Source organism: Mesoterricola sediminis, from assembly GCF_030295425.1.
GTDB classification, from domain to species: Bacteria; Acidobacteriota; Holophagae; order Holophagales; family Holophagaceae; genus Mesoterricola; species Mesoterricola sediminis.
The window spans coordinates 3,201,149-3,313,558 of sequence record NZ_AP027081.1 but is presented as its reverse complement, the minus strand read 5'-3'; the positions used below and the strand labels follow the sequence as shown (position 1 = coordinate 3,313,558).

At 69.7% G+C, this 112,410-nt stretch carries 101 protein-coding genes, 2 tRNA genes and 2 pseudogenes (2 of these 105 only partly in view); 66 read left to right on the top strand and 39 right to left on the bottom strand.

The window, feature by feature from the left end; genetic code table 11:
• Positions 1–1,767, bottom strand: partial view of a translation elongation factor 4 gene (gene lepA / locus R2J75_RS14530; protein WP_243330020.1) — the 5' portion only. 51 nt of this gene lie to the left of the window's left edge; the window shows 1,767 of its 1,818 coding nt (coding positions 1–1,767); its start codon is at positions 1,765–1,767; its stop codon lies beyond the left edge, outside the window.
• Between the two features lie 62 nt (positions 1,768–1,829).
• On the opposite strand from lepA, the gene R2J75_RS14525 reads away from it, so the two are divergent.
• Positions 1,830–3,299: a carboxypeptidase-like regulatory domain-containing protein gene (locus R2J75_RS14525; RefSeq protein ID WP_243330022.1), complete on the top strand. Its 1,470-nt coding sequence runs from the start codon at positions 1,830–1,832 to the stop codon at positions 3,297–3,299.
• 42 nt (positions 3,300–3,341) lie between these two features.
• Here R2J75_RS14525 and R2J75_RS14520 read toward each other — a convergent pair whose 3' ends face one another.
• Positions 3,342–4,835: a molybdopterin-dependent oxidoreductase gene (locus tag R2J75_RS14520; protein ID WP_316410453.1), complete on the bottom strand. Its 1,494-nt coding sequence runs from the start codon at positions 4,833–4,835 to the stop codon at positions 3,342–3,344.
• 46 nt (positions 4,836–4,881) lie between these two features.
• Positions 4,882–5,973 (bottom strand): two-component system sensor histidine kinase NtrB, encoded by a 1,092-nt coding sequence (locus R2J75_RS14515; RefSeq protein WP_316410452.1) that lies wholly within the window; start codon positions 5,971–5,973, stop codon positions 4,882–4,884.
• Between the two features lie 127 nt (positions 5,974–6,100).
• On the opposite strand from R2J75_RS14515, the gene R2J75_RS14510 reads away from it, so the two are divergent.
• From R2J75_RS14510 to R2J75_RS14460, 11 genes are all read left to right on the top strand, one after another.
• Entirely contained in the window at positions 6,101–7,486 is a 1,386-nt protein-coding gene (locus R2J75_RS14510) for a M20/M25/M40 family metallo-hydrolase (RefSeq protein WP_243330027.1), read from the top strand.
• A gap of 186 nt (positions 7,487–7,672) precedes the next feature.
• On the top strand, positions 7,673–8,809 hold the full coding sequence (locus R2J75_RS14505) for a glutamyl-tRNA reductase (protein WP_243330029.1): 1,137 nt from the start codon (positions 7,673–7,675) through the stop codon (positions 8,807–8,809).
• The gene (gene hemC, locus R2J75_RS14500) at positions 8,806–9,675 is read left to right on the top strand and encodes a hydroxymethylbilane synthase (RefSeq protein WP_243330032.1); all 870 of its coding nucleotides are present in this window, start codon (positions 8,806–8,808) and stop codon (positions 9,673–9,675) included. The genes R2J75_RS14505 and hemC overlap by 4 nt, the downstream gene beginning before the upstream one ends.
• Complete coding sequence (locus R2J75_RS14495; protein ID WP_316410450.1) at positions 9,672–10,307, top strand: uroporphyrinogen-III synthase; 636 nt, start codon at positions 9,672–9,674, stop codon at positions 10,305–10,307. The genes hemC and R2J75_RS14495 overlap by 4 nt, the downstream gene beginning before the upstream one ends.
• Before the next feature lies 1 nt (position 10,308).
• Entirely contained in the window at positions 10,309–11,280 is a 972-nt protein-coding gene (gene hemB, locus R2J75_RS14490; RefSeq protein WP_243330037.1) for a porphobilinogen synthase, read from the top strand.
• A gap of 1 nt (position 11,281) precedes the next feature.
• On the top strand, positions 11,282–12,538 hold the full coding sequence (hemL, locus tag R2J75_RS14485; RefSeq protein ID WP_243330039.1) for a glutamate-1-semialdehyde 2,1-aminomutase: 1,257 nt from the start codon (positions 11,282–11,284) through the stop codon (positions 12,536–12,538).
• A 92-nt stretch (positions 12,539–12,630) separates the two neighbouring features.
• Positions 12,631–13,617, top strand: a complete 987-nt coding sequence (gene hemE / locus R2J75_RS14480; protein ID WP_243330041.1) for a uroporphyrinogen decarboxylase — start codon at positions 12,631–12,633, stop codon at positions 13,615–13,617.
• 55 nt (positions 13,618–13,672) lie between these two features.
• Positions 13,673–15,043, top strand: a complete 1,371-nt coding sequence (hemN, locus tag R2J75_RS14475) for an oxygen-independent coproporphyrinogen III oxidase (RefSeq protein WP_243330043.1) — start codon at positions 13,673–13,675, stop codon at positions 15,041–15,043.
• A complete protein-coding gene (gene hemH / locus R2J75_RS14470) occupies positions 15,040–15,999 on the top strand; it encodes a ferrochelatase (protein WP_316410449.1) in 960 nt (319 codons plus the stop codon). The genes hemN and hemH overlap by 4 nt, the downstream gene beginning before the upstream one ends.
• A 76-nt stretch (positions 16,000–16,075) precedes the next feature.
• Entirely contained in the window at positions 16,076–18,070 is a 1,995-nt protein-coding gene (locus R2J75_RS14465; protein ID WP_316410448.1) for a hypothetical protein, read from the top strand.
• Entirely contained in the window at positions 18,067–20,061 is a 1,995-nt protein-coding gene (locus tag R2J75_RS14460) for a hypothetical protein (protein ID WP_316410447.1), read from the top strand. The genes R2J75_RS14465 and R2J75_RS14460 overlap by 4 nt, the downstream gene beginning before the upstream one ends.
• Positions 20,062–20,067: 6 nt before the next feature.
• Here R2J75_RS14460 and R2J75_RS14455 read toward each other — a convergent pair whose 3' ends face one another.
• A complete protein-coding gene (locus R2J75_RS14455) occupies positions 20,068–20,529 on the bottom strand; it encodes a hypothetical protein (protein ID WP_316410446.1) in 462 nt (153 codons plus the stop codon).
• Between the two features lie 93 nt (positions 20,530–20,622).
• Between R2J75_RS14455 and R2J75_RS14450 the strand changes: the two genes are divergently transcribed.
• Positions 20,623–22,221, top strand: a complete 1,599-nt coding sequence (locus tag R2J75_RS14450) for a serine/threonine-protein kinase (RefSeq protein ID WP_316410445.1) — start codon at positions 20,623–20,625, stop codon at positions 22,219–22,221.
• 3 nt (positions 22,222–22,224) lie between these two features.
• Here R2J75_RS14450 and R2J75_RS14445 read toward each other — a convergent pair whose 3' ends face one another.
• Positions 22,225–23,322 (bottom strand): hypothetical protein, encoded by a 1,098-nt coding sequence (locus tag R2J75_RS14445; RefSeq protein WP_316410444.1) that lies wholly within the window; start codon positions 23,320–23,322, stop codon positions 22,225–22,227.
• 136 nt (positions 23,323–23,458) lie between these two features.
• On the opposite strand from R2J75_RS14445, the gene R2J75_RS14440 reads away from it, so the two are divergent.
• The 6 genes from R2J75_RS14440 to R2J75_RS19975 all read left to right on the top strand — a co-directional run bounded on the left by R2J75_RS14440 (position 23,459) and on the right by R2J75_RS19975 (position 27,141).
• On the top strand, positions 23,459–24,070 hold the full coding sequence (locus R2J75_RS14440) for an LPP20 family lipoprotein (RefSeq protein ID WP_243336023.1): 612 nt from the start codon (positions 23,459–23,461) through the stop codon (positions 24,068–24,070).
• Between the two features lie 218 nt (positions 24,071–24,288).
• Positions 24,289–25,251, top strand: coding sequence for a hypothetical protein (locus R2J75_RS14435; RefSeq protein ID WP_316410443.1), 963 nt, complete (start codon positions 24,289–24,291; stop codon positions 25,249–25,251).
• Between the two features lie 43 nt (positions 25,252–25,294).
• On the top strand, positions 25,295–25,702 hold the full coding sequence (locus R2J75_RS14430; RefSeq protein ID WP_243336016.1) for a phage holin family protein: 408 nt from the start codon (positions 25,295–25,297) through the stop codon (positions 25,700–25,702).
• 92 nt (positions 25,703–25,794) lie between these two features.
• Positions 25,795–26,181, top strand: a complete 387-nt coding sequence (locus R2J75_RS19980; RefSeq protein WP_394365854.1) for an IS5 family transposase — start codon at positions 25,795–25,797, stop codon at positions 26,179–26,181.
• Entirely contained in the window at positions 26,100–26,549 is a 450-nt protein-coding gene (locus tag R2J75_RS14425) for an IS5 family transposase (RefSeq protein ID WP_394365921.1), read from the top strand. The genes R2J75_RS19980 and R2J75_RS14425 overlap by 82 nt, the downstream gene beginning before the upstream one ends.
• Positions 26,550–26,685: 136 nt before the next feature.
• Positions 26,686–27,141: a GxxExxY protein gene (locus R2J75_RS19975; protein WP_394365853.1), complete on the top strand. Its 456-nt coding sequence runs from the start codon at positions 26,686–26,688 to the stop codon at positions 27,139–27,141.
• Here R2J75_RS19975 and R2J75_RS14420 read toward each other — a convergent pair.
• Both R2J75_RS14420 and R2J75_RS14415 read right to left on the bottom strand, forming a co-directional pair.
• Positions 27,074–27,781: a CsgG/HfaB family protein gene (locus tag R2J75_RS14420; protein WP_279342255.1), complete on the bottom strand. Its 708-nt coding sequence runs from the start codon at positions 27,779–27,781 to the stop codon at positions 27,074–27,076. The two genes, R2J75_RS19975 and R2J75_RS14420, sit on opposite strands and share 68 nt — an antisense overlap.
• A gap of 156 nt (positions 27,782–27,937) precedes the next feature.
• Positions 27,938–29,032, bottom strand: coding sequence for a coiled-coil domain-containing protein (locus R2J75_RS14415; protein WP_316410441.1), 1,095 nt, complete (start codon positions 29,030–29,032; stop codon positions 27,938–27,940).
• A gap of 259 nt (positions 29,033–29,291) precedes the next feature.
• Here R2J75_RS14415 and R2J75_RS14410 point away from each other — a divergent pair, with 259 nt between their 5' ends.
• Positions 29,292–29,861 (top strand): hypothetical protein, encoded by a 570-nt coding sequence (locus R2J75_RS14410; protein WP_316410440.1) that lies wholly within the window; start codon positions 29,292–29,294, stop codon positions 29,859–29,861.
• 68 nt (positions 29,862–29,929) lie between these two features.
• On the opposite strand, the gene R2J75_RS14405 is transcribed toward R2J75_RS14410, so the two are convergent.
• From R2J75_RS14405 to vorB, 5 genes are all read right to left on the bottom strand, one after another.
• Positions 29,930–30,679: a LytR/AlgR family response regulator transcription factor gene (locus R2J75_RS14405; protein WP_243335871.1), complete on the bottom strand. Its 750-nt coding sequence runs from the start codon at positions 30,677–30,679 to the stop codon at positions 29,930–29,932.
• A gap of 11 nt (positions 30,680–30,690) precedes the next feature.
• A complete protein-coding gene (locus R2J75_RS14400) occupies positions 30,691–31,755 on the bottom strand; it encodes a sensor histidine kinase (protein ID WP_243335869.1) in 1,065 nt (354 codons plus the stop codon).
• 86 nt (positions 31,756–31,841) lie between these two features.
• Positions 31,842–32,093, bottom strand: coding sequence for a hypothetical protein (locus tag R2J75_RS14395; RefSeq protein WP_243335868.1), 252 nt, complete (start codon positions 32,091–32,093; stop codon positions 31,842–31,844).
• Between the two features lie 168 nt (positions 32,094–32,261).
• Entirely contained in the window at positions 32,262–33,686 is a 1,425-nt protein-coding gene (locus R2J75_RS14390) for a 2-oxoacid:acceptor oxidoreductase family protein (protein WP_243335866.1), read from the bottom strand.
• Complete coding sequence (vorB, locus tag R2J75_RS14385) at positions 33,686–35,089, bottom strand: 3-methyl-2-oxobutanoate dehydrogenase subunit VorB (RefSeq protein ID WP_243335865.1); 1,404 nt, start codon at positions 35,087–35,089, stop codon at positions 33,686–33,688. The genes R2J75_RS14390 and vorB overlap by 1 nt, the downstream gene beginning before the upstream one ends.
• Before the next feature lie 138 nt (positions 35,090–35,227).
• Here vorB and R2J75_RS14380 point away from each other — a divergent pair, with 138 nt between their 5' ends.
• The 11 genes from R2J75_RS14380 (at position 35,228) to R2J75_RS14330 (ending at position 45,683) form a co-directional block, all read left to right on the top strand.
• Entirely contained in the window at positions 35,228–35,725 is a 498-nt protein-coding gene (locus R2J75_RS14380) for a GNAT family N-acetyltransferase (protein ID WP_308220538.1), read from the top strand.
• Positions 35,722–36,120 carry a holo-ACP synthase gene (locus R2J75_RS14375; RefSeq protein ID WP_243335863.1) on the top strand — a complete coding sequence of 133 codons (399 nt, stop codon included), beginning with the start codon at positions 35,722–35,724 and terminating at the stop codon, positions 36,118–36,120. The genes R2J75_RS14380 and R2J75_RS14375 overlap by 4 nt, the downstream gene beginning before the upstream one ends.
• A gap of 42 nt (positions 36,121–36,162) precedes the next feature.
• Positions 36,163–37,017 carry a CheR family methyltransferase gene (locus tag R2J75_RS14370; protein WP_243335862.1) on the top strand — a complete coding sequence of 285 codons (855 nt, stop codon included), beginning with the start codon at positions 36,163–36,165 and terminating at the stop codon, positions 37,015–37,017.
• An 18-nt stretch (positions 37,018–37,035) separates the two neighbouring features.
• A complete protein-coding gene (locus R2J75_RS14365) occupies positions 37,036–37,884 on the top strand; it encodes an HDOD domain-containing protein (RefSeq protein WP_243335861.1) in 849 nt (282 codons plus the stop codon).
• A 2-nt stretch (positions 37,885–37,886) separates the two neighbouring features.
• Entirely contained in the window at positions 37,887–38,735 is an 849-nt protein-coding gene (locus tag R2J75_RS14360) for an HDOD domain-containing protein (protein WP_243335860.1), read from the top strand.
• A gap of 3 nt (positions 38,736–38,738) precedes the next feature.
• Positions 38,739–39,824, top strand: a complete 1,086-nt coding sequence (locus R2J75_RS14355; RefSeq protein WP_243335859.1) for a protein-glutamate methylesterase/protein-glutamine glutaminase — start codon at positions 38,739–38,741, stop codon at positions 39,822–39,824.
• Positions 39,825–39,827: 3 nt separating this feature from the next.
• Positions 39,828–41,702 carry a hypothetical protein gene (locus R2J75_RS14350; protein WP_316410439.1) on the top strand — a complete coding sequence of 625 codons (1,875 nt, stop codon included), beginning with the start codon at positions 39,828–39,830 and terminating at the stop codon, positions 41,700–41,702.
• Positions 41,703–41,727: 25 nt separating this feature from the next.
• Positions 41,728–42,168: a hypothetical protein gene (locus R2J75_RS14345; protein ID WP_243334975.1), complete on the top strand. Its 441-nt coding sequence runs from the start codon at positions 41,728–41,730 to the stop codon at positions 42,166–42,168.
• Position 42,169: 1 nt separating this feature from the next.
• Positions 42,170–42,967, top strand: a complete 798-nt coding sequence (gene lgt / locus R2J75_RS14340) for a prolipoprotein diacylglyceryl transferase (RefSeq protein ID WP_243334977.1) — start codon at positions 42,170–42,172, stop codon at positions 42,965–42,967.
• Positions 42,964–43,971 carry an RluA family pseudouridine synthase gene (locus R2J75_RS14335; protein ID WP_316410438.1) on the top strand — a complete coding sequence of 336 codons (1,008 nt, stop codon included), beginning with the start codon at positions 42,964–42,966 and terminating at the stop codon, positions 43,969–43,971. The genes lgt and R2J75_RS14335 overlap by 4 nt, the downstream gene beginning before the upstream one ends.
• Positions 43,972–44,084: 113 nt before the next feature.
• On the top strand, positions 44,085–45,683 hold the full coding sequence (locus R2J75_RS14330) for a methyl-accepting chemotaxis protein (protein WP_243334979.1): 1,599 nt from the start codon (positions 44,085–44,087) through the stop codon (positions 45,681–45,683).
• Positions 45,684–45,692: 9 nt separating this feature from the next.
• Here R2J75_RS14330 and R2J75_RS14325 read toward each other — a convergent pair whose 3' ends face one another.
• Positions 45,693–46,274 carry a PKD domain-containing protein gene (locus tag R2J75_RS14325; RefSeq protein WP_316410436.1) on the bottom strand — a complete coding sequence of 194 codons (582 nt, stop codon included), beginning with the start codon at positions 46,272–46,274 and terminating at the stop codon, positions 45,693–45,695.
• Positions 46,275–46,379: 105 nt separating this feature from the next.
• On the opposite strand from R2J75_RS14325, the gene R2J75_RS14320 reads away from it, so the two are divergent.
• Positions 46,380–46,892 (top strand): rhodanese-like domain-containing protein, encoded by a 513-nt coding sequence (locus tag R2J75_RS14320; RefSeq protein ID WP_279341863.1) that lies wholly within the window; start codon positions 46,380–46,382, stop codon positions 46,890–46,892.
• 135 nt (positions 46,893–47,027) lie between these two features.
• Positions 47,028–47,531 carry a DinB family protein gene (locus R2J75_RS14315; protein WP_243334981.1) on the top strand — a complete coding sequence of 168 codons (504 nt, stop codon included), beginning with the start codon at positions 47,028–47,030 and terminating at the stop codon, positions 47,529–47,531.
• Here the strand turns inward: R2J75_RS14315 and clpA are convergent.
• The 3 genes from clpA to R2J75_RS14300 are packed head-to-tail and all read right to left on the bottom strand — an operon-like array spanning position 47,468 to position 50,786.
• Entirely contained in the window at positions 47,468–49,780 is a 2,313-nt protein-coding gene (clpA, locus tag R2J75_RS14310; RefSeq protein WP_243334982.1) for an ATP-dependent Clp protease ATP-binding subunit ClpA, read from the bottom strand. The genes R2J75_RS14315 and clpA overlap by 64 nt on opposite strands.
• A 1-nt stretch (position 49,781) precedes the next feature.
• Positions 49,782–50,123 (bottom strand): ATP-dependent Clp protease adaptor ClpS, encoded by a 342-nt coding sequence (locus R2J75_RS14305; RefSeq protein ID WP_243334983.1) that lies wholly within the window; start codon positions 50,121–50,123, stop codon positions 49,782–49,784.
• 27 nt (positions 50,124–50,150) lie between these two features.
• The gene (locus R2J75_RS14300) at positions 50,151–50,786 is read right to left on the bottom strand and encodes an SDR family NAD(P)-dependent oxidoreductase (protein WP_243334985.1); all 636 of its coding nucleotides are present in this window, start codon (positions 50,784–50,786) and stop codon (positions 50,151–50,153) included.
• A 77-nt stretch (positions 50,787–50,863) separates the two neighbouring features.
• Here R2J75_RS14300 and R2J75_RS14295 point away from each other — a divergent pair, with 77 nt between their 5' ends.
• Positions 50,864–51,769, top strand: a complete 906-nt coding sequence (locus R2J75_RS14295; RefSeq protein ID WP_243346131.1) for a phosphate acyltransferase — start codon at positions 50,864–50,866, stop codon at positions 51,767–51,769.
• Between the two features lie 38 nt (positions 51,770–51,807).
• On the opposite strand, the gene R2J75_RS14290 is transcribed toward R2J75_RS14295, so the two are convergent.
• From R2J75_RS14290 to R2J75_RS19965, 3 genes and pseudogenes are all read right to left on the bottom strand, one after another.
• On the bottom strand, positions 51,808–52,089 hold the full coding sequence (locus R2J75_RS14290) for a hypothetical protein (RefSeq protein ID WP_243334990.1): 282 nt from the start codon (positions 52,087–52,089) through the stop codon (positions 51,808–51,810).
• Between the two features lie 209 nt (positions 52,090–52,298).
• Positions 52,299–53,438, bottom strand: coding sequence for a butyrate kinase (gene buk / locus R2J75_RS19970; protein ID WP_394365920.1), 1,140 nt, complete (start codon positions 53,436–53,438; stop codon positions 52,299–52,301).
• Positions 53,439–53,480: 42 nt separating this feature from the next.
• Positions 53,481–54,512 (bottom strand): annotated as a pseudogene (locus tag R2J75_RS19965) (phosphate acyltransferase); the annotation flags it as partial.
• 125 nt (positions 54,513–54,637) lie between these two features.
• Here R2J75_RS19965 and R2J75_RS14280 point away from each other — a divergent pair.
• Positions 54,638–55,135 (top strand): ferritin-like domain-containing protein, encoded by a 498-nt coding sequence (locus R2J75_RS14280; RefSeq protein WP_243334994.1) that lies wholly within the window; start codon positions 54,638–54,640, stop codon positions 55,133–55,135.
• On the opposite strand, the gene R2J75_RS14275 is transcribed toward R2J75_RS14280, so the two are convergent.
• Both R2J75_RS14275 and R2J75_RS14270 read right to left on the bottom strand, forming a co-directional pair.
• On the bottom strand, positions 55,136–55,540 hold the full coding sequence (locus tag R2J75_RS14275; RefSeq protein WP_243334996.1) for a DUF6982 domain-containing protein: 405 nt from the start codon (positions 55,538–55,540) through the stop codon (positions 55,136–55,138). It abuts the gene before it with no gap.
• A gap of 207 nt (positions 55,541–55,747) precedes the next feature.
• A complete protein-coding gene (locus R2J75_RS14270; protein WP_316410435.1) occupies positions 55,748–56,275 on the bottom strand; it encodes a phosphoribosyltransferase in 528 nt (175 codons plus the stop codon).
• Between the two features lie 126 nt (positions 56,276–56,401).
• Here R2J75_RS14270 and R2J75_RS14265 point away from each other — a divergent pair, with 126 nt between their 5' ends.
• Positions 56,402–56,947 carry a hypothetical protein gene (locus tag R2J75_RS14265; protein WP_316410434.1) on the top strand — a complete coding sequence of 182 codons (546 nt, stop codon included), beginning with the start codon at positions 56,402–56,404 and terminating at the stop codon, positions 56,945–56,947.
• Positions 56,948–56,962: 15 nt separating this feature from the next.
• Here the strand turns inward: R2J75_RS14265 and R2J75_RS14260 are convergent, their stop codons facing one another.
• On the bottom strand, positions 56,963–57,976 hold the full coding sequence (locus tag R2J75_RS14260) for a guanosine monophosphate reductase (protein WP_243335001.1): 1,014 nt from the start codon (positions 57,974–57,976) through the stop codon (positions 56,963–56,965).
• Positions 57,977–58,068: 92 nt separating this feature from the next.
• On the opposite strand from R2J75_RS14260, the gene R2J75_RS14255 reads away from it, so the two are divergent.
• Complete coding sequence (locus tag R2J75_RS14255; protein ID WP_316410433.1) at positions 58,069–59,322, top strand: cryptochrome/photolyase family protein; 1,254 nt, start codon at positions 58,069–58,071, stop codon at positions 59,320–59,322.
• On the opposite strand, the gene R2J75_RS14250 is transcribed toward R2J75_RS14255, so the two are convergent.
• The 3 genes from R2J75_RS14250 to R2J75_RS14240 are packed head-to-tail and all read right to left on the bottom strand — an operon-like array spanning position 59,315 to position 60,297.
• Positions 59,315–59,722 carry a hypothetical protein gene (locus tag R2J75_RS14250; protein WP_243335003.1) on the bottom strand — a complete coding sequence of 136 codons (408 nt, stop codon included), beginning with the start codon at positions 59,720–59,722 and terminating at the stop codon, positions 59,315–59,317. The genes R2J75_RS14255 and R2J75_RS14250 overlap by 8 nt on opposite strands.
• Positions 59,723–59,762: 40 nt before the next feature.
• On the bottom strand, positions 59,763–60,074 hold the full coding sequence (locus tag R2J75_RS14245) for a nuclear transport factor 2 family protein (protein WP_243335004.1): 312 nt from the start codon (positions 60,072–60,074) through the stop codon (positions 59,763–59,765).
• Positions 60,075–60,126: 52 nt separating this feature from the next.
• Entirely contained in the window at positions 60,127–60,297 is a 171-nt protein-coding gene (locus R2J75_RS14240) for a hypothetical protein (RefSeq protein WP_243335005.1), read from the bottom strand.
• A 94-nt stretch (positions 60,298–60,391) separates the two neighbouring features.
• Between R2J75_RS14240 and R2J75_RS14235 the strand changes: the two genes are divergently transcribed.
• Positions 60,392–63,523, top strand: a complete 3,132-nt coding sequence (locus R2J75_RS14235; protein ID WP_316410432.1) for an ATP-binding protein — start codon at positions 60,392–60,394, stop codon at positions 63,521–63,523.
• 113 nt (positions 63,524–63,636) lie between these two features.
• Positions 63,637–64,068 carry a CBS domain-containing protein gene (locus R2J75_RS14230; protein WP_243335009.1) on the top strand — a complete coding sequence of 144 codons (432 nt, stop codon included), beginning with the start codon at positions 63,637–63,639 and terminating at the stop codon, positions 64,066–64,068.
• Positions 64,069–64,077: 9 nt separating this feature from the next.
• Here the strand turns inward: R2J75_RS14230 and R2J75_RS14225 are convergent, their stop codons facing one another.
• Both R2J75_RS14225 and R2J75_RS14220 read right to left on the bottom strand, forming a co-directional pair.
• On the bottom strand, positions 64,078–65,274 hold the full coding sequence (locus R2J75_RS14225) for a hypothetical protein (protein ID WP_243335011.1): 1,197 nt from the start codon (positions 65,272–65,274) through the stop codon (positions 64,078–64,080).
• Entirely contained in the window at positions 65,271–65,921 is a 651-nt protein-coding gene (locus R2J75_RS14220) for an NUDIX domain-containing protein (RefSeq protein WP_243335013.1), read from the bottom strand. The genes R2J75_RS14225 and R2J75_RS14220 overlap by 4 nt, the downstream gene beginning before the upstream one ends.
• Positions 65,922–66,152: 231 nt before the next feature.
• Here R2J75_RS14220 and R2J75_RS14215 point away from each other — a divergent pair, with 231 nt between their 5' ends.
• The 11 genes and pseudogenes from R2J75_RS14215 to R2J75_RS14170 all read left to right on the top strand — a co-directional run bounded on the left by R2J75_RS14215 (position 66,153) and on the right by R2J75_RS14170 (position 76,263).
• Positions 66,153–66,446: a Fic family protein gene (locus tag R2J75_RS14215; RefSeq protein WP_394365851.1), complete on the top strand. Its 294-nt coding sequence runs from the start codon at positions 66,153–66,155 to the stop codon at positions 66,444–66,446.
• 773 nt (positions 66,447–67,219) lie between these two features.
• Entirely contained in the window at positions 67,220–67,960 is a 741-nt protein-coding gene (locus tag R2J75_RS14210) for an ABC transporter ATP-binding protein (RefSeq protein WP_243346137.1), read from the top strand.
• A complete protein-coding gene (locus R2J75_RS14205) occupies positions 67,951–69,501 on the top strand; it encodes a hypothetical protein (RefSeq protein WP_243346138.1) in 1,551 nt (516 codons plus the stop codon). Before R2J75_RS14210 ends, R2J75_RS14205 begins: the two co-directional genes overlap by 10 nt.
• 24 nt (positions 69,502–69,525) lie before the next feature.
• Positions 69,526–69,879, top strand: coding sequence for a hypothetical protein (locus tag R2J75_RS14200; RefSeq protein ID WP_316410431.1), 354 nt, complete (start codon positions 69,526–69,528; stop codon positions 69,877–69,879).
• Positions 69,880–70,271: 392 nt separating this feature from the next.
• Positions 70,272–71,594, top strand: a pseudogene (locus tag R2J75_RS14195) (IS5 family transposase).
• Between the two features lie 324 nt (positions 71,595–71,918).
• On the top strand, positions 71,919–72,692 hold the full coding sequence (locus tag R2J75_RS14190) for a tyrosine-type recombinase/integrase (RefSeq protein WP_316410430.1): 774 nt from the start codon (positions 71,919–71,921) through the stop codon (positions 72,690–72,692).
• Positions 72,679–72,954: a tyrosine-type recombinase/integrase gene (locus R2J75_RS19960; protein WP_394365850.1), complete on the top strand. Its 276-nt coding sequence runs from the start codon at positions 72,679–72,681 to the stop codon at positions 72,952–72,954. Before R2J75_RS14190 ends, R2J75_RS19960 begins: the two co-directional genes overlap by 14 nt.
• Before the next feature lie 512 nt (positions 72,955–73,466).
• Positions 73,467–73,835: a hypothetical protein gene (locus R2J75_RS14185; RefSeq protein ID WP_316410428.1), complete on the top strand. Its 369-nt coding sequence runs from the start codon at positions 73,467–73,469 to the stop codon at positions 73,833–73,835.
• Positions 73,832–74,575 (top strand): hypothetical protein, encoded by a 744-nt coding sequence (locus tag R2J75_RS14180; RefSeq protein ID WP_316410427.1) that lies wholly within the window; start codon positions 73,832–73,834, stop codon positions 74,573–74,575. The genes R2J75_RS14185 and R2J75_RS14180 overlap by 4 nt, the downstream gene beginning before the upstream one ends.
• Before the next feature lie 55 nt (positions 74,576–74,630).
• Positions 74,631–75,512 carry a restriction endonuclease gene (locus R2J75_RS14175; protein ID WP_316410426.1) on the top strand — a complete coding sequence of 294 codons (882 nt, stop codon included), beginning with the start codon at positions 74,631–74,633 and terminating at the stop codon, positions 75,510–75,512.
• 43 nt (positions 75,513–75,555) lie between these two features.
• Entirely contained in the window at positions 75,556–76,263 is a 708-nt protein-coding gene (locus R2J75_RS14170; protein ID WP_316410424.1) for a lysozyme inhibitor LprI family protein, read from the top strand.
• 53 nt (positions 76,264–76,316) lie between these two features.
• Here R2J75_RS14170 and R2J75_RS14165 read toward each other — a convergent pair whose 3' ends face one another.
• Positions 76,317–77,549, bottom strand: a complete 1,233-nt coding sequence (locus tag R2J75_RS14165) for a hypothetical protein (RefSeq protein ID WP_316410423.1) — start codon at positions 77,547–77,549, stop codon at positions 76,317–76,319.
• Positions 77,550–78,235: 686 nt separating this feature from the next.
• Positions 78,236–78,312, bottom strand: a tRNA-Arg gene (locus R2J75_RS14160).
• A gap of 164 nt (positions 78,313–78,476) precedes the next feature.
• Here R2J75_RS14160 and R2J75_RS14155 point away from each other — a divergent pair.
• On the top strand, positions 78,477–79,895 hold the full coding sequence (locus tag R2J75_RS14155; RefSeq protein ID WP_243331347.1) for a pyridoxal phosphate-dependent decarboxylase family protein: 1,419 nt from the start codon (positions 78,477–78,479) through the stop codon (positions 79,893–79,895).
• Positions 79,896–79,899: 4 nt separating this feature from the next.
• Positions 79,900–81,273 (top strand): exodeoxyribonuclease VII large subunit, encoded by a 1,374-nt coding sequence (gene xseA / locus R2J75_RS14150; RefSeq protein WP_316410422.1) that lies wholly within the window; start codon positions 79,900–79,902, stop codon positions 81,271–81,273.
• A 1-nt stretch (position 81,274) separates the two neighbouring features.
• Here xseA and R2J75_RS14145 read toward each other — a convergent pair whose 3' ends face one another.
• Both R2J75_RS14145 and fabG read right to left on the bottom strand, forming a co-directional pair.
• Complete coding sequence (locus tag R2J75_RS14145; RefSeq protein ID WP_316410421.1) at positions 81,275–85,183, bottom strand: Pls/PosA family non-ribosomal peptide synthetase; 3,909 nt, start codon at positions 85,181–85,183, stop codon at positions 81,275–81,277.
• Between the two features lie 60 nt (positions 85,184–85,243).
• The gene (gene fabG / locus R2J75_RS14140) at positions 85,244–85,996 is read right to left on the bottom strand and encodes a 3-oxoacyl-[acyl-carrier-protein] reductase (RefSeq protein WP_316410420.1); all 753 of its coding nucleotides are present in this window, start codon (positions 85,994–85,996) and stop codon (positions 85,244–85,246) included.
• A 101-nt stretch (positions 85,997–86,097) separates the two neighbouring features.
• Here fabG and R2J75_RS14135 point away from each other — a divergent pair, with 101 nt between their 5' ends.
• Positions 86,098–87,435: a M28 family peptidase gene (locus tag R2J75_RS14135; RefSeq protein ID WP_316410419.1), complete on the top strand. Its 1,338-nt coding sequence runs from the start codon at positions 86,098–86,100 to the stop codon at positions 87,433–87,435.
• Between the two features lie 56 nt (positions 87,436–87,491).
• Positions 87,492–88,049 carry a DUF4136 domain-containing protein gene (locus tag R2J75_RS14130; protein WP_243331356.1) on the top strand — a complete coding sequence of 186 codons (558 nt, stop codon included), beginning with the start codon at positions 87,492–87,494 and terminating at the stop codon, positions 88,047–88,049.
• Here the strand turns inward: R2J75_RS14130 and R2J75_RS14125 are convergent.
• Positions 88,006–88,977: a hypothetical protein gene (locus R2J75_RS14125; protein ID WP_316410418.1), complete on the bottom strand. Its 972-nt coding sequence runs from the start codon at positions 88,975–88,977 to the stop codon at positions 88,006–88,008. The two genes, R2J75_RS14130 and R2J75_RS14125, sit on opposite strands and share 44 nt — an antisense overlap.
• Before the next feature lie 105 nt (positions 88,978–89,082).
• Here R2J75_RS14125 and R2J75_RS14120 point away from each other — a divergent pair, with 105 nt between their 5' ends.
• The 3 genes from R2J75_RS14120 to R2J75_RS14110 all read left to right on the top strand — a co-directional run bounded on the left by R2J75_RS14120 (position 89,083) and on the right by R2J75_RS14110 (position 94,746).
• Positions 89,083–90,714 (top strand): dipeptidase, encoded by a 1,632-nt coding sequence (locus tag R2J75_RS14120; protein ID WP_316410417.1) that lies wholly within the window; start codon positions 89,083–89,085, stop codon positions 90,712–90,714.
• A gap of 197 nt (positions 90,715–90,911) precedes the next feature.
• Entirely contained in the window at positions 90,912–92,693 is a 1,782-nt protein-coding gene (locus R2J75_RS14115) for a M1 family metallopeptidase (protein ID WP_243331361.1), read from the top strand.
• A 31-nt stretch (positions 92,694–92,724) separates the two neighbouring features.
• A complete protein-coding gene (locus tag R2J75_RS14110) occupies positions 92,725–94,746 on the top strand; it encodes an OPT family oligopeptide transporter (RefSeq protein WP_243331371.1) in 2,022 nt (673 codons plus the stop codon).
• Positions 94,747–94,798: 52 nt separating this feature from the next.
• On the opposite strand, the gene R2J75_RS14105 is transcribed toward R2J75_RS14110, so the two are convergent.
• Entirely contained in the window at positions 94,799–95,584 is a 786-nt protein-coding gene (locus R2J75_RS14105) for an inositol monophosphatase family protein (RefSeq protein ID WP_243331373.1), read from the bottom strand.
• Positions 95,585–95,700: 116 nt separating this feature from the next.
• Here R2J75_RS14105 and R2J75_RS14100 point away from each other — a divergent pair, with 116 nt between their 5' ends.
• Complete coding sequence (locus R2J75_RS14100) at positions 95,701–96,243, top strand: NifU family protein (RefSeq protein ID WP_243331375.1); 543 nt, start codon at positions 95,701–95,703, stop codon at positions 96,241–96,243.
• A 35-nt stretch (positions 96,244–96,278) separates the two neighbouring features.
• A complete protein-coding gene (locus R2J75_RS14095; RefSeq protein WP_243331377.1) occupies positions 96,279–98,321 on the top strand; it encodes an alpha-ketoacid dehydrogenase subunit alpha/beta in 2,043 nt (680 codons plus the stop codon).
• Between the two features lie 9 nt (positions 98,322–98,330).
• Here R2J75_RS14095 and R2J75_RS14090 read toward each other — a convergent pair whose 3' ends face one another.
• A complete protein-coding gene (locus R2J75_RS14090; protein ID WP_243331378.1) occupies positions 98,331–99,698 on the bottom strand; it encodes a DUF4403 family protein in 1,368 nt (455 codons plus the stop codon).
• A 16-nt stretch (positions 99,699–99,714) separates the two neighbouring features.
• Positions 99,715–100,125 carry a BrxA/BrxB family bacilliredoxin gene (locus R2J75_RS14085; RefSeq protein ID WP_243331381.1) on the bottom strand — a complete coding sequence of 137 codons (411 nt, stop codon included), beginning with the start codon at positions 100,123–100,125 and terminating at the stop codon, positions 99,715–99,717.
• A 103-nt stretch (positions 100,126–100,228) separates the two neighbouring features.
• On the opposite strand from R2J75_RS14085, the gene sppA reads away from it, so the two are divergent.
• Together sppA and R2J75_RS14075 are read left to right on the top strand one after the other, a co-directional pair.
• Positions 100,229–102,013, top strand: a complete 1,785-nt coding sequence (gene sppA, locus R2J75_RS14080; protein WP_316410416.1) for a signal peptide peptidase SppA — start codon at positions 100,229–100,231, stop codon at positions 102,011–102,013.
• Positions 102,010–102,621, top strand: a complete 612-nt coding sequence (locus R2J75_RS14075) for a HutD/Ves family protein (protein ID WP_279341864.1) — start codon at positions 102,010–102,012, stop codon at positions 102,619–102,621. The genes sppA and R2J75_RS14075 overlap by 4 nt, the downstream gene beginning before the upstream one ends.
• Positions 102,622–102,665: 44 nt before the next feature.
• On the opposite strand, the gene R2J75_RS14070 is transcribed toward R2J75_RS14075, so the two are convergent.
• The 3 genes from R2J75_RS14070 to R2J75_RS14060 are packed head-to-tail and all read right to left on the bottom strand — an operon-like array spanning position 102,666 to position 108,042.
• On the bottom strand, positions 102,666–104,111 hold the full coding sequence (locus R2J75_RS14070) for an NAD-dependent succinate-semialdehyde dehydrogenase (RefSeq protein WP_243331385.1): 1,446 nt from the start codon (positions 104,109–104,111) through the stop codon (positions 102,666–102,668).
• Positions 104,112–104,145: 34 nt separating this feature from the next.
• Positions 104,146–106,266 carry an SMP-30/gluconolactonase/LRE family protein gene (locus R2J75_RS14065; protein WP_243346144.1) on the bottom strand — a complete coding sequence of 707 codons (2,121 nt, stop codon included), beginning with the start codon at positions 106,264–106,266 and terminating at the stop codon, positions 104,146–104,148.
• 18 nt (positions 106,267–106,284) lie between these two features.
• Positions 106,285–108,042 carry a SpoIVB peptidase S55 domain-containing protein gene (locus R2J75_RS14060; RefSeq protein WP_243346145.1) on the bottom strand — a complete coding sequence of 586 codons (1,758 nt, stop codon included), beginning with the start codon at positions 108,040–108,042 and terminating at the stop codon, positions 106,285–106,287.
• A gap of 152 nt (positions 108,043–108,194) precedes the next feature.
• On the opposite strand from R2J75_RS14060, the gene R2J75_RS14055 reads away from it, so the two are divergent.
• From R2J75_RS14055 to R2J75_RS14040, 4 genes are all read left to right on the top strand, one after another.
• Positions 108,195–108,968 carry a TIGR00282 family metallophosphoesterase gene (locus tag R2J75_RS14055; protein ID WP_243331392.1) on the top strand — a complete coding sequence of 258 codons (774 nt, stop codon included), beginning with the start codon at positions 108,195–108,197 and terminating at the stop codon, positions 108,966–108,968.
• A gap of 8 nt (positions 108,969–108,976) precedes the next feature.
• Positions 108,977–110,092, top strand: a complete 1,116-nt coding sequence (locus tag R2J75_RS14050) for a CaiB/BaiF CoA transferase family protein (RefSeq protein WP_316410414.1) — start codon at positions 108,977–108,979, stop codon at positions 110,090–110,092.
• A complete protein-coding gene (locus R2J75_RS14045; protein WP_316410413.1) occupies positions 110,089–110,481 on the top strand; it encodes a DciA family protein in 393 nt (130 codons plus the stop codon). Before R2J75_RS14050 ends, R2J75_RS14045 begins: the two co-directional genes overlap by 4 nt.
• Before the next feature lie 40 nt (positions 110,482–110,521).
• A tRNA-Pro gene (locus tag R2J75_RS14040) sits at positions 110,522–110,598 on the top strand.
• Between the two features lie 687 nt (positions 110,599–111,285).
• Here R2J75_RS14040 and R2J75_RS14035 read toward each other — a convergent pair.
• On the bottom strand, positions 111,286–112,182 hold the full coding sequence (locus R2J75_RS14035; protein WP_243331401.1) for a LysR family transcriptional regulator: 897 nt from the start codon (positions 112,180–112,182) through the stop codon (positions 111,286–111,288).
• A gap of 151 nt (positions 112,183–112,333) precedes the next feature.
• On the opposite strand from R2J75_RS14035, the gene R2J75_RS14030 reads away from it, so the two are divergent.
• Positions 112,334–112,410 carry the start of a CidA/LrgA family protein gene (locus tag R2J75_RS14030; protein ID WP_316410412.1) on the top strand. The gene runs 286 nt beyond the window's last position, so 77 of the gene's 363 nt are visible here — the first part of the coding sequence; the start codon lies at positions 112,334–112,336; its stop codon lies off the right edge, out of view.

Below are 112,410 nucleotides of genomic sequence, written 5' to 3'. Positions count from 1 at the left end.
GCTGCCGATGGACTTCATCCGCTTCTTGCCTTCCTTCTGCTTGGCCAGGAGCTTCTTCTTGCGGCTGATGTCGCCGCCGTAGCACTTGGCCAGCACGTCCTTGCGCCGGGCCTTCACGTTGGTCCGGGCGATGATCTTGCTCCCGATGGCGGCCTGGATGGCCACATCGAAGAGCTGCTGGGGGATCACTTCCTTCATCCGCACCGTCAGGCCGTGGCCCATGGTCTGGCTCTTGGAGCGGTGGACCAGGACGGAGAGGGCGTCCACGGGCTCGCCGTTGACCAGGATGTCCATCTTGACGAGGTCGGACTCCCGGTAGCCCTTCATGTGGTAGTCGAAGCTGGCGTAGCCCTTGGAGATGGACTTGAGCTTGTCGTAGAAGTCCAGGACGACCTCGTTGAGGGGGAGCTCGTAGACGAGCATGACGCGGTCCTTGCCCACGTACTCGAGGCGCTGCTGGATGCCGCGGCGCTCCTCGCAGAGCTTGAGGAGGCCGCCCACGAAGTCGGGGCGGGTGAGGATGGTGGCCTCGATGATCGGCTCCTCGATCCGGGCGATGCGCTGCAGGGCGGGGAGCTTCGAGGGGTTGTCCACGTCCTCCTCGGTCTCGTCGGTGAGGAACACGTGGTAGCGCACGGAGGGGGCGGTGGTGATGAGGTCCAGGTCGAACTCGCGCTCGAGCCGCTCCTGGACGATCTCCATGTGGAGGAGCCCCAGGAACCCGCAGCGGAAGCCGAAGCCCAGGGCCTGGCTCGTCTCGGGGTCGAAGGTGAAGGAGCTGTCGTTGAGCCGGAGCTTGTCCATGGCGTCGCGCAGGTCCTCGAAGTCCTCGCTGTTGGTGGGGAAGATGCCCGCGAAGACCACGGGCTGCATCTCCTTGAACCCCTTGAGCATCTCCTGGGAGGGCTTGGTGGTGTTGGAGACGGCGTGGGTGAGGGTGTCGCCCACCTTCACGTCGGCCAGGGTCTTGATGCTGCCGGTGACGTAGCCCACCTCGCCGACGGAGAGCTCATCCACCCGGCTCATCTTGGGATTGAAGACGCCCACCTCGTCCACCCGGTGCTCGCTGCCGGTGGACATGAACCGCATGGTCTCGCCGGCCTTGAGGGTGCCGTTGACGATCCGGACGAGGCAGACGACGCCCCGGTACTGGTCGTAGTAGCAGTCGAAGACGAGGGCCTGGAGCAGGGCGGTGGGGTCCCCCTTGGGGGGCGGGACGGAGCGCACCACCTGCTCGAGGACCTGCAGGCAGTTCTCGCCCGTCTTGGCGGAGACGTTGACGGCGTGGGCCGTGTCCACCAGCCCGATGACGGTGTTGATCTCCTCGAGCACCCGCTCCGGTTCGGAGCTGGGCAGGTCGGTCTTGTTGAGGACCGGGAAGACCTCCAGGTCGTTCTCCAGGGCCAGGTAGGTGTTGGCCAGGGTCTGGGCCTCCACGCCCTGGGTGGAGTCCACGACCAGGATGGCCCCCTCGCAGGCGGCGAGGCTGCGGCTCACCTCGTAGGTGAAATCCACGTGGCCGGGGGTGTCGATGAGGTTCAGGGTGTAGGTCCTGCCGTCCTCCGCCAGGTACTTGAGGGTCACGGCGTGGGCCTTGATGGTGATGCCCCGCTCCCGCTCCAGGTCCATGTCGTCCAGGAGCTGGGCCTGCATGTCCCGCTTGGCCACGGTTTCCGTGAGCTCAAGGAGGCGGTCGGCAAGGGTGGACTTGCCGTGGTCGATGTGGGCGATGATGGAGAAGTTGCGGATCAGGCTGGGGTCGGTCACACCTTTCCTTTTGAGACGCCGGCGGGGGAGTGCACGGAACCTTCCATTGTACAGTTGGAACCATGATCCGTCTTCCCTGGGCCTTCATCCTGTGCCTTCCCCTCGCCGGGGCCCCGGTCTCGGGGCGGGTGACGGACGGCCTCCGTCCCCTGGCCGGGGTGCGGGTGCATCCGGACCGGACGCCCCGGGTCCGGCCCACCCGGGCCCTTCCCTCCGCGCTGACCGACGCCGAGGGCCGCTTCACCCTCGACCTGGAGCCCGCGGACACCGCCGTGGTGGTCGAATCGCCGGGGCGGGTCCGGGACATCGTGCCCCTGGCGGACCTGGGCCGGGACGTGGTCCTGCCCCCGGCCCCGGCCTACCGGAAGGAGAAGGTCGTCGTGATCCGCCTCCGCTGGCCCGGGGAGGCGCCCCTGCGCACCGACGACGAGCTCCGGGCCCTCCTGTTCTCCCGGGAACCCGGGGCGGCCAGCGCGGCCAACTACTTCTATGAGATCTCCAAGGGCAGCCTGGAGCTGGAGCTGGGGCGGTTCCTGCCCATGGACGACGAGACGCCGCCCCATCCCCGGGACGACGTCCAGGCCCGGGCGATCCTGGCCCGGGCCGTGACGCGGCTGAGGGACCTGGAGCCGGGCCCCTGGGACGCCGTGGACAACCGCACCGGCGCCCCGGGTCCCGACGGCAGGCCGGACCACCTGTGGGTGGTGGCCCCGGGACGGCCCGGGACCGTGACGGACACGGTGGAGGAGCTGTCCGCCATCTGCATCCTGGAGCCCCTTCCCTGGAACCGGACGGTCCAGTGGCCCATGGTCCTCTTCCCGGACGAGACCCCGCTGGGCTTCATCGTCCACGAGGCCCTGCACGCCATGGGCGAGAACCGGGTCGACGACTTCTATGTGGCGGACCGCCGGGTGCGGACGGCCGGCCGCTGGGACGTGATGGACGCGGGGATGTTCCAGGGCTGGGACGCCTTCCACCCGGGCGAGGGTCCCTGGCAGGAGGACACGGCGTACAGCCCCGCCCACCCCATGGGGTGGGTGCGCACGGACCTCTGGTACCACGGGGCCTTCAAGGACACGGTCCCCACCCTCCGGGTCGAGCGCGCCTGGGAGGGGTGGCTGGATCCCCTGGCGCGGGCCCCCGGGGCCCATCCCCAGCGCCTGGTGGTGCCGGACCCCCGCCGCCGGGGCCGGTTCTGGGAGTTCAATGTGCGCCGGCCCCTGGGCTTCGACCGGGGCCGGGTCGCCGGCCGCTGGGGGGCGGGGTACGAGGGCCTCGTCGTGGCGCGGGTGGATCCCGGCCTCCTGTCCCGGGGGGAACCCCGGGGGCCCGTGCGGGTCATCGACGCCCACCCCGGCACCCCGGAGCCGGCCCGGCCCCGGTACCCCGGCGGCCGCTGGCAGCTGGACGACGCCGCCTTCAACCTGGGACCCGGCGAGCGGAGCCGGGGCCAGGACGGGCCCCTGGCCTGGGAGGTCCTCGCCGTGGACCCCGCCGGCCGCATGCGGATCCGCGTCCGCCTGAAGCGCTGAACGCTCCGCGTCGCGGGAAAGGGCGAGGATGCCCCGAGGGGCTCAGAGGGAGGCCTCCCGGCTCCGGTAGAGGTTGTCCTCGGGCCAGCCGCCCCGGCCCTTCCCCACCTCCCGGAAGGACGCCACGAACTCGATGGCCCGGATGTACTTCACCATGGTGAAGCCGTACTGGGTCTCGAGGCGCAGCCGCAGGGGCGCCCCGTGCTCCCGGGGGAGGGGCGCCCCGTTCAGGTCGTAGGCGAGGAGGGTCTGGGGGTGGCGGGCCATCTCCATCGGCACGGTGCCGTAGTAGAAGCCGGAGGCCTTGGGGCGGGGCTCCGAGCGCCCCTTGTCGTCGAAGGCCCGGAAGACCACGTCCCGGGCCCCGGGCAGGGGGCGGCACAGGTCCATGAGGGTGTCCAGGCCCACGCCGGTCCAGGCCGCGAAGCCGGACCATCCCTGGATGCACACGTGCAGGGTGACCTGGGTGCGGGCCGGCAGGGCCCGCAGGTCGGCCAGGCTCAGGCGCAGGGGCCGTTCCACCAGGCCCCCCACCTCGAGGACGTAGTCCTGGAACCCCCCCTCGGCGAGGGCCAGCCAGTCGGGCTCCGCCGGGGGGCGGCCGTTCACCCACAGGTAGGGGGAGATCCGGCCCGGGTCGTAGGCCTGGACGGACTTGAGGCGGCCGAGGAGGGCCCGCCGGACCGGGTCCACGAACCGCTCGGCGGCGTCCTGGACGAGGTCCGGGCGGCGCAAGGTGAAGCGGGTGGCGGCCACGTGGACGAGGACGATCCCGCCGATCAGCGCCCCGCCCAGGGCCAGGGCCCGGGCCAGGTCCGGCTCCCGGACCTGGCCGAGCACCATGAGGGCCAGCTCCCGGCCCAGGCCGTGCGCGGCCACCATGGCCACGTGGACGAGGGAGAAGGCGGTGAAGGCGAGGAGGGAGAGGAAGTGCAGGCTCCTGGCCGCCTGGCGCCCCCCGAACAGCCGGAGGTAGCCCGGGAAGCGGGCGGCCACCGCCGGGGACATGGCCGCGCCCGTGGCGATGGAGAGGGGGGCCAGGCCGAAGACGACGGCGAAGTAGGTGAGCTGCTGGAGGGGGTTGTGGGTCCCGGCCGGGTCGGGGATCCGGAAGTGCAGGTAGGCGACCAGGGTGTGCCAGGCGCCGGGGAGCACGTCCCAGGAGGTGGGCACGAGGCGCCGCCATTCGCCGGTGCCGAAGAGCAGGGCCAGGTAGGCCGCCCCCGTGAGGATCCAGAGGGGGACGGCGGCGAAGTGCCAGTGGCGGCCCAGGTCCCAATGCCGGTGGCCCGGCAGGGCGACCAGGGAATGCCAGTCCTGCTCCTGGTCGTCGGCGGTGAAGAGCTCCCCCGGGGGGGTGGGGCGGGGACGGATGGCCAGCCACTCGCTGCCGAGCCGGCAGTCGTCGTTCCAGTACAGCTTCGGATGGGCGCTGAGGATCTCCAGCCCGCTCCGGGCGAGGAGGGAGAGGAAAAGCACGTTCAGCCAGTGGGCCGTCCGCAGCCAAAGCGGGTAGGTCAGGTGTTCGACGGACATGGGGCCGGATCCTTCTGCCCCATCAGACGCCGCGCAGCCGCCCGCGTTACGGCCGGACGCCGCCGTCGGGGGCGGCCTGGGGGAAGGTGAGGAGGACGTGGGTGCCCTTGCCGGGGCTCGAGGTCATTTCGACGGCGCCGGCGTGGCGCCGGGCGATGGCGTGGACGCTGGCCAGGCCCAGGCCCGTGCCCCGCTCGCCCTTGGTGGTGAACAGGGGCGTGAAGACCTTCTCCAGGACCTCCGGCCCCATGCCGGGCCCGTCGTCGAGGACGTGGAGGCGGTGCGCCTCGCCGGAGCCCTCGGTGAGGAGGCGGACGGTGCCGCGCCCGGGAATGGCCTCGATGGCGTTGCGGAGGAGGTTGAGCACGGCCTCCCGGAGTTCGACCGCGTCGCCCAGGACGGTGAGGGGGCCCGGGGCGAGGTTGAGGCGCAGGGTGACCTCCCGGCCCTCCGCGCGGGCCGTGCGCAGGAAGGGCTCGGAGAATTCGGCGGTGGCCTCGGCCACGGCGTTCAGGTCCACGGGCTCCAGGGGGCTGCGGGGCTCCTTGCGCGCGATGTCCAGGCAGCGCTTCACCAGGGCCGACCCGTCCTCGGCCGCGGCGAGGGCGCGGTCCAGGCGGGCCCTGGCCTGGGGGCCGGCGGAGGCCGAGGCCAGCTCCACGGAGAGGCGGATGGTCTGGAGGATGTTGTTGAAGTTGTGGGCCACCTCGGCGGTGACCTCCCCCAGCTCGCTGAAGCGCTGGGCCTGGAGGAGCTGGTCCCGCAGCGCCTCCCGGCCCGTGATGTCGGCCACGAAGACGATGCAGCAGGCCTCCGCGTCCTTCTGGAAGGCCTGGAGGGTGATCCGCACCCGGCGGGGGCCCAGCACGAAGGGGAACGTGAAGTCGAAGTCCACCCGGCCCCGGCCCGCCTCCATGAGCTCCCGGAACCGGCCCTGGAAATCCCGCACCTGGGCGCAGGGGGCCACCTCCCGGAAGAAGTCCCGCCCGAGCACCTGCCGCCGGGCCAGGCCCGAGATCTCCTCCTCCCGCTTGTTGTAGAAGAGGACGGCGCCCCGGGCGTCGAGCACGATGACGCCGTAGGGCAGGAGTTCGAGGGTCTCGAGGTCGAGGGCGGATTCGGGGGGAAGGGGGGTCATGGGCTCCCGGGTGGCGCCCGGCGGGTTCGTGGGTGGGGCGCGGAAGGGCGGCGATGGGCACGGCAAGGTTACCGTGGACGTCCCGCTGCGCTAAGATACCGCATTACGTGATGCATCAGGAGGCACGATGAAGCGGCTCGCCCTGTTCTGGCTGGGGACCCTGTTGATGGCGGGGAGCCCCGATCCCATGGAGCGGGTGCGGTCCCACGCGGCCGCCCTCGCGACCCGGGCCGTGGCCCACGACGGGGCGTACCGCGACCTGGAGGTCCTCTGCGACGAGGTGGGCCACCGCCTCAGCGGCTCGGAGGGCTACGACCGGGCCGTGGCCTGGGCCGTGAAGGCCATGAAGGCCGCGGGCCTGGAGAACGTCCACACCGAGCCCGTCCTGGTGCCCCACTGGGTCCGCAACGCCGAGTCCGCCCGCATGACGCTGCCGGCGCCCCACGACCTCTCCATCCTGGGCCTGGGCATGAGCGTGCCCACCCCGCCGGGGGGGATCACCGCCGACGTGGTGGTGGTGGCCTCCCTCGCCGAGCTGGAGGCGATGCCCGCCGAGAAGGTGAAGGGCCGCATCGTCCTCTTCGAGGACGGCTGGAAGGGCTACGGCCACGGTGCCCGCATGCGCTTCTCCGGGGCGACGGCCGCCTCCCGCAAGGGGGCGGTGGCCATGCTCCTGCGCTCCGTGGCCTCCCTCAGCTTCGATACGCCCCACACGGGCACGCTCCACTACGAGGAGGGCGTCCCCCCCATCCCGGCCGCCGCGGTGTCGGTGGAGAACGCGCTCATGATGCGCCGCATGTGGAACCGGGGCCTGCGCATGCAGGTGCACCTGGAGATGAACTGCCGCACCCTCCCGGACGCGCCCGCCGCCAACGTGGTGGGGGACCTGCCCGGGGCCTCCCGGCCGGACCAGGTCGTCCTCGTGGGCGGCCACCTGGACAGCTGGGACGTGGGGCAGGGGGCCCAGGACGACGGCGTCGGCTGCGTCCTCAGCCTGCAGGCCGCCCGCATGATCAAGGAGGCCGGGCTCCGGCCCGCGCGCACCGTGCGCGTCGTCTTCTTCGCCAACGAGGAGAACGGCACCCGGGGCGGGGAGGGCTACCTCAAGCGCCACGAGGGGGAGCTGGCGCGGCACGTGGCCGCCCTGGAATCGGATTCCGGGAGCGGCCTGGCCCGGGGCTTCGGGCTGGAGCTCCACCCCCGTCCGGGCCAGCCCGCGCCGGACCCGGCCAAGGCCCTGGCGGTCCTGCAGCTCCTCAAGCCCATGCTCGAGCCCCTCGGGGCGGGCCGGCTCGGGGAGGGGCACGGGGGGGTGGACATCGGCCCCTCCGTCCTGGCCGGGGTCCCTGGCCTGGGCATGAACCACGATACGGCGAAGTATTGGGAAGTTCATCATTCCAAGGCCGATACCTTCGACAAGGTCGACAAGGGGGACCTGGCCAGGAACGGCGCCATCCTGGCCGTGGCGGTCTACGCCCTGGCCGACATGCCCGGCACGCTCACGGGGCTGTGACCCCCATCAATTTCTTTTTCTTTCGCTTATGGCGACAAGGGGGGGCGTCGATGGTAAAACATGCGAATTGAAAGCATTTTCCAGGCTTCCCGCCTGATCCGGGCCTTCCGCCCGGGCAACTTTCCGGTTCGGCCCCCCCACCTATTTAAGATACTCTGATCCCTTAGACGAACCCCCTGGCGGCCCATGGATCCTGTCCTTTATTCCTACTACATTCCGCGCCATGACCCCGAGGTCGTGGCCCGGAACGTCGTGCGCGCCCATCTGGCAGACCACCTGCTCATGTGGAAGCGGATTTCGGACGCCTCGGAGCTGGTTTACCTGTCCACCTGCCAACGTGTGATCTTCATGTTCTGGGGCGGGGACGGGACGACCCTGGGGTTCGATCCGGACATCGACGTGTTCGAGGGCGAAGCCGCCTGGCGCCACCTCCTGGAGGTGGCCACGGGCCTCAACAGCGCCAACCTCGGGGACCGCGAGATCGTGGGCCAGATGAAGCAGGCCCTGGACACCGCCCGGGAGGTCCGCACCGCCGGGCCCGAGGCGATGGCCGCCTTCGAGGACATCCTGCGCGAGGCCCAGCGCCTGCGCACCCGCATCGGTCTGGACGACGGCAGCGCCAGCGTGGCCACCGCCGCCCTCCGGCACCTGGAGACCTCGCTGCCCGCCGGAGCCCGGGTGGCCATCGTGGGCGTGGGCCCCATGAGCCGCTACCTGGCCCAGCGCCTGCCCGAGCGGGGCTTCCAGATCACCATGAGCAACCGGACCCTCTCCAAGGCGGAGGCCTTCGGGCTGCCGATGGTGCCCCTGGCCCAGCTCCAGATGGATCCCGAGGGCTTCGACTGCATCGTCTCGGCCACGGCCAGCCACCTGCCGATCTTCACGAAGGGCAACTGGGAGCGCCTGTCGCGGCCTCCGGTTCGCCTGGTCGACCTGGCCCTCCCCTACGATTCCGAGCCCGACATGGGCGAGATCCCCTGGGTGACCCGGGTGGACCTGAACACCTTCCTCGCGGAGACCGAGGCCGGCCGGCAGAAGCGCCGGGAGGCCGCCGTCAACGCCGAGCCCTTCATCGTCGGCGCCGTGGACCGGCTGCGCCGCAGGGCCGATCAGCGCATCCAGAAGCACGCCAACCGCACCGCCCAGGACCGCCTCAAGGAGGCCTGGGAGGCCCTGGAAGCCGAGGCCCTTGCGCCCGGTAGCGCCCTCGCCGGTCTCACGGCGGAGCAGATGGAGGCCCTGGCGAACCTGTTGAAGCGCGGCCGCACCCTCGCATTCAGGGCCCTGACCCACCACAGCGAAGCCGCCCTGGAAACCAGATGAAGATCGTTCTCGGCACGCGCGGATCCCTCCTCGCGGTGCAGCAATCGGAAGACCTCGTCGCGTACCTGCGCGCCCGCGGCCACGAGGTGGCCTGGAAGCGCTTCACCACCCATGGGGACCAGTGGCTGGCCGGCCCCCTCGGCAAGGAGACGGGCACCGGCTTCTTCACCAAGGAGCTGGAGGACGCCCTCCTGGCCCAGGACGTGGACCTGCTCATCCATTCCTTCAAGGACGTGTCCCTGGACCGGCCCGCGGGCATCACCACCGCCTGCGTCCCCCAGCGGGAGGACAGCGCGGACTGGCTGGTCCTGCGCCCCGACGCGCCGGCCAACCCGGTGATCGGCACGAGTTCCGAGCGGCGCTTGAAATTCCTGCGCCAGGCCCTTCCCCACGCGTCCTTCACCTGGATCCGCGGCAATGTCCCTACCCGCCTCCAGCGGGTCCGGGACGGCGAGCTGCGCGGCGAGCCCCTCCACGGGACCGTGCTGGCCGCCGCCGGCCTCCGGCGCCTGGGGCTGGACCTGTCCGGCCTGGACGTGCGGCCCCTCCGCCCCGACGAACTGCTGCCCGCCCCGGCCCAGGGCGCCCTCCTGGCCGAGTGCCGGGAAGGGGACACGGCCCTCCAGGAGGCCCTGGCCGGCTTCCACCATCCCCTCACCGCCCACTGCGTGGCCCTGGAAAGGGCCGTGCTCCGCGGCATCGGCGGCGGCTGCCAGCAGCCGCTGGGGGCCCTGGCCTCGCCCGAGGGCGACGGCTTCCGGCTCCGGGCCGCCTACGCCGGCCCGGACGGCATCGCCTGGGCTCAGGCCGCCGGCACGGACGACGCTGCGCTCGTGGCGGAGGTCCTGCGGGGGCTGGGCCTGTGAGGCGCCTCGGCCTGGCCCGCGCCAGCGACGACGCGATGAGCCGGGCCGTCCTGGCCGCGGGCTGGGAGCCCGTCCCCTTCCACGTCACGGCCATGGAGGCCACGGGGGCGGAGCCCCCCCTGGCGCGCCCCGACGCCGTCATCGTCCTGAGCCCCGCCGCCGCGCGGCTGGCGAGGATCCCCGCGGGGGCCCTCTGCCTCGCCCAGGGGGCGGCCACCGCCCGGGCCCTGGAGGGGCGCGAGGTGCTCACCAGCGCCCTGCCGCAGGCCGAGGGACTCTTCCAGCTCCTGAAGGAGCGGTTCCCCGCCGGGGGCCAGTTCCTGCTGGCCCGGGCCGAGCGGAGCCGGGAGCACCTGGAGGCCGCCGCCCAGGGCACGCCCTGGTTCCTGCACCCCTGGATCACCCACCGCGAGTCCCCCCTGGCCCCCCTGCCGGACCCGGAGGGCCTGGACGCCCTGCTGGCCCTGAGCCCCCTCCAGGCCGAGGTGCTCGGCCCGTGCTCGGGGGACCGGCTCCGCTTCGCCTGGGGCGAACGGACCGCCCGGGCCTTCGCCGACTCAGGCTATCCTTCCCATGGCTGGTGCGAACCCCAGATCCCAGCGCTGCAACGAATGCTTCTGGAGAGAGGTTGACATGCTGATCCGATCCCGACGCCTGCGAACCACGAACGCCATCCGCGACCTCGTCGCGGAGACGGAGCTCCTGCCCCGCCACCTGATCCAGGGCCACTTCGTCCAGCCCCAGGCGGGCTCCACCGAGATCGCGAGCCTCCCCGGCATCAGCCGGAACAGCGTGGAAGCCACCGTCCGCCAGGTGGAGAGCGACCTGAAGCTGGGCCTCCGCAGCCACCTGATCTTCGGCGTGCCCGATCCCAAGGACAAGGCCCCCGACGCCCACGCCGCCCACGACCACGACGGCGTCGTGCCGCAGACGGTCCGCGCCCTCAAGAAGGCCTTCGGAAACGACGTCATCGTGATGACCGACGTCTGCCTCTGCGCCTACACCGACACCGGCCACTGCGGCATCAACGACGGCCCCGTCATCCGCAACGACGAGAGCGTGAAGATCCTGGCGAAGATGGCCGTGGCCCACGCCGAGGCGGGCGCCGACGTCGTGGCCCCCTCCGACATGATGGACGGCCGCATCCGCGCCATGCGCGAGGCCCTCGACGACGCGGGCTTCATCCAGACCATGATCATGAGCTACGCGATCAAGCACGCCGGCGCCTACTACGGCCCCTTCCGCGACGCCGCGGACTCCAGCCCCAAGTTCGGCGACCGCCGCAGCTACCAGATGGACCCCCGGAACGCCCGGGAGGGCCTGCGGGACGGCCTGCTGGACCTCGAGGAGGGCGCGGACGCCCTCTTGGTCAAGCCCGCCATGCCCAACCTCGACCTGATCTGGCGCCTGCGCGAGAAGGCCCTGTGCCCCATCGCGGCCTACCACGTCTCCTCCGAATACAGCAGCGTCAAGGCCGGCGCCCGCATGGGCTGGATCGACGAGGCCAACCTGTTCCGCGAGCACCTGACGGCGATCCGCCGCGCCGGCGCCGACTGGATCGTGACCTACGTGGCCCGCGAGGCCCTGACCAAGAAGTGGTTCTGACATGACCAACGAAACCCTGTTCCAGGAAGCCATCACCCATTTCCCCGGCGGCGTCTCCAGCCCCGTGCGCGCCTTCCGCGCCGTGGGCGGCACGCCCAAGTTCTTCCGCAAGGCCTGGGGCAGCCGGTTCGAGGACGAGGAGGGCCGCCGGTACGTGGACCTCTGCATGTCCTGGGGCCCCCTGATCCTCGGCCACGCCCACCCCTCCGTCATCGACGCGGCCCGGGAGGCCATGGAGGAGGGGCTCACCTTCGGGGCGCCCAGCCGCCGCGAGATCGCCCTCGCCCGGCGCATCAAGCAGATGGTGCCCTTCGTCGAGAAGATGCGGTTCGTGTCCTCGGGCACCGAGGCGGTCATGTCCGCCCTGCGCGCCGCCCGCGGCTTCACGAAGCGGGAGCGGATCCTCAAGTTCGACGGCTGCTACCACGGGCACAGCGACGCCATGCTGGTGAAGGCCGGCTCCGGCCTGGTCACCTTCGGCGAGCCCAGCTCCGCCGGCGTGCCCAAGGGCTTCGCGGACCTCACCACCGTCATCAGCCTGGATGACGCCGAAGCCCTCGAGCGCACCTTCCGCGAGATCGGCCACGAGCTGGCGGCGGCCATCATCGAGCCCATCCCCGCCAACAACGGCCTGCTGCTCCAGGATTCGAGCTTCCTCACCCGCCTGCGCGAGCTCTGCACCCAGCACGGGACCGTGCTGATCTTCGACGAGGTCATCAGCGGCTTCCGCGTCGCCCCCGGCGGCGCGGCGGAGTACCTGGGCATCACCCCGGACCTGGTCACCTACGGCAAGATCATCGGCGGCGGCATGCCCGTTGGCCTCTACGGCGGCCGCAAGGACATCATGGGCGTCATCTCGCCCGATGGCCCGGTCTACCAGGCCGGCACCCTCAGCGGCAACCCCGTGGCCATGGCCGCCGGCCTGGCCACCCTGGAGCGCCTGACCCCCAACCTCTACCGGGACCTGGAACAGAAGGGCGCCCAGTGGGCCGCCGCCTTCGAGAAGATCCCCGGCCTCCACGTCCCCCGCGTGGGCAGCCTCCTGTGGCCGCTCTTCCAGCCCGGCGTCAAGCGCGCCGACCGCGTGGAATCGGGCGCCATCGCCAAGTTCAACACCATGCACGGACTCCTCCTGAAGGAGGGCGTCTACCTGCCGCCCTCCGGCTACGAGGTCGCCTTCCTCTCCGCCGCCCACGGCGACGATGAGCTGGCGCACGTGGAGCGGGCCATCGGCGTCGTCGCCGCGGCCCTCAAGTAGGGGAGGGGGCCGCCCCCCGTCCCCGCCCCATTCCTTCGACCCCTCGCGTGCCGGGCTTCCACCCGGCACGCGCCTTCCTTGAAAGAACGGCCATGACCGCTCCGCTCGTCCGTGCCCTCCAAGGTGAAGTCCTCCCCGTGCCCCCCGTCTGGTTCATGCGCCAGGCCGGGCGCTTCCTGCCCGAGTACCGGGCCATCCGGGCCAAGGCCTCCTTCGAGGACCTCCTCTACGACGCCGACCTGGCCGCCGAGGTGACCCTCCAGCCCACCCGCCGCTTCCCCAAGCTGGACGGGGCGATCATCTTCTCGGACATCCTCGTCATCCTGGAGGCCCTCGGCTGCGGCGTGGTCATTCCGGAGGGCGGCCCCCGCCTCACCCGGACCCTGGACCAGGTGGACCCGGCCACCGTCCCCGACGAGCGGGTCTACGAATCCGTCCAGGCCGCCCTGCGCAAGGTGCGGGCCGAACTGCCGCCCGAGAAGGCCCTCCTGGGCTTCGCCGGCGCCCCCTGGACCCTGCTGGCCTACGGCCTGGAGGGCAAGGGCAGCAAGACCTGGGCCCGGGCCAAGGCCTTCCTCCACCAGGAACCCGTGAAGGCCCGCCAGTGGCTGGACAAGCTGGCGGACGCCAGCGCCCGCCTCCTCAACCTCCACATCGGGGCCGGCGCCCAGGGCGTGCAGCTCTTCGACACCTGGGCCGGCGAACTGGACCGGGAGGACTTCGAGGCCTACGCCCTGCCCGCCGCCGAACGCGCCCTCGCCCAGGTCACCGGCGCTCCCCGCCTCTACTTCCCCCGCGGCATCCTCCCCGCCAGCCTGAACCGCCTGCCCTGCGAGGGCTTCGCGGTGAGCTGGCAGGTGCCCATGGCCGAGGCCCGGGACCTGTTCCCCGGCAAGGTCCTCCAGGGCAACCTGGACCCCACGGCCCTGCTCGCGGGCAAGGAAACGGCCGTGCGCAAGGCCCGGGCCATCGTGGAGACGATGAAGGGCCGGCCCCACGTGTTCAACCTGGGCCACGGCCTCCTGCCGGAGACCGACCCGGACGTGGTCGGCGCCGTCATCGACGCCGTCAAAGGGTGAATGTGACCCTTCCGGTCGCCGACATCTGAGAGAATCGAACCTGGAGGCGCCTCCCATGGCCCTGGCCCTATCCGAGCTCATCAAGCACTACGACCGCCCCGGTCCCCGCTACACCGGCTACCCCATGCCCCCGGTGTGGTCCGAGGGCTTCCCGCAGGAGGAGGTCGTCCAGGCCCTGGGCCGGGCCGACCTGGACCCCCAGCCCCTCTCCCTCTACGCGCACCTCCCCTTCTGCGGGCGGCGCTGCTCCTACTGCGGCTGCAACGTCGTGGTGAGCCCCAAGTACACCCCGGTCGAGGGCTTCCTGCGGGCCCTGGACGCCGAGGTGGAGCTCTGGGCCAAGCACCTCCCCGGCCGCCGCAAGGCCGTGCAGCTCCACTGGGGCGGGGGCACCCCCACCTACCTGGACGTGCCGGACCTGCGCCGCACCTTCGAGCTGATCACCCGCCGCTTCGAGCTGCTGCCCCACGCCGAGGTCTCCATCGAGGTGGACCCCACCTTCCTGCGCCCCGACCAGCTCCCCGCCCTGCGGGAGATGGGCTTCAACCGCGTCTCCTTCGGCGTGCAGGACCTGGACGAGGGCGTCCAGGCCCTCATCACCCGGGGCCAGACCTGGCAGCACACCCTGGACACGGTCCGCCAGGCGAGGAGTCTGGGCTTCCCCGGCATCAACCTGGACCTCGTCTACGGCCTCCCGGGCCAGACCCTGGAGACCTTCCGCCGGACCCTGGAGAGCACCCTGGAGCTCGCTCCGGACCGCATGGCCATCTACGGCTTCGCCTACCTCCCCAAGGTGCTGGCCCACCAGCGCACCATCCCCGTCGAGACCCTGCCGAAGCCCGAGCTGCGGCTGGAGCTCCTGCTCCTGGCCGTGGACATCCTGGAGAAGCACGGCTACGTGGCCATCGGCATGGACCACTTCGCGCGCCCCGACGACGAGATGGCCAAGGCCGTCAAGGAGGGCCGCCTCATCCGCAACTTCATGGGCTACGCCGTGGCCGCCGGCTCCGACCTCCTCGGCTTCGGCCCCTCGGCGATCTCCAACGTGGCCGGCGTCTACAGCCAGAACGAGAAGATCCTCACCAAGTGGGAGCGGGACGTGGAGAACGGGCGCTTCTCCGTCCACAAGGGCTACCGCCTCAACGACGAGGACCTGATGCGCCGCTGGCTCATCCACGAGCTCATGGGCACCTTCGAGCTGCGCTGGGAGGCCGTGCGGGCCAAGTACGGCATCGACGGCCGGACCCACTTCGCCGACGCCATCGAGGAGCTCCGCGCCGAGGTGCCCTTCGGCACCGTGCGCGTGGAGGACGAGGGGATCTTCATCACCCCCCTGGGCCGCCGCTTCGTGCGCAACCTGGTCCAGCCCTTCGACGCCTACCTGAAGAAGCTCGCCGCCAGCACCCCGTTCTCGAGGACCGTGTGAGGGACACCGCCGTCGTCCTGCTGAACCTGGGGGGACCCCTCCGTTCGCGGAACGTCGAGGGCTTCCTCTACCGGCTCTTCTCCGACCGGGACATCATCAAGTTCCCCGGCCCCGCCTTCCTCCAGCCCCTCTTCGCCACGCTGATCAGCAAGGCCCGGCGCCGCGAGGTGGAGGCCCGCTACGAGGAGATCGGGGGCGGCAGCCCCATCCTGCGGGAGACCGCGGCCCAGGCCTCGGCGCTGCGGGCCGCCCTGCATGGCATGGGCTGCGCCGTCCCCGTCAAGATCATCTTCCGGTACACCTCCCCCCGGGCCGCGGGCGAGCTGCGCGCGCTCAAGGGGCAGGGGATCCGGCGCCTGCTGCCGGTCACCCTCTACCCCCACGACTGCCGCGCGACGACGGGCTCGAGCCTCGTCGAGCTGGAGCGGGAAGCCAAGGCCCTGGGCCTGGAGGTGCTCCCGGGCGTCCTCCACTACGCCACGGACCCCGACTACGTCGAGGCCCTCGCGGCCCCCCTGGCGGAGGCCCTGCGGGCGCTGCCGGAGGCCGTCGTGGTCTTCAGCGCCCACAGCCTGCCGCGCAAACAGATCGAGCAGGGCGACCCCTACGAGCGGGAGATCGAGGCCACCTTCGCGGCCGTGAAGGCCCGGGTGGGAGAGGCGCCGGGCGGCTACCGGCTGGCCTACCAGAGCAAGGTGGGGCCCATCCAGTGGCTGGAACCGGAGCTGGGCTCCGTGCTCCGGACCCTGGGGGGGAAGGACGTGATCGTCCTCCCCGTCAGCTTCGTCACCGAGCACATCGAGACCCTTCATGAGCTGGATATCCAGTTCCGGGAGGTGGCGCAGGCAGCCGGCGTCCGAAGCTACCGGCGCCTCCCCGCGCCCGCCGTGGCCCCCGCCTACATCCGCTGCCTGGCCCGACGAACGCGCGAGGCCTTGGAGGCCATGGAACACTGATCGGTTCCAGGAAGCGGCTGGGCAACCCGGGGGGCCGGGTGCAGAATGGGGGTAACCCTTCATCCTGGAGTCCCCCGTGAAGCCCTTGGCCTGCGTCAGCCTTCTGCTCGTGTCCGCCCCGGTGTGGGGGGCCCGGTTCCCGGCGGTGCCCAAGGAGGTCTGGGCCATGCGGGACGACGCCGGCCTCGTGGCCAAGGGCGCCGTCATCCTGGAGCGGAAGCTGGACTTCCAGCCCTTCCACATCGACCAGACCGTGCGGATCCGCATCCTGAGCCAGGCCGGCCAGGCCGCCGCGGAGTTCCCGGACATGCCCGCCAACCTCATGTACCTGGAAGGCCAGGTGACCTTCCCGGACGGCCGGGTCCAGCCCATCACCAAGCGGGACGATTTCCTCGTGCGCACCGTCGTGTCCACCCGGGACGGCTCCCTGAAGGAAGGCGTGCTGGTGCCGCCGGGCCTGACCCAGGACTGCGTCGTGGACCTGTGGTGGCGGGAGCTTACGGCGCGGGGCAAGGCCAACCAGGCCCGCATGCCCCTGCTCGACCTCGGCACCCTGCCGGAGCGGTGCGGGAATTTCTGGTACGTCTCCCTGGCCAGCGCCTTCCCCACCCAGACGGTGGTCGTCCAGAAGGGGCAGGAGGTGTTCTGGCCCATGGCGCTCATCGGCACCAGCGGCTTCTCCCCGCAGCAGGGCTCCAACAGCCAGGGCACCACGTACACCTTCCGGAACCTCCCGGCGCTCCCGGCGGCCCCCTACTCCATCGAGATCAACCGTCCCTGCCCCAAGGTGCTCTTCTACCGGCCCATCGAGACCCTCGAGCACCTGGACAAGGTGCCCGCCGCCACCTTCTGGCAGAAGACCGCCGACCTCTACTACAAGGACTACTTCAACAAGTTCGTGCACAAGGGCGTCAATTACGCCCCCTTCTCCCAGGAGCTGCGCAAGGACCTGAAGGGCGGCCCCCTCGAGCGGGCCCGGACGATCGCCGAGCGCATGCTGGCCCGGGTGAAGAACCTGGATGAGCCGCTGTTCGACGAGAAGCCCCCCACGCTGGCCCGGCACCAGGTCAACAACGGGTCCGGCGTCTGGGACCTGGACTACACGGCCCGCACGGGCTTCACGGACGACTGGGGCATGAACAAGCTGCTCTTCCACCTGCTGGTGGACGAGGGCCTCAAGCCGAAGGTGGCCCTGGTGGCCGACCGAGGCTACTGGACGGCCAGCCCGGAGACCCGCACCCCCTTCCAGTTCTCCCGCATCCTGTTCGTGGTGGATGAACCCGGGCAGGGGAGCATCTGGCTGGATCCGACCGAACGGATGGTGCAGCCGGGCCAGATGCCCTACCGCTACGAAGGCACCCGGGCCGTGCTCATGGACAGCGCCACGTGGCAGGCGGAGTTCCGCACCATCGCGGTGGCCCAGCCCAGGACCAACACGCGGGCCTTCACCTACGAGATCGACGCCACCGGCGAGGCCGCCGACGTCAAGGTGAAGGGGACCCTCACCGGCGCCCCGGCCCTCCTCGCCCGGAAGGAGCTCTCCACCAAGTCCCCGAGCGCCCGGGAGGCCTGGTTCAAGGGCCGCCTCGAGCGCAACGGAATCACGGTCAACCAGGTGCAGGTGGCCAACGCCCTGGAGATCACCCAGCCCCTGGGGTTCACGGCCGCCGGGGCCATCGCCCTGGAGCCGGGCCGGACCCTCAAGCTGCGGCCCTTCCCGGGGATGGACGCCGGCCTCTACCTGCCGGAGACCCTGCCCGAGCAGCGCCTGGACCCGATCCTGATGCCCTACCTGGGGGTCCAGGAGGCCATGAGCATCATCAAGGTGCCCAAGGGCTACGTGCTGCGGGAACCCATCCGGGTGAACCACTCCAACCGCTGGGGCTCCGTGCTCCTGCGGGCGGTGCAGGACCCCGATTCGGGCGACGTGCGCGTGGACATGCGCCGGTCCACCTCCGGCTTCCTCGAGATGAGCGACGGGTACGTGCCGCTCAAGGAATACCTCCAGTGGGTCCGCGCGGTCTCGTACCCCGAGATCACCCTCGAGCGCGCCGCGGACGCGAAGCCGTGAGGCGCCCGGTCACCGCCCTCCTGGCCGGGGCCCTTCTGGCCCTCCCCGCCGCCGCGGCGGGGGTGGACCTGGGCAAGCTCCCGGCCTGGGCCCAGGCCGCGGCGCGGGCGAGCCTCCTGGAGACGCCCCCCGCCGAGGCCGAGGCCTGGGTCCTCCTGGACCACTGGGAAGTGGCCTACGCGGGCGCCGGCAAGGTCGCCCTCCGCCGCCTCCGCCTCGTGCGCGTGCTGGGGGGCCGGGGGCTGGAGGAGGCCTACCTGGGCATCGACGGCCTCCAGGACGGGGGCGCCAAGGTCCGGGAGATCCGGGGCTGGAACCTCCGCCCGGACGGCGAACTGGTGAAGCTGGGCAGCGCCGACAAGGCGACCTTCGGCGGCTTGGGCGGCACCCAGTTCGATCGGCGGCAGATGGCCGTCGCCCTGCTGCCCCGGGTCGCGGAGGGCAGCCTGGTCGCCTTTGAATCCGAGGTGGACTATCCCCGCACCTCCGGCGCCCTCACCCTGCCGATCCTGGACACCCACCCCATCCGCCGGTGGGAGTTGGAGGCGGGCACCCGCTCGGGCCTCTTCGCCGACATCAAGGACGTGAAGGCCACGGTGCGGTTCGCCCACCTCGCGCCCTGGCTGCCGGCGACCCTCACGCCCGGCACGCATCTGGCCCTGGATCGCCTCCCCGCCATGCCGAAGCCGGAGGGGGCCTGCCCCTTCCCCGGCCGGGACCTGCCCAGCGTGTCCGTGCGGTTCCAGGATCCCGCCTGGGCCGGCACCCGGATGCTGGACGCCTGGGAGGCCTTCGGCGGCTGGTACCACGGCGTCTTCGCCCCCCGCACCGGACCGGTGGGTCCGGAGGCGCCCGCGGCCGGCGCCGGCCTCGAGGGCCTGAAGGCGCTCTGGCGCTGGTTCGGGGAGGCGCTGGTCTACAAGCAGATCTACCTCACCGCCGACCGGGGCGATGTTCCGGAAGCGGCCGCCGAGGTGGCCCGCAAGCGCTACGGCGACTGCAAGGACCTGGCGTGCCTCTTCGTGTCCATGGCGGCCCGCTCGGGCTTCCAGGGCTTCCCCGTGCTGGCCCGGATCCAGGGCGGGCCCGTCCGGGCGGACGAGGTCCAGGGGCCCGTCCAGGACCTCTTCGACCACGTCATCGTGGCCCTGCGCCTGGACAAGCCCCTGGGGCTCCCGGCCGAGGTGGAGACCCCGAAGGGCCGCTTCCTCCTCCTGGATCCCACCGCGCCCCTCACGGCCTTCGGCCAGCTGCCCGCGGGACACCGGGGGGGCCAGCTCCTGATCTGCCTGCCCGGCGACGGCGTCTGGGCGGCCGTTCCGGCCTCCGCCGCCCCGGAAGGCGGCACGACCATCCGCATGAAGGGGACCCTGGGGGCGGACGGCCGCCTCACCGCCGACGTGCGCCTGGAGGAGACCGCCAATGCCTGGGGCCTCCGCGCCACGGCGAGGTCGGCCACGGCCGAAGCCTTCCGCGCCTACCTGGAGGCCGAGTGCCTGGACCAGGCCCTGAACGGGCGCATCGAGGTGGTGGCGAAGGGCGACCCGCTGGACCTGGCGCGCCCCTTCACCGTGGACCTGCGGATCGTCAGTCCCAAGGCCCTGATCCGGCTGGGCGGCGATTTCGTGTTCCTGCCCTGCCTGGGGCTGCCCGGGACGCCGGCGCCCTTCACCGCCCCCGGCCGGAAGCGCCAGCTCCCGGTGCACGTGCGGGGCGGGGGGCGGGTGCGCCTGGAGGCCTCCCTGGCCCTGCCCATGGCCCTCAGGCCCCTGGACCCCCAGCGGTCCGCCGAGACCCCCTTCCGGAGCCTCTCCTGGCGGGTGTCCACCCGGGACGAGGGCGGCGCGCCGCGCCTCGAGGTCCAGGTGGAGCACCAGGGGCGCGACGCCGACTTCCCCGTGACGGCCCTCGCCGAGGCCGCGGAGGCCTGGAAGCGGGACCGCGCCCTCGTGCGCGCCCTGCGCGAGGACGGCCTGGCCCTGCGGCCCTGACGCGGGCTACCTGGCGCCTTCGACCGTGCCCGTGTAGGAGCCGAGGCCGGGCTTCGGCGCGCGGGTGCCGAACGCGGTGCTGTTCACGCTCACGAAGGAGACCAGGAGGAACAGGAGGAAGGCCAGGAGCGGGGCTCCGCGCTTGCGGGCCGCGAGGGCCTTGGGGGCCATCTCGCTGAAGGCCAGGAGGAGCACGACGAGGGGCAGCTTCCAGTGGAGCCAGAGGGCCTGGAAGGGCTGCGCGCCGGCGCGCTGGAGCATCACGAGGAGGACGATGCCGAGGATGAAGGCCAGCCGGAAGCCCCAGGCCGCGGAGCGCTTCCAGAGGACGCTGGTGAGGCCGTGGAGGTCCTCGCGGCTCTCCTCGAAGCCCACCAGGATCAGGATGATCCCGGCGGCGCCGCCGGCGAGGGCCATGCTGGCCACATGGAGCCAGCGGATCAGGGTGAAGGTGTCGAAGTGGGGCATTTTTTTCCTCTGGGCCGCATTGTCCCATAGTCATCCCATCCCGTGTCAGATCTTCAGGACGGTATGATGGGGAAAACCACCCCCCGGACGCCCATGCCCACCATGATCGGGAAGTACGAAGTCATCCGTTCCCTCGGCGCGGGCGCCATGGGCGAGGTCTTCCTGGCCCACCAGGCCGCCATCGGCCGGGAGGTGGCCATCAAGACGATCCTCCCCACCGTGGCCCGGGGCGAGGAGGCCGAGGGGCGGTTCCGGCGGGAGGCCGCCGCCGCGGGCCGGCTGAGCCATCCGAACCTGGTCACCGTCTTCGATTTCGACAAGGACGGGGACACCCTCTTCCTCGTGATGGAGTACGTGAAGGGCGACGACCTGGAGGCCCTGGTCCGCACCCGCGCCCTCGCCCACGCCCAGTTCCTGGAGGTCCTGGCCCAGGTGTGCGACGGGCTGGAGCACGCCCACCGCAACGGCATCATCCACCGGGACATCAAGCCCGCCAACGTGAGGGTGCTCCGGGACGGCCAGCGCATCCTCGCGAAGGTGATGGACTTCGGCATCGCCCGCGTGGAGGACAGCAGCCTGACCGCCACCGGCATCGTCATGGGCACCGTGAGCTACATGGCGCCGGAGTACATCCGGGGGGGCCACGCCACCGCCCAGTCCGACCTCTTCGCGGTGGGCGTGATGCTGTACGAGTGCCTCACGGGCCGGAAGCCCTTCGCGGGCGACAACACCACCACGATCCTCTTCAAGATCGTCAGCGAGCCCCCTCCGCCCATCGACCTCGGGGAGCTGCGCGGCATCAGCCCCCGCATCCGCGCGGTGCTGGACCGGGTCCTGGCCAAGGATCCCGCGGCGCGCTTCCAGACCGCCGATGAGCTGGCGAAGGCCCTGCGCGCCTGCAAGGATCCCAGCTGGACCGGCACCCTGGATGAGGCCACCGCCCTGATCAGCCGCCACCAGGCCGCCCTGGCCCAGGACGACGGCACGGTGCGCATGGCGCCGCCCCCCGCGGCCCCGGCCACCGTGGCCGCGCCCGCCCCGGCCGGACCCACGGCGCAGGTGGCCGCCCTCCCGGCCCCGGCCTCCCCGGAGGGCCACGCCGGCCGCAACGCCGTCCTCGGCGCCCTCGGCCTCGCCGCGGCCGGGGGCATCGCCTGGTTCACCCTGAGGCCCGCCGCGGCGCCCGCGACACCGCCGGCCCCCGCCGCCCTGGCCCCGGCCGGGGCGGCGCCCGCGGCCCGCCCGGGGCCGGAGCCCGCCGGCCCCGCCCCGTCCGCCAAGGCCGAGGCCGCCCCGGCGCCGCCGCCGGCCCCCGCCAGGGCCGTCCCGCCGGAACCCGCCCGGGCCGAGGCCCCGCGGCCCGCCGAATCCCCCGCCCGGAGGATCACCGGGCTCCTGGCCGCCGATCCCCGCCAGGCCGCGGCCGAGGCCAAGGCCGCCGTGGCGCAGGATCCGGGCAACGCGGAACTCCAGGGCCTCTACCTGGCGGCGCTCTACCGGGGACGCAACGCCTGGGATTTCGAGAAGGCGCTGGTCCGCGCCCAGGGCGCGGGCGTCACCGTCGCCCGCATGATCTCCGCCTCGGCCCCCTTCAAGGCCGCCATGGCCGAGGAGAGCCGCCTCCAGAAGACCAACCCCGGCGCGGCGGTCCTGCCCGAGGAGGTCCTGCGCAAGGTGCTGGACGCGCTCTGAGGGCTACTTGACGAGCCCCTCCAGCCAGCGGGAGAAGGTCTTCTCCACCTTGGCCCGGAAGTCCTCCTTCAGCTTGTTCTCGGCCTGGAGCTCGCTGACCCCGAGGCCCTTGGCCTCGATGTCCACCGATTCGTAGGGGGTGCCGGCGCGGTCCTGGAGCGTGAGGGTGAGGACGCCCCGGGCGACGAGGATGCCCGTGTCCCGGGACGCGGTGTGGCTGACCCAGCCGTCCCGCCACCAGCCGTTGGTCGCCGGGGCCGCCTTGTCGAAGCGGGCCGACCTGGCGTCGGTCTTCAGGTCCATCACGAGCTGGAAGTCGCCGCCGGTGTCCTTCCAGCCGAGGCCGGCCTTCAGCGCCGCGTTGCGGATCACCGCCGTGAGCTGGGTGGCGCCCCGGGCCCCCTCCAGGGAGAGGGTGAGGGAGGCGCGGAGGGCCTCCATCTGGCGGTCCACCGCGAGCTTCCCGTCCCGCACCTGCCGGCGGAGGGCGGCGTCGCCGCCGCCCGCGGCGAGCAGGGCGGCCGTGTCGTCCAGCCTGCCCAGCTCCGCCTGAGCGGCCTTCAGGCGCCCCAGCATGCGCAGCCGGGCCCGGGGCTCCGCCGGGGTGTCGTCCTCCTTGAAGAGGTCGTCCTTCAGGGCCCGGAACCGGGCCCGGACCTCCTGTTCCGCCACCGGGACGTCCAGGTAGGCCAGGGCGTAGGCCGTGGCTTCCGCCTTGTCCACCCAGACCTCTTCCACGGTCAGGCCGGGCAGGTCGACGGCGGAGGCCCGGATGCGGGTGCTCTGGTCCACGCGCTGCTCCGAGGTGCCGGAGGCCTGACCGCCGGATTCCCGGGTCGTGGTGGCCCGGGTGGCCACGTTCAACTCCGCCTTCACCTCGGCCCGGAGGCGCCCCAGCACCTCGCCCCGGGCGTTCTGGCCCGCCTGGCGGATGGCGTCGGCCTCGCCCCCGTCCACCCGCGCCAGGCCCACCGCGTAGACGCGGCCGGCCTGGCTGGGCAGGGCGGCCACCCAGAGGGGCTTCACCCGGCCCTGGCGGAGGGGCTGCGCCCAGGCGGTCGCACAGAAGAGGATGCAGGCGGCGATCGTTGTTTTTTTCATGGTCGGACTCCGGGGAGCATGGGCGTTCTCGGAGGAAAGAGACTAGGCTGGTTCCCGACACTATGCCAGCATTGCGGAGGCGAGACAATGCGGGGACCCCCCCCCTTCGCCGTCCGCGCCCAACCCAGGAGTCGCCATGCGCACCTTCACCCCCGTCCTCCTCGGCGCCGCCATCCTCGGGCTGGTGGCCTGCGGCGCCCCCAAGACCCCGGCCGCCGCGCCCGTGACCACCACCCCCACCCGGAACGCCCCCGCCTGGATCGACAACGAGGACATCCCCGACGGCCTGGCTGCGGTGGGCATCTCCCAGGCGAACCTCATGGGGGACAAGGCCCTGCAGCGGTCCGTCGCCGTCGCCGACGGACGCACCCGGCTGGCCGGGAAGCTCAAGGTCCGCGTGCAGAACATGTTCAGCCAGCTCAACCAGCAGGTGGCCACCGCCGGCACCCCGGAGAAGAAGGGCAAGCCCATCCGGTCGGAGGTGATGAACCGGGTCGTGGAGAACGTCACCCGCCAGCTGGTGGACCAGGAGCTGGCCGGGACCACCGTGCGCGCCTACTGGACCGATCCCGCCGACGGCAGCCTCTACGCCTTCGTGGTGATGACCCGGGACAGCCTGGACCGCGCCCTGGCGGGGGCCGCCCAGACCCAGATCCGCCGGGAGATCGCCCAGGGCGAGCAGAGCCTGGACAAGGCCCTGGACAAGCTGGACGCCGCCATCGCGGCCAGCGAACGCTCCGCCAACTAGAGCGCCCCGGCCTGTCGAATCGCTTGGCTGGACCTTCTGCGCGGGCGGGAAGGGCGGGTCGGCCCTTCCCTTGGAGGGTGGATCGGTTCACACTGGGTTTAGATCGATCATTCGATCTATAACCCTGGACCTCCGGTCCTCGGACCTGGAGGTCCCCCCTGCGCGCCCCTGTTCCCGGCACCCGCACCCGCCCTGTCGCCCTGCTGGCGCTGGGCCGCTTGGCCCTGGCCTGGGGGCTGGCCAGCGGGCTGGGCGCCCAGGAGGCCGCCGTGGGCCTGGGACGCCTCCACGGCGTCGGCCACCGGGATGCCACATACGCCTGGTCCCTCCAGTATTTCCAGTATTTCAAGCCGGGCTGGGCCGTGAGCCTGGGCTGGCTCAACGAGGGCCACCTGGAGAACCATCACCGGGACGGCCCCCATGTGCAGGTCTGGCGCTTCCATCGCATGGCCAGCAACCACCTCCGGCTGGGGGCGGGGGTGGGCGCGTACCGCGTCTTCGACACGACGGCCGCCGGCCCGGATCCGGCCTACCACAATGACCATGGGGTGCGGCCCCTGCTGAGCCTCCGGGCGGACTATCCCATCACGCTCGGGCGCTGGGGGGCCTTCGCCCAGGTCTTCCGGACCCTGGGTCCCGAAGGGCAGCAGACCCAGGCCGCCCTGGTGGGCATCACGGGGCGCTTCGGCCGGCGGGAGCGGGACGCGGAGGGCAGGCCACGGCCGCCCGCCGAGGCCCCGACCCAGGAGATCTCCTTCCTGTTCGGCCGGACCATCCTCAACAGCTTCGAAAGCGAGACCACCCGGTTCCTGGAACCCTTCGCCCTGGAATACCGGCGGCAGGTGGGGGCCCACCTGGCCTGGTCCGTGGCCTACACCGACGAAGGCGGGCTGGAGTCGGCCAAGCGGGACGGGGTCTCGGCCCTGGCCTGGCTCACCACCCGCTCCAGCCGCGGCACCTGGCTCCTGGGCCTCGGCGCGGGGCCCTACCTGACCCGGGTCTTCCCCGGGGAGGGGGAGGACAAGGACCACGTGACGGTGCGCACCAGCGTCCGGTACGCCCTGCTCCTGGGCCGGGACCTGGGCGGGCACTGGGGGGCGCGGCTCCAGTGGAACCGGACGGTCACCCGGTACCACCGGGACACGGACGTCCTCCTGGCGGGCCTGGCCTACCAGTGGTGACCCGCCGGGCGCGATGCCCCGTACAATGAAGGGGGAGGCCCCCGTGCGCACCATCCTCAGGTTCCTGTTCTCCGCCATCGGACTGCTGGTGGCGTCCTATCTCGTGCGCGGCATCACCCACGGCGCCTTCCTGGATCTCGTGGCGGTGGCCGTCCTCCTCGGCGCCCTGAACGCGACCCTGGGCGGCCTGCTGCGCTTCGTGGCCCTCGTGCCGATGGTGTGCAGCTTCGGCTGCCTGAGCCTGTTCATCAACGGCTTGGTCTTTTGGCTTGCTGGTTGGCTCGCGGGACGCCTGGGCCTGGCCTTCGGCGTCTCAGGCTTCTGGGCGGGGGTCTTCGGCGCGCTGGTCTCCAGCCTGGTGGCCACCCTCCTGGAATGGATCTTCATCGGGAAGGAACAAAAAACGCGCCGGGAGGCGGCCCCCCGGCGCATCAAGATCATCAACGAATAGCTAGGCTGTGTTCGGAATCTATAGATTGGATAAATAGTTAACTTGTACTCATACGTAAAGGCTCGTACACCACGAATTTTCCTGGGGTAACGATGCCGAGAAGTTTCCTGACCGATGCCATGTGGGCAAAGCTTGAACCGCTCCTTCCGCCAGAGCGTGGAGGGATGGGGCGATCCCGTCACCCCAACCGTCCCATGGTGGAGGCGATCCTGTGGAGGCACAGGACTGGGGCGCCGTGGAGGGACCTGCCGGAGGAATTTGGACCTTGGACAAGCGTGTACACGCGATTTGAGGCCTGGACCAAGCGCGGCGTGTGGCAAAGGATCCTGGAGTTCCTGCGCAAGGAAGCCGACCTGGAGTGGGTCATGCTGGATGGCACCATCCTTCGCGCTCATCAATATTCAGCAGGCAAAAGGGGGGGCTCTGGAACCAGGCGCTCGGACGATCTCGGGGTGGATGCTCGACCAAGATCCATTTGATCTGCGATGCCCACGGTAATCCTTTGGATTTCCTGGTCACTCCGGGGCAAGCCCATGAAAGCCGGTCTGCTGAAGGATTGCTGTGCGGTTGGCAGGCAGAGTACGTGTTCGGAGATCGGGCCTACGATGGGAACCCGGTATGGAAGGCGATCGAGGCCATGGGTGCGACAGCCGTCATCCCACCTCATCCCCGGCGCAAGAATCCGGCGGCCTGGGACTCACACCTATACAAGGCCCGCCATGCCATCGAGCATGGGTTCGCCAGGCTCAAACAGTTCAGGGCGCTGGCCACCAGGTTCGACAAAACGGCGCGAAGTTTCTCAGCCCAGGTGGCTTTGGCCTGCATCGTGATCTGGCTGAGGCTATGAGCGGAGGGTGACAAGCGTTCCGGATCCTCATTGATCCTATGAAACGCGGAGGCGCGGAGGATCTCGCAGAGGGTCGCGGAGGAAAGCGCTCCTGGAACCTGCCACCTCCCAATGACACGTCCCAACGGGAGGCGTGATGGGAAGGCATTGGGGAGAGGTCGACGGGGAGGATCATCCGCACAAGGAGATCACCCAGGCCATCATCGGGGAGGCCATCGAGATCCAGAAGGCTCTGGGGCACGGACTCCTGGAAGATCCCTACAAGGTCTGTCTGGCGCACTCCCTGAGGCTGGCCGGCCATAAGGTGAAGCGGGAGGTTTTCCTGGATATCGAGTGGAGGGGGCTTGTGGGCTTGATCCTTTCTCCGCGAGCCTCAGCGAGATCCTCCGCGCCTCCGCGTTCCAATAGGATGCTGCGAATGCGCGGCGCCATCAGGCACTGCAGCACAGACTCACTATTCCAGCTCCTCCATGCTCCGGCACGGATGGGTATTAGCCATTACTATCCTGGATTACGAACACACCCTAGTCCTCGGCGTCGTCCGCGGCCACGACGATCTTGCGGATCATCTGCTTGGCCAGCTTCTGGATGATGGGTTCGAAGAGCTTGTTGACCATCTGCTGGTCGAACTGGAGGTTGCTGCCGGTGCCAGCCACCTTCACGCCCATGTCCTTCACCTCGGTCTCGTCGTGGGCCACGGCGACGATCTCGCCCGTCTGGATGTCGATCAGCTTCATGTCCAGGCGGCCGCTCAGGGTGGCCTTCTGCACGTGCACGTCGCCCGCCACGGCCCCGGCCATGGAATTGCCAGTCAGCTTGCCCACCAGGGCGCCTGCGCCCCAGCCGCCGCTGAAGCCGCTCTTCTTGTAGCCGAACCGCGTGACCTTGCCGGTGACCATCCAGCGGACGCCCTTGAGCTTGCCCATCTTGGCCCGGAGCTTGGCGTCGTCCTCCTCGTCCACGAGGCCGCTGGCGTTCAGCTTCTGCTCCGCCAGCATCTCGTCCAGGCGCTGGCGGTCCATCACCCGGATCTTGCCGCTGCCCTCCTCGATGAGGGTGGTGACGCAGAGGTCCTGCAGGACGTCGCTGATGCGGGTCTCGCCGCCCACGTAGCCGTAGCCCCAGCCCCCCCAGCCCTCGTAGGCCCCCTTGGCGACGGGGAAGGGCGCGACGATGACGCGGGGGCGCTCGGCCTTGGGCACCACGGCGCCCGCGGGGACCAGCGAGAACAAGAAGGGCACAGCCAGTGCGAGAAGTCGGGCTTTGACCACGGGGTCCTCCGTCTACCGGTTTGGTGGATTGATTATAGCCCACCCCGTTGAAAATCAATCCACGGGCTGGCAAAAAAAAGGCCCCCGTCGCCGGGGGCCTTTCGCGGAAGGGAGGTCCTAGTCGGTGACGGCGAAGACGACCTTCTCGTTCTTGAAGCGGTCCTTGACCAGGATCTTGATGACGGCGGTGGCGCGGTCCTCGCTGATGGTCAGGCTGTAGTGCTTGTCCTTCTCGATGGAGCCGGGGACGACGCTGATCTTGCCGATCTTCTTCAGGCCCACTTCGCCGGCGGTGATGGTGATGGTGTCCTGGCTGCGCAGGTCCATGGCCTTGGTGAAGACGCCGTCGCTCCAGTTGGAGCCGGCCCGGTCCTTGGCGAAGATCGGAACGATGATGACGCCGTCCTTCTCGAGGGCCTTGCGCTCGCCCACGACGTAGTGGAGGGAGTTGAGCTTGGCCTTGGCCGCCTCGTTGCTGGCGTTCAGGGCTTCCATCTCCTTGATCATCTTGGTCTTCTCGCCCTGCAGGGCCTCGATGTCGGCGATCAGCTTGGCCTTCTGGGCGCTGAGGTCGGTCAGCTCCTCGCTCTTCTTCGTCACTTCGGCCTGGGCGCTGTCACGCTCGCCTTCGATCTTGGCCTTCTCCTCCGCCTGGAGTTCGGTGGGGGTGATGGTGGCCTTGCCCTGGGAGACCCAGGTGCCGTAGACGCCGTTGTTGTAGAAGTGGTAGACCTCGAAGCCGGGGGCCAGCTTGTCCATGATGAGGACTCGGCTGATCAGCTGCTTGGCCTTGGCCTCGGAGACGCCCTTCCGCTTCAGGAAGCGCATGGCCATGCCGTAGTGGCTGTCGTTCTCCTTGGCCAGGTCGGGCTTGGGCAGGACGGCGCGGAGCTTGGAGATCTTCTCGTTGAGCTCCTTGATCTCCTTGTCCTTGTCCAGGACTTCCTGGAGGAGGGCCTGGTACGAGCTGTTCTTCTCGGCCTTGATCCGCTCCTCGAGGGCGGCCTTCTGCTCGGGGGTGAGCTGGAGGGTCTCGGCGTTGGGCCGGATGTCATTGACCCCCGCCTCCTTGAGCTTGCGGCTCTGGTCGGCGCCGGCCACGTTGGCCTTCTGGCTCATCTTGTCGAGCTCGGCGGCCTTCTCCTGCAGGTTCGTGATCTCCTTGTCCTGGCCCTGGCGCTTGCAGGCGGGGCTGAAGGCCAGCAGACCCACGACGAACGCTCCGAAGAGGTATCTAGCGATTCGCGAGATTTTCATATTTTTCTCCTAGGTAGGACGTCTGCTGCGGGAAAGACCCCCAAGGATACCCCCCCTGGAAGGACGGTGGCAAGAATGGGCCACCGGTCCGCGGCGTGGGATGCACGCTTCATCCCCGCCGGGGACGGCTGGCCCCAGAAGGGTGGGGCGGAGCCCCGCCAGGCCGACGTTTGTTGCGAGCGGGCGATCCCGCCCCCACCTCGGAGGAGGCACCATGAACACGCTGGTCACGACCGCTGGTTTCATGATCCTGGCCCTGGCCGGCTCCGCCGCCCAGGCTTCGGACTTCAAGCCCATGATGGATGTCGCCGAGACCACCTGGCCGGAGAAGACGCACATCGGCGTCATCGCCGACTACCGCCAGTCCCGCGAGGACATCCTCGACCTGGCCCGGAGCGCCGGGTCCCGCTGCCGCATCACGGTGCTGGACGTGAAGCAGCCGTCCGGCGTCCCCGTGGCGGGCAACCAGATGGCCTGCGCCATCAAGCCGGACTTCCTGGTCCTCCTGCCCCGGGATCCCCGGGTGTGGGAAGGCTCTCCCAACGCCACCCGCGCCATCCGCCAGCTGGCCTTCCACGGGGTGCCCGTCATCGGCACCACGCCCATGGCCATCCGCCAGGGCGCCGTCTTCGCCTGCGGCCCCGAGACCCGCCTGGAGGTGCTGGTGACGGAGCGGATGATCGGCACCGTCGAAGTCATCCTGCCCCGGAACCTGCGCACCGCCGGCACGGCGGCCTCCGCCCCCCTGGGCATGGCCGCGATCAGCGTGGTCGGCGCCTTCTGACCGAGCCTGCGATCGCTTCCCCGGCCCGCCGGCGCACCCAGGTGCGCCGGCGGGCCGGGGCGCGTGCGTCAGCAGAGCCACTCCCCGAGCTGGTCCCGGTAGGTGCGGCTGAGGGTGAGGCGGCTGCCGTCCTTCATGGTCACCTGGTAGTCGCCCCCGGTCCACGGCTCCAGGTGGCGCACGAAATCCAGGTTCACGATGGCGGAGCGGTGGATGCGGCGGAACCGGGAGGTGCCGAGCCGGGCCAGGATCCCCGTCATGGTCTGGCGGACCAGGTGGCTCGTGCCCTCCACATGGAGCCGCACGTAGTTGTCCTCGGCCTCCACCCACTGGACCGCGGCGGGCCGAAGGAAGACGTACCGGCCCCCCTCCTTCACGAGCAGGCGGTCGGAAGGCTGGCGGGCGGCCTGCACCTCCCGGAGGAGGGGCGCCAGGGAGGGCTGGGCCTCCCGGGCGCCCTGGAGCCAGGTCCGGGCCCGGGCCAGGGCCGCGGCGAAGCGCTCGGGGTCGAAGGGCTTGAGGAGGTAGTCCAGGGCGTGGGCCTCGAAGGCCCGCAGGGCGAACTGGTCGTAGGCCGTCACGAAGAGGGTGGGGGGCATGCGCTCCGGCCCGATGGCCTCGATCACGCCGAATCCGTCGAGCTCCGGCATCTGGATGTCCAGGAGCACCAGGTCCGGCGCCTCGGCCTCGATGGCCGCCACCGCCTCCAGGCCGTTGGAGGCCTCGGCGGCGATCGTGATGTCCGGATGGGCCTCCAGGAGCCGCCGCAGCCGCTGTCGCGCCAGCGGCTCGTCGTCGGCGAGGAGGATCCGGATCATCGGGGCTCCGTTCAGCTTGTGCGGAGAGGTATACGGAGGATGATCACGGTGCCCTTATCCGGCAAGCTGAAAATCTCGAACGACTGCTGGTCGTGGTAGAGCATGCGCAGGCGCTCGCGGGTGTTCCGGAGGCCGATGCCTTCGCGGGTCCCGTCGAAGCCGGCCCCGTCGTCCCGGACCTCCAGGGCGAGCTGGTCCCCCGCTGCGGCCGCACGTATGTTGATCCGGCCGCTCCGCGCCCGGGGCGCGATGCCGTGCCGGATGGCGTTCTCCACCAGGGGCTGCAGCACGAACCGGGGGACCCGGGCCCGGGCGAGGGCGGCGGGGACCTCCACCTGGACCTCGAGGCGGTCCTGGAAGCGCACCTTCTCGATGGCCAGGTACGAATCCACCAGGGCCAGCTCCCGTTCCAGGCTCACCTCCTGGCCGGGCCCGGTCTCGAGGCTGATGCGCAGCAGGTCCCCCAGCCTCGCGATCATCCGGTCCGCGGCCTCCGGGTCCGCGTGGACCAGGGAGGAGATCGAATTGAGGGCGTTGAACAGGAAATGGGGCTGGAACTGGGCCACGAGGTTCTGGTTCCGCGCCTCGGCCAGGCGGGATTCCAGCTGGGCCTTCTCCAGCTCCTGCCGGCGCATCTCCCGGTAGAGGCGGAAGCCGTGGTAGGCCCCCTGGACCGCCCACATCAGGAGCAGGGTGGAGTGGAAGTACATGAGGGTGAACTTGCGGAGGCTCGAGCCCAGGTTCCGGAAGATCCAGGCCCGGCTCGAGGGCTCCATGAAGGCCACGGACAGGAGCCAGGCCGAGGCCAGCCCCACGCAGGTGAGGAGCAGGCTGGCGCCCAGGTTGATGATCCAGGCCGGCAGGCTCCGCCGGTCGAAGGCGGTGATGGGGAAGCGCCGGGCCACCGCCATGAGCAGGAGGCCCTCCAGGCCCCAGATGGCGTTCTGGCAGAGGTTCATGGGCAGCACGCCCAGGAAGGCCAGGTTGTAGGCCACCGCGTCCCAGGTGGCGTAGTAGAGGCCCATCAGGCCCCAGGCCGCCCCGTACAGGAGCCAGTGCGCGCGCTTCGTCCACATGCCCCCATCATCCACTCCCCGGGCCAAAGGGGAAGGGGGCCGGGGGCCAGCCGCCCGCCCTGGGGGTGAATGGCCGGGCGCCCCCCTCAGCCGCGGGGGACCCGCCCTTCCAGGGTGGCCAGCAGGGCGGTCACCACCTGGCACTGGTCGCAGTCCGCCTCGGGCCGCTCGCATGGCACTCCGTCCGCCTGCATCTCATGGCAGCGGGGATTCCGGGCGAAGGCCAGGACGTCCTCCACGAGGCGCAGGACCCGGTCCCGCAGGGGGCTGTCCGGCATGTTCCGCAGGGTGAGGATCATCCGGCGCTCGGCGTCGCTGAGGGTGAGGGGTTCCTGCATGGCGTCTCCGGGAGGGGCCCGGGGCCCCGGAGGGCAGTGTAGCCGGGCGCGGGGCCCCGTGCCTTGCCGTTCGTCACGGGCGCGCCCTTGGGGCCCGCCCCGCAGGCCCAACCAAGAAAAAGGCGGACGGGCATGGCCCGTCCGCCTTTCGTCTGCCGGGGGGCAGCCTTACTTGCCGAGCGCTTCCACGGCCTTCACGCCCCAGGCGAAGGCTTCCTCGTTGAGGGGGATGAGCGCGCACTTGTCCTTCAGGGCCTGGCGAACGGCGGCCAGGAGGGTGTCCTTGGGGAACAACTGCGTGGCGGCCTGGAGGGCGCCGAGGGCCACGATGTTCTTCACGACGGCCTTGCCCAGGTCGACGGCGATCTCCGTGAAGGGCACGCCCACGACCTTCACCGAGGGATCGATGCCGGCGGGGACCTCCTTGACGATGGAGGAGTCGTAGACGATCGTCCCGCCCTTGACCACGGTCGGGCCGAACTTGGCCAGGCTGGGGGCGTTGAAGGCGATGAGGATGTCGGGGTGGGGGCTGGCGGGGTTCAGGACCTCGTCCTTGGCCACGTGCACGTCGGCGTAGCTCGTGCCGCCGCGGCTCTCAGGGCCGTAGCTGGGGATGTGGGTGGCGTCGAAGCCCTCGTTGATGGCGGCCCGGGCGATGAGCATGGCCGCGGTCTGGGCGCCGTCGCCGCCGGAACCGGCCAGCTTCAGGCTGATGTCGAGCGGGTTGATGTGGGTGGGGAACGCCTCGGCGTGGCGGTTGGTGGCCTCCTGGGAGGCGCCCACGGCCTTCAGCATGTGGGCGGGCTCGAAGTCGGGGGCGGGCCGCTTCCACCAGGGCTCGACCGTGAGGTCCTTCTTGACGCCCAGCGGGAAGATCGGCGTCATGTTCTCCTTGACCCACTTCTCGGCGTCCGCGGGCTCCATCCGCAGGTGGGTGGGGCACTCGGCCAGCACTTCGACGAAGGCGTAGCCGCGGCCCTCGACCTGCATCTGGACGGCCTTCTTGATGGCCTTCTTGGCCAGGCGCCGGTTCTTGGCGTCGAAGAGGGCGACCCGGTCCACGTAGACGGGACCCTCGAGGCCGGCGATGAGCTCGGCCATGCGCATGGGCTGGCCGTTGAACATGGAGCGGCCGTCGGGGCTCGTCGCGGTCTGCTGGCCCATCAGGGTGGTGGGGGCCATCTGGCCGCCCGTCATGCCGTAGATGGCGTTGTTGATGAAGATGACGGTGATGGGGGCGCCCAGCTGCGCGGCGGACACGGTCTCGGCCAGGCCGATGGAGGCCAGGTCACCGTCGCCCTGGTAGCTGATGACGGTCGCCTCGGGGTTGCTGAGCTTGTGGCCCAGCGCCACCGCGGGGGCGCGGCCGTGGGCGGCCTGGGTGTTGCCCACATCGAAGTAGTAGTAGGCGAACACGGAACAGCCCACGGGGCTCACCAGGACGGTGCTGTCCTGGATGCCGAGCTCCTCGATGGCCTCGGCCAGGTACTTGTGGGCCAGCCCATGGCCGCAGCCGGGGCAGTAGTGGGTGGAATTGCCCTTGAGGCCGGCGCCTTCGGCGTGGCGGTTGAACTTGTCGTAGAAGACGGACATTACTTGGCCTCCTTCGCGAGAAGCGCTTGGATGTGGGCGAGCACTTCCGTCTGCTGGGGCAGCATGCCGCCGAAGTGCCGAACGTGGCTGAACGCGGGAAGCTGGGTGACGCCGTGGTTGCTCAGGGCCAGGCGGACCTCGTCCTCGAGCTGGCCGTTGGAGGCCTCGACCACCACGACCTGCTTGACGTGGGCCAGCTCCTTCGCGAGCTGCTTGACCGGGAAGGGCCACACGGTGATGGGGCGGAACAGGCCGGCCTTGATGCCCTTCTGGCGCAGGTCCTGGACGGCGCCCTTGGAGGCGCGGGCGGGGGTGTTGGCGGCGATGATGAGGATCTCCGCGTCATCGGCCATGAACGTCTCGCAGCGGCTCTCCGCCTCGATCATGCGGCGGTACTTGTCGTTGAGGTAGACGTTGTGGGCCTCGAGGTCCTGCTCGCTCAGGTAGATGGAGCTGATGAGGTTGCCCCGGTGCATGGCGTCGCCGTTGACGGCCCACGTGGGGATGCCGGGCTTGATCATGAAGTCGGGCAGGGTGACCTTGCCGGTCATCTGGCCCAGGTAGCCGTCGCCGAGGATGACGACGGGGTTGCGGTACTTGAAGGTGAGCTCGAAGGCCAGCATGGTCAGGTCGAGCATCTCCTGGGGCGTGCTGGGCATCAGGGTGATGGCGTGGGTGTTGCCGTGGCCGAGGCCGCGGCAGGCCAGCTTGACGTCGGACTGCTCGGGGGCGATGTTGCCCAGGCCGGGGCCGCCGCGCATGACGTTCACGAAGACGCCGGGGATCTCGGCGCCCACCATGTAGCTGACGCCCTCGAGCATCAGGCTGAAGCCCGGGCTGGAGGTGAAGGTCATGCAGGGGTAGCCGGCGCCGCCGGAGCCGTACATGTGGTTCACGGTCGCCACTTCGGACACGGCCTGCAGGAAGGTGCCGTCCAGCTTGGGCAGCAGCTTGGCCATGAGCTCGGCGCCCTCGGTGGAGGGGGTGATGGGGTAGCCGAAGACGTGCCGGCAGCCGGCGAGGAGGGCCCCGATGGCCGAGGCGTAGTTGCCCTTGATGACCAGGGGCTCGCTCTTGGGCAGGGGGATCCGCTGGTTGGGGATGTCGACCGGCGTCGGGGCGGTGGACTTCTTGCCGCCGAAGAGCTTGGCGGGGTCCTGGAGCTCGAAGTCCACGTCGGCGGGGGTCTCGCGCAGGCCGTAGGGCTCGGGGCAGGCGTCCATGCACAGGCCGCAGGCGTTGCAGGCCTCCAGGTCGATCACGACCGGGACATAGCCCGTGGCCGCGTCGATCTCCTTGTCGAAGGTGATGCAGCCCTTGGCGCAGGCACTGATGCAGCGGCCGCAGCCTTTGCAGTAGTCCGGCAGCAGGAAGGGTTTGGGTCTTTCTTTGAGCTGGGCCATTCTCACGCTCCTGGGATGGGTGCACGTGGCGATAAAGAAAGGAAATAGGCAATCCGTCCGGGGCAGTATCGAGCCGCTCGGAAGTGCAGGGGGTCACAAGTGGAGGCATCCAGGGCATGATGTGACGCAGGTGATACCGTGAATTCCGACCCAGTTGTGCGCCCAGTCACACCCGCCGACGAGCCTTCGGTGGCGGCCATCATCCGCGCGGTGATGCCGGAGTTCGGCGCGGACGGCCCGGGCTTCGCACTCCACGATCCGGAGGTCGACCACATGTGGGAGGCCTACCAGCGCCCCGGCGCGGCCTACTTCGTCGTGGAGGAGGAGGGCGAGGTGATCGGCGGAGGCGGCGTGGCCCCCCTCGACGGCGTGGAAGGGACCTGCGAACTGCGGAAGATGTACTTCCTGCCCCGCGCCCGGGGCCGGGGGCTGGGAGAGGTCATGATGCGCACCTGCCTGGCCCGGGCCCGGGAGCTGGGCTACCGGGCCTGCTACCTGGAGACCCTCACCGGCATGGAGGGCGCCCAGCGCCTCTACCTGCGGACGGGGTTCCGGCCCATCTGCGCCCCCCTGGGCGCCACGGGCCACCACGGGTGTGACAAATGGTTCATCAAGGAGCTGGGGGAGGCGCCATGATCCTGGGGCTGGGGACAGACGTCTGCCCGGCAGCTCGCTGGCAGCATCTGCTGGAGCGGTTCGGGGAAAAGGCCCTCCGGCGGGTCCTGGCCTCCGAGGAGGCGGACTACCTCCTGCGGGGCAACCGGATGCGGCTCCCGGAACGGGCCGCGGGCCGCTGGGCCCTCCGGGAGGCCTTCGGGAAGGCCCTGGGGGTCGGGCTGGACGGATGGTCCTGGAAGCAGCTTCGTTATCTGGACGGGAAGCTGTGGGCTGAGGGAGAATTGGCGGTGATGATCCAGGCGCGGGGGATCCAGAGGATTCACGGGAGCGTCACCCATGACGGGGGGACGGCCATCGCGGTGGTCATCCTGGAAGGCCTGGACAGCCAGGCGCGTGTACCGATTAATGATTGACGGCCCGCAGGCCGATTCCGATCCCAAGGACCCTGGAACGAGATGACCGCCCTCCCCGCCAACACCCAGATGAGCCTCCAGGACTTCCTGGCCGTGAGGGACTTCATCTACGGGCGCACCGGCATCTTCTTCAACGAGTCCAAGCAGTACTTCCTGGAGAACCGCCTGAACCGGCGCATCCAGGACCTCAACCTCTCCTCCTACCGGGAGTACCTGGCCCATCTGCAGGGCCTCGGCGGGAAGGACGAGCTCACCCAGCTCTTCAACGAGATCACGACGAACGAGACCAGCTTCTGGCGGAACCCGCCCCAGATCGAGGCCTTCCAGAAGAACATCCTGCACGAGGCGGTGGCCCTCGCGAAGGCCCGCGGCTCCAGCCGGCTCCGCATCTGGTCCGCGGCCTGCTCCAGCGGGGAGGAGCCCTACACGCTGGCCATGATCTGCGCCGAGGCCCGGGACGGCCTCATGCGCGGCATGCAGGCCGAGATCGTCGCCACCGACATCAGCGAGCGCGTCCTGGCCCTGGCCCGCGAGGGCGTCTACGGGAGCTACACCCTCCGGAACCTGACGCCCGCCCAGGTCAAGGGCCACTTCATCCAGCAGGGGCCCGACGCGTTCAAGGTCCGGCCGGAGCTCCAGCAGATGGTCTCCTTCCGCAACTTCAACCTGGTGGACTACCCCGGCTACCGGATGCTGGGCAGTTTCGACGTGATCTTTTGCCGGAATGTGCTCATCTATTTCGACGAGGCGGTCAAGATAAAGGTCATCAAGGGCTTCCACGAGTCCCTCCAGCCGAAGGCCTTCCTCCTGGTCGGGCACAGCGAGTCGATCCATTCCTTCAATGTCGGCTTCGAGCTCTTGCACTTCAGCAAGGCCATGGGCTACCGCAAACGTTGAGCAGGGAGGGACCGCAAGATGCCGATCACACCCCAGGAACTCATCACCAACCTCGGCGACCTCCCGCCCCTGCCGCAGGTGGCCGCCCAGGTCCTGCGGCTGGCGGCGGACCCCGACTCGACCACCGACGACCTCCGGCGGATCATCTCCACGGACCAGGCCCTCACGAGCCAGATCCTCAAGATCGCCAACTCGGCCATGTTCGGCATGGTGCGCGAGGTCAAGACCCTGACCCAGGCGATCATGACCCTGGGCTTCTCCACCATCAAGAGCGTCGTCATCGCCTCCAGCGCCAAGAACCTCTACAGCCGCGGCGGCACCGGGCTCCAGGAACGCGTGCTCTGGGAGCACGCCCTGGTGACGGCCCTCGCGGGCCGCGCCTACGCGCGGGCCTTCCGCAGCCCCCGGGTGGAGGAGGCCTTCCTGGGCGGCCTGATGCACGACATCGGCAAGTCGGTCATGGGCGTCAAGTACCCCGACCGCTACGGCGCCCTCGTCCGGGCCATCTACAACGGCGAGGCCGACGGCCTGGAGGCCGAACTGGAGACCTTCGGCTTCGATCACACGATGGTAGGCGAGGCCCTGCTCCAGGCCTGGAACCTGCCCGCCAGCATGGTTCACGCCGTCCGCTGGCACCACGATCCCGCCCACGCCCCCGCGGACGACCAGGCCTTGACCGCCTTCGTGTCCCTGGGCAACCAGATGGCCCTCGACCGCAAGGTGGGCCTGGGGCGGCCGGAGTCGCTGGCCGCTTGCACCCAGCAGGCCTGCGCCGTCCTCGGCATCACCCCCGAGGTCCTGGAGAGCACCCAGCTCCAGGTGGTGGAAGCCTTGGAAAACGACAAGACGCTCATTCGGGACTTCTGACCATGATCACCTCCGACGTCGTCCGCCAGCGGGTGCGAACCCTCCCCAGCCTGCCCACCACGGTGGTCTCGCTGGGCCAGGCCATCGCGGACGACCGGTGCAGCGTGGACCGGGTGCTGGGGATCCTGGCCAAGGATCCGCCCTTGTCCGCTTCCATGCTCCGCCTGGCCAATTCGGTGGCCTACGCGGGCGACCAGCGGGTCCTGGACCTGCGCACCGCCGTCATGCGGCTGGGCTTCGAGGCCGTCCTCAGCCTGGGCCGGACCGCGGCCATCATCCGCTCCTTCCGGGGCGCCGATCACCTGGACGTGTTCCGGCTCTGGCAGCACAGCGTGGCCGTGGCCCTCGTGTCCAAGGGCATCTGCCGGCTCATCCGGCGCAATCACCTGGACGAGACCGCCTACCTGGCGGGCCTCCTCCACGACATCGGCAAGATCGCCCTCGACCGCTGCTTCTCCGACGCCTATGGCCCCGTGATCCAGGCCATCGATCGCGGGGATCCCTGGCTGGACGCCGAATTCGGCCAGCTGGGCCTCACCCATGCGGAGGTGGGGGCCATGGTGGCCGAGCACTGGGCCTTCCCCGAGGCCCTGGTCATCGCCATCCGGGATCACCACGAGGACGGCCTGGTCCACTTCCTGCCCGCCCTCGTCCAGATCGCCGATCTCCTCGTCCGGACCCGCATCCCCAATGGGCCCGCCGATGAGCACCTGATGTTCGCCCTGGAAGAACAGCCCGCCTACCAGGTGGTCTTCGGGGACGCGGACATCGACGCCGAGCGCCTCACCTTCAGCATCGACGACGAGCTGGAGCACGCCGTGACCTTCGTGAAACTCGCTTTCCAGGACTGACCCATGGACCCCATTCGCGTCCTGATCGTGGACGACAGCCCGTTCATGCGCAAAGCCCTCGAGCGCATGCTCCAGGCCCCCGACATCCAGGTGGTGGGGGCCGCGCGCGACGGCCTCGACGCCCTCGAGAAGATCCCCCAGCTCAATCCCGACATCGTCACCCTGGACGTGGAGATGCCCCGCCTGGACGGGCTGGGCGCCCTCAAGCGCATCATGGCCGAGATGCCCCGGGCCGTGCTCATGGTCTCCAGCCTCACCCAGGAGGGCGCCGCCGCCACCCTGGAGGCCCTGGCCTTCGGCGCCCTGGACTTCATCCCCAAGGAGAGCAGCCTCGCCAGCAACAGCATCCTCCAGATCCAGCAGGACCTGCAGGAGAAGGTCCGCAAGCTGGCCCGGAGCCCCAAGTTCAAGTCGATCCGTCCCGCGGCCCCGGCCGCGCCCGCGCCGAGGCCCGGGCTGCCCGCGCCCCCCGCGCCGGCCCCGCACATCGGGCGGGTCGGGACCCTCTCGGGCCCCACCGCCGAGCTCCTGGCCATCGGATGCTCCACCGGCGGACCCAAGGCCCTGCAGGACCTCCTGCCCGCGCTGCCGCGCACCCTGCCCGTGCCCTGCCTCGTGGTGCAGCACATGCCGGGCACCTTCACGCGCCCCTTCGCGGAGCGCCTCAACGGCCTCTGCCAGGTGGAGGTCAAGGAGGCCGAGCACGGCGAGACGGCCCGTCCCGGCGTCGTCTACATCGCCCCCGGCGGCCAGCACATGCTCTACCGCCAGCGGGGCCTCGCGGGCGTGATCGAGCTGAGCATGGAGCCCTCCGCCAGCCTCCACCGGCCCAGCGTGGACGTCCTGTTCCAGAGCCTCGCGGAGAACTGCAGCCGCCAGGTGCTGGCCATGATCCTCACCGGCATGGGCTCCGACGGCGCCCGGGGCATGGTCAGCCTCAAGGCCCGCGGGGCGCACACCCTCGCCGAGGCCGAGGAGTCCTGCGTGGTCTACGGCATGCCGCGGGCCGCCTTCGAGAAGGGCTGCGTGGACCAGGTCGCGCCCCTCCAGGACATGGCCGGGATCCTCCGGAAGCACTTCGGCGTCTGAGCCATGGACCCGGTCCAGGCCGCCGTCACCGCCTTCCTCAACGCCGTCCAGGCGGCTCAGGGCGGCGGGGAAGGGGGGACCACCCCCGCGGCGGTGCTCGCCTCGCTGGTGGGCAAGGACATCACCCTCCTCTTCCAGGGCACCACGGATGGGGGCCTGGTCTTCACGCTGCCGACGGGCCAGACCTTCACCGCCCAGGGGGACCTGGCCTACCCCGAAGGCACCCGGCTCATGGTCCGGGTGGCCCCCGGAGCCGACGGCGGCCTGCGCCTCCAGACCCTCCAGGCCCAGCCCCCGGCCGTCCCGGCCATCCTGGCCCCCCTGACCCAGGGCGAGGCCCAGGTGCTCCTGGCGCGGTTGACCTCCCCCGACGTGCCCCCGGACCTGGCGCCCCTGGCCCAGCTCTTCCGGCAACTCGCCCAGCCCGCGCCTCCGGAAGGCCAAGCGGCGGCCCCCACCCCGCCCGGGACGGCCGCGCCCGCCACCCCCTCGCCCGGGACGGCTACGCCCGCCACCCCCCCACCCGGGACGGCCGCGCCCGCCACCGCCCAGCCCGGGGCGGCTACGCCCGCCCCCGCCCAGCCCGGGGCGGCTACGCCCGCCCCCGCCCAGCCCGGGACGGCCGCGCCCGCCTCCGCCCAGCCCGGGACGCCCGCGCCCGCCTCCGCCCAGCCCGGGACGGCTACGCCCGCCACCCCCCAACCCGGAACGGCGGTGCCCGCCTCCGCCCAGCCCGGGACGGCCGCGCCCACGCCCGACGCCGCCCCGCCCGCGCCGGCACCAACGGCCCCCGGCCAGGCCGCGCCAGCTGCAACGCCCGCCGCCGCCCTGCCCACGCCCGCGTCAACCCAGGTCGCGACAGCTCCACCCGCCTCCAACCAGCCTGGTGCGGCCCCGCCCGCCAGTGCCCCGCCCGCCGCGGCCGCGCCTGCGACCCTGGCGCCCACGGCCGGCGAGGCCCCCGCCGGCGCGACCCAGGCCTCCGGGCTGGCGACGGCATCCGGAGCGCCCGCCGCGGCCCAGGGGTCGGCCGCCGGTACGCCTACCATCGACCCCTCACCCGTCGGTTCGACAGCTGAGTCCCTCCAGCGCCTGGCCTCCCTCCTCCAGGACCTGCCCCAGCCCGAGGCCCGGACTCTCCTCCGGCTCCTCCAGGCCGGACGGTCCCCGGACGAGGCGCCGGTCCAGGACGCCATCGGCCGCCTGCAGGCCCTGTTGGTTCGCCGGTCGGACACGGGCGGCCTGGCCTCCGGCAGCCCGGCCCCCCAGGCGGCCCCACCCGCCGCGGAGGCGGTGGCCCAGGTCCTGAAGGCCCTGGTCCACGCCCCGGAGGGGGCGGCCCCCCAGGCCCGCGCCACGGCGACGGGGCTCGCGGCCGCCCAGGCCACGTCCTCCCCGGCCGCGGCGCCCGAATCCTGGGAGAGCTGGATCCGGGCGGGGACGCGGACCCTGTCCGACCCCGCCGCCAGCCCCCGGGAGGCGCCCTTCCACGCCGCCCAGGCCCGGGAGGGGACGGCCTATTTCGAACTGCCCCTCCCCTGGTCTCCCCAGACGCCCCTGCAGCTGTGGGCGGAGCGGGACCGGCCGGGACGCGGACAGGGGGAAGGGGGGCGGGGGGAGGCCCGCGTCCTGCTCGGTCTGGCCTTCAGCCGCCTGGGGGAGACCCGTCTGGGCATCGCCAAGGGATCCGACGGCCTGCGCGTCCGGGTCTGGGCGCAGCGGCCCGGGCCCCTCGAGGCGGCCCGGCCCGGCATGGAGCAGGAACTGGCGGCCCTGGGCCTGCCCGTGGACGTGAAGATCCTCCCCCTGGACCCCGGGACCCCCGTGCCGTCGGTGCGGTCCCTGGCGGTGGGTTCCACCTTCCAGGTCCTCGGCTGAACCCCGGCCGTGGCATGCTGGAGCCATGGCCGACCTGGAAGCCCAGCCCACCCCCGAAGATGCCCGCGCGGAGCGCCGCTGGGCCCGGGGGGCGGTGGTGCTGGCTGCCCTCGTCCTCCTGTCCCTCATCCCTGTGGTCCGCCACCTGGCCAAGCGGCAGGCCCTGCCGGCGCCCGTGGACGGGGGGGGCCCCCTGCCATCCGCCGTCCGGGCCCAGGTGCAGGCGATCCTGGACACCCACCTGGAGGGGGCGGTCCTGGAGGAGGTCCGCCGGGACGGGGTGCGGGAGTTCCACATCCGCGGCCGGGCCCGCGCGCCCCTGGCCCAGGATTTCAACAAGGCCTTCCGCCCCGCCGTTTCCGGCCAGCTCATGCCCCTGCTGCGTCCCTACGGTGAGATGATCAGCTTCGACATCGCGAGCCTGGACCTGCCTCCGGCGCGGCTCCGCCCCCTCCCCAAGGAGTGACATGCATCCCATCCTCTTCAAGCTCGGCACCTTCCCCGTGGGCACGTACGGCCTGATCCTCACGGTGGGGTTCTTCCTGGCCCTCTACCTGGCCCAGGCGCTGGCGAAGCGGGACGGGATCTCGGCGGAGGCCGTGTCCGACCTGGCCATCACCCTCCTGCTGGCCGGCATCCTGGGGGCCAAGCTCCTCATGATCGTCGTGGACCTGTCGAGCGGAACGCCGGTGCGCCAGATCCTGGATCCCGCCTACCTGCGCGCGGGCGGCGCCATCCACGGGGGCGTCATCGGGGGGGTCGTGGCCTTCTTCTGGCGCATGCGCAAGCTCAAGCTGCCCCTGGGTCCCACCCTGGACGCCCTCACCCCCGCCGTGGCCCTGGGCCAGGCCATCGGCCGCCTGGGCTGCTTTTCCGCGGGGTGCTGCTACGGCACCGAATGCCACCTGCCCTGGGCGGTGACCTTCACCAATCCGGATGCCCACTGGCTGTCGGGCACGCCCCTCAACCTGCCCATCCACCCGGTCCAGCTCTACACCCTCCTGGCCAACGCCCTCGTCATGGCCCTGCTCCTGGCCACCCGGGGCCGCCGCCGGTTCGCGGGCCAGGTGGGCGCCCTCTACTTCGTCCTGGAGGGGGTGGGGCGGATCGTCACCGAGACCTGGCGCGCGGACCTGGACCGCGGGTTCCTGCTGAACATTCCGTGGCTGTCCACGGGCCGGGCGACGGCCCTGGCCTTCATCGCCTTCGGCCTCATCCTGTGGGTCCTCTTCCGCCGGCGGCACGCCGCCGAGGCGGCCGCGTGAGCGAACCCACGATCCATCACCTGCCCGAGGGCGCGCCGCGCCTGGACCGGTTCCTCGCCGAGGCCCACCCCGACATCGCCCGCTCCCGCTGGGAGGCCTGGATCCGGTCGGGCCAGGTCCTGGTGGACGGGGTCGCGGCCACCAAGCCGGGCACCCGCCTGCGCGCCGGCGCCCAGGTCGCCACCACCCTGCCGGATCCCGCGCCCCCGGCCCATTTCCTCGAGCCGGAGGCCTTCGACCTGCCCACCCTCTTCGAGGACAACCGCCTGTGGATCGTGGACAAGCCCGCGGGCCTCGTCGTGCATCCCGGTCCCGGGCATCCCTCCGGCACCGTGCTCAACGCCCTCCTGGGCCGTCTCCACGCCGCCCCGGCGCCCCTGGCCGAGGGGGAGGATCCGGCGGAGGAGGACGAGGAGGCGGACGCTCCCCGGTGGCCGGGCCTGGTCCACCGCCTGGACCGCTTCACCACCGGCTGCCTGGCCATGGCCAAGGACCAGGGGGCCCAGACCGCCCTCCAGGCCCAGTTCAAGGCCCGGTCGGTGGACAAGCGCTACCTGGCGATCGCGCGCATGAGCCGGCGGTTGCCCGAGGCCGGCTCTCTGCTGGTGGACGCCCCCATCGGCCGCCAGCGCTCGGACCGCCTCAAGATGGCCGTGGTCCCCCAGGGCCGGCCCTCCCAGACCCGGGTCCGGGTCCTCGGCCGGGCCGCGGGCCTCGCCCTGGTGGAATGCGAACTGCTCACGGGCCGGACCCACCAGATCCGGGTCCACCTGGCCCACCTGGGCGCCCCCATCCTGGGCGACCCCCTGTACGGGGGCGCCGGGGCCTGGATGGACGCCGACCGCCGCAGCCACGCCTGCCCCACCCCCATGCTCCACGCCTGGCGCCTGGCCCTGGATCACCCCGGGGACGGCCGCCGCCTCTCCTGCGAGGCCCCCCTTCCGGAGGCCTTCCGGGAGGTCCTGGCGGGCCTGGGCCTGGCGGCCCCCGCTCCCCTTTCCTGACGCCCGCCGCAGGGGACCGGGGCGGCGGCAGGGGCCCGGTGTCCGGCTATCATTTGAATTCATCAAACAAGTCGCCCCGGCGGCCCCCGAGGCCTCCGGGTCGTGGAGGCCCGATGTCCCGCAGGACCCTGGTTTCGAACGTATCGCTCCGGCTGAAGGTGACGGGCCTCGCCCTGATCCAGGTCCTCTTCCTCGTGGCGCTCACGGGGATCGGCTGGAGCGCCCTCCACCGCAGTTCCGACGGGGCCCGCCGCATGGTGGAGCGCAACCCGCAGCTGAAGGCCCTGAACGAGCTCCGTTACCAGTTCCAGCATGTGCGGGCCGGGCACCAGGCCCTCCTCGCCGCGGCCGGGAACAGGGTTTTCGTGCCCGATTTCCGGGTCTACGTGGAGGGCTGCGAAGGCCGCCTCCAGGGGGCCATGCGGGCCATGGAGACCCTGCCCTGGGAGTCCGACGAAGGCCCCAAGGTCCGGACCTGCCTCGCGGAGATCCAGCGCTACCTGGACGGGTTCCCGGTGAGTTTCCGCCAGATGGAGGGCGACCCGCGGGGCGCCCTGCTGCCGCAGCGCATGCGGGACGGAGGCCCCCACCTGGACCGGGCCCGCGCCCTCATCCAGGAACTCTTCGACCAGCAGAACGCCAAGAACGACGCGGGCCAGAAGGCCCTGGAGGCCGCGACGGCGTTCAGCTACAAGGTGATGGGCGCGGGCCTCGCCGCGGCGCTCCTCCTCAGCGCCGTCCTGTCCCGGGCCATCACCCGCCGCACCATCGACGGCGTGGACCGCCTTGCCCTGACCATGAGCGCCATGGCCCAGGGCGACCTGAGCCGCACCTGCCCCGAAGGGGAGGAGGACGAACTGGGCCGGATGGCCCGGGACCTGAACGCGGTGGGAGCGAAATTCAGGGCCAGCGTGCGCACCCTGGGGGAGGCCGCCCAGGCCCTCGTGGGCGTCTCGGGGGACCTGTCCTCGCGGGCCAACGCCCTCGCCACCACCAGCAGCGCCCTCCGCCAGGACGCCGCGGGGCAGAAGGCCGAGGTGGACCTCGCCGCCTCGGGCCTGGCCGACATGTCCGCCACCATCGACCGCGCGAAGGCCGCCACCGCCGGCGCCCGCGACCGGGCCCGGGCGGCGCTGGAGGTGACGGAGGCCGGCCGCGACCAGGTTGCCCGCACCATCGAGGTCACCGAGGGCATCCGCCAGAGCAGCGACAAGGTGGGGCGCATCACCGTGGTCATCGCCGAGATCTCCCGCCAGACCAACCTCCTGGCCCTGAACGCCGCCATCGAGGCCTCCAAGGCCGGCCACCAGGGCAAGGGTTTCGCCGTGGTGGCCGAGGAGGTCCGGAAGCTGGCGGAGCGCGCCGCCTCCGCGGCCCGCGAGATCGAGCACCTGATCCGCGAGAGCGGCGAGCGCGTCGGCCTCGGCCAGGCCTCTGTTGCCGGCGTCGGGGAGAGCCTGGAGGGCATCCTGGGCGCCGTGACCGACAACGGCCGCAACCTGGAAGCCATCGCGCAGGGCATGGAGGCCCAGGCCGGCGCCGCCTCGAGCATGGCTCAGCACATGGAGGCCACCGCGCGCCGGGTGGAGGACAGCACCCGCGCCATCGGCGACCTCGCGGCCTCGGTCCACGAGATCCGCGGCACCGTGGAGGCGGTGGCGGGGCTCGCCAACCGCCTGCAGGATCTCACCCGGGAATTCAGGCTCGCCTGATTCCGGGCGTCAGCGGGGGGCCACCGTCACCACGGCGGTGGCCGCCGTTGCCCCGTCCTGGCCGGCGGCGGCGGTCACGTGGTAGGTGCCGGGGCACTGGGGCGCCGTGTAGCGCCCGTCGGGGCCGATCTCGCCGCCGCCCTCCTCCGTCACCGCCCACACGACGGCCTCCCGGGGGACGCCCTTGAGGACGGCCCGGAACTGCACGGAGGCGCCCGGGAGCACCCGGGCCGAGGCCGGCTCGATGGCCGCGCTCCCCAGGACCCGCACCTCCACGGCCTGCTTGTGGACGCGGCCGTCGGCGCCGGTGGCCCTGAGGTTCACCGTGTAGGTCCCGGCCGCCGCGGGCGGCACGTAGGTCACCCGCAGGCCGCGGCTCTGGAGGAGCCCTCCGCCGTAGAGGCCCTGGACCTCCCATTCCACCTCGCCGCTCCAGTCGGAGGGCGGGAGCGCGGTGAGGACGACGGTCTCGCCCACGGAAACGGCCGGCGTCGCGGGCTCCACGGCGAGGAATCCCTCGTCCCGGCCTCCCCCGCAGGAGACGGCCAGCGCCGCGGCGGCACCCAGAAACCACATACGGACATGCATCATGCGTTCTTCCTCGATTATAGTACCGCAAATGACATCAGGCCGGTTCCGGTCCGGGGGGTCGTCCCCGGCAGCCCCTCGCGGGCAGGACCGGTCCCGGAGGCATCCATGGTAGTCCCCCCCGCAGTCCTGATGGCCATGATCCAGGAGGCCACGCCCGTCACAGCCGCCGGCTGGACCAGCCGGCCCGAGTTCCTGGCGCCCCTGGGGTTCGGCATCCTCCTGCTCCTCGTGCTGGCCGTCCTCAAGCTGCCCGACTTCCAGTCCTGGCGCCGGGCGCGCGCCCACGAGGTGCTGCTGCCCATCGACCTGGTGCAGCTCAACCCGGGGCAGCCCCCCGCGGTGGTCGACGTGCGCACCGAGGCGGAGTTCCATGGGCCCAAGGGGCATGTGCGGGGCGCGCTCAACATCCCCCTGGCCGGGCTGGTGAAGCACATCGGCGCCCACGTGGCCGACACCAAGCAGCTCGTGGTCCTCGTGGACTGGAACGACAAGCTCTCCCACCAGGCGGCCCTGCTCCTGGAGGCCCGGGGCTACCGGTGGGTGCGGCCCCTGAAGGGGGGCCTGCGGGCCTGGCGGGCCATGGACCTGCCCATCGCCATCACCGGCGGCCGGCGCTGAGGCGGGGGTTCCTGGCCATCCTGGTTTTTTCCATCGATTTCCGTGACCTGGCCGGGAATCCCGTCCGAATTTACGGAAAGAGGGCTTGACTGTTCGCCTTTTATTCGCCACATTGGGGATCTTCAAGGAGGCCCCATGGGCATCGCAGCGACCATCCTCCCCGAGTTCGAGCACGAAATGGCGGGCCTCCGCCGGGTGATCGAACGCATCCCCGAAGGCCGGCTGGATTTCCGGCCCCATCCCAAGTCCTTCACCCTCGGTGAACTGGCCAACCACCTCGCGGGCATGCCCTCCTGGGCCGTGGGCACCCTCGCCACCACGGAGATGGACTTCGGGCTGCCGGAAACGATGGCGAGCCTGCCCAAGCCCAGCGACACCGTGGCCGGCATGCTGGCCACCCTGGACGAAGGGGTGAAGCGGGGCGCCGAGGCCATCGGCCGCGCCTCCGACAGCGACTTCCAGGTGATCTGGAGCGGCAAGGAGCACGGCAAGGTCCTCTTCGCCATGCCCCGGATCGCCGTCGTGCGCGGCTTCATCCTCAACCACGCGATCCACCACCGGGCCCAGCTGACGGTCTACCTGCGCCTTCTCGACGTCCCCGTTCCCGCCCTGTACGGACCTTCCGCCGACGAACAGTAGGCGCCTCCCTCGGCCGCGATGGCCAAGCCGGCCGGGCCCAGGGTCACGACCGCGCGGCCACCGGCCTTGAGGTCCCCGAAGAGGATCTGATCGGCCAGGGGGCGCTTCACGTGCTCCTCGATGACCCGGGCCATGGGGCGGGCGCCGAAGGCGGGATCGTAGCCGCGATCGGCCAGCCAGCCCCGGGCCTCGGGGGCGACCTCCAGCTGGACCCCCTTCTCGTCCAGCAGGGCCTGGAGCTCCCGGAGGTTCTTGTCGACGACCCGCAGGATCTCCGCCCGGCCCAGGGGACCGAAGGTGACGATGGCGTCCAGGCGGTTGCGGAATTCGGGGGAGAAGGCCTTCTCCAGGGAGCCCCGCGCGCTCCCGCCCGTCCCGGCCTCCCCGAAGCCGACCATGCGCTGGCTCAGGTTCCGGGCCCCGGCGTTCGTCGTCAGGATGAGGGTGACGTGGCGGAAATCCGCGCGCCGGCCGTGGTTGTCGGTGAGGGTCGCGTGGTCCATGACCTGCAGGAGGATGGCGTAGATGTCCGGGTGGGCCTTCTCGATCTCGTCCAGGAGCAGGACGGCGTGGGGGTTCCGGCGGACCGCGTCCACCAGCAGGCCCCCGTCCTCGAAGCCCACGTAGCCCGGCGGGGCCCCGATGAGGCGGCTCACGGCGTGCTTCTCCATGTACTCCGACATGTCGAAGCGCAGGAAGGCCACCTCCAGGCTCTTGGCGAGCTGCTTGGCGAGCTCGGTCTTGCCGACGCCCGTGGGGCCGGCGAACAGGAACGAACCCACGGGCCGGTCGTGGCCGCGCAGCCCGGAGCGGGAGAGCTTGATGGCGGAGCAGACCTTGGCCACGGCCTCGTCCTGCCCGAAGAGCACGGCGCGCAGCCCCTCCTCGAGGCCGGCGAGCTTCTCCCGGTCGTCGGCGCCCACGGACTGGAGCGGCATGCGCGCCATCCGCGCCACCACCGCCTCGACGTCGGCGACGGCCACCTTGCGGCGCTTGCGGCCCGGCGCGAGCTTGAGGGCCGCGCCCGCCTCGTCGAGGACGTCGATGGCCTTGTCGGGCAGGGCCAGGTCCCGCAGGAACCGGCTGGAGAGCTTGACGGCGGCCTCGAGGACGTCGTCGGGGTAGCGGACCCCGTGGTGGGCCTCGTAGCGGGGGCGGAGGCCCCTGAGGATGGCCACGCTGTCGGCCTCGGACGGCTCGTTGATCTCCACCTTCTGGAAGCGCCGCGCCAGGGGGCGGTCCCGCTCGATGCTGGACTTGGCCTCCTGGAAGGTGGTCGCCCCGATGCAGCGCAGGTCGCCGCTGGCGAGGATGGGCTTGAGGAGGTTGGAGGCGTCCATGGAGCCGCCGCTCACGGCGCCCGCGCCCACCAGCGTGTGGATCTCGTCGATGAAGAGGAGGCTCCCGGGATGCCGGGCCAGGGCGTCCAGGACGGCCTTCACCCGCTCCTCGAAGTCGCCCCGGTAGCGGGTCCCCGCCAGGAGGGAGCCCATGTCCAGGCTGAAGAGGGAGACCCCCTTGAGGGAGTCCGGCACCCGGCCCTCGTGGATGCGGAGGGCGAGCCCCTCGGCCATGGCGGTCTTGCCGACGCCCGCCTCGCCCACCAGCAGGGGGTTGTTCTTCCGGCGGCGGCAGAGCACGTGGATGATGCGCTCCAGTTCCTCCTCGCGGCCCACCAGGGGATCGATCTTGCCGGCGGCTGCCCGGGCCACCAGGTCCGTGGCGTAGGCCTTGAGGGGGTCCTTGGGCTGGCCCTCGCCCTCCGGTTCGGCCTGGACCTCGGGCGCGGTGCCGCGGTCGCGCCCCGGCTTGCCGTGGGAGAGGTGGCGGAGGAGGGTCAGGCGGGACACGCCGTGGCGCTTGAGGAGGTAGGCCGCGTGGCTCTCCTTCTCCTGGAGGATGGCCACCAGCACGGCGCCGCTGTCCACGGTGGCGCGCTCCGCCGAGATGGTGTGGAGGATGGCGTGCTCCATGACCCGGTTGAAGCCGAGGGTCGGCACGGGGTTGTCCTGGGCCTCCGGGGGCAGGGCCTCCAGGCGGGCCTTCAGCCAGGTGTCGAGCTCCCGGGCGAGCTCGGCGGCGTCCCCGCCGCAGGCGGCCACGGCCTCGATGACGACGGGGTCCTCCTGGAGGGCCAGGAGGAGGTGCTCCAGGGTGAGGTACTCGTGGCGGGCCTCCCGGGCTGCGGCGAACGCCTTCTGGATCGCCTGGTTCAGCGCGGGCGCGATCGTGGGGGTGGGGACGGCCATGTCAGGCCTCCGGTTCCAGGGTGCAGAGCAGGGGGAATTCCCGGGCCTCGGCCAGGGTCCGGACCTGGGCCACCTTGGTGTCCGCCACGTCGTAGGGGTAGATGCCGGCCACCCCCGTGCCCTTCCGATGGACGTCCATCATGATGCGCACGGCCTCGGCCTCGGGCTTCCGGAAGACCGAGGTGAGGATCTGCACCACGAAGTCCCGGGTGGTGAAGTCGTCGTTGTGGAGAATGACCTTCCACAGGGACGGCGGGGTGAGCCGCAGCCGCGTCGAAGGGGCCGTGCGGGTGCCTACTCCCGACTGGCCGGTGAACCCGTTGTCCTGATCCGGTGCGCCCATGCCTGGTTCCGGCCCTCCGGGTCCATTCTAAGGCAGAACCCGCTCCCTGTCCCAGGCCCCCGGGGGCTGGGCGTGCAGGTCCCAGAGGGCCCCGGCGACCCGGTCGGGGGAGAGGGCGGTCCCGGGCTGCACGAAGCCGCAGACCGTCAGGGTGGCGGCATGGATGCCGTCGGGTTCCAGTTCCAGGGAGAAGTTCAGCGCCAGGCTCCGCAGCGCGGCCTTCCCCAGGCAGCCCGAGGCCATGCCCGCCTTGGGCGCCAGGCCCAGGCCGCCCCCGGTGAAGAGCAGGGTCCCGCCGCCGAGGGCGCGCATGCCCTCCGCCGCCCAGCGCCCCGCCTCCAGCGGCGCCAGGACGTTCACCCTCAGGTCCGCCAGCGCGCGCTCCGGGTCCAGGGCCTCGGCCCCGCCCGGGGCGCCGGCCGAGGCGTTGTAGACGACGGCCCGTGCGGGGCCGCCCCAGGCGCGGATCCGCGCGAGGGCGGGCCCGAGCTGCCCCTCGCGCGCGAGGTCGGCCTCCACCTGGAGGGCATCCGCCGGAAGGTCCAGGGTCCCGCCTGGCCGAACCACGGCGGCGACCCGGAAGCCCTCCGCCGCGAACCTGCGCGCCGCCGCGGCCCCGATGCCAGGTCCCGCCCCGATGATCACCGCCGTCGATCTGTCCATGGCGACATTCTAATGCCGGCGGTCACATCGGCGCGCGCCTTCCCCATTGTAAAATCCCCGGAGCCCCAGGAGGATCCATGTCCATCACCCGCCTCGAACAGATGCTCGAAGCCGTGAAAGCCAAGCCCCGGCGCCGGCTCGCCGCCGCCTACGCCAACGACGCCCACACCATCGAGGCCGTCCACGACGCCGTGGGCCGCGGCATCGTCGACGGCACCCTCGTGGGCGACGAGGCGGTGATCCGCAAGGTGTGCGGGGAGCTGGGCATCGACCCGGCCCAGTTCCGCATCATCCACGAGCCCTCCGAGGTCAAGGCCGCGGCCCGGGCCGTGGCGCTCGTGAAGTCCGGGGAGGCCCAGATCCTGATGAAGGGCCTCGTGAGCACCGACAAGTACATGCGCGCGATCCTCAACAAGGACGCCGGGCTCATGGACAACGGCGCCATCCTCTCCCACGTCTCCGTCATCGAGCACGCCAGCTACCCCAAGCTCCTGGTCTGCGGCGACGTGGCCGTCATCCCCTACCCGGAGCTCAAGGAGAAGATCGCGATCACCAACTACGTCGTCGGCGTCGCCCAGGCCCTGGGCATCGCCCGCCCCAAGGTGGCCCTCATCGCCGCCTCGGAGCAGGTCCTGCCCAAGGTGCAGCCCACCGTGGACGCCGCCATCATCGCCAAGATGGCCGACCGCGGCCAGATCAAGGGCGCCTGGGTGGACGGCCCCATGGCCCTGGACGTGGCCGTCGACGCCGAATGCGCCCGGACCAAGGGCGTCGGGGGCGAGGTCGCCGGCGACGCGGACTGCCTGGTCTTCCCCAACATCGACGCGGGCAACGTCTTCTACAAGACCAGCAGCAAGCTCGCGGGCTGCGAGATCGCGGCCATCGTGGCCGGCGCCCAGGCCCCCTGCATCCTCTCCTCCCGCGGGGACAGCGTGCTGACCAAGCTCTACTCCATCGCCCTCGCCGCCCTCACGGCGAAGTAGGTCCCCCCCCCCGGGGGCTGGCGGCGAACAATCCCCCCTCAGGACCCGCCAGCCCCGTAGCTCAGATCCACGAGGGTCCCCTCCGACGCCGCGCGCATCAGCGTGCGGTGGAGGCGGGACCATGCGTCCCCGTACCGGGCATCCGCCAGCCATCCGATCGAATCGTCGATCTCCAGGGGCAGCTGCAGGTTGGGGATCCCTCGGGTGATCTCGTACCCCTCCCGTTCCAGGGCCCCCAGGATGGCATGGCGGAACGGCGGGGCGGCGTCCTGGAGCAGGCCCTCCAGGCTCAAGTCGCTCTTCGCCAGTTCGACGGACACGGTACCCTCCCGCGCCTAGGCGCCATCCAGGGAATCCTCCGCTTGGGATACCAAACATAGGGCCCCCCCGGGATTTCGCAATGATCCCGGAGGGGCCCAGGAGAAATTAATTATTCAAGCCTGGATTGAGACGCACAAGATCTGTAACGAAAGTGCACACAGTCTTTATCTGTCCTTACGCGGCGGCGGCGCCGCCGCCTGCAAGGCCTTCAGGCCCGGCCGTGGTAGTCCTTGGGCGCTTCCTTGCCCGCGAGCACCCGGAGGGCGCCCTTGGCCAGGGCGAACATTTCATTTTCGCCGGGGTACACGGTCAGCCCGCACCCCATGGCCGCGATGGCCTTCCGGATGTAGTCCACGGTGGGCCGGCAGCGGGCCATGCCGCCGGTCAGGAGCACCTGGTCCACCCGCTCGCCCTGGAAGGCGGGCACGAGGGAGGCGATCCACTTGGCGATCTGGTAGGCCATGGCGTCCATCACCTGGATCACCTCGGCCTCCCCGGCGAGGTAGCGGCCCTCCAGGGCCCGCAGGTCGGCGGTGCCCAGGAGGTCGATGAGGCCGCCCCGGCCCTTGTTCAGCTTCTTCAGCTCGTCCCGGGTGTACTTGCCGGAGAAGCAGAGCTCGATGAGCTGGCCAACAGGCAGGGAGCCGGAGCGCTGGGGGGTGAAGGGGCCTTCTCCGTCCAGGGCGTTGTTCACGTCCAGGTAGTGGCCCTTCACGTGGGCGCCGACGGAGATGCCGCCGCCCAGGTGGGCCACGATGACGTTGATGCGCTCGTAGAAGGTCTCGTGCTCCTCGGCGTAGCGGCGGGCGGTGGCGATCTGGTTGAGGGCGTGGCTGATCACCTTCCGCCGGATGGCCTTGACGCCCGTGATCTTGGCGAAATCGGGCACCTCGTCCACCACGACCGGGTCGACGATGAAGGCGGGCTTGCCGGTGCCGGCCACCAGCTCCCGGGCGATGAGGCCGCCCAGGTTCGAGGCGTGGTCGCCCTGGACGCCCTGGGCCAGGTCGTCGGCCATGCGCTCATTGACGTGGTAGGTGCCGTGCTCGAGGGGCCACAGCAGGCCGCCCCGGCCGGCCACGGCGTCCAGGTCCGCGACGCCCAGGCCGCCTTCGGCGAGGAAGGCGAGGATGGCGTCCTTGCGGAAGGCGAACTGGCTGGTGATGGGCTGGCCCTCGAAGGGCAGCAGCTCCTCGGCGGCGTGCTGGAGCTCCTGGGTCGCGCGCTCCTTGTCGCCTTCGTAGATCGCGATCTTGGTGGAGGTAGAGCCGGGGTTGATGGCGAGGACGCGGTAGCGGCGGAAGAAGGTGTCCTTCGGGGTCTCCTCCCACTGGCCGTACTTGTACATCCGCAGCACGGAAGCCTTCACCGCCAGGCGGATGTCCTCGGGGGTGCAGTCCATGGCCAGGTCCACGCCCTTGAATCGCAGCCCGAACAGGACGGGGAACTTCTTCGCGTCGGGGAACCGGGTCGCGTAGAGGTGGTAGAGCATGTTCCCCATGTCCAGGTTGGGGCAGATGATGACGTTGGCCGAACCGGGCCACTGCACGTCCTGGCCCCCGTGGTAGTAGGTGGCGGAGCGCTGGGAGAGGGCCACGTTCACCTTGACCTCGCCCTGGATCCGGATGGAGCGGTAGCGGTCGCCGCGGCGGATCCGCTCCTCCAGGAGGGCCGGCACGAGGCGGGTGGCCTCCCGGACCAGATCCGCGCCCGGGCCGTCGTCGGAACCGCGGTTGGAATAGGAGACGATGGCGCCGTTGATCTCGGGGAGCACGGACTCGGGGATGAGGTCCCGCGCGATGGCGCAGGTACCCACGGCGGAGGCGGCGAGGCTCTCGGGGGTCATGACGGCGTTCACGCCCACGTCCCCGAAGACCACGATGTTCTGGTTGATGATGTCCTTCGGATGCTCGTCGGGGAGGACGAAGATGCCCGCCTCGCAGCAGTTCTCCTGGGCCTTGAGGTGCTTCAGCATGGGGCGGAAGAAGGCCTTCTCGCCGGTGGCCACGCCGCCCACGACGGTGTCCGCGTGCCCGTGGGCCACGGCCATGATGCCGAAGTTGACGGGCACGGAGGCCCAGCACTGGGCGTCGAAGAGGCTGATCTCGCGGCCCTCGGCGCGGCAGGCCTCCACGTGGTCCCGGGCGAAGGCCTCCACCAGGTCCTGGCGCTTCGTGATGTCCACGAAGGCGCTCTCGGAGAGGGCGAAGGCGACGCGGGTGGGATCAAGGTGGCCGAGCTGGCGGCTGATCACCTCCCGCACCTCCGCCTCCGTGGCGAGGAACACGGGGCGGGCGAACCGGGTGAGGTTGCAGGCCGCCTCGATGATCCGCGGGTCGAGCGCCTCCGGGAAGACGACGGCGGGCCGGATGCGGCCCGAAGCGAGGATCTGCTGATCCAGCGACAGTTCAATATCGAACATGGATGACTCCTGAGTTTCCAGACGCGGTCCCCGGGATTCTAGCAAGCGTCCCGCGCGGCTCCGGGGGATGTCCGTCACAATCCCTCCCGACCTAGGCTATGCTGGGGGCCCACACGGAGGCTCCCATGGGCACCAAGGGCCGGGAAATCGTCGGCATGGACATCAATGAGCTGCTGCGGCTCCTGAACGCGGCCTACGCCAGCGAATGGCTCGCCTACTACCAGTACTGGCTGGGGGCCAAGCTGATCAAGGGGCCCATGAAGGACGCCGTCGCCGCCGAACTCAACCTCCACGCCACGGAGGAGCTGGCCCACGCCACCCTGGTGGCCAACCGCATCGTCCAGCTGGGCGGGGTTCCCATCCTGCGCCCCTCCCAGTGGGGCGAATTCAGCCCCTGCCCCTACGACGCCCCCGAGGATCCCTTCGTGGGCACCCTCCTGGAGCAGAACATCGCCGGCGAGCAGTGCGCGATCTCCACCTACAAGAACCTGATGGAGGCCACCCGCGAAGCGGATCCGGTCACCTACAACATGGCCCTGGGCATCCTCGCCCAGGAGGTGGAGCACGAGGAGGACCTCCAGAGCCTCAAGGAGGACCTGGACCTGCTGTTCCGCGCGCGCTGATCAGGCGCCGAGGATGGAGACTTCCCGCGTGGCCGCGGCGAGGACGTAGCAGCGCTCGTTGTTCGACCGCTGGTCCGCGGGGAGGATGAAGAAGCCCTTGCGCTCGGGGTGGTAGCCCTGGGCATGGCCGAGGAGGACCTCACCGTCCTTGAACACGACCCGCACCTTGCGCCCGGGCGTCAGGTTGGTGGGTTCGAAGATGTTGCGCTTCACGTGGGCCGGGTTGCCCTGGAGGTTCTTCACGAAGAAGACGCCCTTGAGATCGGTGACATCGATCTCCAGCGGTTTGGCCCCCGGGTACGAGCCCAAGGGGTACACGTGGAACCGTTCGCTGGTGGGCGTGAAATCGACGGTATGGCCCTTGATGAGGTGGCCATCCTGGTAGCGGGCGACGACCTGGTTCATGGGTTCCTCCGGCGGTTGCGGCTGCACCGTCCAATGGGTGATGGACTTCATTGAAAGAATAAGCCTATCAAGCTCCCGGGGAAGCGGAATTTCAAGCCTTTTTCCTAAGACTTACTTATATAACCTGTTTTTTCTGGACGCCCGTGCGGGGCGGGGTGGGGGCGGCGCTCCCCGGATTGATTGATTGGTTCATGGATCGGGCCGGCCCTACCGGTGCCCAGCCTGCTCGGCCTGGGCGCAGTGGGCGTCGATGTCCTCGGCGTCCCAGGGGTACACCACCCAGACGTCCTGGAGGTGCTGGCCCGCCCAGTAGCGCTTCACCGCGCCGGGGAGCTCGTCCCGCTTGGGCTTGTCCTTGCAGTGCAGCACGGCCACGGCGATCTCGGCCGGCTCGTGGTTCAGGAGCTCGCGCAGGCAGTAGGCCAGGGTGGTGCGGGTGTCGTCCACCTCGTCGATGAGCAGCACCCGCCGGCCCTTCAGCTTGCGCTCCACCTCGTCGATCCACTGCACCTTGCTGGGGCCCCCGTGGATGACGTTGTCGTCGCCGTAGAGCTTGATGCCGACGGTGAGGATGGGCTTCTTCAGGTAGGTCTTCAGGATCCGGGCGGGGATGAAGCCGCCGGTGCCGATGGCCACCGTCACGTCCGGGTCGAAGCCGCTCGCCTGGATTTCCCGGGCCAGGGCGGCCACCGTGCGATGGATCTCCTCGTAGGTGAAAAAGCGCTTGGTGGTCATGCCTCCAGCTTACCTGGGGGCCCGGAGCTTGCCTACGCGCCGGGGGCTTGACAGATGCGATAAAGAATTAATATTTGCCCCAGCCTTCCATCCCGAAAGGTCTCACCCCCAACCCCGGAGGAATTCATGAACCTGCGCCCTGCCGCGCTGGCGGCGATTGCCGTGCTCACCTGCGCCCCGGCCCAGGCCGATCCCGCGCTGGGCCTCGTGCGCTCGCGGTTCACGGTCATCAAGAACAACACGGACCTGCCGATCAAGCTGAGGGTTGTCGATAAGTTCCTGACGGTCGGCAACTATTATGTGGCGACCGGCGTGTCCGACCCGAAGCCGCGGAAGGTCGTGGGCAAGGTGAAGAGCCAGCCCGCGGACCGGTTCCTGGCCGAGGTTCCCGCCAAGCAGGCGATCTACCTCTACTTCGACACGACGGCTCTCAGCTTCTCTAGCATCTTCGCCATCGAAGCCACGGATGACGACGGCCACGCCGTGGAGATGGACGTCAACCTCTCGTTCAAGAAGTTCGGCTCGTCCTTTGCCTCCAAGAACGTGACCTTCAAGGACATGACCGTCGACAAAAAGGTCAATTACACCGTCAACGACGCGGCCTTCATGGATCCCGGGAAAGCGTGGCTGACCATCGACTCCGTGGAAACCATCGACCCCGCCTCCAAGTGAGGGCCGTCGTCGCGCCTACTGCATGAGCTTGTGCGGCAGGCTCTCCATGCGCGCGGCCGGCGTGATGACCATGTAGTTGAGCTTGCGCTGGAGCTCCCGGATGGTGTTGGCGCCCGCGTAGGTGAGGCCGCTGCGCAGGCCGCCGACGATGTCGGCGATGATGTCGTCCTCGTCCTCCCGGTACGGCACCTTGGTGGCCACACCTTCGGCGGTCTTCCAGCCGGTGAGGCCGCCGAGGTGGTCGTCCGCGGCCTCCTTGCTGGCCATGCCCCGGTAGCTCTTGTGGGTGGGCTGGCCCAGGTCGTCGAGGAGGGGCTCGCCGGGGGTCGGGCGGGTGCCGGCCAGCATGCCGCCCACCATCACGAAGTCGGCCCCGAAGGCCAGGGCCTTCACGATGTCGCCCGGGTACCGGATGCCGCCGTCGGCGACGATGGAGCGGTCGGCCCGGGCGCATTCCTGGATGGCGGTGAGCTGGGGCACCCCGAAGCCCGTCTTGATGCGCGTGGTGCACACGCTGCCGGGCCCGATGCCCACCTTGATGATGTCGGCCTTCACGCTGGCCAGGTAGTCGGCGCCGGCGTAGGTGGCCACGTTGCCCGCCATGATGCACTCATTGGGAAGCATCTGGCGCATGCGCTTGATCATCTTCCCCACGTACTTGGCGTGGCCGTGGGCCACGTCCACGCAGAAGTACTGGGCGCCGGCGGCCTTCAGGGCCTCGACCCGCTCCATCTCCTTCTCGGAGGTGCCCACGCTCACGAAGACCGGGCCCCGGCAGCGCCGGAACATCTCCACGTTCTCCTCGACCGTGCAGAAGCGGTGCAGGGTGCCGATGCCCCCCTTGGCGGAGATGAAGTCCGCCATGGCGTCCTCGGTGATGGTGTCCATGTTGGCCGTCAGGATGGGCAGCTCCAGGGTGAGCTTGCCGGTCTTGTCGGTCATGCCGATGTCCACGATGCGCCGCGATTCGTGGTGGTTGTAGGCGGGGATCAGGAGGACGTCGTCGAAGGTGATGGCGGTTTCGGGCATGGCGGTCTCCTGACCCCCCCAGCATACCCCGAAAAAATCCTGGTTCCCGGCGCCCGCCTTCCGTTAAGAATCTCAAGGGAACGGGGGCTTTCATGGCGATCATCGTCTGGTACCGGGGCAAGGATCTGCGCGTGGCGGACCTGGGGTCCCTGGCCGCGGCGGCGCCGGCGGCGGTGCCGGTCTTCGCGGGGCTCCCCGACGCCCGGACGCGGCCGTACCTGGGCGAGCTCGCGGCGCGCCTCGAGGCCCTGGGCTCCGGCCTGGTCCACGCGCCCGGAGACCCGCTGGAGGTCCTGCCGGCCCTGGCTGCGCGCCTCGGCGCGGGGGCGGTCCACGCCCTGGCCTTCTCGGAGCCCGGGGCCCGGGCCCAGGAGGCGGCCCTGGCCCACGCCCTGCCGTGCCCCCTGCGCCTCTTCCCCGGCGAGACCCTGACGGAGGGCCTGCGCACGGGGGAAGGGGGCATGTTCCGGATCTTCACCGCCTACCATGGCGCCTTCCAGCGCCGGGCCCTCCTGGCGCGGCCCCTGGACGCGCCGGAGCGCCTGGACCCCCTGCCGGCGGACCTGGCCCGCTGGCCCGCGGGACCCCTGCTCCCCGATCGCCTCGGCCCCTTCCTGGAGGGGGGGCTGGCGGCCTACGCCGAGGCCCGGGATCGCCTGGACCAGGCGGGGACCTCGGGGCTGTCCACGGACCTCCACGCGGGCCGGGTCAGCGCGGGCCAGGCCTGGGCGGCCGCCTCGGGCCGGCCGGGAGCGCCCGCCTGGCAACGCCAGCTGGTCTGGCGGGACTTCGCCCACCACCTCCTGCGCGCCTGGCCCGAACTGGTCGACGCGCCCTTCCAGGCCGCCTTCCGGGGCTTCCCGTGGCGGGACGACGGCGCCGCGTTCCGGGCCTGGGCCGAGGGCCGCACCGGCTACCCCGTGGTGGACGCCGCGGCCCGGGAGCTCCTGGCCACGGGCCGGGTCCACAACCGCGCCCGCATGGTGGCCGCCAGCTTCCTCACCAAGCACCTCCTGGTGGACTACCGCCTCGGGGAGGCCCACTACCTGGCCCACCTGGAGGACGCGGACCTCCCCAACAACAGCATGGGCTGGCAGTGGAGCGCGGGCTGCGGCTGCGACGCCCAGCCCTGGTTCCGGGTCTTCAACCCCGTGGCCCAGGGGGAGCGCTTCGACCCGGACGGCGTCTACGTGCGCCGGTGGGTGCCGGAACTGGCGGGCCTCCCCACCCGCGTGGTCCACCGCCCCTGGGAGGCCGGCGGCGCCCCGGGCTACCCCGCGCCCCTCGTGGACCACGCCTTCGCCCGGGCCCGGTTCCTGGCCGAGGCGAAGCGCCACCTCAGGTGAAGTTCCGGGGGTTCACCAGGCGGTCCCGGACCTGGCCGGCCAGGGTCTCCAGGTTGGCGAGGAACCAGTCCTCGTCCACGTCCTGGAGGGCGGTCTTCTTCGCCAGGGCGTTGAAGCGCAGGTCCGCGTGACGGAGCTCCACCTCCACCCGGGGCGCGCCCAGGGGGGCGTGGACGGCCAGGTGGTACTCCGTGTTCCGGAAGACGAAGCGCCGCGCCGCGGCCAGGGGCCCGGCCTCCCAGCCACCCTCCCCCCCGGGATCCAGGGCCTCCAGGACGCGCGGCCCCAGGGCCTCGTCGAGGCGCCCGGTCATGGCCCGGAGATGGTCCCGCTGGGCCTCCTCCCGTTCCCGGGCCCGGAGGGCGATCAGTTCATCGAGCCTGGACATGCTGACGGCCATGGGCGCTCCGGGACCTGGAGGCGGTCAGGATAGCACCGGCTCACCCGTAGATCCGCTGGAGGACGATGAGGCCGTCCACCACGCGGAAGCAGGCGCATCCCCGCAGCCCCTGGGGATCCTTCCATTCGAGGACGGCCCACTCGCCGTCCTCGAAGAGGTTCTCCACGAGGCAGACCCGGTCGGCGTCCCGGAATTCCCGGGCGTAGGCCTCCCGGACGGCCTCGCGCCCCGACTGGGCCAAGTCGGTCACCGGGTGGCGGATGGCGTCCTCCGCGTAGAAGCGGGCGACATCATCCGCGTCCGCGCGGTTGAAGGCCTTGACCCAGGCGAGGACGGTCTCTTTGGGGCGCATGGTGGACCTCGGAGCGGCCCCCCGGGGGGCCGTGCCCCATGGTGCCCGAACTTCAGCGCATGTGGCCGACGTGACCCTCGGGCAGGTGCTTTTTCACGGCGGGTCGCTTGGAGGGGTGGTGCTTGCCTCCCCGGGCGGAACCCGCGCGGCCGTGGGCTTCGAGGACCGGACTGGCCGCGAGCACCAGCGCGAGGGGGATGAGCAGGGCGGTCAGGCGTTTCATGGAGCCTCCTGGACAGAAAATAAATAAATAATATGACCCGTCAAGTCCCCGCGCAGACCCCGGTTCGCGGCGGCGGGATTCGTCATAGGATGGGATGACAGCTCACCGGTACGCCTTGACGCTTACACGATGCCTCTACCTCTGGACGGCCCTGGCCCTCGCGCCCTGGCCGCAGGTGCGCGCCCTGCCGCCGGAGCAGGGGCTGCCTCCCCTCCGGCTGTGGACGCCCCGGGACCTGCCCGGCGGCTCCCAGAACTGGGACGTGGTCCAGGATGCCCAGGGGCTGGTGTTCGTGGCCAACAACGAGGGCGTCCTCGTCTACGACGGGGTCCGCTGGCAACTCGCGCCCATCTCCCAGCGCCGCCACGTGCGCTCCCTCGCGGTGGACGCCCGGGGCCGGGTCTGCGTGGGGGCCGCGGGGGACTTCGGCACCCTCGAACGCACGGGGGACGGCGGATTCCGCTACCGTTCGCTGCTGGACGCCGCGGCGCCGGAGGACCGGAACTTCAACTACATCTGGCGGACCCTCGCCACGCCCCGGGGGGTCTACTTCCTCGCCACGGAGCGCCTCTTCTTCTGGGACGGCGCGCGGGTCCGGAGCTGGGCGCCCCCGGGGCGGGCCTTCACGGGCATCTTCGAGGCCGGCGGGCGGATCCTGGTCCACGTGGTGGGCTCCGGCCTGGCCGTCCTGGAGGGGGACGCCTTCAAGGTCCTTCCCGGCACCGCGGCCCTGGCCGGGGAGAAGGTCTTCATGGTCGAGCCCTGGTCCGCGGAGACCCTGCTGGTCGGCACCCGGACCGGGCTGTGGCTCCACGACGGCGAAGGAATCCGCCCCTTCGCGCCGGAGGCCGCGGGGCGCCTGGCCAAGGCGCTCCTCTACAGCCATGCGCGCCTTCCGGACGGGACCCTCGTCATCGGCACACTCATGGGGGGACTGCTGACCGCGGACCGGGAAGGGCGGATCGCCACCCTCGTGGACCGCAGCACGGGCCTGCCCACCGATTCCGTCCTGGGCGTCCGGCAGGACCGCACGGGGGGCCTCTGGCTGGGGCTGGACGAGGGGCTCGCCCGGGTCGAGCACCCCGACCCCCTCACCCGCTTCGGCGTCGAGAACGGCCTCCGGGGCCACGTGCTCAGCCTCCACCGCCACAAGGGCGTCCTGTACGCGGGCACGAGCCTGGGGGTGTTCCGGCTCGCGCCGGGGCCCTACGGGGCGAGGTTCGCCCAGGTGACCGGCATCAAGGGGCAGACCTGGCACCTGTTGAGCGTCGGCGAGGACCTGCTGGCCGCGTCCTACGGGGGGGTGTACCGGATCCGGGGCGGCGCCGCGGAGCCGGTGGCGACCTCCCTCACCGCATGCCGCTGGCTGGGCCTGGACGGCGACCGGATCCTCGTGGGGCACCTGGCCGGGCTGTTCACCCTCCGCCAGGGAGGCGGAACCTGGCGCCGGGAGGCCGCCCTCCAGGGCATCACCGAGGAGATCCGCGGCGGCTGTCCCGATGGCGCGGGCGGGCACTGGCTGTGCACCGGCACCCAGGGCGTCCTCCGGGTCCGGGTCACCGGCGCCCCCGGCGCCCCCCGGGCGGAGGTGGTCCGCTACGGCACCGCCCAGGGCCTGCCGTCCCCCTACCAGATCACCGTCCACGCCTTCGGGGGAGGCCTGGTCTTCTCCACCCCGGAGGGGACCTGCCGCTTCGACGCGGCCAGGGGCGCCTTCGTGCCGGATCCCGCCCTGGGCGCGCTGCTCGCGGGCAGCCCCTACGGGCTCCAGGACCTCCAGGCCGACCCCACCGGCCGGCTGTGGATGATCGTGAAGGACCGGACCACCCTGCGCTACCTGCTGGGCGCCGCCGTGCCGGCGCCGGGGGGCGGGCTGCGCTGGGAGATCGCGCCGTCCCGGCGCTTCCAGGCCCAGGACGAGAGCCCCCTCCTCGTGGAGCCGGGCGCGGTCTGGATCGGCGACGTCGGTCTCCTGCACCGCCTCGACACCCTCCAGGTCCGGGAGCGCGCCGCCGCCCCGGAGGCGCGGCTTCGCAGGGCGGCCACGGCCCTGGGCCGCGTCCTCCCCGTGGACGGCGCCGGCGCCCCGGTGGCGCTGGCCCACCGGGAGGGCCGGCTCCGGTTCGAGTTCGCCGCTCCGGCCTTCGACGCGGGCGACGGCGTCCTGTTCCAGACCCGGATGGACGGGCTCGACCACGACTGGTCTCCCTGGACGCGGGAGCCCTTCAAGGAATACCTCGGCCTGTGGGAGGGGAGCTACCGGTTCCGCGTCCGGGCCATGGACGTCCACGGCGCGATCGGTCCCGAGGCCGTCCTCGCCTTCCGGGTGCGTCCCCCCTGGTTCCGCACCTGGTGGGCGGCGGCGACGGGCGCCCTGCTGGCGTCCTGGGGCGTGGCGGCCCTGGTCCGGCGCCGCTCCCGGGCCCTGCGCCGGCGGAACGCGGCCCTCGAGGCCGCCATCCAGGACCGGACCCGCGAACTCCGCGAACGCACCCTCGACCTGGAGTCCGCCAACGCGGAACTCCAGGCCCTGGACGCCCAGAAGACCAATTTCATGGGCATCGTCGCCCACGACCTCCGCAATCCCCTCAGCGGCATCGTGCTGGAGGCGCAGCTGCTGCAGGAGGAGGACGACCTCGCGGCGATCCGGCGCGGGGCCGCGGCCATCCTCGCGGCGGGCCGGGACATGGCCGATCTGATCGGCCGCTTCCTGGATGTGACGGCCCTGGAATCCGGCAGCCTCCGGCCCGAGCGGGAGCCCGTGGACCTGCGCTCCCTGGCGCACATGGTCGTCGGCCGCCACCGGCCGGCGGCCGAGGCCAAGGGGGTGCGCCTCCTCCACGCGTCGGAGGGCGGCCCCCTCTGGGTGACGGGCGACGCCCGCTTCTGCCAGGGCATCCTGGAGAACCTCCTGTCCAACGCCATCAAGTTCTCGCCCGCGGGGCGGCGGGTCACCGTGGAGCTGGCGCGCCGGGGCGATCATGTTCGGCTCATAGTTGCTGACGAGGGACCGGGTTTCACCGAGGAGGACCGGAAACGCCTCTTCCAGCGCTTCGCGCGGCACAGCGCGCGGCCCACGGGACAGGAGAAGTCCACGGGCCTGGGGCTGAGCATCGTCAAGCAGATGGTGGACGCCATGGGCGCCAGCATCGACCTGGAGACCCGGCTGGGCGAAGGCGCCCGGTTCTACGTTGACCTGCCGGCCATCGACCTGCCCAATCCCTGAGGCTCGAATCCGGAAAAATTTATTTAAATGGAACTCGTTCCCGAAACGCCCTACCTTCGGGCCAAAGCCCGGACCGCCGCACGGAGCGCCGGTTTCGGCCCTTCGGAGGCGGCATGAAATCCCTGGAACAGCTCCTCGCCGGCAAACCCCACCGCCTGCTGTCGGTGGCCGCCGACGCCACCGTGCTCCAGGCCCTGCACCTGCTGGCCAAGCACGACATCGGCGCCCTCCTGGTCATGGACGGCGACCGTCCGGTGGGCATCTTCTCGGAGCGGGACTACGCCCGGAAGGTGATCCTCCACGGCCGCTCCTCCGCAGACACCCGCGTCAGCGAGGTCATGAGCGAGCACCTCATCACCGTCCCGCTGACGGAGCGCGTGGAGGTGTGCATGGAGATCATGACCGAGAAGCACGTGCGGCACCTGCCCGTGCTGGCCGCCGATGGCACCGTCGCCGGCTTCCTGTCCATCGGCGACCTCGTCAAGGAAGTCATCTCCGAGCAGCAGTTCGTCATCGGCCAGTTGGAGCACTACATCACCCACTGAGCCCGGGACTCAGGCCCGGACGGTGCCCAGCAGCGCCCGGAAGCGCTTTTCCAGGCGCTGGGTCGACACCCGCGTGACCGTCGTGTGCAGCACGTGCCCCAGGGCGCCCGGGGCCCCCCACAGGACCATCTGGAACGCCTGACTGCTGGAGGCGGGGCTCGTCCAGCCCGCCGCCGCGCCGAGGGCGGTGGGGATGGCCCAGGTGGCGAGGCGAAGGGCGAGGCCGTATGCCGTCTGGCCGCGCTGGGCGATGGCCTGGGCCAGGAAGGCGGAACCGGCCTTCGCGTAGTGGGGGCTGGCCATGCCCTCCGGGAAGCGCTGGCGGAAGTCCCGGAGGAGGGTCCAGTCCACCGGGCGAAGCGCCTTGCCGTCCGGAGGCAGGAGGACCTCGGCCACCTGCGTCTCCAGGTGTTTTTCCTCCCGGGCGAGGAGGGCCTGGGCGGCCTCGGCCGCGGAGGTGGCCGCGAGGGTGAGTTCCATGCGGTGGAGGCCGAGGGATCCGGCCACCACGCGGTTGTAGCAGGCGTCCACCAGCTCCCGGGCCGCGGCCTGGAGGGCGGGGGCTTCGTCGCCCGCCTCGATGGCCCCATAGAGGGCGCTGCGGTCTCCGGGCTGGCTTGCCAGGCGGTCCAGGATGGGGGCCAGGCCTCCAGGCGCCTTCAGACCGTGGCGGACCTGGGCGAACACCTGGGCCAGGCGCGGGGCCCGACCCTGGGCCGGGCGCCGTCCTTCGAAGCGCTTTTCATGGCGGTCCAGGGCCACCAGGGCCTCGGCCCGGGCGTGAAGGGCCGGCGTCAGGCCGTGGACCCGCCCATCCTCCAGGAAGGCCAGCAGGTCCCCCCGCGGATCGGCGCTGCCCCCCCGCCGGTCCGGGAGTTCGGGCCAGGCGGAAAAGACGAAGAGATCCCGGGCCAGCGCTCGGCGGAAGGCCTCCACGGCCCCCGGCGTTCCGAAGGGCCGCATCTGGATGAGACCAGCCGAGAATAGCTGGCAGAGGTCCTGGAAGTCGGAGGTCTCGAACGTGTCGGGCAGGAGGATAGGCGAGTCGAAGACCTGGGTCTGGCTCAGCACCGGCACCCGGCCTTGGAGGAGGGCGAGGGAAAGCCGGGCCCGGGCGAGGACCCGGTCCGCGGTGGCATCCTGTCCGTTCCGGCTGCTCAGGCGGACGGTGTCCAGCACATCCAGGTACTCGGGGTGGCGGCTCACAGGCGGACCTCCCCGGGGGCCGTCGCGAGATGGGCGAGGAGGCGCGCGACGGCGGCATTGGTGATCATGTCGCCCAGACCGGCCGCTTCCGTCCAGGGGATGAAACGGAAATCCGTGATGCCCTCGTGGGCCGCGTCGGGTCCGGTCCGGCCTGCCGCCTGGGCGGGGTCCACGGCCGCCGCGCAGATGCCCATGCCCTCGCCGGGGGCGTCGGTGCGGAAGAAGGCGCTGTTGGGATTGCCCGGAGGGCCCAGCACGAGGATCTCCGCCTCCGGAACCTCCAGGCCGGTCTCCTCGAACAGCTCCCGCCGTGCCGCCTGGCTCGCCGTTTCTCCCGGATCCCGGAACCCCCGGGGGAGGTTCCACACCTCCCCGCCCTGGAAGGCCCGGGCCTGGCGGATGACGCCCACATGGAGCCGTCCGTCCACCGTGGCGAAGGGCGCCACCACGACCCCGCCTCCGCCCGTCTCGTGGAAGCACCAGCCGTCGTAGCCGCGGGGCAGGAGCCCGTAGGCCAGCGTTCCGAAGGCCGGCGCCTCCAGCGTGAACCCCGTGACCGGCTCCACCGGCGCCCCGTTCAGGGTCAGCCGCCAGCCGCGCCGGGCCTGGAAGTCGGGGGGGATCTCGGCGGGGAAGGGCAGGGGCATGGGAAACCTCGTGGGGGCTTGCTTCGGAGTGTTGCCGCTCCAGGAGCCCCTGGCAACAGGGCGGGGGGGCGGCCCCGTGAAGCCGCGGGGATGGACCGGGTGCAGAGCCGGGGGCCCAAGGCGGCGCCCGGCGCCGGGAAGGGAGGGCCCCCGAATCCCCAGGGCTTGCCCGGCGGGGCGTGAGGGTCGGCCGCATCGAAATTCAACGAATCCCACGGCAGGCTGGACGGCTTGGTCCGCGCCGGCCTGACCCATCCTGGGTTGGTGACCCTGTATCCTTTCGAGGACGGCAACGGGCGCATCGCAAGGGCCCTCACCGATTTGGCCCTGGCTCAAGCACCCCCTGCGGCACCTCTGGCCCCTATGTCCAAGCGCGTCCTCCAGGTCCGGTCGAGCCACGATGCCGCCCTGGAACAAGCCCAGGCTTTCCAGAATGGCCTGAATGCCACCCCCTCGCAGCGCGGTTCCTCGAGCAGATCACCGCGGCCTTCGCCCAGTCCGAACGCGTCCTCCAGGTCTCCCTGACCCAAGGGCCCTTCCGGGCACGGTGACGCAGCACAGACCTCGAGCGACGTTTGCCTCCCTGCACGCTGAAACAGGAACACCTGTCCCGGAAATCCAAGGGATGCTCGGGCACAAAACATCGTCCCAGCGAGGACCTCCCTTGAGCCTTCCCTTCAGGCAAAACGTACCGCCCAAGAAACCCTCGGCCGGCGTTTGGGCTCGCCAAGGCAAGCTATCATTAGGAACCTCCCAGAAATCCAGGATCCATTCGGAATCAGCCGCAATGCCCACCCCTGTTCCATCCTTGATCTCGGGGGCTATCTTCTTAGCCCTGAGCGCATTACATGCTGCGTCTCCCCGGGTCGCCCAGAAAGACCCAGAAGGGGTGGATGGCGATTGCGCACAGGCCCACGAAGGTGCCGGGCCTGCCTTCAAGGTGCATGGACGCATGTCGGCTTGGAACGGACCTCCCCGTCTCCGGATAGGGATTATTGGAACAAAGCGGATTCTTGGAGCCCGTGGGGATGATTCGAGCGAAGAACTCCCAGAAAACCTCCGTTCCCTTTCTGGTGACTTTATTGACAAGCCTGTTGTGGGCGACTTCGTTGTCTGTCCACGAACCAAGTTCCGACCAGGTGTCACGCAAGTTGTCTGCATGAAGTCCGCGACCAACCTTGTCCGAATGGACCGTGAACGGAAGTGAGGGGGCGATGGTGGGAGGTTGTTTCCTTTTTCGAATGATCCTCGTTCCCTCATTGACGCTTACGCCAGCATGGCTTCACTTGGAGACCTAAATGGTGATTAACGTGGAAAGCCTTGGGCGCCGTTTTGGTGACGTATGGGCACTTAAAGAAATCAATTTTCAAGTTCAAGCAGGCGAATTTATAGGAATTCTCGGAAGGAATGGTGCGGGAAAAACAACGCTTGTTCGTTTATTGACCGGCCAGCTTTCCCCTTCGGAAGGCAGCATGGACATCTGTAAACATCGCGTTGAGAGCCGACCAACAGCTCTGCGTCGCATCATGGGCGTTATGCCTGATACGACTGCCTTGTTTGATGGGCTTACGGGTGAGCAGTATCTGCATTTCGTCGGCCGAATCCACGGATTGCAAGAAGAGGTTCTTCAGAATCGCATCCGAGAACTCGGCGAATTGCTGGAAATTGATTTCTTACAACCGCTTCCAATAGTTGATTTCAGTTTTGGAATGAAAAAGAAAACGGCCCTCAGCGCTGCACTTCTTCATGCCCCTAGTCTTCTTTTCTTAGATGAACCCTTTGAAGGCCTGGATCCTGTCAGCTCCGACACGCTCCGCTCCTTGTTGGAATCCCTGCGTGACCATGGGACAACCATCTTGATGACCAGCCACCTACTCGGCCTTGCAGAACGTCTTTGCAGTCGCTTTATTATCATCAACCAGGGACGCATAGAGGCAGATGGATCGGCTGAATCACTCCTCAGAGGAAACGAGACATTGGAGTCTCTTTTCCTGCGTACGGTCGGAAAGGCTAAGGCGGGAGCGCTCACATGGATGTGAACCTTTTCCGTGCAGCCTTATATTCAGAGAAATTGAAGAACAACCCGCGCAAGAGGAAAGGGTTGATTGTCTTCCTTTGCATCATATCCATTCCATCTCTAGTCGCTACTGGGATATTTTCACATTATGCCGCCAACGCCCTTGGACACGCCAATCCCTATATTATAGGCCTTGTAATGGCCAATCTACTACTGGGCTCTGGTACTCTCTCTGGGATATGGGATGGCACCTGCACTCTAAATTTCGAACCCTTTAGACCCTTTATTGCCCCTCCTCATGCTTTGTTCCTGAGCGAACTGGTGGCTTCCCTGTTTACACCGATCAAGGTCTTCCTCTGGATCATAGGGCTTGCTGCCTGCTTTGGTGCGTCCCTGGCCCACCCGAGCTTGCTTTTCTCGGTAATTCCCTGTATTCCACTGATGCTCCTTTGGCTCATTTGTCTGGAACACCTAGTGGGTTCTGTGAGCCGCCATGTTGGAAGCAGCTTGAAGATCTTGGCCATCTATGCAGTAGTTTTTTTCGCGATGCGGGCTCTGATCTCATTTCTTCTCAAGGGACAGACACTTCGCTCGCTTCCCATCGAACAGTTCGGGATTCATTTGGCGCCATGGCTCCCCACAACCCAACTTGTTCTTTGTTGGGAAGCAATCCTTTCTGGAGGCTGGCCCCCCTTAAATGCCATCGGCCTGGCAGTGGGGTGGACCATCATTCTTATCTTCGCGACGTATGGAGTGCTTCGACGTGACTTGCTGGGGGAGACCAGACACCAAGCCGACATGGGCTTCAGGAAGCCTTGGACTTTCGATCGCCTGTGGATGGGTGTGGCAAAATATAGATGGTACGGAATTATCAGCAGCAAGAACGGACGCATTTTCCTATTCCTGCCATTCATCGCGCTCTTGAGCTTGATTGAACCCCTTGCTGTAGGGCTTCGCCCCGGACCTTCCTGGACTGTTGGCTGTATGAGCTGGGTCATGCTTCCCCTTGGGGGCAAGTTCAGTTGCGCCTTGTTCGGTTTTGACCGCGCCAGCGTTCGGGGGTATTGGACACTTCCTCTTGAAGATTCCGATCTTCTCCTGGGAAAGCTCGCTGGCACCCTGCTGTACAAGTTCACAGTCGTCTTTCTTCTGATGCTCTGTGCAGTTTTCGCAACTCCCATGCCCCCCTCACTCTGCTTATATGCATTTCTTTTGTGTAGCACGCTGGCGTTAGCTCAAGCGCGCGTCGGGCTACGTTTTTCTATTCAACACCCTCAGCCGCTGGATCCCAAGGGCATGAATCCGAGCGAGATGGATGATACGGGTCTAAAACGGCTCGGCCTTCTGTTGTTGCCTTGGGCGATTCTCATGTTCATCTGGGTCATCTGCTTGAATCTGGCGCCATGGCTTTTGGGCATCGCGCTCTTTCTGGCCTTACTTACTGAGGCATTCGCTCTCTACAAGTCGCTCCTACGTTCCTGCGGGCTCCTGCACTCGCAACGGGATCAGTTGACCGCAGCACTTGAACACTCCAACGGAGCTGATCAACTCCCGAATTGTTAGCGTCAACCAATCAAAGAGGCCACCATGCTTCGTTTTTTCGGCAACATCGCTGCTTTTTTTGCACATTTCCGATTTCTGCTCCTGATCTTGGGCTTTGCTGGTATCGCCCTGACTTCCTGGGCTGCAAAACTGAACCCAAAAGGGGCTCGCATTGGTCCTTCTCCTGTGCCGTTCAAGTTCGTCAGGACAGGTCCCTACCGATGGTTTACGCACCCCATGTATGTCGGGCAATGGCTTGCTGTGACTTGTTTCATGTGGTACGGCGCAGGTTTCTGGGCGGCCTTCTCCATTTCCATCGTCTCCGAGTTGGTCTTCCGGGAGTGGATCTGGCGCGAGAATGGCTCGCCTGACGCAAAAAGCGATCCAACCCAAGCCTGAAGGCCATCTGGCGGTTGCTTTGACGCGCCAATTTGTCCGCATATGGCGCTACATTACACCGCAGAAGAATGGCCAGTCGTTCAATCGGGCGGTCTATGGCAGCGGCGACGGGACCGTGAGGACGGACTTCGTTTTCCGATTGATTTGGCGCGCCAAATCAGACGAGTACCCTTCATGATTCGATTGCTTTGGCATGCCGATTAGATCGGAAGTGGCATGCCAAACCAGGCGGTTCATTAGTCGGCCCTGCATTACGTACAACCAGCAAATAAATCAGTAATTTGATGAAACTTTTCAAGTATAAGGTACACAAGATAGTAGGGGGCGACCCCCCGGATTCCGGTGTACCGACGAAGCCCAAGCCCAAGGCAACCACCCACGAACGCACCCTGATGGGGACCATGCGCCTGGACCTGGCCCTGGACATGAACCACGAGCTGGTCCGCCTTGCCGCGGCCATCGATTGGGATGCAATCGCCGCTGAATTCCGGCCCATGTTCTGCCCCAACAACGGCAGACCGGCGGTCCCCACCCGGCTCATGGCCGGCCTCCAACTCCTCAAGCACACCTTCAACCTCTCCGACGAGCTGACCGTTGCCCGCTGAGTTGAGAACCCCTACTGGCAGTTCTTCTGCGGCGAGGAATTCTTCCGCCATGACCTGCCCGTTCATCCGACCCAGATGACCCGCTGGCGGCAGCGGATCGGCGAGAAGGGCGTGGAGAAGCTGCTCAAGATCACGATCGAGGCGGGCAAGGCCACCCGGACCATCACCGAGACGAGCTTCGACAAGGTCATCGTGGACACCACCGTCCAGCCGAAGAATGTGCAGCACCCCACCGACGCGCGCCTCTACCGCAAGGTTCATGCAGCCATGCTCCGCGTGGCCAAGGACGAAGGTCTGGTCCTGCGCCAGAGCTACCGCCGGATGATGGACCGGGCCTTCCGCAAGCACGGCGGCCATTCCAAGGCCAGGCAATTCAAGCGCGCCAAGAAGGTCCTGAAGAGCCTGAAGACCATGGCCGGCCGGGTGATGCGCGATGTCGAGCGGAAGATGTCCGATGTCGCCTTCGACCGCAACAAGCGGACCATGATTCTGGCGGAGCTCATTCTCGGTCAGACCCGGCTCACCAAGGGCAAGATCTACAGCCTGCATGCACCCGAGGTGGAGTGCATCGCCAAAGGGAAGGCCCACCGCCCCTACGAGTTCGGGGTGAAGGTCAGCCTCGCCGTCACGCACAAGGAAGGCTTCGTCGTCGGCATTCAGACCTGCCCGGACAACCCCTACGATGGCCACACCTTGGAAGGTCAACTCGACCAGGTCGAGCGGCTCACAGGCAAGGTTCCGGCCCACACCTTCGTTGACCGAGGATACAAGGGGCATGGAGTTCCCGAGGAACGAAGCCGGGTCCTCACCAGCGGCACCCGGAAGCTCGGCTACACCCTCAAGCGCCACCTACGACGGCGATCCGCGGTGGAGCCGGAGATCGGACACATGAAGGCGGACGGGTTGCTGGGACGGAACTTCCTCAAAGGCATGGCAGGGGACGCGATCAATGCGATCCTCTGCGGGGCCGGGCACAACCTTCGGAAGATCCTGGCCCGCCTCAGGGCCCTTTTGTGCATGCTCACCGGCAACGCCTGGGAGGCCCTACAAGCCCTCTGTCGTCACCTGGAGGTGATCCGGCTCGATCGGGAGGCCTCTGGGGCCCTCTGAATGCCGGGAGGGGTTTCGCAGGATCGACTCATTACACCCTGCGGGTCCCGCGGCTTGCTCCGACGGTCCACTGGACCGTCTCCGCAACCCACTCGCGCGTCCGAGTCGCGGACCAGGCAACGGAAAGCCCCCTTGCGGGGGCTTTGACTGGTGCAACCGGCGCGACTCGAACGCGCGACCTTTGGCTTCGGAGGCAAAGGGTCGACAAGCGATAACGCCAGTAAACAAAGCTCTTACCTTGATCGGTGGACATGGATTGTGTCCATGTTGTGCCCTTGCCCTTCCATGCAGTCCTGAAGCCTCGCCCTTCCAGGGGAGCGAGACATGGCAACAGGGCACCAGGGACTCAAGCGCGTTGGGCGTTTCTGGCACTACAGCCTGAAGGTCAACGGGCAGAGGGTCCACGGATCCACCAGGGCAACCGATCTGCCGACAGCCAGGGCGGTGCTGGAGGAGAAGCGAAAGGACCTGCTCAACGGGCAGTTGAACCGACCCTCCAGGATCGTGACGGTGCGGGAACTGGTCATGGAGTGGTTGACCGTGAACAAGGCGACCTTCTCCAAGGGGCATTGGGTGAGTGCGGAGTGTGCCCTGAGGCGGTGGGTGCTGCCGCAGGTTGGAGCCTTGCCCGTCAAGAGGCTGACCACCCAGGAGGCGACGGTCCTGAGGGCGCACATGCTGGAGGAAGGGTGTTCACCGACCTATGCGAACAACACCTTCCGGACTCTGAATGCCATCGTCCAGTTCGCGATCCGATCCCACTACCTCCAGGCTGCGCCATTCCGCCTTCCCAAACTGCGGGTGCAGAGGAAGCCGCGCCCGGTAGTGCCTGTGTTGAGGATCAAGGACTTCCTTGCTTCCCTCGATCGGCAAGCCCGGAACCGTCATGTGCGGGTTCTGGTGAGGGTGATGATCGGGCTTGGGCTTCGGGAATCCGAGGCTCTGGGAATGCGCTGGGAGTGGTTCAACCCAGCGGAGCGGACCTACACCGTGGGCAAAGCCAAAGGGAAGGAGGCAAGGGTTCTACCGGTCCCGGACTGGCTTTGGTGCGATCCATGCTCTGCCGCCGATCCTGAGCGAATGGGTGTTCCCTGCTGAAGATGGCAAGCCCCACCGCCCACAGTTCTGCAAGAAGGTCCTCCAGCGCTTCTGCGGGGAACTTGGGTTGGGTTCCGTGACGCAGCACCGGCTTAGGGCGTCATTCGCGTCGCTCCACGCCGAAACTGGAACCCCGATCACGGAAATCCAAGGGATGCTCGGGCACAAAAACATCGCCACAACGATGATCTACATTGAGACTTCCATTCAGGCTAAACGCACAGCTCAAGAAACCCTCGGTCGACGTTTGGGGCTCGCATAGGCAAGCTATACTCGGACATCTTACGGAAAACGAAGGTTCTATTCGGAATCACCCGCAATGCGTATCTACCTTGCAGCGATATTCTCAGGGGCTATCCTCATAGCCTTGAGCGCCGTGCATGCTGCGACTCCCCAGGTAGCAAAGGAAGACCTGGAAGGAGTGAAATGCGATTGCGCACGGGCTGACGCAGGTGCCGGTCCTGCCTTCAAGGTGCATGGGCGCTTGTCAGCTTGGAACGGAACTCCTAGCCTCCGGATATGGATCATTGGGACAAAGCGGGTGCTTGGAGTCCATGGTGAAGATTCGGGTGAAGAACTTCCCGCAAGCCTCCGGTCCCTTCCTGGAAACTTTTTTGACAAGCCCGTTGTGGGCGATTTCGTTGTCTGCCCAATCACCAAGTTCAGACCAGGCATCATGCAAATTGTCCGCATTAAGTCCGCGATCAACCTTGTCCAAGTCGATCGAAAATAGAAGTGAGGGAACGGATGTTAGGGGGTAATTTCCTTGTTCGAATGATCCTCGTTTCCACGTTGACGCTTGCGCCATCTGGGGTTCACGCCAAGCGCAGCGCCCCAGCGGCGGTGCCGCCTCTACGGATTGATGGAACCGAATATTCCGTTCCCCATGGCTTCCTGATGGGGGTCGTGCTTGCGACCGACCTTAAATCAGGCATTGCTCTTTGGCGAAGACAGGTCTATTCCGTCATCGTGGATCCGGATGTGGAAGAAGACATCCAGGCGTGTTACATCACAAAGATCGCTCAAGGTAAGGGTTGTCTCGTCATCGAGAATGAACATGGCTTTAGGTACGTCCTAGACCTTCACTCGCTTCAGGTGCGAACCCTCAAAGGAGCATCAGTTATCCGTTGGAGGATGAAGTGACCGTCAAAATCCGTCGCGCCTCACCAGCGGTTGTACTTTGTGTATTCCTGTCCGCTCAATCTCCATATTCCCGAAAGGTGGGCGATTTACTGCTGACAGGGGAATGGCATGGCTCTGAGGTCCATGGGAAAACCGGTGAACGCTGGTTCGCTCTGCTCTCAGGAACTGATAGAAGTGATGTGGTGCGGAAGGCGACTCTAAAAATTGATGCTGTAGTTGATGGCATGGTCGATGAAGGCAGCCAGAAGACGGGAAAGAGGGTTTCTATCATCGAGAATCTTGGTTCACCTCTATTCTTGTTCAGAAAGGTACCCAAGGTTGCCGCACATCTGGCAGAACGTGTTTCTGGGGAAATAAGCCTTACGCCAAATTCGCCAGTCGATTTGTCGATGAAGAACGGGAAGACCTATACTCTCACGCTTGAGTGCCCTCCTCCCATTCCTCAGGGAGATTATGATAAAACTTCGGCAAAACTCGTGTTGCGGATCGGTGGTCGAATGCAGGTGCTGGCAGAGTATGAAAATGCTTGGTTCCACGATGGAAAATTCGTTGGGGTGGGAAGCGAAGGGGAAATTCGGCTGCTCTGGGCAGGTGACCTTAACTCCGATGGGAATATTGATTTATTGATTGATCTGACTGATCACTATAATGTTTCCCTTCCTACTTTGTTTATAGGCATAAGCCAAGGCAAAGGTTTAATTGTCACAAGGGCTGCACAGATGAAAACGACAGGATGCTAAGGTCCATAAATGTAACGGATGATTGAGTTGCTAATGTAATGGGGACGAGTGTTATATGAATTCATTGAAGAAGAAGCGCCCAGGCAAATCATTAGAAGAACTAGTGGCTACCCTGGAGCGAGTCTTGGGTAGCAAAGGAAATGTCACCATTGAATCTCCAGCATATATTCGAGATCGAATTACTGGAGATTTGCGTGAGCATGACGTTTTAATTTTGCTTAAGGCAAACCATCATTGCGTAGAAATAGCCATTGAGTGCCGTGATCGCTCTCGAAAGATAACTGTCAATGATGTTGAAAGCTTTTGGGCAAAATGCCGGGATACTGGCATTGCCAGGGGAGTCATAGTTTCTCCAAAGGGGTTTACTAAAGCTGCAATGGCTAAAGCGGCGCATCACAATATTCGCTGTCTACGATTGTCAGAAGTTGACTCATTTCCCTGGCTTCTTGCCTCGGGGTTAAGGCTGTTTAATCGTATTGTTCATCATTTTGACTGGAAATTTATTCCAAAAACTAGACCAATTCCAATCCTGTCTAAATTTACTATCCTTGATGCTAATCGTGAACCGATAGACCTTAAAGGATTGGAACGAGCAGCTATGGTGGAGTTCCAAGGTCTTCCCGTTCCCGTTGACGATAACGGCAATGGAGTCGTTTCAATTCATTTCCCTTCGGTAGATTTGCTTATAAGAGATGATGAGGTCGGAAGAATTCATGAAATTGAATCTGCAGTGGTTGATATCCAGTTTGAAACGGTTGAAGGATTTGCGGAATTTAAAAAAATGTCTTATGAGGATTCAGGATCCGATAAAAATATCACTGATGCAGCTATTGCTGATGTTGATGCTAATGGGATGCGGGGACAACTTGTGATCGTATACAAGGAAGACCAAGGTGGTAAAATTGTCTTTGTTCCAATAAATAACAAGGATGCCTAAGAGCGTGGGTATGCAGATTGGTTCAATTGGCTTGGCTACAACCATGGTGATGACGACCAGTTTCGCCAACGCTCAAGTGCCAACAAGGCGCGAACAGCCCTCCAGCCCTATGCTTGCTGCGGCTCGGCTGCCAAAAGGCTGGAGAGAAGCATCCCAATTCAGTTACGAGCGGTTGAACCCTGAAGCCGTCGCTCGCGAAATCGGCAAGGCGCTCTCAGAGGGGCATCAGCCATGGAGGCTTGACCGTCGGACCGTCGCTGCAGACTGCATTATGGAATTCGGGATCATCAAGGCGAAGGACGTTTTTGAAGTGGCGGAGCGGCTTTCTCCAGGGGAAGCACCGGGAGAATACCTTCTCAATCTCCCTGAGGTCATTGCCGAGGTTCGTGTTCAGGACTTTAACCAGGTTCCCATCGCCTTGAGCCTCCGGCTGATTGATCCTTGTGAGAACCCGCAGACTACAATTGAGATGAGGGCTTGTGCTTGGAGGAAATACCAGGAAGCTGACCGGGAATTGAACGCCACGTACAAGACCCTTTTGGGGCGGCTTGTTGACCAGAAGCACCGGGAGTTGCTGATCCAAGCCCAAAGAGACTGGATCAAGGTTCGCGACTCCACCGCCGAGTTCGAGGCTCATTTCTACGAGGGCGGATCCATCAAGGAACAGATCAAGACGGCTGCGCTGGAGCGGATCACCCGGGCACGAACGAATGAACTGCGAGCAACCTTGAAGGATGAGTTCGACCATTGACTGTGTGCTGTCTCGGGGAATACCTCGTGGGCAACATTCAGGCAACAGCCTCTCTAAGCTGCCTCTTGAATTGCTACACCACTTCTGGTTAACCCTAAACCCGCCTCCGAGAGGTGGATTCCGACATAGGCACGAACCCCTCCAGGTTTCCTGGTTCGGATCCCACACGCTGCCTCCATGGCGATTCCGAATGCCGTCTCCGAGACGTCCTCTCCGCACCTGAAGGCGATGAATGCGCATCGCAATTCTGCAGGGCGGCAGGAACCTCCAGGAACTGTAAAGGTGCCGAGGAAGGTTCTTACCTGGCTATGCAATGCCTCCGCAGCCACCTTCGCTTTCGCCTTGGGATCCGATACGCCGAGGCTGGGAAACATGCCCGGTTTTCCAGCCTCGTCGAACTTGTGCTCGATCTCCTTGTCCGACCAGGGCGCGGGGTTCCCATGGGCATCGATGCAACGAGGGTTGTAATGCTCCTTGACCAGGGGCATGGCGAGGCTGAGGGGAAGTTGGAAGTAAAGCCTCAGGTTGCACATCACTGCCAGGAAGGTGCCGTGACCATTCATGCCGGAAATCGACTTCCAGGCTTTCCCACGCAAATAGAATTTCGCCTTCTTCAACCGGGTTTCAGGTTTGCCTGATGCGGTGACCCACAGGACTTCTACGCGCTTTTGCTCCGGGCGCGTCCGGGTGTTTCTCTTGTTCAGGGCGGATTCCCGGTCCTTGGGCGATATCCGATAGGGCGCAGGATCAAGGATCGGCAGCAGGTCGAGGCTGAAGGGCTGACCATCCCATGGAACCCAGATCCCATCTTCCTTGACCTGCAATTCGTACATGGAGCCATCCGCATGGATCGAACCAGGCAGGACCGTGTTCCAGGTACACACGTCATGCGTCGCTGGATTGGAAGCCTCGATGGGCTGGGAAGGGTCCGCAACCCTGAACCAGTAGTGACCAAGTTCAGGATCATCCTTGCGGCATACCCGGAAATTGAATGGGGAGAGGTCGCAGCCATGCCCAAGGTCGTCAATGTCCAGATCCGCAAACCGGTTGGGGTTGATACCTGGCAGGTCCTTGTTGTGGGTGATGGCGCCCAGGTTCAATCCAAGGTCATCCAGGGCGATTTCGACGTGCTGAAGGTCCCTGCAGAGACTTTGGGGCGCCGTTGGTGCAGCGATCTTTTTGCTGCCAGCCTTGAGGACCGCGATGGGGACACCACCTTCCAGGAGCGCATGGTAGATCCATTGGTAGCGGGAATAGCGGTTGAACTGGCTGGCATGGGTCGTCATGGTCCATATCTCCGGGCGGGACCGTTGGTGGTCCTCGCTTATTCCGGAGGGACAGTAATAAGTTGTTATATTTGTAATAGTTCCTTATTGTCTGAGAGACCAGCTGACTACGCTTGACCCTGATCCCTGGTTTTCCCTTGTCACTCAAGGACTTCTTGGGGTTCCATCGGTTGCCGAACTCTGAGCCGAAGGACAAGGGGACCTTGAGCGCCGACTTGAATGCCAGGGCGCGATATGGCTGACCACGCGGACTCGCATGGTAGAGGGCTGTCAATGAACCTGCTCCTTGGGTTTGGCGGAACCTTCCATGTCTGCTTGCTTATCTACCGCGCAAACGGATCTCTGGACGCGCAAGGAAGCCCTATACCTACCTTCTGGTTAACCCTTAACCCGCCTCAAGATGGGTCCCGTTAATAGGTCCTCCACCCGTGGGCATTCCAGGCGCGGTCCTGTCGACCGGGGAAAACCCCTCCCTGGTTGGCTGGCGAGGGTCACGGGCTAGGCGGGAAGTGCCAGATAGCCTTGCGGAAACTGGCATTCAGGGCAGGAATCGTTGTGCCCATGTTGTGCCCTGGCTGGCGGGAAACGCTATCCCTGAAGTCCACTTGCGGGTGCTTCAGGCTCTTTGGCTGGGATAAGGAAAACCCCCGAAGCTTGTTCAGCTACAGGGGTTATCGTTCAGGGACTGGTGCAACCGGCGCGACTCGAACGCGCGACCTTTGGCTTCGGAGGCCAACGCTCTATCCAACTGAGCTACGGCTGCGTTTCCCGTTGTGACGGGTCCTGCAGTATATCGCCCCGGCGGAGAGGTGGCAACTGAATGGGGGGCGGGGGCGGGGGGGATGGGGGGCTGGAAATTTCCGGGAAAGTGGAGGAAAGCTCAATTCCCGGTTGGCCGGGCCGGCTGAATTGGGTTGAATGGTTCCCATGGATACGAAAACATTCCGCCGCCTGGGCCATGAACTGGTCGACTGGATCGCGGAGTACCGCGACCGCATGGGGGATCTGCCGGTCATGAGTCCGCTGGAGCCGGGGGATGTGAAGCGGCTCCTGCCGTCGCAGCCACCGGCCAAGGGGGAGGGGCTTGCGGGCCTCACCGGGGACCTGGACCGGGTGGTGTTGCCGGGGATCACCCATTGGAACCATCCGGGCTTCTTCGCCTACTTCCCGTCCAATTCGGACCTGGCGTCGGTCCTGGCGGACCTGGCCTGCGCGGGCCTGGGCGCCCAGGGGATGAGCTGGCAGACCAGCCCGGCCGCCACGGAGGTGGAGGAGGTCGTCATGGATTGGCTCCGGCAGATGCTGGGGCTGGACGCGGCGTTCACGGGGGTCATCCAGGACACGGCGTCCACGTCCACCTTCTGCGCGCTCCTCTGCGCCCGGGAATGGTCCAGCGCCTTCGGGCAGGCCCGGGGCGGCATGCAGGCGGAGGAAGCTCCGCTGGTGGTCTATGCCTCGGACCAGGCCCACGCGAGCGTGGAGAAGGCCGCCCTCCTGGCGGGCTTCGGGCGGAACAACCTGCGCCTCATCGGAACGGACGACCAGCACGCCCTGCGCCTGGACCTGCTGGAGCGGGCCATCCAGGAGGACCTGGCCGCCGGCCGGCGTCCCTGCGCCATGGTCGCGGCCATCGGCACGACGGCCACGACGGCCGTGGATCCCCTGGAGGGAATGGGCCGCCTCTCCGCCGACTACGGCATCTGGCTGCACGTGGACGCGGCCATGGCCGGGACGGCCATGATCTGCCCCGAGGCGCGCTGGATGTGGAAGGGCATCGAGGAGGCCGATTCGCTGGTGCTGAACCCCCACAAGTGGATGGGCACGGGTTTCGATCTTTCCGCGTACTTCACGAAGGATCCGGAGCATCTCATCCGGGTGATGAGCACCAACCCCTCGTACCTGCACACGGACCAGGACGGCCAGGTGAAGAACCTGCGGGACTGGGGCATCCCCCTCGGGCGGCGGTTCCGGGCCCTCAAGCTCTGGTTCCTCCTCAAGGACCAGGGGGTCGAGGGGCTCCAGGCCCGCATCCGGCGCGACCTGGCCAACGCCCAGTGGCTCAAGGCCCAGGTGGAGGCCGCGGGCGGGTGGGAGCTGATGGCCCCGGTGAACCTCCAGACCGTGTGCCTGCGGCACGTCCCGGCCGGCGTGACGGACGAGGACGACCTCCGGGCCCACAACCTGGCCATCCAGGGCCGGGTGAACAAGGGCGGCCGCTTCTACCTCACGCCCTCGGTCCTCAAGGGCCGGCAGATCCTCCGGGTCTCCATCGGCAGCGCCGCCACGGAGCTCTCGGACGTGGAGGGCCTCTGGAAGGCCCTGCTGGACGCGGCCGCCGCCGTCTGAGCCCGTGGACGCCCCGATCTCCGTCAAGCGGTTCCTGGAACAGGTGAAGGCCCGGGTGGAGCCGGCCTTCTCCGCCGTGTGCCTCCTGGGCGAGGTCTCCAACGTCCGGGATTCGGGCCGGCACTGGTACTTCACCCTCAAGGAGGAGGGCGCCGCCCTCTCCTGCGCCGTGTGGGCCTCCCAGCAGCGCTTCCTGGCCCACGCGCCCCGCAACGGGGACCGGGTCGTCGTGAAGGGCTCCCTCAACCTGTATGTGCCCGGCGGCAGCCTCACCCTGGCGGTCACCCACTGCGAGAAGGCGGGTCAGGGGGACCTCCAGGAGCGCCTGCGGCGGCTGGAGGCCGACCTGCGCGCGCAGGGGGTCTTCGACCGGCCCCGGCGCCCCCTGCCCGGATTCCCCCGGCGCCTGGGCGTGGTGGCGGCGCCGGGCGGCGCGGCCCTGAGGGACGTGCTCCAGGTGACCCTCCGCCGGGCGCCGGGGGTGGACATCCTCGTGGCCCCCGCGGCGGCCCAGGGGGACCGGGCCGCGGCGGAGAACGCCTGGGCCCTGGCCGAGATCCAGGACCCCCACTGGGGCTGCGACGCCATCCTGCTGATCCGCGGCGGCGGCAGCGCCGAGGACTTGGGGGCCTTCAACGACCCGGACCTGGTGCGGGCGGTGGCGGCCTGCCGCCTGCCGGTGGTGACCGGGGTCGGCCACGAGATCGACACTACGCTGGTGGACCTGGCCGCGGACCGGCGGGCGGCGACGCCCAGCCAGGCCGCTGAATGGGCGACGCCGGACCTCAAGGCCCTCGCCGCCCAGTTGGAACGCCGGGTGGCGGCCCTCCAGGACCGGATGGCTTGGCGGCTGCGGGGTCTGGAAAGCCAGGTGAACCTCCTGACGGACAGCCATGGCCTCCGGGTGGTGCCGGAGCGGATCGCCCGGGCCGGGGAACGGTTGGCGGCCCTCCAGCATCGGCTCGCCCGGACGACGCCCGGGCCGGCCCTCGCCCTGGAGCGCCTCGTGCAGCGCCTGCACCTGGCCCATCCGGCCCAGCGCCTCCAGGCCCACGGGGCCCGGCTGGCCCTCCTGCGCCAGCGCCTCCAGCAGGCCGGCCAGGGCCTGGGAGCCGGCGTGGCCGCCAGCCGGATCCAGGCCGCCCGGACCCGCCTCGCTCCGGCGGCCGAGGCCCAGGTCCGCCGGGCCGCCCATCGCCTGGATCTGCTGGAGGCCCGGCTGCGCGCCCTGGATCCCCGCGGTCCCCTGGACCGGGGGTTCACCCTCGTGCGGGACGCCGAGGGCCGGGTGCTGACGCGCCCCGGCCAGGCCGCGAAGGGCAGCCGGGTGGAGCTGGTGTGGAAGGACGGCAGCCGCCGGGCCGACCTGGTGGATTGAGTCAGCCCACCCGGCGCGCGGGGCTGCCCTGCCAGGCGGTGCCGGCGGGGAGGACCTCCCCCTTCATGAGCAGGCTCAGGCCGCCCAGGCGCGAGCCCGGCTCCATGCGGGTGTCGTAGAGCACCACGGCGTCGGTGCCCACGGCGCAGCCGGGGCCGATGCGGACGGTGGAGAGCTTCATGACCCGGTCCTCGAAGAGGTGGGTCTGGATGGTGCAGTCCGGGCCCAGGCAGGCGCCGTCCCCGATCTCCACCAGGTCCCATTCGGTGAGCCAGGTGGTCTCCATGTGGACGCCGGCGCCGATCCGCGCGCCCATGAGGCGGAAGTAGAGGGGCACCAGGGGCGTGCCCTGGGCCAGGCCCAGGAGCCAGGGCACCGCCAGGTTCTCGTGGAGGGCCGAGACCAGCTCGGTGCGCCAGACGAAGCCGCACCAGAGGGGCTTCTCGCCGGGGCGGTAGCGGCCCATGAGGAGCCACTTCACGGCCGCCGTGCCGAGGCAGGCCGCGATCCCCGCGGCGAAGTACAGGGCCGGGAAGAGGATCGCGGTCCGGAGCAGGCCCAGTTTCTCCTCGAGCACGGTCAGGCCGGTGAGGAGGAGGCAGGTGAGGAGGGTGAAGCCCGTGGCGGGCAGGGTCACCCGGAAGTACTCGATGACGAGCCGGCGGAGCACCAGGGACCGGGAGGGCCGGAAGGTGGCCTCCTCCCCGAAGCCCTGGGCGCGGGCGCGGCGGGGCAGGTGGATGGCGGGGGAGCCCAGCCACGAGGCGTCGGTCCGGGCCGCCTCGGCGGGGTCCAGGGGGGGCGCGGAGAGGACGCCGAGGAGGGCCTCGTCGCCCAGGACGGTCCCCCCGGGCACCGAGGCACTGTTCCCCACGAAGGCGCGCCGGCCCACGCGGGTGGTGGCCAGGGTGATCCGGCCCAGGTCGTAGCGGGGGGTGCCCAGGGAGACGGCGTCGGCGACGAAGGTCTCCTCGCCGATGTCCAGCAGGTCCGGCGAGGCGGCTCCGGCGGTGGAGATCTCCGCCCGGGGCCCGATGCGCGCGCCGAGGGCGCGGTACCACGGGTTGAGGTAGAGGGTGGCGTAGAGGGGGCCCAGGAGGTCCAGGGAGATCTCCAGGAGCTGGTCGGTGAACCACTTGCGCAGGTAGAAGGCGCTGCAGAGCCCGTACGTGCCCGGCTCGGCCCGGGGCAGGGCGAGGCGCTTGACGCCGAGGATGACGAGGGCCAGGAGCACCACGTACGACAGGGCCGCGAGGGGCACCGCCCAGAGGTAGCCGAAGAAGCCGGGGATCCGGATCCACAGCTCGTTGAGGGCCAGCATGCCGGGCAGGATCGCCAGCAGGTACACCACGGGGGCGAGGAAGGCTCCCGCGCCCTGGGCGAGGGCCATGGCGACCACGCGCCGCCGCGGGGGCCGGTCCGGCTCGCCGCGGGGGGGCCCCGGGGGGGCGGGGCGGGCCGGGGAGCCCGTCCACCGCGCCCCGGCGGGGATGCGCCCGCCTTCGGGGAGCAGGCTCAGGTCGCCCAGCTCCGCGCCGTCCTCGAGGACGGACCCCGGGGAGACCACGGCCCGGGCCCCCACGCAGCAGCGGGCGCCGATGGCGATGGCGCCCAGGCGCAGCATCCCGTCCTCCACGGCGTGGGCCTCGAGCCGCGCGTCCACGCCGACGCAGGTGTCCTCGCCCACCGTGAGCAGGTCGAAGCCGGTGAGGGTGTCGCTGGCGAAGTGGGTCCGGGGCCCGATCCGGGCGCCCATGAGCCGGAGGTACACGCGCATCCAGGGCGTGCCGGTCAGGAACCCGGTGGGCGTCGCGGCCTGGATGCGGCTCGCCAGCCACCAGCGCCAGTGGTAGAAGCCCCAGAGTGGGTGCGCGCCCGGACGCACCCGGCCCAGGAGGATCCACTTGGCGGCGATGGAGAGGAGGAACATGGCCGGGGTCATGACCAGCACGGCCCCGAGGGCCGCGGCGAGGGCGGGCAGGCGGTCCGCGTCGTGGTCGATGAGCCAGCTGTAGGTGAGGTAGGGGGCCAGCCACTGGAGGCCGAAGTGCCCCAGGAGGGGGTAGAGGCCCGCGGCCTGGCCCAGGTGGCACAGCCAGCGGCGCGTCCGGGACGCCGGCGGGGGCGGGGCCGGCGCGGCGGCCGCGGCGGCGCGCCCGGAGAGCTCCCGGGCCAGGCTCCGCACCGTGGGGAAGGCGTAGACGTCCGGGACGGCGAGGTCCCGGAAGGCCGCCGAGGCCCGGAGACCCGAGACCATGACCGCGGCCAGGAGGGAATGCCCGCCCAGGTCCATGAAGAAGTCCTCGTCGGGCCCCACCCGGGCCCGGTGGAAGAGCCGGGCCCAGGCCGCGGCCAGCTCCGCCTCGGCGGGGGAGAGGGGGACCTCGGGGGCCTCGGCCGGGGCCGCCGCGGGCGGCGGGGGCGGCAGGGCGGCCCGGTCCAGCTTGCCGCTGGGCAGCAGGGGCAGGGCCGGCACCGCGACGATGCGCGCGGGAACCATGTAGGGCGGCAGGGTGGCCCCCAGGGCCGACCTCAGCTCCGCCTCGGCGGGCGCGGCTCCGGGCCGGGGCACCACGTAGCCCACCAGCTGGTCCGCGCCGGGCCCGGGGCGCACCGCGGCGGCGGCCTCCAGGATGCCCTGGGCGCCCCGGAGGGCCGCCTCGATCTCGCCCAGCTCGATGCGGAAGCCCCGCACCTTCACCTGGTCGTCCAGGCGGCCCAGGAAGACCAGGTCCCCGCCGGGCTCCCGGCGGACCCGGTCCCCGGTGCGGTAGACGCGGCCGCCCCCGGGCCCCGCCGGGAACCGCTCCGCGGTGAGGTCGGGGCGCCCCAGGTAGCCCAGGGCGAGGCCGGCGCCCCGGAGGCAGAGCTCCCCCTCCGCGCCGTCGGGGACGGGCCGCAGGTCCCCGTCCAGCACCAGGGCCTCCAGGTTGGGGATGGCGCGGCCGATGGTGACGGGGCGGCCGGGTTCCAGGTCCGCCCAGGTGGCGATGACGGTGGCTTCGGTGGGGCCGTAGGTGTTCACCATGCGCCGGCCCGGGGCCCAGCGCGCCACGAGGTCCGGCGGGCAGGCCTCGCCGCCGACGATGAGGAGGCCCACGCCGGGGAGGTCGTCACGGAAGGTGCCCAGGACGGTGGGCACGGTGGAGAGGACGGTGACGCCCTGGTCCCGGAGCCAGGCCGGGAGCAGGGGGCCGCTCCGGGCCGTCATGGCGTCGGCCACCACCAGGGCCGCGCCCGCGTGGAAGGCCAGCCAGATCTCCTCCACGGAGGCGTCGAAGGCGAGGCTGAAGCCCTGGTAGACCCGGTCCCCGGGTTCCACCCCGAAGATCCACCTCTCGGCCCGCACGAGGTTGCAGGCCGCGCGGTGGCTGATGGAGACCCCCTTGGGCCGGCCCGTGGAGCCGCTGGTGAAGATGGCGTAGCAGGGGTCGCCGGGCCCGGCCCGCTGGGGCGGGGCCTCCGGGGGCAGGGCGGCCAGGGCGGGGCCCTCCTGGGCGGGCAGGATCAGGTCCCAGGCCCCCAGGCCGACGCGGCCCGAGAGGCCCAGGTCGGACACCAGGAGGCGGGCCCCGGCGTCCGCCAGGATGGCCTCGATGCGCTCGGCGGGATAGTCCGGGTCCAGGGGCACGTAGGCCGCGCCGGCCTTGAGGATGGCCAGGAGGGCCACGAGGGCCCGGTCGGAGCGGGGCAGCAGGAGACCCACGTGGACCCCGGGCCCGGCCCCGCGCTCCGCCAGGAGCCGGGCCAGGCGGTTGGCCTGGGCGTCCAGCTCCCGGTAGGTGAGGCGCGCCCCCCCGAAGGCCACGGCGAGCCGGTCGCCATGCCGTGCGACGGTCTCCTGGAACAGGTCCGTGAGCCGCTCCTCCCGGGGGGGGCCGGGGGGGGGATGGGGCAGGGGACGGGCCACGGGGCCTCCAGGTTCGTCAGTTCGTTCGGTTACCTGGGACCGCGGGGAGGGCCCGGGCGTTTAGGGCATCAGCATGCCGCCGTTGACGCTCAGCACCTGGCCCGTCATGTACTCCGCCTCCTCCGAGGCCAGGAAGACGACGGCGTTGGCGATGTCGATGGGGGTGCCCATGCGGCCCAGGGGGATCTGGCGGTTGAACTCGGCCTTCACCTCGGCGGGGAGGTTCTCGGTCATGGCGGTGGCGATGTAGCCGGGGGCGACGGCGTTGCAGGTGACGTTGCGGCTGGCGAATTCCCGGGCCACGGTCTTGGTGAGGCCGATGAGGCCGGCCTTGGAGGCCACGTAGTTGCCCTGGCCGGCGTTGCCCATCTGGCCCACGACGGAGGCGATGTTGATGACCCGGCCCCAGCGCTGCTTCATCATGGTCTTGGCGGCGGCCTGGGTCGCGAGCCAGGCGCCCTTGAGGTTGATGTCCAGGACGAGCTCGAACTCCTCCTCCTTCATCTGGATCATCAGCTTGTCCTTGGTGATGCCGGCGTTGTTCACCAGGATGTGGAGGCCCCCGTGGCGCTCCACCGTGGTGGCCACCGCCGCGCGGATGCTGTCCCCGTCCCGCATGTCCAGCAGGACGTAGTCGGCCCGGCCCCCGGCGGCCTCGATCTCGGCGACGACCCGCTTGAGATCCTCCTCCGTGTTGGGGAGGGATGCGCAGACGGCCAAGGCGCCCTGCCGCGCCAGCTGCTTGGCGATGACTTCGCCGATGCCCTGGCTGGCTCCGGTCACGAGGGCGATTCTGCCATTGAGTTCGAACATGGACGCTCCGTAGAGGTGGGTGGAAAGTTTAACATCCGGCCCGCGCCTTTGCGTAGGATGGCCCTAGCGCCCGGTCCCGGCCGGGTCCCAGCGGGGTCCCCATGCGCGTGCTCGCCCTCCTCCTCCTCACCGTGAGCCTCACCGCCCAGACGCCCGTCTCCACCGAGACGCCGGTCCAGGCCCTGGCCCGGAAGGTGGAATCCAGCCGTCTCCGCCGGACCGTGGAGCGCCTGGCCGGCTTCGGCACCCGCCACAGCCTCTCCGACACCACGTCCGAATCCCGGGGCGTGGGCGCGGCCCGGCGCTGGCTCGCGGCCGAGGCCCGGTCCCTGGCGGCCCTGCCCGGGTCCCGCCTGGTGCCCTTCGAGGACCGGTTCACGGCGGAGCCCGGGCCCCGCGTGCCCAAGCCCACCGAGATGGTCAACGTCGGCGTCGTCCTGCCCGGCCTCGACCCCACCCGCGCCAAGGACTGCCTCGTCGTGTGCGGGCACTACGACAGCCGCGCCAACGACGTCATGGACGCGGCCTCGGACGCTCCCGGCGCCAACGACGACGGCTCCGGGGTGGCCCTGGCCCTGGAGATGGCCTACGTGATGGCCTCGGACCGCACCGCCGTGAGCATCTACTTCGTGGCCACCATCGCCGAGGAGCAGGGCCTCCTGGGCGCGGCCCACCTGGCCCGGCGCCTCAAGGACGAGGGAATGAACGTCCTCGGCATGGTCGCCGCGGACTGCGTGGGGAACGTGGCCGGGTACGGGACGGCCCGCGAGGCCGGCTCCGCGCGGCTCTTCTCGGAAGGGGTGCCCTCCCAGGAGACCGACGCCCAGAAGCGGCTCCGCGAGGCCCTGGGCGGCGAGAACGACAGCCCGAGCCGGGAGCTCGCGCGCTACCTGAAGCGCTTCGGGGAGCGGTACCAGGAGGGCCTTGAGCTGGTGCTCATGCTCCGCAGGGACCGCGTCGGGCGGGGCGGGGACCACCTCGCCTTCAACCGGGAGGGCTTCCCCGCGGCCCGGCTCAGCGAGACCCTCGAGAACTACGACCGCCAGCACCAGGTGCCCCGCGTCGTGAACGGCCGCACCTACGGGGATTCCACCGCCTGGTTCGACCCGGGCTACTGCGCCAAGCTGACCCGGACCCTGGTCGGGGCCTTCCACCACCTGGCCACGGCCCCCGAGCCCGTGCGGAACGTGGTGCTGTCCGGGGCCGCGACCCCCGACGCCGTCCTCACCTGGACGCCCTCCACCGATCCGCGGGTCGCGGCGATCGTCGTCTACCGGCGCCGCGCCGACGCCGTGGCCTGGCAGCAGGACCTGGTGTTCGCCCCCGGGGACCGGGTGGTCCTCCCCGGAGCCGGCACCGACAACTACTTCTACGGCGTGGCCACCCGGGACCGGGAGGGGAACGAGTCCCTGGCCGTCCCGCCCACCCGGATCCAGTGAGCCCCTCAACCCGGCCCCTGGGCGGGCGGTCCAACATGTTCAGGAAGGGTCTGCCCATGCGAACGCTCTATGCAAGTCTTGCCGTGCTCGCCCTCGCCACGGGCTGCGCCGGGCCCAAGGTCCACTACGACTATGACGCCCGGGCCACCTACGCCGGCTACCGCGCCTGGGACTGGTACGCCGCCCCCAAGGGCGGCGGCGGGGCCAATCCGATCGCGGACGCCCGGGTGCGCCGGGCCGTGGAGGCGGAACTGACCGCCAAGGGCTTCCGGCGGGAGTCCGCCGCCGACCCGGACTTCCTGGTGATCTACCAGGCCGCCTACGGCCCCCGGCGCAAGGGCGCCCGCGGCCACGTGTCCGTGGGCCTGGGCATGGTGCCGGTCCGGGGCCTCGGCCTCGGGGTGGGGGTCGCGGCCCCGGTCAGCGGCGGCCATCGGGGGAAGATCGGCTCCATCATCCTGGAAATCAAGGACTTCAAGAGTCAGCAGGTGATCTGGCGGGCCGAGGCGGAGGAGGTGCTGGACGACAGCCTCACCCCCGAGGAGTCGGATCAGGACGTGGCCAAGGCCGTCACCGCGATGCTGGCGAAGTTCCCTCCTCCGACGGCCCGCTGAAGGTCCGGATCCAGGCGGCCAGGGGCGTCAGGTCGGCCAGGGGCTTGTCGTCCCCATAGCCTTCCAGGGCGGAGCGGGGGTCCAGGTCCGCCAGGGTCCGGGGCTCGGCCTTGAGCACGTGGTTGGCCCCGGGGAGGTCGATGACCTGGCCGGGGAAGGTCCTGGGGATGGCAGCCGGGCGCGGGCAGGCCAGGTCCTTGGTCCCCCAGGCGGCGGCCAATGGAACGGGTGAACGAGCGGCGATGGCCCAGGGGTCCAGGTCGAGGGTGGCCCGGACGTAGGCGAGGGTCTCCGGGGCCATGAGGCCGGCGCCGAGGCGGGCCAGGGCGGGGTACACCTCGCCGCCGGGGACGGGGGCCGGCCCCCGGTCCCGGATGGCCTGGAAGACGGCGCGCAGGAAGGCCAGGTTCTGGGGCGCTCGGCTGGCTGGTAGCTGCTTGGCCACCTGCTCCTCGATGGTCCTGGCCAGGGTCTGGCCGGGCATGCCGAGGAGGAGGGCGGCATCCGCTTCACCGGCGGCCATGAGGGCCAGGAGGGCGCCCTCCCCGTGCCCGACCAGGAGCAGTTTCCGCCCCTTGGCCTCGGGCAGGGCCCGGGCGGCGGCCACGGCCGCCCGTACGTCCCCCGCCTGGGCGTCCAGGGAACAGTCCAGCTTGGGGTCACGGCTGCCGGCCATGCGTTTGTCGAAGCGCAGGGAGCCCACGCCGAGGCCCTGGAGCCACTGGGCGAAGGCCCGGCCCGGGTGGTGGGGCTGCCGCGCCTCCCGCCAGTCCCGGTCCAGGGGGCCCGAATCGGGCACCAGCACCGCGAAGAGCCCGCCGGGGGCGGGCAGGACCGTGCCCCGGAGGGGCAGGCCGTTGAAGCCGGGGAAGGCGGCCTCCCGGGGGGCGGGGGCTTCCTGGACCTGGGCGGGGGGGGTGGGGATCATGGGGGCTCCGGCGGGTGTGACGGAAGCGACAAGCCGCGACCCATACCTCGCATCCAGATGGTGCCTTGATATGATCAGGGGTTTCCTGCGCCAGAAAGGACGCCCATGACGCCTCTGCTCAGAACCCTGACGGCCGCCGCGGCGGTGCTGGTCTCCAGCCTCGCACAGCCCCTGGTCGGGTGCACCAACATCCTCGTGACCAAGGGCGCCAGCAAGGACGGGTCGACCATGATCGCCTACTCCGCCGACAGCCACACCCTCTACGGGGAGCTGTACTACAAGGCGGCCGGGCTTCACCTGCCCGGCGAGCTGCGCGACATCGTCGAGTGGGACACCGGCAAGTTCCTGGGCCGCATCAAGGAGGCCCCGGTCACCTACGCCCGGGTGGGCAATATGAACGAGCGCCAGGTCTCCATCGGCGAGACCACGTTCGGCGGACGCAAGGAGCTCCAGGAGCCCGCGGGCATCGTGGACTACGGCAGCCTGATGTACATCGCGCTGGAGCGCGCCAGGACGGCCCGGGAGGCCATCCAGGTCATGGCGGACCTGGTGGCGGAGTACGGCTACGCCAGCGAGGGCGAGTCCATCTCCGTCGCCGACCCCAACGAGGCATGGATCTTCGAGATCATCGGCAAGGGCAAGGGCCAGAAGGGCGCCGTGTGGGTCGCCGTGAAGCTGCCCGACGGGACCATCAGCTCCCACGCCAACCACGCCCGCATCTCCACCTTCCCCCTGAACGAGCCCCAGAACTGCCTCTACGCCAAGGACGTCATCGAGTTCGCCCGCAAGAACGGCTGGTACAAGGGCGCGGACAAGGATTTCAGCTTCACCGACGTCTACGCCCCCGCGGACTTCGGGGCCCTGCGCTTCTGCGAGGCCCGCGTGTGGAGCGTCTTCCACCGCGCCGCCCCCTCCCTGAAGATCCCCGCGGACATCGCCCTCGGCAAGCCCGGGGCCCGGCCCATGCCCCTGTGGATCAAGCCCGACCAGAAGCTGGCCGTGCGCGACGTCATGGAGCTCATGCGCGACCACTACGAGGGCACCGAGCTGGACATGTCCAAGGACGTGGGCGCCGGCCCCTACCACCTGCCCTACCGCTGGCGGCCCATGGAGTGGAAGTCCGAGGGCAAGGACTACCTGCACGAGCGCGCCATCTCCACCCAGCAGACCGGCTGGAGCTTCGTGAGCCAGTCCCGCGCCTTCCTGCCCGATCCCGTGGGCGGCGTCCTCTGGTTCGGCGTGGACGACACGTTCACCACCGTCTACGTGCCCATGTACTGCGCCATCACCTCGGTGCCCAGGACCTTCGCCGAGGGCACCGGCAGCTGGAACGAGTTCAGCTGGGACAGCGCCTTCTGGACGTTCAACTTCGTCTCCAACTACGCCTACACCCGCTGGGACGACATGATCGTCGACGTCCAGAAGGTGCAGCGGGAGCTGGAGGGCGGCTACTTCGCCCGCCAGGCGGAGATCGAGGCCCAGGCCCTGGCCCTCTACCGCCAGAACCCCCTCCAGGCCCGGGCCTTCCTCACCGACTATTCGTGCCGCCTGGGCGACCAGGCCACGGCCCGCTGGAAGAAGCTGGGCGAGTTCCTCATCTGGAAGTACCTGGACGGCAACGTCCGCGACGCCAAGGGCCAGGTGACCCACCCCGCCTACGCCCCCGACTGGTACAAGCGCATCGTCCAGGACAAGGGCGAGGACCTGAAGATCCCCGCCGGCCAGGCCGGGCACTGACCCGCCTCCCCACCCCACGACGAGAAGCCGATCCCCGCGATCGGCTTTTCGTTGTGGGCCATCCGGATTGCGGCCGTCCGACGAATTGTGACCCTGGAAGCCCCTCGACCCAGGGATAATGGGCCCAGATCCTTGGAACAAATCCTGTTTCCTGATAGAAATTTCCCATTTTTCCCGGCACCTGGAGGAACCCGCCCATGGCCCGCCCCGATCCCCATTCGTACTTCGACGACGCCCAGCCCCGCACGGAACGCTGGCATCTCCGCTTCCTGGTGGACTTCGAGCGGAAGGTCCTGGGCGGCGAGGCCACCCTGGTCCTCGCGGAGCCGTCGGAGGGCCTCCTGGACCTGGACACCAAGGGCCTGACCATCTACCGGGCCTGGGTCCCGGCCACGGACGTGGACGTGCCCTTCGAGCTGGGCCCCGAGGATCCCATCCTGGGACGGCGGCTGCGCCTGCAGCTCCCCGCCGGCACCGGGGCGGTGGTCGTCGCCTACGAGACCAGCCCCGCGGCCATGGGCCTCCAGTGGCTGGAGCCCGCCCAGACCGAGGGCGGCCGGCATCCCTTCCTCTTCAGCCAGTGCCAGGCCATCCACGCCCGCACCCTGGTGCCCTGCCAGGACTGCGCGGTGGCCCGGGTCGCCTACAACGCCGAGGTCGTCGTGCCCGAGGGGCTCACGGCCGTCATGAGCGCCGGGCCCGACGGGGACGAGCCGGGGCCGATCCCGGGCACCCGGGCCTGGCGCTTCCGCATGCCGCAGCCCATCCCCAGCTACCTGCTGGCCCTGGCCGTGGGCGAGCTGGAGGGCCGGGACCTCAGCCACCGGTCCCGGGTGTGGGCCGAGCCCGCCACCATCGAGCGCGCCGCCTGGGAGTTCGCCGGCGTCGAGGACATGATCGTCCGCGCCGAGGGGCTCTTCGGGCCCTACGACTGGGACCGCTACGACATGCTCGTGCTGCCCCCCTCCTTCCCCTACGGCGGGATGGAGAACCCCCGCATGACCTTCCTCACCCCGACCCTCCTGGCCGGGGACCGCTCCCTGGTGGACGTGGTGGCCCACGAGCTGGCCCACTCCTGGACCGGCAACCTGGTCACCAACGCCACCGCCGAGCACTTCTGGCTCAACGAGGGCTTCACGGTGTGGGCCGAGCGCAAGATCCTGAAGGCCCTGCGCGGCCAGGAGGCCTACGCCATCGGCTGGGCCATCGGCCAGAAGGCCCTGGACGAATCCCTGGCCCGCTTCAAGGACGCGCCGGAACTGACGGTCCTGCGCACCCACCTGGAGGGCGTGGACCCCGACGACGCCTTCTCCAGCATCCCCTACGAGAAGGGCGCCCGGCTCGTGGCCCTGATGGAGCGCGAGGCCGGCGAGGAGACCTTCGCGGCCTTCGTGCAGGCCTACATGAAGCGCTTCCGCTTCACCTCCATCACCACCGAGCAGTGGCAGGCCTTCGTGGAGGAGCGGCTGCCGGGGCTCCTGGCCCGCATCGGCGCCGACGACTGGCTCCACAAGCCCGGCATGCCCGCCAACGCCCCGGTCTTCCGGTCGGAGACCCTGGAGGCCCTGGAGGCCCTGGGCAAGGGATTCCCCGGCCACCGGCCCGACGCGGAGGCCATGAAGGCCTGGACGCCCACCGAACTGCTGGTCTTCCTGCAGAACCTGCCCCGCGTCCTGCCCCTGGACGCCTGCGCCTGGCTGGACCGGACCCTGGCCCTCACCGGGCGGGGCAACCACGAGATCCTCGTGGAGTGGCTCGTCGTGGCCGCCGGCAGCGGGTACGAGGCCGTGTTCCCCCGGGTCCGCGAGGTCCTCTCCCGGGTGGGGCGCATGAAGTACCTGCGGCCCCTGTACGGCGCCCTCGGCCGGACCGCGGCGACCCGCGCCCTGGCCCGCGACATCTTCGCCCAGGCGTCCCCGGGCTACCACGGCCTCTCCCGGCGCGTGGTGCAGGGCGTCATGGACAAGTACCCCGCCTGATCCAGCCATCCCCAGTCCCCCAGGAGAATCCATGTCCTCATCCGACGAATCCACGGCCATCAAGGGCCTGCCGGAGAACTACCGGCGTGTCCTGGAGCCCGGCGAGGAATACGTGCCCCTCGTGCCCCAGGACGGCGTGCCCGAAGTGACCCTCCGCAGCGTGCTGTACGGCATCCTCTTCTGCGCCGTCTTCAGCATGGCCGCGGCCTACCTGGCCCTCCGCGTGGGCCAGGGCATCGAGGCCGCCATCCCCATCTCCATCCTCGCCATCGGCATCTCGAGGTTCTACGCCCGGCGCTCCTCCATCCTGGAGAACGTCATCATCACCAGCATCGGGGCCAACTCGGGCCACGTGGTGGCCGGCGCGGTCTTCACGATCCCCGCCCTCTACATGCTGGCCGCCGTCCCCGGCTCCTCCGTCCCCACCCCCCACATGTGGCAGGTGGTCCTGGTGTCCTTCCTGGGCGGCTCCCTGGGCATCCTCTTCTTCATCCCCCTGCGCCACAACTTCATGGTGGACAACCACGGGGTCTTCCCCTGGCCCGAGGCCACGGCCACCGCCGAGATCCTCGCCAGCGGCGAGAGCGCCGGGAACCAGGCCAAGGTCCTGGCCGGATCCGCCCTCCTGGGCATGGCCTACGACGGCTTCAGCGCCCTCTTCCGGGGCATGTCGGAGACCATCACCCTGGTCCACGCCGGCGTCGGCGCCTTCCTCCGCCGCCAGTTCATGGCCTTCAACATGCTGAACAGCGCGGCCACCATGAGCATCGGCTACATCATCGGCCTGCGCTACTCGGCCGTGATCGCCGCGGGCAGCGTGCTCTCCACCTTCGTCCTGGTGCCCATGATCCACGCCATCGGCCAGCACGTGCCGGTGACCCTGCCGCCGGGGGCCCTGCCCATCGCGCAGATGAGCCCCGAGCAGATCTTCAAGGCCTACGTGCGCATCATCGGCATCGGCGCCATCGCCGGCGCCGGCATCATGGGCGTGCTCGCGGGCATGCCCGGCATGATCCGGAGCATCGGCAAGAACCTGGCTGGCCTCAAGTCCGCCGAGAAGGTGGAGAAGGGGATCGCCCCCCGCACCCACCGCACCCTGCCCAACAGCTTCGTGGCCATGGGCCTCCTCGTCTTCGCCCTGGCCGCCTTCCTCTTCTTCAGCTTTGGCCTGGGCATGAAGAGCGCCGTCTTCGCGGCCTTCATGGGCACCGGGGTGGTCATGGCCATCGCCTTCCTCTTCGCCCCCGTGGCCGCCCGCGCCATCGCCACCATCGGCACCAACCCCATCAGCGGCATGACCATGCTGACCCTGATCATCACGGGCCTCGTGATGGTCAAGCTGGGCTATGCCGGCGGCGTGGGCATGTTCATCACCCTCATGGTGGGCGGCGTCGTGTGCACGGCCCTCTCCGCCAGCGGCGCCTTCGCCACCGACCTCAAGATCGGCCACTGGATCGGCGCCACCCCGGCCAAGCAGATGGGCCTGAAGTTCATGGGCACCTTCGTGGCCGCCGTCTTCACCGGCCTGGCCATGTGGGGCATGGCCCACCAGGGCTTCGGCACCGCGGCCGTGCCCGCGCCCCAGGCCAGCGCCATGCGCGAGATCCTGGACGGCATCTTCGGCACCACCGCCATGCCCCTGCGCTGGTTCCTGTTCTCCCTGGGCGTCGTCCTGAGCCTCGTCCTCCGCATGGTCGAGCTGCCCGCCCTGGGCTTCGCGCTGGGCATGTACCTGCCCATCGAGGTGAACAGCCCCCTGCTCCTGGGCGGCGTCCTGGCCTGGATCGTGAACCGCCGGAAGACCGGCGATTCCGACGCCCTGGCCAAGGCCCGGGAGAACCGCGGCATCCTCGTGGCCAGCGGCCTCATGGCCGGCGGCGGCATCATGGGCGTCATCGCCAGCTTCGTGAAGATCAAGTGGAAGGAGGGCTTCCCCATCCTCTCCGCGGCCTCCGCCGAGGGCGCCACCGGGGAATGGCTGGCCATCGCGGCCATGACCGCCCTGTGCATCTTCACGGTGGTGTACAGCCGCGCCGCCAAGGCGACCGAGTAGCCGGCACCCCTCCCACCCGCGCGGCGCGCCCTTCCGGGCGCGCCGCGCGCGTTCAGGGGCGCGTCCGGATGGCCGCCACCAGCTCGGGGTGGACGGCGGGGGCGGCGGCCACCATGTCGCCCGTCTCCCGCCAGGTGTCGCCGCCCTCCCAGTCCGAGAGGGTCCCGCCCGCCTCCTGCACGAGGAGGACGCCGGCCCCGAAGTCCCAGCGCTTGAGGCCCATCTCGAAGAAACCGTCGTAGATGCCGGCCGCCGTGTGGGCCAGGTCCAGGGCGGCGGAGCCGGCGCGGCGGATGGCCTTGGCCCGGTAGAAGACGGGCTCCAGGGCCCGCTGGAAGCGGGGGAACCGGTCGCCCAGCTGGAAGGCGAAGCCGGTGGCGAGGAAGGCCCCGTCCAGGCCCGCCTGGGCGGAGACGGCCAGGGGCCGGCCATTGCAGGTGGCGCCCGCGCCCCGGGCGGCCGCGAAGACGTCCTCCCGGAGGGGGTCGTAGACACAGCCGGCCAGGGGGCCCGCCTCGTCCCACAGGGCCACGGACACGCACCAGTGGGGGAAGCCCTGGACGAAGTTGAGGGTGCCGTCCAGGGGGTCCACGATCCAGCGGCGCCCGCCCTGGGGGCCCTGGGCCCCGGTCTCCTCGCCCAGGAAGGCCAGCCCGGGGATGAGGCGGTCCAGTTCCCGGTGGATGGTGGCCTCGCTCCTGCGGTCCGCCTCGGTCACATAATCGTTCTTGGTCTTCTCGGTGATCGTCGAGGGGTCCAGGCGCCCCCACAGGCCCTTGAGGACCGCCCCGCCGGCCTTCGCGGCCTGGATGCAAGCTTCCCGTTCCGTCTCGAACATCTGCGACTCCTGCATCCAGTATTCCCCCCCGGGGGGTCCAAGGCGAGGGCCGGCGGAAAGCGCTGGATAAACCCGAGCTTTCCGGTAAACTATTCAAGGACGTACGAGGTCACTGCATGCCCAAGGTCGTCAATATCGAGCCCACCCCCAACCCGGACGCCCTGAAGTTCATCGTTCAGCGGCCGCTCCTGCGTTCGGGCACCCGTTCCTTCCGGGACTTCGGCGCCGCCGTGGGGGACCCCCTGGCGTCGCGCCTCTTCGCCCTGGGGCACATCACCTCCGTCTTCTACATGGACCGGTTCGTCACCGTGAACAAGGCCATGGAGGACGAGTGGAGCGGCCTCATCGACCCCATCTGCGAGGCCATCGAGGACCTGGAGATGGACGCCGTGGACGGCGACGCCCCCCACCCGGGGGCCTCCCTGGCCGACGACGAGAAACTGGCCCGCATCAACAAGCTCCTGGACGAGCGCATCCGCCCCGGACTGGCCGGGGACGGAGGGGGCCTGGAGGTCCTCTCCTTCGAGGACAACGTGCTGCAGATCAGCTACCACGGCGCCTGCGGTTCCTGCCCCAGCTCGGGGACGGGGACCCTCAGGTTCATCGAGGGGCTGCTCCAGGACGAAGTGGACCCCGCGATCCGGGTGATCAGCTACTGAAGCCCCCCGGGGGTCCCCCAACCGAGGACACCTGAATGACCAAGACCCTAGAGAAGACCGAGACCTCCTCCGCGCCGGGCGCCGCCGATCTCCGCGAATGGTACCGCCTCATGCACATGGGGCGGGTCCTGGACGACAAGGCCCCCAACTACCTGAAGCAGGCCATCGGCTGGTCGTACCACGCCCCCTGCGCCGGGCACGACGGCATCCAGCTGGCCCTGGGCCTCACGTTCCGGGCGGGGGTCGACTACCTCTTCCCCTACTACCGGGACATGCTGACCTGCCTGGCCGCGGGCCTCACCCCCCTGGAGATCATCCTCAACGGCATCTCCAAGGCCACGGACCCCTCCAGCGGCGGCCGCCACATGTCGAACCACTTCGGCAAGCCGGAGATCCACATCCAGAACGTGTCCAGCTGCACGGGCAACCACACCCAGCACGCGGTGGGCCTGGCCCGGGCGGCCAAGACCTACGGCCGGGACCTGGTGGTGTTCAGCAGCCAGGGCGAGAGCAGCGTCTCCGAAGGGTACGTCTACGAGGCCATCAACGGCGCCAGCCTGGAGAAGCTGCCCGTGGTCTTCGTGTTCCAGGACAACGGCTACGGCATCTCCGTGCCCAAGTCCGACCAGACCGCCAACGAGCACGTGTGCGACAACTTCCGGGGCTTCAAGAACGTCCTGATCCTCAAGTGCGACGGCAAGGATCCCCTGGACTCCAAGCGGGCCCTCGACGAGGCCGTGGCGCACGCCCGCTCCGGCGCCGGCCCCGCCATCGTCCAGGCCGACTGCGTCCGCATCGGCAGCCACTCCAATTCGGACAAGCACGAGCTCTACCGCTCCCCCGAGGAGCTGGCCGCGGCCCGGGCCCAGGATCCGCTGCCCCGCTTCCGCGCCACCTGCCTCGCCCACGGGGTGACCGAGGCGGAGCTGCAGGAGATCGAGAAGACGAACCTGGAGGCCTACAACGCCGCCTCCGACGCGGCCCTGGTGGCCCCCGATCCCGATCCCGCCACCATCCATGAGCACCTGGTCCCCGAGCCCTGGGTGAGCCCCGCCTTCCCGGACGGCCTCCACCAGGAGGAGGGGCCCGCCATCACCCTTCTGCAGGCCGTGAACCAGACCCTCAAGGAGGAGTTCCGGGCCAACCCCGACACCTACATCTGGGGCCAGGACGTCGCCAACAAGGAGAAGGGCGGCATCTTCAACATCACCAAGGGGATGCAGCAGGAGTTCGGCCGCTCCCGGGTGTTCAACGGCCCCATCGCCGAGGACTTCATCACCGGCACCGCCCTGGGCTTCTGCAAGCTGGACGAGCGCATCCGCGTGGTGGTCGAGGGCGCGGAGTTCGCCGACTACTTCTGGCCCGCCGCGGAGCAGCTCATCGAGCTCAGCCACGAGTCCTGGCGCAGCTGCGGGAAGCAGGTGCCCAACGTGACCATCCGGCTCGCCTCCGGGGGCTACATCGGCGGCGGCCTCTACCACAGCCAGAACATCGAGGGCTTCCTCACCACGATCCCCGGCATCCGGGTCGTCATGCCGGCCTTCGCCGACGACGCCGCGGGCCTCCTGCGCAGCTGCATCCGCAGCAAGGGCGTCACCCTCTTCCTGGAGCCCAAGTACCTCTACAACGCGGCCCAGGCCAAGGCCCACGTGCCCAAGGAGTTCGCCGTCCCCTTCGGGAAGGCCCGGGTGCGCCGCGAGGGCAAGGACCTGACGGTCCTGGCCTACGGCACCCCCGTGCACTTCGCCCTCGAGGCCGCCCACCGGCTCGAGAAGGAGGGCGTGAGCGTCGAGGTGGTGGACCTGCGGAGCCTCAACCCCCTGGACACCGAGACCATCTTCGCCAGCGTCAAGAAGACCCACCGCGCGATCGTCGTCCACGAGGACAAGATCTTCGGCGGCTTCGGCGGCGAAGTGGCGGCCCAGATCACGGAGCAGTGCTTCCCGTGGCTGGACGCCCCCGTGGGCCGCGTGGGGAGCACCTTCACCCCCGTGGGCTTCAACCGCATCCTGGAGCGCGCCATCCTGCCCAACACCGACAAGGTGCTGGAGGGGATGCGCAAGGTCCTCGCCTACTGAGGTCCCGCGCTACTTCAGGTCGGGCGTGACAAGGAGGCGGGCCGTGCCCTCCAGACGCGCCTCCACCTTGAACCGGTCCGGGAGGACGTCGACCCTGCGCACGTGCAGGAGGTCGACGTCCCCGGCCAGGGCCACGCCCGGGGCGAGGGTCCGGTTCAGGCCCGCCCGGGTCTTCTCCTTGATGTCCTTCAGGCTGTGGTCGAGGAACATCCCGCACTTCTCGGAGAGGGTGCGCTTGAGGGTGCCCCGGTAGAGCCACTCGCCGAACCGGGTGAAGAGGCTCTGGGTCTCCAGGGTGTAGTCCAGGTCCTCCAGGCGCAGGATGCCCAGCTGCGCGTCGAACACGGGGCGGCCCTTGAGGGTCAGGCGCCCGTCGACGCGGCCCCGCACGTCCAGGTCCAGGTAGGCGAAGCCGTCCTTGGCCCGGATGGCCACGCCCTCGATGCGGAACTTGCCCTTCTCCGTCTCGAAGGTCTGGCCCCCGACCTGGGCCATCATCTGCTTCGCCGCGTGCTCGAAGCTCAGGTCCGCGTCCACCTGGAGGTTGAGGCCGGCGGCGATGGGGCCGGCGCTGAGGTCCAGCGGGGGCAGGGGGCGGGGCGCGACCTCGGGGCGCACCCCCAGGGTGATGGCGGGGCGCACCTGGATCTCGGGCGTCAGGGTCAGGGTCTTGCCCTGGCTGGCCCAGGGCGCCAGGCGCACCCGCTCGGGGTTCAGGGCGAGGTAGACGCCCGGCGCCAGTTCCACGGGCTGGAGGGCCTGCCGCCAGGCCTCCTCGGCGCGGGCCCGGAGCTTCACCGCATCCTGGATCTGGCTCCGCATGGCCTCCAGGGCCTTGGTCAGGTTGTCCTTCATGCCCGAGAGCACCCGGTCGGTGATGTCGTAGCCCACGAAGGTGATCTGGCAGCCGTCGATGCGGACGGGCTCCTCGGGGGTGAGCCGCAGGTCCAGGTTCCAGTCGGGCGTCAGGTTGACCTCGGCCTGGATGCCCAGGCGGGCCCGGCGGAATTTCTCGGGGGGCAGGCCGCAGGAGCCCATACCCTTCACGTACGAGCCCATCCGCAGCCCCACTTCGAACCAGTAGTTCACGGTGGTGTGGGCGACGATGCGGTTGCCCTTCACCACGAAGTAGAGGGGGTCCCGGTACAGGTTGAAGCGGTAGGCGGGCAGCCCCGTTCCCACGTTGGGCAGGTTCGTCCAGGTCTCCACCCCCGGCGGGGTGACCGGCGTGTTCCGCTCCGCGGCCGCGAACATCGGTCCCAGGTCCACCACGATGGGGGTCGCCAGGGTCGAGGGCGGCGGCGGAGCGGGAGCCGGCGGGGGCTCCTGGGCTCCGAGCAGGGCGGTGGCCAGGGCGGAAAGGAGGATGGTGCGCATCCCCCCATGGTACGCCCTAGCCGACCGAAGCGACGAGCTCCTCGGCGATCGCCTCGGGGGCGCGGTCCAGGAAGGCGGTGCGCTGCATGAGGTGGACGAGCCGCCCCTCGCGCAGGATGGCGGCCTGGGGGGAGCTGGGGGCGGCGCCCTCGAAGTACTCCCGGGCCCGGGCGGTGGCCTCCTTCTCCATGCCGGCGAAGACGGTCACCTTGTGATCGAACGTGGCGCCGAGCCGGGTGAGGGCCAGGACGACGCCGGGGCGCGCCCCGGCGGCGGCGCAGCCGCACACGGAGTTCACCACGAGGAGGGTGGTGCCGGGCCGCGCCAGCGCGCGGTCCACGTCCTCCGGGGTCATGAGGTGCTCGAAACCCGCCTGGGTCAGCTCATCGCGCATCGGCGCGACCATGTATTCCGGATAGTTGCCCATGGGGCCTCCTTGACACGAAAGTTTACCATTCTTGTCACCTTTGCCCAAGGGGTCGGGAAGCGGGCGTCCCGTGACATGATGGAAACAATAGGGGGTGGTTCCCATGAAGGAATTTTTCCGCTCGCTCTTCGCGACCCTGGTCGGCCTGGTGGTGTTCTGCGGCGGGTGCCTCGTGCTCCTGGTGCTCCTCCTCGCCTCCATGGGGCCCAGCAAGCCGACGGTACCCGCCCGGGCCGTCCTCATCCTCGACCTGAACACGAATTTCACGGACGCCTACCGGGAGACCTCGCCGGCGGAAGTCGTCCAGCGCATGGCGGGCCAGGGCCCGGCTGAAGGCCTGCCCCTGCACCAGGTGATCCAGGCCCTGGACCGGGCGACCCACGACGGCAGCGTCAGCGCCCTCTTCATCACCGGGAACCTGCGGCCGGAGGGCGTGGGCTCGGGCCCCGCCGCCCTGAAGGAGCTGCGGGAGGCGATCCAGCGCTTCAAGAAGGACTCGGGCAAGCCGGTCCTCGCCTACAACCAGTACTGGACCAAGCGGGAACTCTACCTCTGCGCCGGCGCGGGCAAGGTGATGGCCAACCCCATGGGCCTCGTGGACGCCACGGGCTTCGCCTCCGAGATCACCTTCTTCGGCAAGGCCTTCAAGAAGTACGGCATCGACGTCCAGGTGACCCGGGCCGGCAAGTACAAGAGCGCCGTGGAGCCCTTCGTCCTGGACCGCATGAGCGACGCCAACCGCGAAGAGGTCCAGTCCCTCCTCGACGACCTGTGGGCCGACTGGAAGCGCACCGTGGCCGCCGACCGCAAGCTCAGTCCCGAGGCCGTCCAGGCCATCGCCGACACCCAGGGCACCCTGACCTCGCCCGAGGCCCTGAAGGCCGGGCTCGTGGACAAGCTCGCCGCCTATGACGAGGTGCTGGACGAGCTCAAGGCCCTGGCCGGGAAGAAGGCCTCGGACCGCGACTATCCCCAGATCGACCTCGCCACCTACGTGAAGGCCGGGCCCGACGCGGAGACCGGCCGCAACCGCATCGCCCTGGTCTTCGCCGAGGGCACCATCGTGGACGGCAGCGGCACCGACGGCGCCGTGGGCGGGGACGCCCTCAGCCGCGAGATCCGCCGCCTGCGCCTGGACAAGGGCGTGAAAGCCATCGTCCTGCGGGTCAACAGCCCCGGCGGCAGCGTGACGGCCTCCGAGCTGATCCAGCGGGAGCTGGTCCTGGCCCGGAAGGAGAAGCCGGTCGTGGTCTCCATGGGCCACCTGGCGGCCTCCGGCGGCTACTGGATCTCCTGCCAGGCGGACCGGATCTTCGCGGAGCCCACCACCATCACCGGCTCCATCGGCGTCTTCGGCATGCTGCCCAACATCAAGGCCCTCGCCAACGAGCACGGCATCACCTGGGACGGGGTGCAGACCAGCCGCCTCGCCAGCGCCGCCACCCTCTCCCGCCCCAAGACCCCCGAGGAGCTGGCCCGGGCCCAGGGCTCGGTGGACTGGATCTACGAGGTCTTCCTCGGCAAGGTCGCGGAAGGCCGCAAGATGAGCCGCGACGCCGTGCACGAGATCGCCCAGGGCCGCGTCTGGTCCGGCGCCGCGGCCCAGCGCCTCGGCCTCGTGGACGAGCTCGGCGGCCTCCAGGAGGCCGTCCGCCACGCGGCCAAGCTCGCCAAGGTGGAGAAGGACTACACCCTGGCCGGCCCCGCCGAGCCCAAGAGCCCCATCGAGAAGCTGATGGAGGCCCTGGGCGGCGGCAAGCACCCCTACACCCAGGCCCGCGCCGGCGTCCTCCAGCAGCAGGTCCAGCGGCTCTTCGGCCAGCTGGAGACCCTCAACGATCCCAACGGGCTCTACGCGCGCATGCCCTACGACCTGGACCTCCGTTGATCCGCCGCCTGGGGCCGGGCGATGTCCGCGCCATGCCCTGGAAGAACGGCCTCGGTTCCACCGACCAGTTCCTGATCCGGCCCGAGGGGGCCAGCCTGGCGACGGGCTTCCTCCTCCGGATCAGCCGTGCGCCTGTCCTGGCGGATGGGCCCTTCTCGGCCTTCCCGGGCCTGGACCGCTCCCTGCTCCTGCTGGCGGGCGAGGGCCTGGACCTGGACCACGGGCCCCACGGCCGCCAGCGCCTGGCAGGGCCCTTCCAGCCCGTGCGCTTCAGCGGGGACTGGGTGACCACCGGGCGCCTCCTGGGCGGCCCCTGCCTGGATTTCGGCGTCATGACCCGCCGGGGCGCCTGCACCCATGACCTGTCGGTGCTCCGCCCCGGCGCCGGCGCCCAGCGCCTGCCGGACGCCCCCCTGCGCCTGGTCTACTGCGCCGAGGGGGCGGCCCGGGTGGGGGGCCTGGCCCTCGAGGCCGGCGCCGCCGCGCTCCTGGAAGGGGAGGGCGAGGCCTGGACCGAAGGTCAGGCCACCCTCGTCCTGGTCCTCCTCCGCGGGCGGGCCTTGTCGCACCCCGATCCCGCTGCGGACGCCTCGCGCGACCTGGCCTGAGCCCCAGGCGGGGGCCTTCCCACGGGGCGGCGCCGGCCCGGCTGTCAGAGCCCGGCCATGCAGAGGTACTTCACCTCCAGGTAGTCCTCGATGCCGTGGCGGGAGCCCTCCCGGCCCAGGCCGGACTCCTTGACGCCGCCGAAGGGGGCCACGGTGGTGGAGATGAGGCCCGTGTTGATGCCCACCATGCCGTATTCCAGGGCCTCGGACACCCGCCAGGCGCGGGCCAGGTCCCGGGTGTAGAGGTACGAGGCGAGGCCGTAGGGCGTGTCGTTGGCCAGGGCGACGGCCTCCGCCTCGGTGCGGAACGGGAAGACCGCGGCCACCGGGCCGAAGGTCTCCTCCCGGGCCAGGGCCATGGCGGGGTCCGCGCCGTCCAGGACCGTGGGCTGGAAGAAGGTGCCGCCCAGGGCGTGGCGGGACCCGCCGGCCAGGATGCGCGCGCCCCGCGCCACGGCGTCCCGGATGTGGGCCTCCACCTTGGCCACGGCCCCCTCGTCGATGAGCGGGCCCTGCTGGACCCCCGGCTCCCGCCCGTCCCCCACCTGGAGGTCCGCCACGGCGGCGGCCAGGGCTTCGGCGAAGGCGGGCCGGATGCCCTCCTGGACGAGGAAGCGGTTGGTGCACACGCAGGTCTGGCCGGAGTTCCGGAACTTGGAGGCCACGGCCCCGGCGACGGCAGCCTCGAGGTCCGCGTCGTCGAAGACGAGGAAGGGGGCGTTGCCGCCCAGTTCCATGGAGACCTTCTTGACCGTGCCCGCGCACTGGGCCAGCAGGCGCTTGCCCACCTCGGTGGACCCGGTGAAGGTGAGTTTCCGCACATGCGGGTTCGTCGTGAGCTCCTGCCCGATGGGGCCGGAGGGGCCGGTCACCACGTTGAACACCCCGTCCGGGATGCCGGCCCGGCGCGAGAGCTCGGCCAGGGCCAGGGCGGACAGGGGCGTGGCCCCGGCCGGCTTGAGGACCATCGTGCAGCCCGCGGCCAGGGCGGGGCCCAGCTTGCGGGTGATCATGGCCGACGGGAAGTTCCACGGGGTGATGGCGGCCACCACGCCCACGGGCTCCTTCACGACGACGATGCGCCGGTCCGCGGAGGGGGCGGGAATGGTCTCCCCGTAGATCCGCCGGGCCTCCTCGGAGAACCACTCCAGGAACGAGGCGGCGTAGCGGATCTCGCCCCGGGCCTCGGCCAGGGGCTTGCCCTGCTCGGAAGTCATGAGGAGGGCCAGGTCGTCCTCGTGGGCGCCCATGAGGTCGAACATGCGCCGCAGGGCCTGGCCGCGCGCGTGGGCGGGCCGGGCCCGCCACGCGGGCAGGGCCGCCGCGGCGGCCTCCACGGCCTCCCGGGCCTCGGCGGCGCCCAGGGCCGGCACCGAGCCGACCCGGGCCCCGGTGGCGGGGTCGCGGACCTCGAGGGGCTCGCCGTCCACCCAGCGCCCGTTGATCCAGGCCTGGCTCCTGAGCAGTCCGGGGTCCTTCAGCGCGTGCATGGCAGCCTCCCGTCGACCCTGAGGGTAACCTCCCCTACTTGCGCTTGGGCTCCCCGATGGCGGCGCTGGCGGTCTGCTCGTTGTTGCAGAGGTCCGTCACCCGCACGAGGACCCGGTTGCCCCGCACCCGGTCCCGGGGCAGGGTCACGTCGAAGGTGGCCTCCTGGGTGTCGAAGATGCGGCTCTCGGGGGCCACCTGGACCCAGCTGTCGCCGTCGGCGCTCACGGCGGCCTCCTTCAGGACGCTGGTGGCGTCCCGGGCGGAGAACCGCACGCGCACCCTGTCGCCGTCCTGCACGGCCGACACCTCGGAGATGACCGGCGGCGTGTGGTCGATGATGAAGGCGCCGGTGCGCCAGGTGGCCTCGAGGGCCGCGTTCAGGGGCACCCCCGGCGCGTCGCTGGCGGTGACCTCGAGGCGGTACTTGCCGTCGGGGACCGGGAGCGTGTCGAAGGTGAAGAAGCGCTCCTTCCACGCCTTCTCGAGGGGGATCGGGGCGCCGCCGGCCTCGGGGAGGAGGCGGATGGCGAAGGCGAGGGGATCGCCGTTGGGGTCGGCGACCTTGAACATGAAGGCCTGGGCGCCGCGGCGGAAGCTGCGCTTCTCCGAGCCCGCGTAGCCCAGGGCGGGGATCAGCTTCTGGGTCTCGAGGGGGACCCGCTCGATGCCGATGTCGTCGGGCGGGGCGGTGCGGGTGATGACGAGTCCGGGCGGCATGATCTCCACGCCCTCCCACAGGGGGGCGAGGTTGCGGTTGGCCCAGTGGATCCGGACGCTCTCGACGGTGGGGGTGGCCCCGCCCCGGGTGCTGGAGAGCCTGAGCCGGAACTGGGCGTTGCGCGCGGGGGGGAGGTTGGGCCGCTCCCCTCCGACCAGCGGCGGGGTCCAGGGGGTCCAGGTGCTGTCGGGGGTCTCGGTGGCGCCGGTGCGGACCTGGAAGTCCACGCTGGTGCCCTGGGGCGTCAGGGACTCCACGTAGGCCCGGCCCCAGTCCGCCAGGGGGGCGCCCTTGAGGATGCGGCTCTCGACGGTGCCCTCCGTGGCCTGGACCTGGTTGATGAGGTGCAGTTCGGCGGGGTTGGAGGCCACCACCATCAGGTCGGAGCCCGCCGGGAGGAAGGCCGTGGCCTGGGCGGCGCCCAGGTCCTGGAGGGCGGCGAAGGGGTTCTCGGCCCGCTCGGCGTCCGAGAGGGGGACGGAGAAGAGCCGGCTCCGGTTGCCCGTGCCGACCAGGAGGTGCCCGTTCCAGGCCGCCAGCGCGAAGATCTGGCTCTGCGTGCTCTGCCAGAGGGTCTGCGGCACGCCGTCCCGGTCGATGCGGATGACCGCGGACTTTGTCTGGGTGCCGGGCTCGGCCAGGTAGCCCTCCCGGCGCTCCAGGCTGCCCGTGGCGAAGCGGTTGCTGACCCCGCTCGTGGCCCCGGCGAAGACCCGGCCGCCGTTCAGGGCGATGGCGTGGACCTCCTCGAAGCCCGTGGCCGCCAACGTCTCCAGGCGGTCCCCGGTGCGGACGCCGGTGTAGCGCACCACCAGGCCCCGGCCGTGGGTGCCCAGGTACCAGGCGCCCTTGCCGTCGGGAGCCAGGGCGGTGAAGGCGGTCTCCTCGGGGAGGTCGGCCAGCTTGCGGCTGCTGCCTTCGCGGGCCAGGAGGAGCACCGCCCCCTTCTCGCCGCCGCCGGCGACGAGGAGGTCGTTGCCGTCCACGCCCAGGGCCCACACCAGGCGGGCCTCGATCTCGCAGAAGGGCTTCACGTCGCCCGCGGGGGTCACCCGGTAGAGCTTCCCCTCCCCCGAGGGGGCCACGATGAGGTCGTTGCCCAGGCGGGCCATGGCGAAGACGATGCCGCCCTTGACCTGGGCCAGGGGCTTGACCTGTCCGGCGGTGTAGCGGAACAGCTTGCCCTCGTTGCCCGCGCTGAGGTAGGCGCCCGCCGTGCCGTCGGAGACCGCGGACCACACGACGCCCTCGGGGAGCTGGGCCACGCGGCGGAGGGCCGGGGCCAGGCGCAGGCGCCCGTCGGCGCCGACGGAGACGCCCCGCGCCTCGGCGGTGAGCCAGTCGTTGAAGGCGTTGAAGGTGGCCGAGGGCTGCTGGGCCTGGAGTCCCGCCGCCAGGACGAGGGCGGCGCAGGGAAGGAGGGGGTGACGCTTCATCTGGGTCTCCATGGGAGCCTATTCGACTTCGAGTTCCATGGCCGTGAGGCCGCGCACCTCGGATTCGAGGGGCAGGACGGCACGGCTGATGATCTGGCGCTGCAGGCGGTTGGCGTTCAGGTCGCCGTCCGCGCCGAGCATGGACACGACGGTGGGCGGGATGCCCTCGATGCGGGACCCGCGCAGGCCGGCGCCGGGCTGGGCCTGCACGAGGAGGGCGTAGGCGTGGTTGTTCTTGAGGCCGCCGTTGAGCATCCGGACCAGGTCGCCCAGGGAGGACAGGTCGATGGCGCGCTCGTCCGGGTCCGCCTGGACGAGGCTGAAGCCGTCGCCCACCAGCAGGGTGGCCTTGCCGGGCCGGGCCGAGGGCGGCACGAAGAGGTTCATGACGACGCTTTCGCGGCTGCCCTGGATGTTCTGGAGCATCACGTAGACCGGGAGGGTGCTGCCCCGCTTGACCCGGGCCTTCAGGGTGCGCACGCCGGCGATGGCGGTCAGGTCCAGGCGGTCCTCGGCCTTGACCGTGAGGGAGATGCCTTCGATGTTGGCCCGCTCCCAGGGGTTCAGGGTCAGGGTCTGGAGGACCCCGCCCAGGTACGAGGCCAGGCGGGTCCCGTTCAGGTCGGCCACCATGTTCTCGATCTCGATGGGCGGGTGCCCCGCCACCTTGATGTTCCCCTGCAGGCTCAGGCTCTGGAAGCCCTGGCCCTTGACGTGGGCGGACAGGGCCTGGGCGAGGGTGATCGCCGCCAGGTTCGGGGTCAGGAGGGGGTGGTCCATGAGCTCGAAGCGCAGGTTCAGGTTGCGCCGCCCGCCCAGGTTGAGGCCCAGGCGCATGGACACCGTGCGGGGCTCGGCGCCGAGGAGGCCCGCGACGCCCATGGCCCGGTCCAGGCGCAGGGCGCCGGCGGGGGCCACGGGGGAGGCGATCTTGAAGGACTCGTTCACGCTGGGCAGGCAGGCCGCGACGGTCGCGGACCACAGGGGCAGGTCCACGGGCCCCAGGTTGTAGAGCTGGTGGCCGAAGCAGTAGACCTTCTTGCCGCTCACGTAGGTGATGGTGCCCGCGGCCGAGATGTTGAAGTCGCCCTGGACCAGGTTGATGGCCACCATGCCGCCGGGTTCCAGGGGGCTGGGCTCGCCGCCGCCGGACCCGCCGCCCGGGGCGGCCATGGGCCGCAGGGGGAGGCCCTGCCAGAACGGGGCGAATTCGGGCGCGGTGGAGGCCCCGTAGACGGGGAGGGGCAGCATCTGCCCCCCGTTGGGCACCTCCTGGGGGCCCAGGAGCTCGGACATGGGGATCATCCCCCCCGAGAGGGCGGTCTTGAGGACCTTGGGCGGCTCCAGCTTGGGGAGGATCAGGGGGGTGCGGGGGGCGGGGGCGTCCGAGAGGTCCTTGAGGCCCTCCAGCATCTCGCCGATGGGGGTGACCCCGCCGATGGGCTCCTTCTCGAAGCCCCAGCCGATGGCCACGGCCCCGATGAGCTTGCCGTCGATGTAGCAGGGGGAGCCGCTCATGCCGGCCAGGATGCCCGTCTGGGCCAGGGGGCCGCCGCTGGCGCGGATGAGGATGTAGCTGTGGCCGGGCGCGACGTTCCGGAGGACGCCCAGGACCTCGAAATTGAAGGTCTCGATCTTCCCGCCCTGGAAGACCGTGCGGCCCGTGCCCTTCATGCCGGCCTTGACGTCCGGCAGGTGCATGAGGCCCGGGGGTTCCGAGGAGAAGGCGGGGGCGGCGGCCAGGGCCAGCGAGAGGGAAAGAATCAGGGATCTCAAAGGAAATGCCATTCGTAGACTCTCAAAGTTTCAGCCTAGCAGGAACCTAATCGGCAGTTTGGACGCTCGCTACTTTGAATGTGGTGCCGCCAAGGGCCCCGGGGTGCCGCGGGGGCCCAAAAAAATCGGCCGGGCCCTGGTAAGGTTTGAGGATGCGCATGCTCGTGCTCGGCGATGTCGTTGGGGAGCCCGGCCGTCGGCTGGTCGAGACCCACCTGCCCACGCTCCGAAGGGAGCTGGACCTGGATTTCGTGGTGATCAACGGGGAGAACGCGGCCCACGGGCACGGAATCACCGAGCGCATCGCCCGGCAATGGCTGGACGAGCTGAGGGTGGACGTCATCACCACGGGAAACCATGCCTTCGACGTAAAGGACATTCCGGCGACCTTCCAGGTTGAGCCGCGGCTGCTCCGGCCCGCCAATTATCCCCCGGGCACCCCGGGCGCGGGCCATGTGAAGCTCCACACCCCCTCGGGGCTGGAGGTGCTGGTCATCAACCTCATGGGCCGGGTCAACATGCCGCCCTGCGACGACCCCTTCCGCTGCGCCGACGCCGTGCTGGCCCGGGAGCGCGCCGACGTGGTCATCGTCGACATGCACGCGGAGGCCACCAGCGAGGCCCAGGCGATGGGCTGGTACCTGGACGGGCGGGTCTCCGCCGTCCTGGGGACCCACACCCACGTGCCCACCCTCGACGCCAGGATCCTTCCGGGGGGCACGGCCTACGTCACCGACATCGGCATGACCGGACCCTACGACGGGGTCATCGGCATGCGGAAGGAGGCCAGCCTGAGCCGCTTCCTCAAGGTCAAGGGGGAGAAGTGGGAGGTCGCCGAGGGCGATCCCCAGCTCCACGGCATCTTCTTCGAGACGGAGGGGAAGAAGGCGATCTCGATCCGACGTATAGTCAAGACACTCCCCTGAGTCCGGCCGTGCCTCCCTTCCTCTCCCACTACAAGATCCTGGACTTCACCCGCGCCCTGGCGGGACCCCTGGCCACCCAGCTCCTGGCGGACCTGGGCGCCGAGGTCCTCAAGATCGAGCCCCCCGCCGGGGACCCCACCCGGGGCTGGGGCCCGCCCTTCGAGCCCGGGACGGACGAGAGCGCCTGCTTCCGCGCCGCCAACCGGGGCAAGCGCTCCATCGCCCTGGATCTGGGCGACGAGGGCTGCCGGGCCCTTCTCCACGAGCTGATGGTGGGCGCCGACGTGGTCGTCGAGAACTTCGCGCCCGAGTCCGCCGAGGCCCTGGGCCTCACCTGGGAGTGCATCCACGACCGCTATCCCAAGCTCATCGTCGCCTCCGTCCGGAGCTACGCCTCGGACGTCCCCGCCAGCCGCCGCCCGGGCCATGACCTGGTCCTGCAGGCGGAAAGCGGCATGATGTCCGTCACCGGGGATCCCTCGGGGCCCCCGACCCGGGCCGGCTTCCCCGCCGTGGAACTGGCCGCCGGCCTCTACCTGGCCAACGGGATCCAGGCCGCCATGCTCCACCGGGAGCGCACCGGGGAGGCCCTCCACGTGGAGGTGCCGCTCATGGAGGCCGCCCTGGCTTCCCTCGCCGGCGTGGCGTCCGCGGCCCTCATGACCGGCGAGCCTCCGGCGCGCATGGGCAACGCGGATCCCCACCTGGTCCCGTGCCAGACCTTCGCCTGCGCCGACGGGGACCTGGCCCTGGGCTGCGCCAGCGACCGGCAGTTCGAGGTGCTGGCCATGTGGGCGGGGATCAACCTGGAGCAGGAGCCCGTCTGGGCCACGAACCCGGGCCGCGTCGCCGGCCGGGACCGGCTGGTGCCCGTCCTGGAGGCGCACTTCCGCGGGACCACCCTGGAGCAGGCCCTGGCCTTCTGCGAGATCCACGCCATCCCAGCCGCGCGGGTGCGCACCGTGGACGACGTGCTCTTCCGCGAGGCGGGCTCGCTGCACCAGCTCGTGACCACCCTCTACGACATGGACGGCGGCCGGATGGTGCCGATGCTGGCCGCGCCGATCCTCTTCAACGACGAGCGGGCCCGCTCCCGCGTCGCGCCCCCGCGGCTGCGCGAATGAGGCGCCCCGGCGCCAGGGGCCTCGTGCCCCTCCGGGCCGCCGCCGGCCTCGAGGATCCCGACGCCCGCGCCGAGGCGGCGCTCCGGAAGTCGTGGCTCCTCGTCGTGGGCCCGGCCCTCGTCAACCGCACCCGCCTGATCCGCATCAGCCGCGGCGTCCTCGTCGTCGGGTGCTGGGAGCCCAGCTTCATCCCCAGCCTCCGCGCCAGCGCCGAGGAGACCTGGCCCCAGGTGCGCGAACGCATCGCCAAGATGTGGAAGCGGACCTACCGGGCCATGGAGATCGTCCCCTGCGACCCGCCCCCGCCCCCCGAGCCGCCCCGGCCCTTCCGGGAAGGTGATCCTCTCAAATTGATCCTGGCCCACTGGCGGAACCCGAAGAAAGGATGATGGACCCGGGGCCCGGGTTGCGCTAATATTCATTCTTCGTCGGGGCGTGGCTCAGCCTGGTAGAGCGCTCGGTTCGGGACCGAGAGGTCGGAGGTTCGAATCCTCTCGCCCCGACCAACAGGATCCGGGGAGGCGCTGCCTCCCCTTTGTCGTTCCGGCGAAAGGGGCGGGATTCGAGCCTCCGATCGGCGATGGCGCGCAGGTAGCCCAAGCTTCGCACGCCCGCGTGCGAAGCGGTCCGCCGGAGGCGGATGGGCGTGCGCAGCCAGCGCCGCGGGCCCTGGGCGAGGTTCGAATCCTCTCGCCCCGACCAACAGGATCCGGGGAGGCGCTGCCTCCCCTTTGTCGTTCCGGTGAAAGGGGCGGGATTCGAGCCTCCGATCGGCGATGGCGCGCAGGTAGCCCAAGCTTCGCACGCCCGCGTGCGAAGCGGTCCGCCGGAGGCGGATGGGCGTGCGCAGCCAGCGCCGCGGGCCCTGGGCGAGGTTCGAATCCTCTCGCCCCGACCAACAGGATCCGGGGAGGCGCTGCCTCCCCTTTGTCGTTCCGGCGAAAGGGGCGGGATTCGAGCCTCCGATCGGCGATGGCGCGCAGGTAGCCCAAGCTTCGCACGCCCGCGTGCGAAGCGGTCCGCCGGAGGCGGATGGGCGTGCGCAGCCAGCGCCGCGGGCCCTGGGCGAGGTTCGAATCCTCTCGCCCCGACCAACAGGATCCGGGGAGGCGCTGCCTCCCCTTTGTCGTTCCGGCGGGCGGGTTCCCTAGGATCGTCCAGCCGGTGGAAGCTGAACCCGCGGCGCCCCGGGTTCATTCACGCGGCTTCCCGGACGCGGCCCGGGGGCCCATGAGGGCGATCCAGGCCCTGGCTTCGGGCGAGAGGTAGGCCTCGCGCCGCCAGATCAGGGCCATGTGCCAGAAGAGCGCGGGCCCGTCGATGGGCAGGCGGCGGGTGCGGGGATCGGGGGAGCGCATGGCGAGCATGCGAGGCAGGAAGGCGACCCCCAGCCGGGCCGCCACGAGGCCGATGATGAGCCCGGTCTGGCTGGTCTGGGCGGCGATGCGGGGCTGGATCCGGTTCTCCCGGAAGGCGTCGAGGATGCGCGGATTGAGGGCGAAGCCCTGCGGGTAGAGGATGATCGGGTGATCGGCCAGGTCCCGGAAGGTGGCCCGCGCCTTTCCGGCGAGCGGGTCCTCCGCGGGGACGAGGAGGTCGATGGGTTCCCGGAGAATCTCCTGCCAGGCGAACGCCTCCGGAGCCGGAAGGAGGGAGGCGGCCAGTTCGAGCTCGCCATCGAGGACTTTCCGCTCGAGATCCTTGCTGCCTTGTTCGGTCAGTTGGATCTCGATGCCGGGGTGGCGCTGGCGGTACTCGGCGAGGGGCTTGGCGAAGAGGGTGTCGGCGCCCACCAGGGGCACGCCCAGGCGCAGGGTGCCGCGGCGCAGGCCTTTCACCTCGTCGATCTCCGCGCCGGCATCCTCCACCTGGGCCAGGATGGCCAGGGCGCGCCGGTGCAGGACCGCGCCGGCGGAGGTCAGGCGCACGCCCTGGGGCAGGCGCTCCAGCAGCGGCAGGCCGACCTCGTCCTCCAGCTGCTTCACCGCCTTGCTGAGCGTCGACTGGGTGGCGTGGGCGGCGGGGACGGCCCGCGAGAAGCCGCCATGCCGGACGACTTCCACGAAAAGCTTCAGGGCGCGGATATCCATGGGTATTCCGATTTGGAATTGAAGTGTGTCCAACAATTCAGTTCCAGAATGCCATGCCTGGGCCTAGGTTGGGAGGGTCGCCGGGGCCTTCCCGTCCCCGGCTCCACCCCGAGATCCCATGCCCCAGCTCCCCCCTCCCAGACGTTTCCGGTTGCTCCGCGCCCGGGGGGTCCAGACCGGGCTCCTGATCGGCGTCTGGTGGGCCTGCGACCGGGCCGCACGCGCGCT

What these genes read in the sequence shown, in the direction of transcription:
- R2J75_RS14525 (WP_243330022.1), top strand. Translation starts at nt 1,830, where the DNA reads ATGATCCGTCTTCCCTGGGCCTTCATCCTGTGCCTTCCCCTCGCCGGG.
- R2J75_RS14520 (WP_316410453.1), bottom strand. Translation starts at nt 4,835, where the DNA reads ATGTCCGTCGAACACCTGACCTACCCGCTTTGGCTGCGGACGGCCCAC.
- R2J75_RS14515 (WP_316410452.1), bottom strand. Translation starts at nt 5,973, where the DNA reads ATGACCCCCCTTCCCCCCGAATCCGCCCTCGACCTCGAGACCCTCGAA.
- R2J75_RS14510 (WP_243330027.1), top strand. Translation starts at nt 6,101, where the DNA reads ATGAAGCGGCTCGCCCTGTTCTGGCTGGGGACCCTGTTGATGGCGGGG.
- R2J75_RS14505 (WP_243330029.1), top strand. Translation starts at nt 7,673, where the DNA reads ATGGATCCTGTCCTTTATTCCTACTACATTCCGCGCCATGACCCCGAG.
- hemC (WP_243330032.1), top strand. Translation starts at nt 8,806, where the DNA reads ATGAAGATCGTTCTCGGCACGCGCGGATCCCTCCTCGCGGTGCAGCAA.
- hemB (WP_243330037.1), top strand. Translation starts at nt 10,309, where the DNA reads ATGCTGATCCGATCCCGACGCCTGCGAACCACGAACGCCATCCGCGAC.
- hemL (WP_243330039.1), top strand. Translation starts at nt 11,282, where the DNA reads ATGACCAACGAAACCCTGTTCCAGGAAGCCATCACCCATTTCCCCGGC.
- hemE (WP_243330041.1), top strand. Translation starts at nt 12,631, where the DNA reads ATGACCGCTCCGCTCGTCCGTGCCCTCCAAGGTGAAGTCCTCCCCGTG.
- hemN (WP_243330043.1), top strand. Translation starts at nt 13,673, where the DNA reads ATGGCCCTGGCCCTATCCGAGCTCATCAAGCACTACGACCGCCCCGGT.
- R2J75_RS14455 (WP_316410446.1), bottom strand. Translation starts at nt 20,529, where the DNA reads ATGCCCCACTTCGACACCTTCACCCTGATCCGCTGGCTCCATGTGGCC.
- R2J75_RS14450 (WP_316410445.1), top strand. Translation starts at nt 20,623, where the DNA reads ATGCCCACCATGATCGGGAAGTACGAAGTCATCCGTTCCCTCGGCGCG.
- R2J75_RS14445 (WP_316410444.1), bottom strand. Translation starts at nt 23,322, where the DNA reads ATGAAAAAAACAACGATCGCCGCCTGCATCCTCTTCTGTGCGACCGCC.
- R2J75_RS14440 (WP_243336023.1), top strand. Translation starts at nt 23,459, where the DNA reads ATGCGCACCTTCACCCCCGTCCTCCTCGGCGCCGCCATCCTCGGGCTG.
- R2J75_RS19980 (WP_394365854.1), top strand. Translation starts at nt 25,795, where the DNA reads ATGCCGAGAAGTTTCCTGACCGATGCCATGTGGGCAAAGCTTGAACCG.
- R2J75_RS19975 (WP_394365853.1), top strand. Translation starts at nt 26,686, where the DNA reads ATGGGAAGGCATTGGGGAGAGGTCGACGGGGAGGATCATCCGCACAAG.
- R2J75_RS14410 (WP_316410440.1), top strand. Translation starts at nt 29,292, where the DNA reads ATGAACACGCTGGTCACGACCGCTGGTTTCATGATCCTGGCCCTGGCC.
- R2J75_RS14405 (WP_243335871.1), bottom strand. Translation starts at nt 30,679, where the DNA reads ATGATCCGGATCCTCCTCGCCGACGACGAGCCGCTGGCGCGACAGCGG.
- R2J75_RS14400 (WP_243335869.1), bottom strand. Translation starts at nt 31,755, where the DNA reads ATGTGGACGAAGCGCGCGCACTGGCTCCTGTACGGGGCGGCCTGGGGC.
- R2J75_RS14395 (WP_243335868.1), bottom strand. Translation starts at nt 32,093, where the DNA reads ATGCAGGAACCCCTCACCCTCAGCGACGCCGAGCGCCGGATGATCCTC.
- R2J75_RS14390 (WP_243335866.1), bottom strand. Translation starts at nt 33,686, where the DNA reads ATGTCCGTCTTCTACGACAAGTTCAACCGCCACGCCGAAGGCGCCGGC.
- vorB (WP_243335865.1), bottom strand. Translation starts at nt 35,089, where the DNA reads ATGGCCCAGCTCAAAGAAAGACCCAAACCCTTCCTGCTGCCGGACTAC.
- R2J75_RS14375 (WP_243335863.1), top strand. Translation starts at nt 35,722, where the DNA reads ATGATCCTGGGGCTGGGGACAGACGTCTGCCCGGCAGCTCGCTGGCAG.
- R2J75_RS14370 (WP_243335862.1), top strand. Translation starts at nt 36,163, where the DNA reads ATGACCGCCCTCCCCGCCAACACCCAGATGAGCCTCCAGGACTTCCTG.
- R2J75_RS14365 (WP_243335861.1), top strand. Translation starts at nt 37,036, where the DNA reads ATGCCGATCACACCCCAGGAACTCATCACCAACCTCGGCGACCTCCCG.
- R2J75_RS14360 (WP_243335860.1), top strand. Translation starts at nt 37,887, where the DNA reads ATGATCACCTCCGACGTCGTCCGCCAGCGGGTGCGAACCCTCCCCAGC.
- R2J75_RS14355 (WP_243335859.1), top strand. Translation starts at nt 38,739, where the DNA reads ATGGACCCCATTCGCGTCCTGATCGTGGACGACAGCCCGTTCATGCGC.
- R2J75_RS14350 (WP_316410439.1), top strand. Translation starts at nt 39,828, where the DNA reads ATGGACCCGGTCCAGGCCGCCGTCACCGCCTTCCTCAACGCCGTCCAG.
- R2J75_RS14345 (WP_243334975.1), top strand. Translation starts at nt 41,728, where the DNA reads ATGGCCGACCTGGAAGCCCAGCCCACCCCCGAAGATGCCCGCGCGGAG.
- lgt (WP_243334977.1), top strand. Translation starts at nt 42,170, where the DNA reads ATGCATCCCATCCTCTTCAAGCTCGGCACCTTCCCCGTGGGCACGTAC.
- R2J75_RS14330 (WP_243334979.1), top strand. Translation starts at nt 44,085, where the DNA reads ATGTCCCGCAGGACCCTGGTTTCGAACGTATCGCTCCGGCTGAAGGTG.
- R2J75_RS14325 (WP_316410436.1), bottom strand. Translation starts at nt 46,274, where the DNA reads ATGATGCATGTCCGTATGTGGTTTCTGGGTGCCGCCGCGGCGCTGGCC.
- R2J75_RS14320 (WP_279341863.1), top strand. Translation starts at nt 46,380, where the DNA reads ATGGTAGTCCCCCCCGCAGTCCTGATGGCCATGATCCAGGAGGCCACG.
- R2J75_RS14315 (WP_243334981.1), top strand. Translation starts at nt 47,028, where the DNA reads ATGGGCATCGCAGCGACCATCCTCCCCGAGTTCGAGCACGAAATGGCG.
- clpA (WP_243334982.1), bottom strand. Translation starts at nt 49,780, where the DNA reads ATGGCCGTCCCCACCCCCACGATCGCGCCCGCGCTGAACCAGGCGATC.
- R2J75_RS14305 (WP_243334983.1), bottom strand. Translation starts at nt 50,123, where the DNA reads ATGGGCGCACCGGATCAGGACAACGGGTTCACCGGCCAGTCGGGAGTA.
- R2J75_RS14300 (WP_243334985.1), bottom strand. Translation starts at nt 50,786, where the DNA reads ATGGACAGATCGACGGCGGTGATCATCGGGGCGGGACCTGGCATCGGG.
- R2J75_RS14295 (WP_243346131.1), top strand. Translation starts at nt 50,864, where the DNA reads ATGTCCATCACCCGCCTCGAACAGATGCTCGAAGCCGTGAAAGCCAAG.
- buk (WP_394365920.1), bottom strand. Translation starts at nt 53,438, where the DNA reads ATGTACAAGTACGGCCAGTGGGAGGAGACCCCGAAGGACACCTTCTTC.
- R2J75_RS14280 (WP_243334994.1), top strand. Translation starts at nt 54,638, where the DNA reads ATGGGCACCAAGGGCCGGGAAATCGTCGGCATGGACATCAATGAGCTG.
- R2J75_RS14275 (WP_243334996.1), bottom strand. Translation starts at nt 55,540, where the DNA reads ATGAACCAGGTCGTCGCCCGCTACCAGGATGGCCACCTCATCAAGGGC.
- R2J75_RS14270 (WP_316410435.1), bottom strand. Translation starts at nt 56,275, where the DNA reads ATGACCACCAAGCGCTTTTTCACCTACGAGGAGATCCATCGCACGGTG.
- R2J75_RS14265 (WP_316410434.1), top strand. Translation starts at nt 56,402, where the DNA reads ATGAACCTGCGCCCTGCCGCGCTGGCGGCGATTGCCGTGCTCACCTGC.
- R2J75_RS14260 (WP_243335001.1), bottom strand. Translation starts at nt 57,976, where the DNA reads ATGCCCGAAACCGCCATCACCTTCGACGACGTCCTCCTGATCCCCGCC.
- R2J75_RS14255 (WP_316410433.1), top strand. Translation starts at nt 58,069, where the DNA reads ATGGCGATCATCGTCTGGTACCGGGGCAAGGATCTGCGCGTGGCGGAC.
- R2J75_RS14250 (WP_243335003.1), bottom strand. Translation starts at nt 59,722, where the DNA reads ATGGCCGTCAGCATGTCCAGGCTCGATGAACTGATCGCCCTCCGGGCC.
- R2J75_RS14245 (WP_243335004.1), bottom strand. Translation starts at nt 60,074, where the DNA reads ATGCGCCCCAAAGAGACCGTCCTCGCCTGGGTCAAGGCCTTCAACCGC.
- R2J75_RS14240 (WP_243335005.1), bottom strand. Translation starts at nt 60,297, where the DNA reads ATGAAACGCCTGACCGCCCTGCTCATCCCCCTCGCGCTGGTGCTCGCG.
- R2J75_RS14235 (WP_316410432.1), top strand. Translation starts at nt 60,392, where the DNA reads ATGACAGCTCACCGGTACGCCTTGACGCTTACACGATGCCTCTACCTC.
- R2J75_RS14230 (WP_243335009.1), top strand. Translation starts at nt 63,637, where the DNA reads ATGAAATCCCTGGAACAGCTCCTCGCCGGCAAACCCCACCGCCTGCTG.
- R2J75_RS14220 (WP_243335013.1), bottom strand. Translation starts at nt 65,921, where the DNA reads ATGCCCCTGCCCTTCCCCGCCGAGATCCCCCCCGACTTCCAGGCCCGG.
- R2J75_RS14210 (WP_243346137.1), top strand. Translation starts at nt 67,220, where the DNA reads ATGGTGATTAACGTGGAAAGCCTTGGGCGCCGTTTTGGTGACGTATGG.
- R2J75_RS14205 (WP_243346138.1), top strand. Translation starts at nt 67,951, where the DNA reads ATGGATGTGAACCTTTTCCGTGCAGCCTTATATTCAGAGAAATTGAAG.
- R2J75_RS14200 (WP_316410431.1), top strand. Translation starts at nt 69,526, where the DNA reads ATGCTTCGTTTTTTCGGCAACATCGCTGCTTTTTTTGCACATTTCCGA.
- R2J75_RS14190 (WP_316410430.1), top strand. Translation starts at nt 71,919, where the DNA reads ATGGCAACAGGGCACCAGGGACTCAAGCGCGTTGGGCGTTTCTGGCAC.
- R2J75_RS14185 (WP_316410428.1), top strand. Translation starts at nt 73,467, where the DNA reads ATGATCCTCGTTTCCACGTTGACGCTTGCGCCATCTGGGGTTCACGCC.
- R2J75_RS14175 (WP_316410426.1), top strand. Translation starts at nt 74,631, where the DNA reads ATGAATTCATTGAAGAAGAAGCGCCCAGGCAAATCATTAGAAGAACTA.
- R2J75_RS14170 (WP_316410424.1), top strand. Translation starts at nt 75,556, where the DNA reads ATGGTGATGACGACCAGTTTCGCCAACGCTCAAGTGCCAACAAGGCGC.
- R2J75_RS14165 (WP_316410423.1), bottom strand. Translation starts at nt 77,549, where the DNA reads ATGACGACCCATGCCAGCCAGTTCAACCGCTATTCCCGCTACCAATGG.
- R2J75_RS14155 (WP_243331347.1), top strand. Translation starts at nt 78,477, where the DNA reads ATGGATACGAAAACATTCCGCCGCCTGGGCCATGAACTGGTCGACTGG.
- fabG (WP_316410420.1), bottom strand. Translation starts at nt 85,996, where the DNA reads ATGTTCGAACTCAATGGCAGAATCGCCCTCGTGACCGGAGCCAGCCAG.
- R2J75_RS14135 (WP_316410419.1), top strand. Translation starts at nt 86,098, where the DNA reads ATGCGCGTGCTCGCCCTCCTCCTCCTCACCGTGAGCCTCACCGCCCAG.
- R2J75_RS14130 (WP_243331356.1), top strand. Translation starts at nt 87,492, where the DNA reads ATGCGAACGCTCTATGCAAGTCTTGCCGTGCTCGCCCTCGCCACGGGC.
- R2J75_RS14125 (WP_316410418.1), bottom strand. Translation starts at nt 88,977, where the DNA reads ATGATCCCCACCCCCCCCGCCCAGGTCCAGGAAGCCCCCGCCCCCCGG.
- R2J75_RS14120 (WP_316410417.1), top strand. Translation starts at nt 89,083, where the DNA reads ATGACGCCTCTGCTCAGAACCCTGACGGCCGCCGCGGCGGTGCTGGTC.
- R2J75_RS14115 (WP_243331361.1), top strand. Translation starts at nt 90,912, where the DNA reads ATGGCCCGCCCCGATCCCCATTCGTACTTCGACGACGCCCAGCCCCGC.
- R2J75_RS14110 (WP_243331371.1), top strand. Translation starts at nt 92,725, where the DNA reads ATGTCCTCATCCGACGAATCCACGGCCATCAAGGGCCTGCCGGAGAAC.
- R2J75_RS14105 (WP_243331373.1), bottom strand. Translation starts at nt 95,584, where the DNA reads ATGTTCGAGACGGAACGGGAAGCTTGCATCCAGGCCGCGAAGGCCGGC.
- R2J75_RS14100 (WP_243331375.1), top strand. Translation starts at nt 95,701, where the DNA reads ATGCCCAAGGTCGTCAATATCGAGCCCACCCCCAACCCGGACGCCCTG.
- R2J75_RS14095 (WP_243331377.1), top strand. Translation starts at nt 96,279, where the DNA reads ATGACCAAGACCCTAGAGAAGACCGAGACCTCCTCCGCGCCGGGCGCC.
- R2J75_RS14090 (WP_243331378.1), bottom strand. Translation starts at nt 99,698, where the DNA reads ATGCGCACCATCCTCCTTTCCGCCCTGGCCACCGCCCTGCTCGGAGCC.
- R2J75_RS14085 (WP_243331381.1), bottom strand. Translation starts at nt 100,125, where the DNA reads ATGGGCAACTATCCGGAATACATGGTCGCGCCGATGCGCGATGAGCTG.
- sppA (WP_316410416.1), top strand. Translation starts at nt 100,229, where the DNA reads ATGAAGGAATTTTTCCGCTCGCTCTTCGCGACCCTGGTCGGCCTGGTG.
- R2J75_RS14070 (WP_243331385.1), bottom strand. Translation starts at nt 104,111, where the DNA reads ATGCACGCGCTGAAGGACCCCGGACTGCTCAGGAGCCAGGCCTGGATC.
- R2J75_RS14065 (WP_243346144.1), bottom strand. Translation starts at nt 106,266, where the DNA reads ATGAAGCGTCACCCCCTCCTTCCCTGCGCCGCCCTCGTCCTGGCGGCG.
- R2J75_RS14055 (WP_243331392.1), top strand. Translation starts at nt 108,195, where the DNA reads ATGCGCATGCTCGTGCTCGGCGATGTCGTTGGGGAGCCCGGCCGTCGG.
- R2J75_RS14045 (WP_316410413.1), top strand. Translation starts at nt 110,089, where the DNA reads ATGAGGCGCCCCGGCGCCAGGGGCCTCGTGCCCCTCCGGGCCGCCGCC.
- R2J75_RS14035 (WP_243331401.1), bottom strand. Translation starts at nt 112,182, where the DNA reads ATGGATATCCGCGCCCTGAAGCTTTTCGTGGAAGTCGTCCGGCATGGC.